At 57.7% G+C, this 109,085-nt stretch carries 115 protein-coding genes, 1 pseudogene and 1 riboswitch; of the genes and pseudogenes, 59 read left to right on the forward strand and 57 right to left on the reverse strand.

The features are described from left to right. Positions 1-139 (forward strand): annotated as a pseudogene (locus tag ACR0CZ_RS08535) (iron-containing alcohol dehydrogenase); the annotation flags it as partial. Between the two features lie 58 nt (positions 140-197). Beyond that, a complete protein-coding gene (locus ACR0CZ_RS08540) occupies positions 198-968 on the forward strand; it encodes an alpha/beta fold hydrolase (protein ID WP_170393675.1) in 771 nt (256 codons plus the stop codon). A 59-nt stretch (positions 969-1,027) separates the two neighbouring features. On the opposite strand, the gene ACR0CZ_RS08545 is transcribed toward ACR0CZ_RS08540, so the two are convergent. From ACR0CZ_RS08545 to parE, 3 genes are all read right to left on the reverse strand, one after another. Beyond that, entirely contained in the window at positions 1,028-1,309 is a 282-nt protein-coding gene (locus ACR0CZ_RS08545) for a hypothetical protein (RefSeq protein WP_170393673.1), read from the reverse strand. A gap of 254 nt (positions 1,310-1,563) precedes the next feature. Beyond that, the gene (locus ACR0CZ_RS08550) at positions 1,564-2,526 is read right to left on the reverse strand and encodes an MrcB family domain-containing protein (protein ID WP_170393671.1); all 963 of its coding nucleotides are present in this window, start codon (positions 2,524-2,526) and stop codon (positions 1,564-1,566) included. Positions 2,527-2,534: 8 nt separating this feature from the next. Further along, on the reverse strand, positions 2,535-4,493 hold the full coding sequence (parE, locus tag ACR0CZ_RS08555) for a DNA topoisomerase IV subunit B (protein WP_170465521.1): 1,959 nt from the start codon (positions 4,491-4,493) through the stop codon (positions 2,535-2,537). 304 nt (positions 4,494-4,797) lie between these two features. On the opposite strand from parE, the gene ACR0CZ_RS08560 reads away from it, so the two are divergent. The 4 genes from ACR0CZ_RS08560 (at position 4,798) to ACR0CZ_RS08575 (ending at position 9,259) form a co-directional block, all read left to right on the forward strand. Then, positions 4,798-5,766, forward strand: coding sequence for a hypothetical protein (locus ACR0CZ_RS08560; RefSeq protein ID WP_480536969.1), 969 nt, complete (start codon positions 4,798-4,800; stop codon positions 5,764-5,766). 291 nt (positions 5,767-6,057) lie between these two features. Continuing rightward, the gene (locus ACR0CZ_RS08565; protein ID WP_170393665.1) at positions 6,058-6,666 is read left to right on the forward strand and encodes a peroxidase-related enzyme; all 609 of its coding nucleotides are present in this window, start codon (positions 6,058-6,060) and stop codon (positions 6,664-6,666) included. Between the two features lie 169 nt (positions 6,667-6,835). Next, positions 6,836-7,765, forward strand: coding sequence for a polyphosphate kinase 2 (gene ppk2, locus ACR0CZ_RS08570; RefSeq protein ID WP_170393663.1), 930 nt, complete (start codon positions 6,836-6,838; stop codon positions 7,763-7,765). 129 nt (positions 7,766-7,894) lie between these two features. Then, positions 7,895-9,259, forward strand: coding sequence for an MATE family efflux transporter (locus ACR0CZ_RS08575; RefSeq protein WP_170404822.1), 1,365 nt, complete (start codon positions 7,895-7,897; stop codon positions 9,257-9,259). A 4-nt stretch (positions 9,260-9,263) separates the two neighbouring features. Here ACR0CZ_RS08575 and ACR0CZ_RS08580 read toward each other — a convergent pair whose 3' ends face one another. Together ACR0CZ_RS08580 and ACR0CZ_RS08585 are read right to left on the reverse strand one after the other, a co-directional pair. Further along, positions 9,264-9,665 carry a hypothetical protein gene (locus tag ACR0CZ_RS08580; RefSeq protein ID WP_170393659.1) on the reverse strand — a complete coding sequence of 134 codons (402 nt, stop codon included), beginning with the start codon at positions 9,663-9,665 and terminating at the stop codon, positions 9,264-9,266. 14 nt (positions 9,666-9,679) lie between these two features. Continuing rightward, positions 9,680-10,882, reverse strand: a complete 1,203-nt coding sequence (locus ACR0CZ_RS08585; protein ID WP_170465520.1) for a pyridoxal phosphate-dependent aminotransferase — start codon at positions 10,880-10,882, stop codon at positions 9,680-9,682. Between the two features lie 92 nt (positions 10,883-10,974). Between ACR0CZ_RS08585 and ACR0CZ_RS08590 the strand changes: the two genes are divergently transcribed. From ACR0CZ_RS08590 to ACR0CZ_RS08600, 3 genes are all read left to right on the forward strand, one after another. Next, positions 10,975-11,367, forward strand: a complete 393-nt coding sequence (locus ACR0CZ_RS08590) for a helix-turn-helix domain-containing protein (protein ID WP_170393655.1) — start codon at positions 10,975-10,977, stop codon at positions 11,365-11,367. Further along, positions 11,364-11,621, forward strand: coding sequence for a succinate dehydrogenase assembly factor 2 (locus ACR0CZ_RS08595; protein ID WP_170393653.1), 258 nt, complete (start codon positions 11,364-11,366; stop codon positions 11,619-11,621). The genes ACR0CZ_RS08590 and ACR0CZ_RS08595 overlap by 4 nt, the downstream gene beginning before the upstream one ends. 77 nt (positions 11,622-11,698) lie before the next feature. Continuing rightward, on the forward strand, positions 11,699-12,196 hold the full coding sequence (locus ACR0CZ_RS08600) for a MarR family winged helix-turn-helix transcriptional regulator (RefSeq protein ID WP_170393651.1): 498 nt from the start codon (positions 11,699-11,701) through the stop codon (positions 12,194-12,196). On the opposite strand, the gene ACR0CZ_RS08605 is transcribed toward ACR0CZ_RS08600, so the two are convergent. Genes ACR0CZ_RS08605 through ACR0CZ_RS08615 form a run of 3 tightly spaced genes read right to left on the reverse strand, consistent with a single transcriptional unit; the run spans position 12,143 to position 14,039 of the window. Beyond that, positions 12,143-12,913: a DUF1194 domain-containing protein gene (locus ACR0CZ_RS08605; protein ID WP_170393649.1), complete on the reverse strand. Its 771-nt coding sequence runs from the start codon at positions 12,911-12,913 to the stop codon at positions 12,143-12,145. The two genes, ACR0CZ_RS08600 and ACR0CZ_RS08605, sit on opposite strands and share 54 nt — an antisense overlap. After that, entirely contained in the window at positions 12,910-13,614 is a 705-nt protein-coding gene (locus ACR0CZ_RS08610; RefSeq protein WP_170393647.1) for a DUF1194 domain-containing protein, read from the reverse strand. The genes ACR0CZ_RS08605 and ACR0CZ_RS08610 overlap by 4 nt, the downstream gene beginning before the upstream one ends. Continuing rightward, positions 13,611-14,039 (reverse strand): VOC family protein, encoded by a 429-nt coding sequence (locus ACR0CZ_RS08615; protein WP_170393645.1) that lies wholly within the window; start codon positions 14,037-14,039, stop codon positions 13,611-13,613. Before ACR0CZ_RS08615 ends, ACR0CZ_RS08610 begins: the two co-directional genes overlap by 4 nt. 177 nt (positions 14,040-14,216) lie before the next feature. Here ACR0CZ_RS08615 and thyX point away from each other — a divergent pair, with 177 nt between their 5' ends. After that, positions 14,217-15,128 (forward strand): FAD-dependent thymidylate synthase, encoded by a 912-nt coding sequence (gene thyX, locus ACR0CZ_RS08620; RefSeq protein WP_170393643.1) that lies wholly within the window; start codon positions 14,217-14,219, stop codon positions 15,126-15,128. Between the two features lie 115 nt (positions 15,129-15,243). Here the strand turns inward: thyX and ACR0CZ_RS08625 are convergent, their stop codons facing one another. After that, positions 15,244-15,450 (reverse strand): cold-shock protein, encoded by a 207-nt coding sequence (locus tag ACR0CZ_RS08625; protein WP_008758035.1) that lies wholly within the window; start codon positions 15,448-15,450, stop codon positions 15,244-15,246. Between the two features lie 214 nt (positions 15,451-15,664). On the opposite strand from ACR0CZ_RS08625, the gene ACR0CZ_RS08630 reads away from it, so the two are divergent. Together ACR0CZ_RS08630 and ACR0CZ_RS08635 are read left to right on the forward strand one after the other, a co-directional pair. Then, the gene (locus ACR0CZ_RS08630; RefSeq protein WP_170422413.1) at positions 15,665-15,982 is read left to right on the forward strand and encodes an arsenate reductase family protein; all 318 of its coding nucleotides are present in this window, start codon (positions 15,665-15,667) and stop codon (positions 15,980-15,982) included. Positions 15,983-16,024: 42 nt separating this feature from the next. After that, positions 16,025-16,393, forward strand: a complete 369-nt coding sequence (locus tag ACR0CZ_RS08635; RefSeq protein ID WP_170393641.1) for a hypothetical protein — start codon at positions 16,025-16,027, stop codon at positions 16,391-16,393. Position 16,394: 1 nt separating this feature from the next. Here the strand turns inward: ACR0CZ_RS08635 and ACR0CZ_RS08640 are convergent, their stop codons facing one another. From ACR0CZ_RS08640 to thrS, 5 genes are all read right to left on the reverse strand, one after another. After that, positions 16,395-16,913, reverse strand: coding sequence for a DoxX family membrane protein (locus tag ACR0CZ_RS08640; RefSeq protein ID WP_170393639.1), 519 nt, complete (start codon positions 16,911-16,913; stop codon positions 16,395-16,397). Beyond that, entirely contained in the window at positions 16,910-17,671 is a 762-nt protein-coding gene (locus tag ACR0CZ_RS08645; protein WP_170393637.1) for an HvfC/BufC family peptide modification chaperone, read from the reverse strand. The genes ACR0CZ_RS08640 and ACR0CZ_RS08645 overlap by 4 nt, the downstream gene beginning before the upstream one ends. Further along, positions 17,668-18,525, reverse strand: a complete 858-nt coding sequence (gene bufB / locus ACR0CZ_RS08650) for an MNIO family bufferin maturase (RefSeq protein WP_170393635.1) — start codon at positions 18,523-18,525, stop codon at positions 17,668-17,670. Before bufB ends, ACR0CZ_RS08645 begins: the two co-directional genes overlap by 4 nt. A gap of 71 nt (positions 18,526-18,596) precedes the next feature. Beyond that, positions 18,597-18,899: a BufA1 family periplasmic bufferin-type metallophore gene (locus ACR0CZ_RS08655; RefSeq protein WP_010439128.1), complete on the reverse strand. Its 303-nt coding sequence runs from the start codon at positions 18,897-18,899 to the stop codon at positions 18,597-18,599. Positions 18,900-19,120: 221 nt separating this feature from the next. Beyond that, positions 19,121-21,079 carry a threonine--tRNA ligase gene (gene thrS / locus ACR0CZ_RS08660; protein WP_170393633.1) on the reverse strand — a complete coding sequence of 653 codons (1,959 nt, stop codon included), beginning with the start codon at positions 21,077-21,079 and terminating at the stop codon, positions 19,121-19,123. Positions 21,080-21,295: 216 nt separating this feature from the next. Between thrS and ACR0CZ_RS08665 the strand changes: the two genes are divergently transcribed. The 4 genes from ACR0CZ_RS08665 (at position 21,296) to ACR0CZ_RS08680 (ending at position 24,471) form a co-directional block, all read left to right on the forward strand. Beyond that, positions 21,296-22,045 carry an alpha/beta fold hydrolase gene (locus ACR0CZ_RS08665; RefSeq protein ID WP_170393631.1) on the forward strand — a complete coding sequence of 250 codons (750 nt, stop codon included), beginning with the start codon at positions 21,296-21,298 and terminating at the stop codon, positions 22,043-22,045. After that, positions 22,045-23,052 (forward strand): alpha/beta fold hydrolase, encoded by a 1,008-nt coding sequence (locus tag ACR0CZ_RS08670; RefSeq protein WP_170465516.1) that lies wholly within the window; start codon positions 22,045-22,047, stop codon positions 23,050-23,052. The genes ACR0CZ_RS08665 and ACR0CZ_RS08670 overlap by 1 nt, the downstream gene beginning before the upstream one ends. A 20-nt stretch (positions 23,053-23,072) precedes the next feature. Continuing rightward, entirely contained in the window at positions 23,073-23,687 is a 615-nt protein-coding gene (locus ACR0CZ_RS08675) for a hypothetical protein (protein ID WP_170393727.1), read from the forward strand. Positions 23,688-23,760: 73 nt separating this feature from the next. Continuing rightward, on the forward strand, positions 23,761-24,471 hold the full coding sequence (locus tag ACR0CZ_RS08680; RefSeq protein ID WP_170393627.1) for an alpha/beta fold hydrolase: 711 nt from the start codon (positions 23,761-23,763) through the stop codon (positions 24,469-24,471). Here ACR0CZ_RS08680 and ACR0CZ_RS08685 read toward each other — a convergent pair. Together ACR0CZ_RS08685 and phaZ are read right to left on the reverse strand one after the other, a co-directional pair. Beyond that, positions 24,468-25,052, reverse strand: coding sequence for a DUF6151 family protein (locus ACR0CZ_RS08685; RefSeq protein ID WP_170393626.1), 585 nt, complete (start codon positions 25,050-25,052; stop codon positions 24,468-24,470). The two genes, ACR0CZ_RS08680 and ACR0CZ_RS08685, sit on opposite strands and share 4 nt — an antisense overlap. Beyond that, entirely contained in the window at positions 25,049-26,320 is a 1,272-nt protein-coding gene (gene phaZ / locus ACR0CZ_RS08690) for a polyhydroxyalkanoate depolymerase (protein WP_170393624.1), read from the reverse strand. The genes ACR0CZ_RS08685 and phaZ overlap by 4 nt, the downstream gene beginning before the upstream one ends. 111 nt (positions 26,321-26,431) lie before the next feature. On the opposite strand from phaZ, the gene ACR0CZ_RS08695 reads away from it, so the two are divergent. The 4 genes from ACR0CZ_RS08695 (at position 26,432) to ACR0CZ_RS08710 (ending at position 30,267) form a co-directional block, all read left to right on the forward strand. Further along, positions 26,432-28,234 carry a class I poly(R)-hydroxyalkanoic acid synthase gene (locus ACR0CZ_RS08695; protein WP_170393622.1) on the forward strand — a complete coding sequence of 601 codons (1,803 nt, stop codon included), beginning with the start codon at positions 26,432-26,434 and terminating at the stop codon, positions 28,232-28,234. A gap of 132 nt (positions 28,235-28,366) precedes the next feature. Then, a complete protein-coding gene (locus ACR0CZ_RS08700; protein WP_029621740.1) occupies positions 28,367-28,813 on the forward strand; it encodes a phasin family protein in 447 nt (148 codons plus the stop codon). A 135-nt stretch (positions 28,814-28,948) separates the two neighbouring features. Then, positions 28,949-29,503, forward strand: a complete 555-nt coding sequence (phaR, locus tag ACR0CZ_RS08705; protein ID WP_170393618.1) for a polyhydroxyalkanoate synthesis repressor PhaR — start codon at positions 28,949-28,951, stop codon at positions 29,501-29,503. 8 nt (positions 29,504-29,511) lie between these two features. Next, the gene (locus tag ACR0CZ_RS08710) at positions 29,512-30,267 is read left to right on the forward strand and encodes a trypsin-like serine protease (protein WP_170393616.1); all 756 of its coding nucleotides are present in this window, start codon (positions 29,512-29,514) and stop codon (positions 30,265-30,267) included. 9 nt (positions 30,268-30,276) lie between these two features. On the opposite strand, the gene ACR0CZ_RS08715 is transcribed toward ACR0CZ_RS08710, so the two are convergent. The 5 genes from ACR0CZ_RS08715 to ACR0CZ_RS08735 all read right to left on the reverse strand — a co-directional run bounded on the left by ACR0CZ_RS08715 (position 30,277) and on the right by ACR0CZ_RS08735 (position 36,322). Further along, positions 30,277-31,476, reverse strand: a complete 1,200-nt coding sequence (locus ACR0CZ_RS08715) for an aminotransferase class I/II-fold pyridoxal phosphate-dependent enzyme (RefSeq protein WP_170393614.1) — start codon at positions 31,474-31,476, stop codon at positions 30,277-30,279. Between the two features lie 112 nt (positions 31,477-31,588). Then, the gene (locus ACR0CZ_RS08720; RefSeq protein ID WP_480536968.1) at positions 31,589-32,893 is read right to left on the reverse strand and encodes an NAD(P)/FAD-dependent oxidoreductase; all 1,305 of its coding nucleotides are present in this window, start codon (positions 32,891-32,893) and stop codon (positions 31,589-31,591) included. Positions 32,894-32,905: 12 nt separating this feature from the next. Continuing rightward, positions 32,906-34,264, reverse strand: coding sequence for a glutamine synthetase family protein (locus ACR0CZ_RS08725; RefSeq protein WP_170393610.1), 1,359 nt, complete (start codon positions 34,262-34,264; stop codon positions 32,906-32,908). Beyond that, the gene (locus ACR0CZ_RS08730) at positions 34,264-34,944 is read right to left on the reverse strand and encodes a type 1 glutamine amidotransferase (protein ID WP_170393608.1); all 681 of its coding nucleotides are present in this window, start codon (positions 34,942-34,944) and stop codon (positions 34,264-34,266) included. The genes ACR0CZ_RS08725 and ACR0CZ_RS08730 overlap by 1 nt, the downstream gene beginning before the upstream one ends. A 58-nt stretch (positions 34,945-35,002) precedes the next feature. Then, complete coding sequence (locus tag ACR0CZ_RS08735; protein ID WP_170393606.1) at positions 35,003-36,322, reverse strand: glutamine synthetase family protein; 1,320 nt, start codon at positions 36,320-36,322, stop codon at positions 35,003-35,005. A 211-nt stretch (positions 36,323-36,533) separates the two neighbouring features. Here ACR0CZ_RS08735 and ACR0CZ_RS08740 point away from each other — a divergent pair, with 211 nt between their 5' ends. Further along, complete coding sequence (locus tag ACR0CZ_RS08740) at positions 36,534-37,343, forward strand: M90 family metallopeptidase (RefSeq protein WP_170817603.1); 810 nt, start codon at positions 36,534-36,536, stop codon at positions 37,341-37,343. On the opposite strand, the gene ACR0CZ_RS08745 is transcribed toward ACR0CZ_RS08740, so the two are convergent. From ACR0CZ_RS08745 to ACR0CZ_RS08760, 4 genes are all read right to left on the reverse strand, one after another. Then, positions 37,340-38,146 (reverse strand): ABC transporter permease, encoded by an 807-nt coding sequence (locus tag ACR0CZ_RS08745; protein ID WP_170393602.1) that lies wholly within the window; start codon positions 38,144-38,146, stop codon positions 37,340-37,342. The two genes, ACR0CZ_RS08740 and ACR0CZ_RS08745, sit on opposite strands and share 4 nt — an antisense overlap. Next, the gene (locus ACR0CZ_RS08750) at positions 38,143-39,030 is read right to left on the reverse strand and encodes an ABC transporter permease (protein WP_170393600.1); all 888 of its coding nucleotides are present in this window, start codon (positions 39,028-39,030) and stop codon (positions 38,143-38,145) included. Before ACR0CZ_RS08750 ends, ACR0CZ_RS08745 begins: the two co-directional genes overlap by 4 nt. An 80-nt stretch (positions 39,031-39,110) precedes the next feature. After that, on the reverse strand, positions 39,111-39,860 hold the full coding sequence (locus ACR0CZ_RS08755; RefSeq protein WP_170393598.1) for a transporter substrate-binding domain-containing protein: 750 nt from the start codon (positions 39,858-39,860) through the stop codon (positions 39,111-39,113). Positions 39,861-39,893: 33 nt separating this feature from the next. Beyond that, on the reverse strand, positions 39,894-40,670 hold the full coding sequence (locus ACR0CZ_RS08760; RefSeq protein WP_170393596.1) for an ABC transporter ATP-binding protein: 777 nt from the start codon (positions 40,668-40,670) through the stop codon (positions 39,894-39,896). Positions 40,671-41,036: 366 nt separating this feature from the next. On the opposite strand from ACR0CZ_RS08760, the gene ACR0CZ_RS08765 reads away from it, so the two are divergent. Both ACR0CZ_RS08765 and ACR0CZ_RS08770 read left to right on the forward strand, forming a co-directional pair. Then, the gene (locus ACR0CZ_RS08765) at positions 41,037-41,192 is read left to right on the forward strand and encodes a DUF5993 family protein (protein WP_480503125.1); all 156 of its coding nucleotides are present in this window, start codon (positions 41,037-41,039) and stop codon (positions 41,190-41,192) included. 9 nt (positions 41,193-41,201) lie between these two features. Beyond that, positions 41,202-41,780: a disulfide bond formation protein B gene (locus tag ACR0CZ_RS08770; RefSeq protein ID WP_170393594.1), complete on the forward strand. Its 579-nt coding sequence runs from the start codon at positions 41,202-41,204 to the stop codon at positions 41,778-41,780. Between the two features lie 31 nt (positions 41,781-41,811). On the opposite strand, the gene ACR0CZ_RS08775 is transcribed toward ACR0CZ_RS08770, so the two are convergent. The 6 genes from ACR0CZ_RS08775 to secG form a co-directional block, all read right to left on the reverse strand. Beyond that, entirely contained in the window at positions 41,812-42,249 is a 438-nt protein-coding gene (locus tag ACR0CZ_RS08775; protein ID WP_170393592.1) for a tellurite resistance TerB family protein, read from the reverse strand. Between the two features lie 21 nt (positions 42,250-42,270). Continuing rightward, entirely contained in the window at positions 42,271-42,720 is a 450-nt protein-coding gene (locus ACR0CZ_RS08780) for a tellurite resistance TerB family protein (protein WP_170393590.1), read from the reverse strand. Positions 42,721-42,761: 41 nt separating this feature from the next. Next, positions 42,762-43,055: a DUF1330 domain-containing protein gene (locus ACR0CZ_RS08785; RefSeq protein WP_170393588.1), complete on the reverse strand. Its 294-nt coding sequence runs from the start codon at positions 43,053-43,055 to the stop codon at positions 42,762-42,764. A gap of 71 nt (positions 43,056-43,126) precedes the next feature. Further along, on the reverse strand, positions 43,127-43,903 hold the full coding sequence (locus ACR0CZ_RS08790; protein ID WP_170393586.1) for an isocitrate lyase/PEP mutase family protein: 777 nt from the start codon (positions 43,901-43,903) through the stop codon (positions 43,127-43,129). Positions 43,904-44,005: 102 nt separating this feature from the next. Continuing rightward, positions 44,006-45,649, reverse strand: coding sequence for a CTP synthase (locus ACR0CZ_RS08795; RefSeq protein ID WP_170393584.1), 1,644 nt, complete (start codon positions 45,647-45,649; stop codon positions 44,006-44,008). A 159-nt stretch (positions 45,650-45,808) separates the two neighbouring features. Further along, a complete protein-coding gene (gene secG / locus ACR0CZ_RS08800) occupies positions 45,809-46,177 on the reverse strand; it encodes a preprotein translocase subunit SecG (RefSeq protein WP_010439184.1) in 369 nt (122 codons plus the stop codon). Between the two features lie 151 nt (positions 46,178-46,328). Between secG and nthA the strand changes: the two genes are divergently transcribed. The 6 genes from nthA to ACR0CZ_RS08830 all read left to right on the forward strand — a co-directional run bounded on the left by nthA (position 46,329) and on the right by ACR0CZ_RS08830 (position 50,485). After that, positions 46,329-46,943 (forward strand): nitrile hydratase subunit alpha, encoded by a 615-nt coding sequence (gene nthA, locus ACR0CZ_RS08805; RefSeq protein ID WP_170511094.1) that lies wholly within the window; start codon positions 46,329-46,331, stop codon positions 46,941-46,943. Continuing rightward, positions 46,940-47,617, forward strand: coding sequence for a nitrile hydratase subunit beta (gene nthB, locus ACR0CZ_RS08810; protein ID WP_170731853.1), 678 nt, complete (start codon positions 46,940-46,942; stop codon positions 47,615-47,617). Before nthA ends, nthB begins: the two co-directional genes overlap by 4 nt. Further along, a complete protein-coding gene (locus ACR0CZ_RS08815) occupies positions 47,614-47,943 on the forward strand; it encodes a nitrile hydratase accessory protein (RefSeq protein WP_170510675.1) in 330 nt (109 codons plus the stop codon). Before nthB ends, ACR0CZ_RS08815 begins: the two co-directional genes overlap by 4 nt. A gap of 220 nt (positions 47,944-48,163) precedes the next feature. Continuing rightward, positions 48,164-49,456 (forward strand): adenylosuccinate synthase, encoded by a 1,293-nt coding sequence (locus ACR0CZ_RS08820; protein WP_170393577.1) that lies wholly within the window; start codon positions 48,164-48,166, stop codon positions 49,454-49,456. Next, positions 49,456-49,698, forward strand: a complete 243-nt coding sequence (locus ACR0CZ_RS08825; protein WP_170731856.1) for a DUF2842 domain-containing protein — start codon at positions 49,456-49,458, stop codon at positions 49,696-49,698. Before ACR0CZ_RS08820 ends, ACR0CZ_RS08825 begins: the two co-directional genes overlap by 1 nt. A 79-nt stretch (positions 49,699-49,777) precedes the next feature. Continuing rightward, positions 49,778-50,485, forward strand: a complete 708-nt coding sequence (locus ACR0CZ_RS08830; protein ID WP_170404917.1) for a YfaZ family protein — start codon at positions 49,778-49,780, stop codon at positions 50,483-50,485. 98 nt (positions 50,486-50,583) lie between these two features. On the opposite strand, the gene ACR0CZ_RS08835 is transcribed toward ACR0CZ_RS08830, so the two are convergent. After that, positions 50,584-52,272 carry a hypothetical protein gene (locus ACR0CZ_RS08835; protein ID WP_170465529.1) on the reverse strand — a complete coding sequence of 563 codons (1,689 nt, stop codon included), beginning with the start codon at positions 52,270-52,272 and terminating at the stop codon, positions 50,584-50,586. A 120-nt stretch (positions 52,273-52,392) separates the two neighbouring features. Here ACR0CZ_RS08835 and ACR0CZ_RS08840 point away from each other — a divergent pair, with 120 nt between their 5' ends. Further along, positions 52,393-53,100, forward strand: coding sequence for a thiamine diphosphokinase (locus tag ACR0CZ_RS08840; RefSeq protein WP_170393570.1), 708 nt, complete (start codon positions 52,393-52,395; stop codon positions 53,098-53,100). On the opposite strand, the gene ACR0CZ_RS08845 is transcribed toward ACR0CZ_RS08840, so the two are convergent. The 4 genes from ACR0CZ_RS08845 to ACR0CZ_RS08860 are packed head-to-tail and all read right to left on the reverse strand — an operon-like array spanning position 53,045 to position 56,525. Beyond that, a complete protein-coding gene (locus ACR0CZ_RS08845) occupies positions 53,045-53,959 on the reverse strand; it encodes a DMT family transporter (protein WP_170393568.1) in 915 nt (304 codons plus the stop codon). The genes ACR0CZ_RS08840 and ACR0CZ_RS08845 overlap by 56 nt on opposite strands. 45 nt (positions 53,960-54,004) lie before the next feature. Next, on the reverse strand, positions 54,005-54,421 hold the full coding sequence (locus tag ACR0CZ_RS08850) for a GFA family protein (protein ID WP_170393566.1): 417 nt from the start codon (positions 54,419-54,421) through the stop codon (positions 54,005-54,007). Positions 54,422-54,448: 27 nt separating this feature from the next. Continuing rightward, positions 54,449-55,822: an L-serine ammonia-lyase gene (locus ACR0CZ_RS08855; RefSeq protein WP_170393564.1), complete on the reverse strand. Its 1,374-nt coding sequence runs from the start codon at positions 55,820-55,822 to the stop codon at positions 54,449-54,451. 1 nt (position 55,823) lies between these two features. Further along, positions 55,824-56,525 (reverse strand): glutathione S-transferase family protein, encoded by a 702-nt coding sequence (locus ACR0CZ_RS08860; RefSeq protein ID WP_170393562.1) that lies wholly within the window; start codon positions 56,523-56,525, stop codon positions 55,824-55,826. Positions 56,526-56,692: 167 nt separating this feature from the next. Between ACR0CZ_RS08860 and rpiA the strand changes: the two genes are divergently transcribed. The 6 genes from rpiA (at position 56,693) to ACR0CZ_RS08890 (ending at position 62,893) form a co-directional block, all read left to right on the forward strand. After that, a complete protein-coding gene (gene rpiA / locus ACR0CZ_RS08865) occupies positions 56,693-57,478 on the forward strand; it encodes a ribose-5-phosphate isomerase RpiA (protein ID WP_170393560.1) in 786 nt (261 codons plus the stop codon). Positions 57,479-57,607: 129 nt separating this feature from the next. Further along, entirely contained in the window at positions 57,608-58,966 is a 1,359-nt protein-coding gene (gene gor, locus ACR0CZ_RS08870) for a glutathione-disulfide reductase (protein WP_170393558.1), read from the forward strand. 72 nt (positions 58,967-59,038) lie between these two features. Next, entirely contained in the window at positions 59,039-60,181 is a 1,143-nt protein-coding gene (hflK, locus tag ACR0CZ_RS08875) for an FtsH protease activity modulator HflK (protein WP_170393723.1), read from the forward strand. Further along, complete coding sequence (hflC, locus tag ACR0CZ_RS08880; protein ID WP_170393556.1) at positions 60,181-61,077, forward strand: protease modulator HflC; 897 nt, start codon at positions 60,181-60,183, stop codon at positions 61,075-61,077. The genes hflK and hflC overlap by 1 nt, the downstream gene beginning before the upstream one ends. Further along, complete coding sequence (locus ACR0CZ_RS08885) at positions 61,077-61,271, forward strand: DUF2065 domain-containing protein (RefSeq protein WP_170393554.1); 195 nt, start codon at positions 61,077-61,079, stop codon at positions 61,269-61,271. Before hflC ends, ACR0CZ_RS08885 begins: the two co-directional genes overlap by 1 nt. A 179-nt stretch (positions 61,272-61,450) precedes the next feature. Further along, entirely contained in the window at positions 61,451-62,893 is a 1,443-nt protein-coding gene (locus ACR0CZ_RS08890) for a Do family serine endopeptidase (RefSeq protein WP_480503421.1), read from the forward strand. A 229-nt stretch (positions 62,894-63,122) separates the two neighbouring features. Here the strand turns inward: ACR0CZ_RS08890 and ACR0CZ_RS08895 are convergent, their stop codons facing one another. The 5 genes from ACR0CZ_RS08895 to ACR0CZ_RS08915 form a co-directional block, all read right to left on the reverse strand. Then, positions 63,123-63,791 (reverse strand): Crp/Fnr family transcriptional regulator, encoded by a 669-nt coding sequence (locus tag ACR0CZ_RS08895; protein ID WP_170393550.1) that lies wholly within the window; start codon positions 63,789-63,791, stop codon positions 63,123-63,125. Between the two features lie 109 nt (positions 63,792-63,900). After that, positions 63,901-64,506, reverse strand: a complete 606-nt coding sequence (locus tag ACR0CZ_RS08900; protein ID WP_170393548.1) for an inner membrane-spanning protein YciB — start codon at positions 64,504-64,506, stop codon at positions 63,901-63,903. Positions 64,507-64,522: 16 nt separating this feature from the next. Continuing rightward, complete coding sequence (locus tag ACR0CZ_RS08905) at positions 64,523-65,425, reverse strand: DMT family transporter (RefSeq protein ID WP_170393546.1); 903 nt, start codon at positions 65,423-65,425, stop codon at positions 64,523-64,525. Positions 65,426-65,513: 88 nt separating this feature from the next. After that, positions 65,514-66,653 carry a signal recognition particle-docking protein FtsY gene (ftsY, locus tag ACR0CZ_RS08910; RefSeq protein WP_170393544.1) on the reverse strand — a complete coding sequence of 380 codons (1,140 nt, stop codon included), beginning with the start codon at positions 66,651-66,653 and terminating at the stop codon, positions 65,514-65,516. 58 nt (positions 66,654-66,711) lie between these two features. Next, the gene (locus ACR0CZ_RS08915) at positions 66,712-67,350 is read right to left on the reverse strand and encodes a lysoplasmalogenase (RefSeq protein WP_170393542.1); all 639 of its coding nucleotides are present in this window, start codon (positions 67,348-67,350) and stop codon (positions 66,712-66,714) included. Between the two features lie 141 nt (positions 67,351-67,491). Between ACR0CZ_RS08915 and ACR0CZ_RS08920 the strand changes: the two genes are divergently transcribed. Next, positions 67,492-67,887, forward strand: a complete 396-nt coding sequence (locus ACR0CZ_RS08920) for a hypothetical protein (RefSeq protein WP_170393540.1) — start codon at positions 67,492-67,494, stop codon at positions 67,885-67,887. On the opposite strand, the gene ACR0CZ_RS08925 is transcribed toward ACR0CZ_RS08920, so the two are convergent. Both ACR0CZ_RS08925 and xseA read right to left on the reverse strand, forming a co-directional pair. Further along, complete coding sequence (locus ACR0CZ_RS08925) at positions 67,863-68,525, reverse strand: glutathione S-transferase family protein (RefSeq protein WP_170465498.1); 663 nt, start codon at positions 68,523-68,525, stop codon at positions 67,863-67,865. The two genes, ACR0CZ_RS08920 and ACR0CZ_RS08925, sit on opposite strands and share 25 nt — an antisense overlap. 3 nt (positions 68,526-68,528) lie before the next feature. Continuing rightward, positions 68,529-70,013: an exodeoxyribonuclease VII large subunit gene (gene xseA / locus ACR0CZ_RS08930; protein WP_170465496.1), complete on the reverse strand. Its 1,485-nt coding sequence runs from the start codon at positions 70,011-70,013 to the stop codon at positions 68,529-68,531. A 74-nt stretch (positions 70,014-70,087) separates the two neighbouring features. Here xseA and purD point away from each other — a divergent pair, with 74 nt between their 5' ends. Next, positions 70,088-71,350, forward strand: a complete 1,263-nt coding sequence (purD, locus tag ACR0CZ_RS08935; protein WP_170465494.1) for a phosphoribosylamine--glycine ligase — start codon at positions 70,088-70,090, stop codon at positions 71,348-71,350. Positions 71,351-71,444: 94 nt separating this feature from the next. Here the strand turns inward: purD and ACR0CZ_RS08940 are convergent, their stop codons facing one another. The 4 genes from ACR0CZ_RS08940 to ACR0CZ_RS08955 form a co-directional block, all read right to left on the reverse strand. Continuing rightward, positions 71,445-72,143 carry an FG-GAP repeat domain-containing protein gene (locus ACR0CZ_RS08940; RefSeq protein ID WP_480536967.1) on the reverse strand — a complete coding sequence of 233 codons (699 nt, stop codon included), beginning with the start codon at positions 72,141-72,143 and terminating at the stop codon, positions 71,445-71,447. A 92-nt stretch (positions 72,144-72,235) separates the two neighbouring features. Continuing rightward, complete coding sequence (locus tag ACR0CZ_RS08945; RefSeq protein WP_170393530.1) at positions 72,236-72,559, reverse strand: 2Fe-2S iron-sulfur cluster-binding protein; 324 nt, start codon at positions 72,557-72,559, stop codon at positions 72,236-72,238. 136 nt (positions 72,560-72,695) lie between these two features. Then, positions 72,696-73,322 (reverse strand): GNAT family N-acetyltransferase, encoded by a 627-nt coding sequence (locus ACR0CZ_RS08950; RefSeq protein WP_170393528.1) that lies wholly within the window; start codon positions 73,320-73,322, stop codon positions 72,696-72,698. Between the two features lie 60 nt (positions 73,323-73,382). Further along, positions 73,383-74,072 (reverse strand): glutathione S-transferase N-terminal domain-containing protein, encoded by a 690-nt coding sequence (locus ACR0CZ_RS08955; RefSeq protein ID WP_170393525.1) that lies wholly within the window; start codon positions 74,070-74,072, stop codon positions 73,383-73,385. 130 nt (positions 74,073-74,202) lie between these two features. Further along, a riboswitch (SAM riboswitch) is annotated at positions 74,203-74,280 on the forward strand. Between the two features lie 62 nt (positions 74,281-74,342). Here ACR0CZ_RS08955 and metZ point away from each other — a divergent pair. The 5 genes from metZ to ACR0CZ_RS08980 all read left to right on the forward strand — a co-directional run bounded on the left by metZ (position 74,343) and on the right by ACR0CZ_RS08980 (position 80,971). After that, positions 74,343-75,533, forward strand: a complete 1,191-nt coding sequence (gene metZ / locus ACR0CZ_RS08960) for an O-succinylhomoserine sulfhydrylase (protein ID WP_480536966.1) — start codon at positions 74,343-74,345, stop codon at positions 75,531-75,533. Positions 75,534-75,714: 181 nt separating this feature from the next. Next, positions 75,715-76,818: a GTP cyclohydrolase FolE2 gene (gene folE2 / locus ACR0CZ_RS08965; protein WP_170393521.1), complete on the forward strand. Its 1,104-nt coding sequence runs from the start codon at positions 75,715-75,717 to the stop codon at positions 76,816-76,818. 281 nt (positions 76,819-77,099) lie between these two features. Next, positions 77,100-77,897 carry a hypothetical protein gene (locus tag ACR0CZ_RS08970; RefSeq protein ID WP_480536965.1) on the forward strand — a complete coding sequence of 266 codons (798 nt, stop codon included), beginning with the start codon at positions 77,100-77,102 and terminating at the stop codon, positions 77,895-77,897. 51 nt (positions 77,898-77,948) lie between these two features. Continuing rightward, complete coding sequence (locus tag ACR0CZ_RS08975; RefSeq protein WP_170393516.1) at positions 77,949-79,397, forward strand: TrkH family potassium uptake protein; 1,449 nt, start codon at positions 77,949-77,951, stop codon at positions 79,395-79,397. Continuing rightward, positions 79,397-80,971 (forward strand): thiamine pyrophosphate-binding protein, encoded by a 1,575-nt coding sequence (locus tag ACR0CZ_RS08980; protein WP_170393514.1) that lies wholly within the window; start codon positions 79,397-79,399, stop codon positions 80,969-80,971. The genes ACR0CZ_RS08975 and ACR0CZ_RS08980 overlap by 1 nt, the downstream gene beginning before the upstream one ends. Before the next feature lie 56 nt (positions 80,972-81,027). On the opposite strand, the gene ACR0CZ_RS08985 is transcribed toward ACR0CZ_RS08980, so the two are convergent. Next, the gene (locus ACR0CZ_RS08985; protein ID WP_170393512.1) at positions 81,028-82,767 is read right to left on the reverse strand and encodes a serine protease; all 1,740 of its coding nucleotides are present in this window, start codon (positions 82,765-82,767) and stop codon (positions 81,028-81,030) included. Positions 82,768-82,973: 206 nt separating this feature from the next. On the opposite strand from ACR0CZ_RS08985, the gene ACR0CZ_RS08990 reads away from it, so the two are divergent. Further along, the gene (locus ACR0CZ_RS08990) at positions 82,974-83,903 is read left to right on the forward strand and encodes a glycine--tRNA ligase subunit alpha (protein ID WP_170465489.1); all 930 of its coding nucleotides are present in this window, start codon (positions 82,974-82,976) and stop codon (positions 83,901-83,903) included. 8 nt (positions 83,904-83,911) lie between these two features. Here ACR0CZ_RS08990 and ACR0CZ_RS08995 read toward each other — a convergent pair whose 3' ends face one another. Next, positions 83,912-84,544, reverse strand: coding sequence for a MarC family protein (locus ACR0CZ_RS08995; RefSeq protein WP_170404988.1), 633 nt, complete (start codon positions 84,542-84,544; stop codon positions 83,912-83,914). 78 nt (positions 84,545-84,622) lie between these two features. Between ACR0CZ_RS08995 and ACR0CZ_RS09000 the strand changes: the two genes are divergently transcribed. From ACR0CZ_RS09000 to glmM, 9 genes are all read left to right on the forward strand, one after another. Then, complete coding sequence (locus ACR0CZ_RS09000) at positions 84,623-85,144, forward strand: DUF6446 family protein (protein ID WP_170465487.1); 522 nt, start codon at positions 84,623-84,625, stop codon at positions 85,142-85,144. 5 nt (positions 85,145-85,149) lie between these two features. Then, entirely contained in the window at positions 85,150-86,358 is a 1,209-nt protein-coding gene (gene gltS, locus ACR0CZ_RS09005; RefSeq protein ID WP_170465527.1) for a sodium/glutamate symporter, read from the forward strand. Positions 86,359-86,367: 9 nt separating this feature from the next. Beyond that, positions 86,368-88,587 (forward strand): glycine--tRNA ligase subunit beta, encoded by a 2,220-nt coding sequence (gene glyS / locus ACR0CZ_RS09010; protein ID WP_170465485.1) that lies wholly within the window; start codon positions 86,368-86,370, stop codon positions 88,585-88,587. 36 nt (positions 88,588-88,623) lie between these two features. Continuing rightward, positions 88,624-91,185, forward strand: a complete 2,562-nt coding sequence (locus tag ACR0CZ_RS09015; RefSeq protein ID WP_170393505.1) for a pyruvate, phosphate dikinase — start codon at positions 88,624-88,626, stop codon at positions 91,183-91,185. Between the two features lie 186 nt (positions 91,186-91,371). Then, a complete protein-coding gene (locus tag ACR0CZ_RS09020; RefSeq protein WP_170393504.1) occupies positions 91,372-92,010 on the forward strand; it encodes a cell wall hydrolase in 639 nt (212 codons plus the stop codon). A gap of 73 nt (positions 92,011-92,083) precedes the next feature. Next, complete coding sequence (locus ACR0CZ_RS09025) at positions 92,084-93,457, forward strand: multicopper oxidase family protein (protein WP_170393503.1); 1,374 nt, start codon at positions 92,084-92,086, stop codon at positions 93,455-93,457. A 105-nt stretch (positions 93,458-93,562) separates the two neighbouring features. Beyond that, on the forward strand, positions 93,563-94,483 hold the full coding sequence (locus ACR0CZ_RS09030; protein WP_170393501.1) for a dihydroneopterin aldolase: 921 nt from the start codon (positions 93,563-93,565) through the stop codon (positions 94,481-94,483). Continuing rightward, positions 94,480-95,478 carry a dihydropteroate synthase gene (gene folP / locus ACR0CZ_RS09035; RefSeq protein WP_480536964.1) on the forward strand — a complete coding sequence of 333 codons (999 nt, stop codon included), beginning with the start codon at positions 94,480-94,482 and terminating at the stop codon, positions 95,476-95,478. The genes ACR0CZ_RS09030 and folP overlap by 4 nt, the downstream gene beginning before the upstream one ends. Before the next feature lie 33 nt (positions 95,479-95,511). Then, positions 95,512-96,855: a phosphoglucosamine mutase gene (gene glmM / locus ACR0CZ_RS09040; protein WP_170393497.1), complete on the forward strand. Its 1,344-nt coding sequence runs from the start codon at positions 95,512-95,514 to the stop codon at positions 96,853-96,855. On the opposite strand, the gene ACR0CZ_RS09045 is transcribed toward glmM, so the two are convergent. Continuing rightward, entirely contained in the window at positions 96,852-97,754 is a 903-nt protein-coding gene (locus ACR0CZ_RS09045) for a DMT family transporter (protein WP_170393495.1), read from the reverse strand. The two genes, glmM and ACR0CZ_RS09045, sit on opposite strands and share 4 nt — an antisense overlap. Before the next feature lie 78 nt (positions 97,755-97,832). On the opposite strand from ACR0CZ_RS09045, the gene ACR0CZ_RS09050 reads away from it, so the two are divergent. Then, complete coding sequence (locus ACR0CZ_RS09050; protein WP_170393493.1) at positions 97,833-98,141, forward strand: metalloregulator ArsR/SmtB family transcription factor; 309 nt, start codon at positions 97,833-97,835, stop codon at positions 98,139-98,141. Continuing rightward, positions 98,138-98,593: an SRPBCC family protein gene (locus tag ACR0CZ_RS09055; RefSeq protein WP_170393491.1), complete on the forward strand. Its 456-nt coding sequence runs from the start codon at positions 98,138-98,140 to the stop codon at positions 98,591-98,593. The genes ACR0CZ_RS09050 and ACR0CZ_RS09055 overlap by 4 nt, the downstream gene beginning before the upstream one ends. A gap of 45 nt (positions 98,594-98,638) precedes the next feature. On the opposite strand, the gene ilvC is transcribed toward ACR0CZ_RS09055, so the two are convergent. Further along, the gene (ilvC, locus tag ACR0CZ_RS09060) at positions 98,639-99,661 is read right to left on the reverse strand and encodes a ketol-acid reductoisomerase (protein WP_170393489.1); all 1,023 of its coding nucleotides are present in this window, start codon (positions 99,659-99,661) and stop codon (positions 98,639-98,641) included. Positions 99,662-99,792: 131 nt separating this feature from the next. Between ilvC and ACR0CZ_RS09065 the strand changes: the two genes are divergently transcribed. Continuing rightward, positions 99,793-100,248 carry an Lrp/AsnC family transcriptional regulator gene (locus tag ACR0CZ_RS09065; protein ID WP_170393487.1) on the forward strand — a complete coding sequence of 152 codons (456 nt, stop codon included), beginning with the start codon at positions 99,793-99,795 and terminating at the stop codon, positions 100,246-100,248. Continuing rightward, positions 100,245-100,703 (forward strand): Lrp/AsnC family transcriptional regulator, encoded by a 459-nt coding sequence (locus ACR0CZ_RS09070; protein WP_170393485.1) that lies wholly within the window; start codon positions 100,245-100,247, stop codon positions 100,701-100,703. The genes ACR0CZ_RS09065 and ACR0CZ_RS09070 overlap by 4 nt, the downstream gene beginning before the upstream one ends. On the opposite strand, the gene ACR0CZ_RS09075 is transcribed toward ACR0CZ_RS09070, so the two are convergent. Beyond that, the gene (locus ACR0CZ_RS09075; protein ID WP_170393483.1) at positions 100,700-101,401 is read right to left on the reverse strand and encodes a GntR family transcriptional regulator; all 702 of its coding nucleotides are present in this window, start codon (positions 101,399-101,401) and stop codon (positions 100,700-100,702) included. The genes ACR0CZ_RS09070 and ACR0CZ_RS09075 overlap by 4 nt on opposite strands. A 232-nt stretch (positions 101,402-101,633) precedes the next feature. Here ACR0CZ_RS09075 and ACR0CZ_RS09080 point away from each other — a divergent pair, with 232 nt between their 5' ends. Then, positions 101,634-102,761, forward strand: a complete 1,128-nt coding sequence (locus ACR0CZ_RS09080; protein ID WP_170393481.1) for an aminotransferase class V-fold PLP-dependent enzyme — start codon at positions 101,634-101,636, stop codon at positions 102,759-102,761. Positions 102,762-102,792: 31 nt separating this feature from the next. On the opposite strand, the gene ACR0CZ_RS09085 is transcribed toward ACR0CZ_RS09080, so the two are convergent. From ACR0CZ_RS09085 to ACR0CZ_RS09095, 3 genes are all read right to left on the reverse strand, one after another. Next, positions 102,793-103,989 (reverse strand): UbiH/UbiF family hydroxylase, encoded by a 1,197-nt coding sequence (locus ACR0CZ_RS09085; RefSeq protein WP_170393479.1) that lies wholly within the window; start codon positions 103,987-103,989, stop codon positions 102,793-102,795. Between the two features lie 72 nt (positions 103,990-104,061). Further along, positions 104,062-104,310 carry a hypothetical protein gene (locus ACR0CZ_RS09090; RefSeq protein ID WP_170393477.1) on the reverse strand — a complete coding sequence of 83 codons (249 nt, stop codon included), beginning with the start codon at positions 104,308-104,310 and terminating at the stop codon, positions 104,062-104,064. A gap of 87 nt (positions 104,311-104,397) precedes the next feature. Then, on the reverse strand, positions 104,398-105,042 hold the full coding sequence (locus ACR0CZ_RS09095) for a pyrimidine 5'-nucleotidase (RefSeq protein ID WP_170393475.1): 645 nt from the start codon (positions 105,040-105,042) through the stop codon (positions 104,398-104,400). Between the two features lie 100 nt (positions 105,043-105,142). Here ACR0CZ_RS09095 and ACR0CZ_RS09100 point away from each other — a divergent pair, with 100 nt between their 5' ends. Next, the gene (locus tag ACR0CZ_RS09100; RefSeq protein WP_170393473.1) at positions 105,143-105,790 is read left to right on the forward strand and encodes a GntR family transcriptional regulator; all 648 of its coding nucleotides are present in this window, start codon (positions 105,143-105,145) and stop codon (positions 105,788-105,790) included. Here ACR0CZ_RS09100 and ACR0CZ_RS09105 read toward each other — a convergent pair. After that, on the reverse strand, positions 105,747-107,675 hold the full coding sequence (locus ACR0CZ_RS09105; protein ID WP_480536963.1) for a glycosyltransferase family 2 protein: 1,929 nt from the start codon (positions 107,673-107,675) through the stop codon (positions 105,747-105,749). The genes ACR0CZ_RS09100 and ACR0CZ_RS09105 overlap by 44 nt on opposite strands. Positions 107,676-107,737: 62 nt before the next feature. Beyond that, complete coding sequence (gene carA, locus ACR0CZ_RS09110; RefSeq protein WP_170393471.1) at positions 107,738-108,904, reverse strand: glutamine-hydrolyzing carbamoyl-phosphate synthase small subunit; 1,167 nt, start codon at positions 108,902-108,904, stop codon at positions 107,738-107,740. Positions 108,905-109,085 lie beyond the last annotated feature (181 nt).

The raw sequence follows: 109,085 nt of genomic DNA on the forward strand, positions 1-109,085 counted from the left end.
CAAACTCTCTGACCTGGGCGTCACCAAAGCCGCCATCCCCGAACTGGTCCAGGGCGCAATCATCGACCCCTCATGCGGAGGGAATCCGATCGAATTGACCGAAGAAAACCTGACAACGCTCTTCAACGCAGCACACTAACAGGCTTGCCGAACCCATCCCTCAGCTCTCATACTGGTCGGAGGTGAGGGAGATTTTCATGACGAAAGAGATTGTTCTGACCCACGGTGCTTTTGCCGGACCGTGGTGTATGGAGGATTATGCGGGCTTCTTTCGTGCACGTGGCTGGACGGTGCATACACCCGCGCTACGCTACCATGGTGGCGACCCCAAGGCAGATCCCGATCCCGGCCTCACCGACACAAGCGTCCTAGATTACGCCAATGACATTTCGGACTTCGTGCAGGGGTTGGATAGCGAACCCGTGCTACTGGGCCATGCGATTGCGGGGGTAGTGGCGCAGAAGGTGGCGTCTCGGGGGTTGGCCAGCGCAATTGTCCTGATCAACCCAAACGCGGCTTGGGGCACATTGCCGGAAACCGACGACGAACGCGCTGTGCCGCGCGCGTTGATGGAGGGTGGGGCGTTCTGGAAACAGCCCATGCGCGTCGATTTCGAACTGATGGCCCCCTTTGCGCTGAACAAGATGCCCGAGGCGCAGCAGCACGAAGTGTTCGACCAGCTTGGCCCCGAAAGCGGGCGGGTGATGTTCGAGATGTTCTTCTGGATGTTCGACGATCACCACGCGATGAAGGTGGACATCGACAAGGTCGATTGCCCGGTGCTGATCGTTTCAGGCACCGAGGACCGGGCCGTGAACCCCAACACCTGCCGTGCTCTGGCGAAGCTTTACGGAGACCGTGCGACTTTCCTGCCTGTCGACAACCACGCGCATTTTCTGTTCATGGAGCCGGGCTGGGAAGGCCCAGCCGAACAGATTGCCGACTGGTTGGATCGGAATGTTGGGTAAGATGGGGTTTCACCCCATCGTCCCCGCTCCGCTTTAATGGGTTGGAAACCCATCCTACGTCAGTTGTTGGTTTGAAACGTGCTCTGCGGTTTCCAGACCAGAGAGCCATCGTCATTGCGATGACACCGCAGCAGCCGTTCCTCGCGCGTGCTGATGGTTGAGGTTACGGTGTTGTCACCGGTCAGCAGGATGAACGCGTCTGGCGAATAGGCCATCCCGCCATAGTAGCAAAACCGCGTCTCGGCCCCGTCTGGAATGGGCGATGCAGTGCTGAGCATCTGCTGCGCGGGGGCCGCCGAGGCCAGCAGGGTCAGGGCCAGCCCGAAGGTAAGTGTTTTCATGTCGTCCTCCCGTTCGGAAATTTGTTCGTGGTCTAATTGGGTCTTGGACGCTCGGAACCTCAAATGTCGTTCTTGGATGACGGATTGAGGGTAAGTGTGAACGGGATCAAAGAGTTAGGCAAGCGGTGTGTTTGGAGGGTGGCTGTTGCCACGCGTCAACTATGAATTTTGGCCAGCATAAACCACTTCATTTATATGGGTCAATTCAGTTACATGAAACCTGGTGTCGTTAGCCAGTTGTAAGGCGGACGTATCTACTTCTTGATCGTATATTCAAATCGAATTGAGTTTATCAGCAGATTTACATCCGAAGAGTCCGTTTGCTTGTGGATCATTCGATGGCACGTTGGACAAAGAACCAAGAAATCATCTGGTATTCTATATCTACGGCTTTCACCTTCAGCCAAGCCGCTAATTGGCTTCGCGTGATGTACGTCTATCGGAGTGTTCTGTAGTGGACCGTCAAAGCCAAAGTGTATTTTAGGATCCAAACCGCATGCTTCGCAAACAGTACCCCTGGCTTGAAGGACGGTCTTCCTAATATTCGGCGTCCGTTCTATGCGACGTGAAAGAAAGTACTTGCGGGTTTCTGTTATGTCTGTTGTTCCCGCTTCTTCCATCATGGTGTCTGTGGGAGTAGTGCCACCGCGATCTACAAGTGCATTATAGGCAGACAGCATTCTATCTAAGTCTTTGTAGAACCGATCGGAATCGATTTGATCTGCTGAATAGGTGCGCCCAAACGAATGGCCAGATTCATACCCAAGCGGTAGGGATTCTGAGGAGCCTAAATCAATTGGTTCCACAGAGAACAGCTTGGCAAATTCTGGCACCCTTTCTGCCAAGCCAATTGCTCTTCGGCGCAGAACTTGACGACCTTTGCGCTCGCCAAACTCGATGTATACTTCCGTCGTCCCTTGGTTCATCGACAGCACAATTTCTTCTGATTGTGCGTTAATCAGGTAAACTACGTAAAAACCTCTTGTGGCGCTCTCAGTAACTAATGGGTCAAAAAAAGCCAACCAAGGTACAGCTGCCCAGTTGCCTGCACCAACGCTAGATTTGACCTTTAACGCGTAAGGTAGAAATATTAAGTGTTTCTTGGCTTCTATTGATACGTCGTGTCGAACAAAATTCCCAAAATCGCTGCCGGCAAAAGATTTGGCTCGTTCAAAAACGAACTCCCTCGCCATTCTGGCGAGCATTTGGTGAAGCATTATTTCTCCTAGACATCCAACTCCTCCACAAACCGCGCGTTCTCTTGAATGTATTGGAACCGCAGTTCGGGTTTTTTGCCCATCAGGCGTTCGACGAGGTCGCCGGTTTCGCCGGGTTCGTCCTCATCAATCGTGACGCGGATCAGTTTGCGGGAGGCCGGGTCCATCGTGGTCTCTTTCAGGTCCTTGGCGTCCATTTCGCCCAGACCCTTGAAGCGGGATACGTCAATCTTGCCTTTGCCGCCCAGACCTTTTTCCAGCCACTCGTCACGTTCCGCCTCGTCCAGACAATAGACGCGCTTGGCGCCTTGGGTCAGGCGATAGAGGGGAGGGCAGGCCAGATAGAGGTGGCCCGCGTCGATCATCGGGCGCATCTGCGTGAAGAAGAACGTCATCAGCAGCGATGCGATATGTGCCCCGTCCACATCCGCGTCGGTCATTATGATGATCTTGTCATAGCGCAGGTCGTCGACGTTGAACTTGGTGCCAAGGCCCACACCCAGCGCCTGCGTCAGGTCGTTGATCTCGGCATTGGTGCCCAGCTTGGAACTGGCCGCGCCCAGCACGTTCAGGATTTTACCGCGCAAGGGCAGCAGGGCCTGCGTTTTGCGGTCCCGGCCCATTTTGGCGGACCCGCCCGCCGAGTCGCCCTCGACGATGAATAATTCCGTGCCGTCGCGTGTTGAACTACTACAGTCCACCAACTTGCCGGGGAGACGAAGTTTCTTAGTGGCGGACTTGCGTTGTGTTTCCTTCTCGGCCCGTCGGCGCAGGCGTTCTTCGGCTCTCAGGATGAGGAAGTCGAGGATCGCCCCGGCGGATTTCGTATCAGCCGCCAGCCAGTTATCGAAATGGTCGCGGACGGAGTTTTCGACCAGCCGCTGCGCCTCGACCGTGGCCAGACGGTCTTTGGTTTGGCCGACGAATTCCGGTTCCGAGATAAAGCAGGACACCAGCGCGCAGCCGCCGGTGATCAGGTCGTCACGGGTGATCTGACCTGCTTTCTTGTTATTGATCAGCTCGCCATAGGCCTTGATCCCCTTGAGGACCGCAGCCCAGAAACCGGCGACATGTGTGCCGCCTTCGGGGGTGGGGACAGTGTTACAGTAGGACTGGATGAACCCATCGCGCGAAGGCGTCCAGTTGATCGCCCATTCGACTTTGCCGGGGGTGCCGAACTTCTCGTTAAAGTCCACGGTGCCAGCAAAGGGCTGCTCGGCATAGGTCGACGAGCCGTTCATCGTTTCCTTAAGATAATCCGACAAGCCGCCGGGGAAGTGGAAACTCGCCTCGGTCGGGGTTTCGCCGTCGTCGATGGCAGATTTCCAGCGGATTTCGACGCCCGAGAACAGGTAAGCCTTGGAGCGTATGGATTTGAATAGGCGCGCGGGTTTGAACTTGTGATGGCCGAAGATGTCGGCGTCGGCGTGGAAAGTCACTGTGGTGCCGCGCCGATTGGGGGCCGCACCGACCTTTTCCACGGGACCCAGCGGGATACCACGCGAGAACCGTTGTTCGAACAGCTGCTTATCCCGCGCCACCTGCACGACCATCGAATCCGACAGGGCATTCACCACCGATGCACCCACACCGTGCAGACCGCCCGAAGTCTGATACGCCTTGCCCGAGAACTTGCCGCCTGCGTGCAGGGTACACAGGATCACCTCCAACGCGGACTTGTCCGGGAATTTCGGGTGGGGGTCGATCGGAATGCCGCGCCCGTTGTCACGAACGGTCAGGGCGTAATCTGCGTGCAGCTCGACCTCTATCCGGTTGGCATGGCCCGCAACAGCTTCGTCCATTGAGTTGTCGAGTATCTCGGCCACCATATGGTGCAATGCACGCTCATCCGTGCCGCCGATATACATGCCGGGGCGTTTGCGGACCGGTTCCAGACCTTCCAGCACCTCGATGGACGAGGCGTCATAGGTGGAGGTCGCTTCTGGCGTCAACAGATCGTCGGGCATGGGTGCTGCTCTTATTTTTGAGTTTCTCCCATTATGGCAGGTGATGTGGTCCGGGGGAAGAGGGACGCGAGGTGTTGTGGATGGTTTGGCCACACGAGCAGGCCTTCTCTGCGGTTGCGACAACTACTTTGGTTAATGGCGGCTTTGTGGGGTAACACTCTGGCGTTTGGGGCCTATCAAAAGTTTTTTGTGTGTTGGGTGAGTTCTGCCTGTATCATCAGTGTCGCCGAGGATTCGATAATGAAAAAATCCGTATACAAACAGAGTAGTTCGAAGCGAGCGCGATCTGAGGAAAGCGTTCAGAGTGAAGAGGCACGCGAAATCCGGCGGCGAGCAGAAGTTATTTCGAAAGAAGGCAGAAAAATTGAACAGGACGTCGAAGAACAATTTGAGCGCATCAGAGAAGGGGCAAGAGGCACAGTCAAACGTTTCCGTTTTTGATTTCGTGTATGCAGACCACTCACGGATTGGCACGATCATTTCGCAATTTAGCAATTTCGGTAATTTGACCAGTATCGTGCATGATGTCTCCGCAGAGAAGGGTACCTCAGAGAGCAGTTCGGTGGATACAAAGGGCAATGCGGCGTTTGTTTCTGCCACCCACACGGTAGCAGGTGGAAATCATAAGTCGCATGCAGAAGCTAGTCAGAGATCATATGATCCGAAATGGATTAACGCACTGAGTTTCTTGGATCAGATTGAAGAGAAAGACCTGCTAAAACGAAGCCTCAATGAAGCAACGCTCGGTGACTTGGTTTTGATTACCGGCCCTGTCCAAATTCGAGACTTTGCAACTTTGAAGAAGTTGTGGGGGTTGCCGACTTTCAGGGCTTTTGCGGAACTTGGAGCCGATACCCAACCTGCGTCTGAAAGCAGAAATGAACGTAAACAGAAGCGAAAGGAAAGGGCGCTGCCAAGCGAGATCGACCTTTTCTTTGAGATGATCGATGTGTTGCCTCACCCGGCTCAGATTACAATCGGTGACGATCCGGTTGGTTGGGGCATTCTGGATGAGCGTGGAATGATGTCAACGGCCTCAGATCATCTGCTGAAATACGGCGGGCCAATACCTGGCACTTGGGCCGTAGTCGGTATCCTAGACGCGTACCCCAGTATAACCGAAACACCTGAAATCGTGCACAATGTAGGCGTCGAGCAAATTGTACATGTCCTTTTCGGCCAGATTGAACCTATAACTCGTCAGTTGCTGGGTAGGCCATCGGAAGCGTTCGGTATCACACCCCTGCTGGTCTTCAGAGAGGTGGGTAGCTAAGGGTCGGTTTGATTTGCAAAAAAGTTCGGCGCTCGTGCATGGCACATCTCACGAAAAAAGTTCATTGTCCTTGGCTCATTGGAAACAAGTGGCCCCGGCCTAAACCGCACGCTAACCTCGAAATGACCGGTGGCTTTGGAATGCCAGCGGCCTAATGCATGCGCAGCAATCAAGCTAATAGGCGATGACTGCTCAGGGCTCATTAGTGTACTCTCGTCGAATTCGTCTCGCCACCTGCTCAAAGCGCTCTTAGTCTGCGGTTACGATGCAATCGAGACAACAGGACCCCAAATGAGCTGGATCAAAACCATCCCTTATGCCGAGGCCACCGGTAGGCTGCGCAAACTCTATGACCGGGTCACCGGACCGGACAACAATGTGGACAATATCATGATGGCGCACAGCCTGCGGCCGCATTCGATGGAAGGCCATATGGCGATGTATAAGGCCGTGCTGCATCACTCGGGCAACAAGATACCGAAGTGGTTTCTTGAGGTGCTGGGCGTGTGGGTCAGCTCTCTGAACAAGTGTGGATACTGCGTAGAACATCACTTTTCCGGATTGCAGCGGTTGCTGCATGATGAGGTGCGCGGCAATGCGATCCGTGCGGCGATTGAGGCGCGTGATCCGGCCTCGGCCCCGCTGGACGCGGCACAAGTCGAAGCGATGAGATATGCGCGCAAGCTGACCGAGGCACCCGGTGATCTGACCGAGGCGGACGTGATCGCTCTGCGAGAGGCGGGGTGGGAAGATGGCGAGATTCTGGAGATCAATCAGGTGTGTTCTTATTTCTCCTATGCGAACAGAACCGTTTTGGGTTTGGGGTGTCCGACTGACGGAGACGTTTTGGGCTTGTCGCCGAACAACTCGGACAATCCTGATGATTGGGGACATCGGTAAGTGCGGGGCTGGCCGCTCCCCCCTATGTATTTTGGGATCATGTAAAGAACGGGCATAGGCTTGTTCTTTGACGCCCCGATAAAACCTATGTCAATTTGACACCAATCAAAGCGCGCCGTGTGACAATCGGCTAAGCATCTCCTCGACAGTGAAACCGAGGAGAACATGTATGGATGCGGCACCCCAGATCAAACAAAAATCATCTCAGATCAAAGCTGTAACTGACCTGAAGACGGATGCCTCGGCACCAACATCCGAGAAAATCCGGCAAGCTTTTGAGAGCGGCAAGTACCCCTATGGCCGCAAGATGGCACGCAAGGATTACGAGGCGCAAAAGGCCGAGCTGCAGGCAGAGTTGCTGAAGGTTCAATTGTGGGCGCAGGAGACCGGGCAGCGGTTTGTGCTGTTGTTCGAGGGCCGCGACGCCGCCGGCAAGGGTGGGACCATCAAGCGGTTTATGGAGCATCTGAACCCGCGTCAGGCGCGTGTGGTCGCATTGAACAAGCCGACGGATGAGGAGAAGGGGCAGTGGTATTACCAGCGTTATGTGCAGCAGCTGCCCACCGTGGGCGAGATGGTGTTTTATGATCGGTCCTGGTACAACCGTGCGGGCGTCGAGCGGGTGATGGGCTTCTGCTCACCCAATGAGTATCTGGAATTCATGCGGCAGACGCCCGAGTTGGAGCGGATGCTGGTGCGCTCGGGCATTCAACTTTATAAGTACTGGTTCTCGGTCACGCAGGAAGAGCAGCAGCGGCGCTTTGGGAGTCGTGAAACTGATCCGTTGAAGCAATGGAAACTGTCACCGATTGACAAGGCTAGCCTGAGCAAATGGGATGATTATACCGAGGCGAAAGAGGCGATGTTCTTCTACACCGACACCGCCGATGCGCCCTGGACGATTGTCAAATCCAACGACAAGAAACGCGCGCGTCTGAACTGCATGCGGCATTTCCTGTCGACGCTGGACTACCCGGACAAAGACCTCAGGATCGTTGGTGAGCCTGATCCGTTGATAGTTGGGCAGGCGCATCACGTAATTCATAACTCGGACCATATTCTGGGGACAGCGCTGCATCCTGACGCGAAGATCGGCTGAAAATCGATAAACTGTAAAGCAGTTGCACCAAAGGTGATGGCTTGCGTCGCTTTGTTCTCGTTAGTCTCATTATGAAATAAGTTTGTTCCGCTCTTGTCTCGGGCAGCGCGCAAGCCTAAGGCTGGCGGAATGAACAAGGTGATGACATATCCCGGCCATTTGCGCGCAATCGCGGTGCTGGGCCTGCCGTTGATTGGCGGGCATCTGGCACAATATGCGATTGGTTTGACCGATACAGTCATGCTGGGCTGGTACGGTGTCGAGGCGTTGGCTGCCGTGACGCTGGCCAACAGCTATTATTTCGTCCTGTTCCTGTTTGGTGCCGGGTTTGGGTGGGCTGTAATGCCGATGGTGGCGACCGCTGCCGCCGAGGAGAATGAGACCAGCATTCGTCGCTCCACTCGCATGGGTCTGTGGCTATCACTGATCTATGCGACGGTGATGATGCCTCTTTTGTGGTGGTCCCATCCGATCCTGATTGCTTTGAAGCAAGAGCCGCAAGTTGCTGAAACTGCGTCAGTATACCTGCGGGTCGCGGGGTGGGGCTTGTTCCCGGCGCTGTTGGTGATGGTCCTGAAGTCCTATTTGGCCGCACTTGAGCGGACGCAGATTGTGCTGTGGATCACGATTGTTGCAGCTGTGGTCAATGGCGTGACCAACTATGCGCTGATCTTCGGAAACTGGGGCGCGCCCGAACTTGGGGTGATTGGTGCGGCTATCGCGTCAGTGGTGACGCAGATCGTATCATTGGTGGCGGTCGTGATCTATGCGGTGCGTGCGTTGCCGGAACACAGCTTGTTTCAGCGGTTTTGGCGCCCGGATTGGGAGATGTTCATGAGCGTGCTGCGTTTGGGCGTTCCCATCGGTCTGACGACACTGGCGGAGGTGTCGTTGTTCGCGATCTCTGCTGTCATGATGGGCTGGTTGGGTCCAGTGCCGCTGGCAGCTCACGGGATTGCGTTAAACCTCGCCTCGGCGACGTTCATGGTTCATTTGGGCCTGTCTAATGTGGCGACTATTCGGGCGGGCAACGCGTTGGGTCGACGGGATCGGGCGCATCTTGAGAAAGGCGCGATTACGGTGACCGGGATGTCGTTGATCGTGTCGGTCTTGACGATTGTTCTATTCCTGACATGCGCTGAGCCCCTGATCTCGCTGTTTATGGAGGCCGATGATCCGCAGCGGCCACAGATCCTGCTAATCGGCACTGGCCTGCTGGCGATGGCTGCTTTGTTCCAGCTGGTCGATGGGGCGCAGGTCATCGCACTAGGCCTGTTGCGAGGTTTGCAGGATGCAAAAATACCGATGGTGATGGCCGCACTCAGCTATTGGGTGATCGGTATCCCCGCTTCGTACTATTTCGGCTTTGTTCAAGGTATGGAGGGGATCGGAGTCTGGCTTGGCCTCGTGATTGGCCTCGCTTGTGCTGCCGTATTGTTGATGGCGCGCTTCTGGCTAAGGTCGGTGCGCGATGTAGGAGAAGTTCCCGCCTAGGGGATCATTCTTTGCTCATCCGGTCGGATTTCTTTCGAACAAGTACCGACCGCAAGTCGTGCATCGCCATCAGCAATGGGCCGGTCACGTCCTCTAATTGCGCATCCGTTGCTTTAGACTGGGCCCATTGCGTGGTCAGATTCAGGTAGTCAACCGCACGGTGTATATCATCCATATCGCGGCGGGATAGCAGGGCTTTGCGCTCTTCCATCCAGCGCGCGATTTCATCGTTGTCGGCGTCGCTTAGTACACGCTGGCCCTGCGGTTTGACCTCGCCATTGCGGATGTTGATGACCGCGATCTGTTCCATCTCGATCCGGCGATGGCGATTTTCCGTGTCGATCCTGAACACCGCTGCCCCATTTTCGCGCACGCGGAAATAGTATTCAGGCAGGGCTGTGGACATAACAAACTCCGGTATCAGGTGAGCGCGGCGCAAAAACGTTGGATGCGTGTGCAGGCTTCAGTCAGGGCTTCATCAGAGGTCGCATAGCTGACGCGGAAATTGGGGGACAGACCAAAAGCTGCGCCAAACACAACCGCCACGTCGGCCTCTTCCAGCAGGGCGATTGCGAAGGTTTCGTCCGAATCTATCACAGTGCCCGCGGGTGTGGTTTTCCCGATCAAGCCTGCAATTGATGGATAGACGTAGAAAGCGCCTTCGGGTGTCGGGCACGAGATACCGTCGATTTGGCTGAGCATGTCGACGACCAGATCGCGACGGCGTTTGAAGATCTCATTATTCGGCGCAAGGAATGCTTGAGTTCCATTCAGAGCCTCGACTGCTGCCCATTGGCTGACCGAACTGGGATTCGAAGTTGATTGAGATTGCACCTTGCGCATCGCGGCGATCAACTCGACCGGGCCTGCCGCATAGCCAATACGCCAACCGGTCATGGCATAGGCTTTGGAGACGCCATTGCAGGTCAGCGTCCGATCATAAAGTCTCGGTTCCACCTGTGCGGGCGTGCAGAACTCGAACCCGTCATAGGCCAGGTGCTCATACATATCATCGGTCATCACCCAAACATGCGGATGCCGCAACAGGACATCTGTCAGTTCTTTCAGTTCAGCCCGGCTATAGCCCGCTCCGGTGGGATTCGAGGGTGAGTTGAAGATGAACCATTTCGTTTTAGGTGTGATCGCGGCTTCCAGTTGATCCGCTGTCAGTTTGAAATTGGTCTGCAGCGAAGTTTCGACGATTACTGGTGTGCCACCGGCCAGCAACACCATGTCCGGGTAGCTGACCCAATAGGGCGCGGGGATGAGGACCTCATCGCCCTCGTTCAGCGTAGCCATCAGCGCGTTGTAAAGCGTCTGCTTACCCCCGGTCCCGACCGAGACCTGAGCGGGCGTATAGTCCAATCCGTGGTCACGCTTCATCTTGACGCAAACCGCCTGTTTCAGCTCGGGGATGCCGTCCGGAGCAGTATATTTGGTCTTGCCCGCAGCGATGGCGGCCACGGCGGCGTCCTTGATGTTCTGCGGCGTGTCGAAATCGGGCTCGCCTGCGCTCAGCCCGATCACATCGCGCCCGGCGGCCTTCAGCTCGGCTGCTTTGGACGTCATCGCGATGGTGGGCGAGGGTTTTACGCGTGACAGTGTCGCAGACAGGAAACTCATGGTCGGCCTCGGTTTGTATGTTCAGCCCGACTGTCATAGGGTGCGCCGAAATAACGATCAAGCCAATTGAGTTTTACCCTTTGGAGACCCCGATGAACGACGAAACAGACTGGTTCGGACCGGACACCGCAACCTTCGGGGATCGCGTTGCTGGCGCACGCGAAGCCGCAGGCATGACGCAGACCCAATTGGCCCGCAGGCTTGGTGTCAAAAAAGCCACGATCACTTCGTGGGAAGATGATTTGTCGGAACCCCGCGCGAACAAGCTGTCGATGATGGCGGGGCTACTGAATGTCTCGATCATGTGGCTTCTGACGGGCGAGGGCGACGGCATGGACGAAACAAGCCTGCATGGCGATACGGACTCGGAATTGCGCGATCTTGTTGCAGAGCTCCGCACGATCCGAGGTGAGATGCGAGCCAACTCCGAGCGTCTGGCTCGCGTCGAAAAAGCGCTGCGTCTGAAATTGGAACGCAATCAATGACCGAGCCGCGCGAGACCCGGATCAAGCGCATGAAAATGCGTTCGATGCGGCGGGGCATCAAAGAGATGGATTTGATCCTGACGGCATATGCCGATCGCAATCTGTCTTCGATGGACGAGGCGGGATTGGACACATACGATGCCTTGCTGCATGAAAATGACCAGGACCTTTATCAATGGGTCACTGGTCAGGCCAGCCCGCCGGAACCGCTGGCCGAATTGATCGCGGATATCGCACAAACCTTTCAAAAATAAGCAATCATCAGGCTTAACCGATTTTTCGGGAATTCGCGTCATGTTTTCAGAAACAGCGCGATGAATCGGAGGATTGAATGAGTATGGAGTTACAGGTCACCGCGCCCGGGACCAAGGGGTTCATGACGAGCTATCTTGAGGCGTTGGCGCTGGTCGAGCGTCTGCATCGCTTGCTTCTGGACGTCATCAAGGATGAATTCGAGCGTGTCGGCGTACTTGAGATCAACGCGGTGCAGGCCCTGCTGTTGTTCAACATAGGCGACCATGAAGTAACCGCCGGAGAGTTGAAGAGCCGTGGTTACTATCAAGGCAGCAATGTCAGCTACAATCTTAAGAAACTGGTCGAGATGGGCTATATGCACCATCAACGATGCGAGATTGACCGCCGCTCGGTACGGGTACGCCTGACGCCGCGTGGGCGTGAGATTCGCGATATCGTGTCAGACCTGTTCGCCCGCCATGCAGAAGGGCTGCAAAACCGCGGCGTGATCGGGACCGATGGGATTGAAGAGATCACCGGTTCACTGCGTCGGGTCGAACGATATTGGACCGATCAGATTCGGTATATCTACTGATAGCTTTGATGGCTGAGTTTGGGAGAGCGACAGACCCTCAAGTTCACGGATCAGTTTACGTGTCATCGCATCTTCATAGGCTTCGAAGCCAAGGGCGACTTCGACGAAAGCATCGGGGCCTCGGATGACCCACGCGTGGTAATAAGCAGATAGCTCCCCAATCTCTACCTGGCGGGTGTCTCCTGGATTGGGGTCGTCGATACCGATTACAAGGGCATTGATTGTAATATCAGTGTTTTGCAGAGCGGCTTTTATATCCCGTGGGTGATGTCCGAGATTGTGTTTGCCATCACCGGACAGATCCAGTGTTCGCCGCCAGCAATCGCTTTGGCTCTCCAACATCTCAGCACCGTACAACATGGCCGACCCGACCGCCGTTCCCTGCGGCGCTGATGAGCGTGTTGTGCTTTCTAAATGTTGCTGAATTCGACGCAGATCAGCAGTCGAGCGAACATCTGTCCAACCAAGCAAGAGGCGTTGGTGGCCAGGTTCGCTCCATTCATAGATAGAGATCCGAATAAAGGTAGACGGGTTTGAAAGGATCAGTTGAACCACCTCGGGATGGCGCAACGCCGCCGCAAGGCCACTAAGTTGCAACCTGTACTCACGACTGTCGACCGAACCAGAGACATCCATTCCCAACGCCAAAGCCTGTCGACATTGCGCTGAAAGCGGGTTGGCCAGCAGGCAAAGAAGTGTCGCACACAGGCGGATCATTTCGCATTATCCGGTTGCAACGCACTAAGTTCCAATCCTTTCAATTCCCGTTCCAGTTTGCGACGCATGGCACGCTCAAAATCTTCGAACCCGGCGGCGATCTCAAGAAAAGCACCGGGTCCGTGTAGTACATTTTTCTGAAAGAACGGGATCAAGTCGATTTCTCCTTCGAAATCAGCTGCATTGATCACCAGACCATTCACGGTCGTGTTTTCGAATGGAAAGTGCTTGTAGGCGATCTGTGGCCCGTAGCCATCGTTGTTCTTGCCATCGCCCGAGATATCGATGGTCTGGAACAGACAATTCGGGGCGCTCTCCATCAGGGTCGCCCCAAAAGCCAGTGCGTGACCCATCGCAGTCGGGAACTCGTCTTCCGATCGCTTCGATGTCCCGATCCGATGCGCGGCGGAGATCAAATTGGCCTGCGTATCGATTATTGTCCAATCCAAAAGCAATGTCTGGTTGAAACTGCCGGACCATTCATAGACGGCTAATGCAACCGGTTGAGGTGAAAGGAAGAAAGCCTCCTGCACCTCGGGCGCAATCAATGCGTTGGCCAGCCCCTGTCGTTGCAGCGCATCCTCAGTCGCGTCCACCGAGGTCGAGATGTCCATGGCCAGCGCCAGCGCCAGGCGGCAGGTCTCGGCCCAAAGGGGGCTGCCCGTGACAGCCAGCCCCAGTGCTCCCAGCCAGCGGATCACCAGTGGCCGGTGCTTTCCATGCTAGACCAAGGCTCTGCCGGGGCTAACGCTTCACCATTTTGCAGCAACTCGATCGAGACATTGTCGGGCGAGCGAACGAACGCCATACGCCCGTCGCGTGGCGGGCGGTTGATCACGACGCCATTGTCCTGAAGATGCTGGCAGGTCTCGTAAATGTTGTCGACGCCATAGGCGAGGTGCCCGAAATGGCGGCTGTCGCTTGGCAGTGCGTCGTCGCCATCCCAGTTGTATGTAAGTTCAATGGGCGCGTCCTCTTGTCCCGGTGGGGCGAGGAATACCAGTGTGAACCGCGCAGCCTCGCTTTCATAACGACGCGTTTCCTTCAGGCCCAATAGTTCATAAAACGCTATGGATTTCTCAAGATCCTTCACGCGGACCATGGTGTGGAGATATGTCAGCCCCATCGCGACTTTCCTTGCATTTGTTGTGATGCCAAGCACCTTAGCGCGCCTTCATCCCATGTCGAGGGGCTGGCCGGACACAATTCCGATTTAGCGCAATGCGCCGCACATATCGCGGTTCCGATGGCAAGCTTGCCGATATATAGTGGTCGGCGACTCATTGCTGGAAAGGATAATTTCATGCCTCTGTCTGCCGACCAACTGGCCGAGATCGAAGCTCAGCGCGCACAGTCGAGCCCGACCCGCCGCGTCGTTGCCGAAGGTATGGAAGATCATCTGTACACGGCGCATCAGGTTCTGGATCACGGGTTTGTCCGCGTTATCGACTATATGGGCGACGATGCTGCGATCTGTCAGGCCGCGCGTGTTTCCTACGGCAAAGGCACCAAGTCGGTGCAAAATGATGAAGGCCTGATCCGCTATCTGATGCGCCACTGGCATTCGACCCCGTTTGAAATGTGCGAGATCAAGTTGCACGTCAAACTGCCCGTATTCGTAGCCCGCCAGTGGATCCGCCACCGCACGGCGAATGTGAACGAATATTCGGCGCGGTATTCGATCCTGGATCGAGAGTTCTATATCCCGGCACCCGAACATGTCGCCGCGCAATCCGAGGTTAACAATCAGGGCCGTGGAGACACATTGCAAGGCGAAGAGGCCGCGCGTGTGTTGGAGATTCTGAAAGCGGACAGTGCGCGCTGCTATGACAACTACGAGGCGATGATCGGTCAGGACGGCCAGCAAGGGCTTGCGCGTGAACTGGCGAGGATGAACCTTCCAGCCAACATTTATACGCAATGGTATTGGAAGGTGGACTTGCACAACTTGTTCCACTTCTTGCGTCTGCGTGCCGACCCGCACGCGCAGTACGAAATCCGCGTTTACGCAGATACCATGTGCAAGATTGTCGCCGACTGGGTACCGTTTGCCTACCGCGCGTTTGAGGACTACCGCCTTGGTGCAGTCAACCTCTCGGCGCAGATGGTGACCTGCTTGCGTCGGATGCTCAGCGGTGAAGATGTCACTCAGGAAAACTCAGGCATGACCGCACGGGAATGGCGTGAGTTTGAGGCTGTTATCCGAGAGGGTTGATTCAACAGAAAACTGAGCACGTCCCAAGGTGGGCGCGTTCACTAGGGTTTGCGGTTAACGGCCTGAAATTGGCCGTCAACCTTCTTTTATCTTTCCCGCCGGGGCGGGCTGTGCCTTACAGCGGCTTCAAATCAGCAGCCATTTGGCGGCCGTCACGTCCGTCCTGCAACTCGTACGAGACTTTCTGATTGTCAGCGAGTCCGGTCAGACCGGATCGTTCTACGGCCGAGATATGAACAAACACATCTTTGCCCCCTTCGTCGGGCGCAATAAAACCATAGCCTTTGGTTGTATTAAACCATTTCACGGTGCCGGTTGGCATTTCCCGTGTCTCCTTCTACTTACAAGTTGTCCCACAAATTGGTGGGGGCCTTGGCTGGCAAAACCGCCACACGTCACTGTTCGCCCTCACGATACAGCCCGGGTCGCGTGTTTCGCCTTTTTCAACATTACACGGTGAAGTAAAAAATCAAGAATAACTGGGGCAGCCTGATGGGTTTGTCTAAATTTGCAGCGATTACAGGATTAGTTAGATAATGCAGCTATATGGGTTAAAAACTTGCGATACGTGCCGTAAGGCATTGAAACTGCTTCCAGATGCGGTTTTCGTTGATGTCCGGGCGCAAGGGGTTCCCGAAAATGTGCTGTCCGAGGCGTACGAGACTTTCGGCAAAGCCTTGCTCAATACGCGATCAACAACCTGGCGGGGATTAGATGATGACACACGCAATCGACCGGTGCTCGCGCTGTTGGCTGATCATCCGACCCTGATGAAACGCCCATTGATAGTATCCAATGGTCAGATGTATCTGGGCTGGACGCCTGAAACCCGTCAGGCCCTTGGTGTTGCCTGAAGAACTGCTTATGTGACACGGGCAACAAGCGGAGACCTGTGAATGCGAAACGCTGCCATGATTTTGGGCGTCATTGCCGGGCTGATCGGGATGATCGTCGGCTTTTTTGGCTACGGCTTTGTGGAACTGATCGACCAGTTTGGTGAGATCGAAGGCATTGCCGAGCAGGTAGAGAACCCCGAGTTGATCCAGACGGCTTCGATCGTGGCGCCTTTGTTGGCAATCGTTGGCGGGGCGATGGCCCATTCGCGGGCTCTGATTGCAGGCATTTTGCTGCTGATTTCTGCCGCTGGGATGTACTACGCCTTTGGCTTTGGTGTTTTCACCATGTTCCCGATTGCCTTTGCAGGCGTAGCAGGGTTGCTCGGGCTCGCCGCAGGAAAACCGGACGAGCCCAAGGCACATTTCTAGGTCACTTCAGGCGTAATAACCGATCCAGAGACAGCGGACCCGCGCCGTTGATCACAATCACCAGCAGCAGGAATGTCCACATCACGCGCTGATCCATCAACGTAATTGCGTTGTCGAACAAGCCGCCCAGTTTGATACCATGCCCGGTGACATCGGTCAGTGTTTGAACCCAGACAAATCCGATCATGCCAAGCGCGGCAAGGCGCGTCAGCAGGCCGACCAGCAAAAGCACAGGCAGGACAAATTCGGCCACTGTGCCAAAGAAGATGACGACCCGCTGGAAAAAGGTCATCTGAGTCACATCATACAGCACCGCCTCTGCAGCTTTGGGAAAGATCTGACCGAAGGCTCCGGCCGATGGCGAAAAGATTGAGCCGTCGATTTTCAGCGTGGCCGAGTTCCAGTAGTAGACGAACAACACGGCGATAAAGACCACCCGAGCCAGGGTTGGTGTCAGCCAACCGGACGCGTGATCCGCTTTTTCCATCGCATTATTGTAAGTTGAGATCAGGGCAGTCATGTGTCCAGCCTTTCGATAGTCACAGAAGTTATTGCACCGCCCTGCAAAAGCAGTGCCAGAGTGGTTCCAAGATCAAATTCGGGTGTTTCGGCCATGGTGGATTCAAATGCCTCACCGATGGATTTGCCATCTTGAATCAGCGCGATCCATGCCGCACCACCGGGTGGCAATGGGTGTGGGGCAGGGTCGTATTCGGGACGCATGATCAAAGTATCTTGAGCGCCCGCTTCGGGTTTCGGCGCGCCTTCTTCGGTGTTAAATTGCCAGATCGCATGTATGGGCCAGCTTGAACGCAACACCTGCACCGACGGCGCGAGGGTCAGTTTGGCTTGCATCAAATCTTCCGGTGGCAAGCTGAGCGCTTCGGCATCTATGGGTTGTCGATCAGCGGCGTGGTAAGCCCTACGCAGCGCCAGTTCCAGACGGGCAACATCTGGCAGGTAGCCCAGATGCGACAACTGCTCCATTCCTTCCAGAAATTTTGGGAATTCCTCGCCATAAAACATCATCAGGGGTGAGGACGGCGGGTGCTGGCGCAAGAATATTCCAGCCAGCCCGTCCATATTCTGGGGTCCCAGCAGTTTTGTGATCACCGGGAAGGCCTGATGCAACGCCTCGGTCAGCGAGACGGCGACGTTGTTGCGATAGACGCTGAAGCGACGACCGGCGGGCTGCGCCTCGGCGTCTAGCAACCCGTCGGGAATGGGCTTGTTGGCATCTAGCAGTGCCATGTGGAATGTCGTTTGCGACACGTTCATGCGGGCACGCGATCCAGCGCTTTTTGCGCGCGCTCGGCTTCGGCCCGTAACACCGGCCAGTCCGGTACATCGGTGTCCCATTCAATCAACAGGGGTTTGGGGCCGGATTTGTCTAGTACGTAGTCCAGCAGCGCCCAGACCGGGTCCACCACTTCGCGCCCGTGGCTGTCGATCAGCAAGGGATGCCCATGATCGTCCTCGTCCTCATCATGCCCGCCCAGGTGAATCTCACCGACTTGGTCCAGCGGGTAGGCATCAATATAGCCCTGCGGTGAGAAATCCAGATTGGTGGCTGAAACAAAGACGTTGTTCACGTCCAGCAACAGCCCGCAGCCGGTGCGCCGGGTGATTTCGCGCAAGAAATCAGGTTCGGACCATGTGCTTTCCTCGAAGGCCAAATAACTTGAGGGGTTCTCTAACAGCATTTGCCGCCCGACCACCTCTTGCACCTGATCGATATGGTCGCAAACGCGGGCCAGAGTCGCATCAGTATAGGGCAGAGGAAGTAGATCGTTCAGGAAGTGGCTGTCATGGGTTGACCATGCCAAATGCTCCGAAAAGCTGGCCGGGTTCAACCAGCCGATAAGATGCTTCAGGCGGTCCAGGTGATCGGGGTCAAGTGGCGTTTCGCCGCCGATCGACAGCCCGACACCATGCACTGAAATGGGGAATTGTTCGGACAGGTGGCGAAGCTGTGCCAGCGGTCTGCCGCCGTCGCCCATGTAGTTTTCGGCATGGATTTCCAACCACACCACAGGCTTGGCCTGCTCAAGAATCTGCGAGAAATGCTGTGGCTTGTAACCAACGCCCGGCGCGGCAGGCAGCCGGTTCGATCTGAGCGCATTGTCCAACATTTGCAAATCCCCTGATCACGTGGAAAGGGCGGGCGATCCTGCCCGCCCTTTCTGGTTCATTCGGAAAAGCCTTATGCAGGCAGGTCACGCTCCAGCGGCTCAAGCGAGCCTTTGCGATCTGCACCGTCTGCTGTTTTAGGCAGCTCGATGTCGGCGCAGGTGCCTGCGTCAACCAGGGTCCATGCGTTGCCCTGATAGTCGACGGTCGAAGTGCCCGCGCAAGTTGTGCCGGGGCCGGCTGCACAGTCGTTCTGACCTGCCAGAGAAACGCCATAGCACTTTTCTTTGGCCTGGGCTGTTGCGGTTGTGGCCGCGCCGGAAACGGCTGCAGCAACTGCGCTTGCGATAACCAGTGTTTTTGCAGTGTTCGACATCTTGGTAATCCTTGTTAATGACTGCGTATGTCTGCTTGTGACAACGACAAGGTAATGGTTCAGGGGCAGCAGTTGAATTCACGAGCCCGTGTCTCACAACCCCGTCAAAGGTCGTCATGCACCCTTGAACGTTAACAAATTGTTTTTGAATTGAAAAATGATATTTGTTTCAATCCGGCCCAAAATACCGGGCCGGATTTCTAGCGGTTTGCTGCCGAATGTTACAGCAGATCGGGGGGCGTTGCAGCCACGCTCAACTCATTTGTTACAGCCTCAAGCGATTGGACCCGCGTCTGTTTTTCGCCAAGGCGACGGACACTGACCGTGCGATCTTCGACTTCACGGTGACCAACGGCCAGAATGATCGGCACTTTGCCGACCGAATGTTCGCGGACTTTATAGTTGATCTTCTCATTGCGAATATCCGCCTCGGCGCGGATGCCTGCTGCGCGAAGGGTGCTGACCACTTCGGCCACATACTCATCGGCCTCGGAGGTGATCGAGGCCACAACGACCTGGCGCGGGGCCAGCCAGAACGGCAGCTTGCCCGCGTGTTCTTCGATCAGAATGCCGATGAAACGTTCAAACGAGCCCAAGGTCGCGCGGTGCAACATAACTGGGCGGTGTTTGCCACCATCAGCGCCGATATACGTGGCGTCCAAACGCTCGGGCAGAACAAAGTCCACCTGATGCGTGCCGCATTGCCAATCCCGCCCGATCGCATCGGTCAGAACAAACTCGAGTTTCGGGCCGTAGAATGCCCCTTCACCCGGATTGAGTTCCGGCTCTATCCCAGCCGCGCGAGTTGCGCTGAGCAGGGCGGCTTCAGCCTTGTCCCAGACCTCGTCCGATCCTGAGCGTTTTTCCGGCCGGTCCGAGAATTTGACCGAGAAGTTCTCAAACCCGAGGTCTTTGTAGATCCCGGACAGGAACCGAATGAACTCAGCGGTTTCGGATTCGATCTGGTCTTCGGTGCAGAAGATATGGCCATCATCCTGGGTAAAGCCGCGTACGCGCATGATGCCGTGCAGCGCGCCGGAAGGTTCGTACCGGTTACACGATCCGAACTCGGCCATGCGCAGAGGAAGGTCGCGGTAGGATTTGAGACCCTGATTGAAAATCTGCACGTGGCAGGGGCAGTTCATCGGTTTCAGGGCGTTGACCGCCTTTTCCCGTGCATGTTCCTCGTCCACTTCGACGATGAACATGTTCTCTTGGTATTTGTCCCAATGACCCGAGGCTACCCACAGCTTGCGGTCGACGACTTGAGGGGTGTTGACCTCAACATAGCCACCTTTGCGCTGTTGCCGACGCATGTAATCTTGCAGAAGAGTGTAGATGGTCCAGCCATTAGGGTGCCAGAAAATCTGCCCTGGGGCCTCTTCCTGCATGTGGAACAAATCCATCTCGCGACCCAGCTTGCGGTGGTCGCGCTTGGCGGCTTCTTCCAACATGTGCAGATGAGCCTTAAGCTTTTCCTTGCCGGTGAAGGCCACGCCGTAGATGCGCTGTAGCATTGCGCGGTCGCTGTCGCCGCGCCAATAAGCCCCGGCGATTGACATCAGCTTGAACGCGTCGCCTGGCAGTTGACCGGTGTGCTGCAAGTGCGGGCCACGGCAGAGATCCTGCCAGTGACCGTGCCAATACATGCGCAGCGGTTCGTCACCCGGGATGGATTCGATCAGTTCAACTTTATAGGGCTCATTATTGGCCTTGTAGAACTCGATTGCGCGATCGCGATCCCAGACCTCGGTGGTCACCGGGTCACGCTTGTTGATGATCTCTTTCATCTTTTTCTCGATGAGGCCGAGATCTTCGGGCGTAAACGGTTCCTCACGGTCAAAGTCATAATACCAGCCGTTTTCGATGACGGGGCCAATGGTGACCTTGGTTGCGGGCCAAATCTCTTGCACGGCGCGGGCCATGACATGCGCCAGATCGTGTCGGATCAGCTCATTGGCTTGCGCCTCGTCCTTCATGGTGTGAATAGCGATTTGCGCGTCGGCTTCGATGGGCCATTGCAGGTCCCAATGCTGTCCATTCACCGTGGCAGAAATGGCTTTCTTCGCCAGCGAGGTCGAGATGTCGGCGGCGACCTGTGCGGGCGTAACGCCTGCTTCATAGGATCGGGAATTGCCATCGGGAAAGGTAAGGGAGACTGACTGTGAGTCCAGGGCCATATCGGCTCTCCTCGTCGGTTTGGCGCCCACTGAACGCCCGGTTGCGGGTTATGTATGCTCGGCTCATGTGGCAGGTGGGGACACAGGTGTCAAGGGCAGGAGCGAGGGGCCAGCCCCTCGCACTCCCCGAGGTATTTTTAGCCAGATGAAGAAGGATCGGGCAATTGCAGAGAGGTGCGTGACATGCATGATGGGCGGACAAGCAAAGAGGGTAGCATGGCAGAGGCAGAATTTCTGGAAACCGCTCAGGGACGACGTCTGGCGTATCACAAGAGTGATGGGCGCGGGCCGACCATCGTTTTTCTAGGTGGCTTGAAATCAGATATGGAGGGCACCAAGGCGGTGCATCTGGAAGCGTGGGCCCGCGCGCGCGGGCAGGGGTTCCTTCGGTTTGACTATTCGGGGCACGGTGAAAGCTCGGGCGCCTTTACTGACGGGTGTATCGGGGACTGGCACGAGGATACGCTGGCCGCAGTTTCTCGGTTAACTGATGGTCCGCTGGTTGTTGTGGGATCGTCGATGGGCGGGTGGCAAGCGCTGTTGCTGGCGCGTGTCATGCCCGAGCGGATCGCAGGTATGGTGACAATTGCGGCGGCCCCAGATTTTACCGAGGATGGGTATTGGGCGTCGTTTTCGGACCAGCAAAAATCTGAACTAGAGACGGTTGGACATGTAGAACTGCCATCGGACTACATGGAGCCCTACGTCATCACCAAGCGGATGATTGAGGATGGGCGGCAGCGGTTGGTTTTGCGCGCTTCGCTTGATCTGCCTTTCCCTGTGCGTCTCCTGCAGGGGACAGCAGATACGGCCGTCTCGACCGATACGGCAGTGCGCCTGCTGGATCATGCCACTGGTCCGGACATGCAACTGCTGCTGGTCAAAGATGCGGATCACAGGTTCTCGGATGAGCGATGCCTCGGGCTGATTGAGCAGGCTCTGCGAGAAGTCCTGGAAGGCACCTGATGCGTCGCCTCGGCTGGGTTTTGGGGCGGGTGCTGGTGGGTTTGACGCTGGTTGGTGTGTTGATCTACGCCTTTGGCCCGCGCGAGCCAGTGGACCTGCATCCGCGTTTCGATCCGCGCAAATTTGGCGAAGGCGTTCAGGTTTACTTTGAAAGCATCGAATCCGCCTATGATGACATCGTGCCAGGTGTTGAAAAGCGCGTGGTCTGGCAAGATGGTTTTGTCGAACAGCGGACAGCTTATGCGGTGCTCTACATTCATGGGTTTTCCGCCACGTCCGAGGAGATCAGGCCAGTACCTGATCGCGTTGCGGACGCGTTGGGTGCCAACCTTGTCTACACAAGGCTTCAGGGGCATGGCCGCGATGGGGACGCAATGGCCGAAGGTACAGCGTCGGGCTGGATGCAGGATACAGCCGAGGCGTTGGCTGCCGCCCGGGCTGTTGGTGAGCAAGTCATTGTGATCGCAACCTCGACGGGGGCGACATTGGCCGCCGCGGCTGCGATGGATACGGAACTGAGCACTGATGTGGCTGCATTGGTCTTGGTGTCGCCGAACTTTGGCGTAAACTCGGCTGGTTCCTGGGTGCCATCCTTGCCGTGGGCCCGGCATTGGCTGCCGCCATTGATGGGACAGGACCGGGATGTCTCAAGCACTGATCCCGAGAAGAACATCTTTTGGACAACTGTTTATCCATGGGAGGCGGTCGTGCCGATGTTTGCCCTTGTAGATGCGGTCAATGCGCTTGACTTCTCGGGCGCGCGGGTTCCGGCGCTGTTCTGGTTTTCTGATGATGATCAGGTGGTGCGTCCGGATAAAATGCATGAGGCGGCCAAGACCTGGGGTGGTCAGGCGATGGTTTCATTGGTGACAATGGGGCCCGGGGATGATCCGACCTCACACGTGGTCGCGGGGCGTCTGATGTCACCGGGTCAGACCGACGCGGCGGTCGCGGGCATATTGGAATGGCTGTCAGAGCAGGGGATTCCGAAGCAAAGCGGGGGCTGAATATGCGTAGACCGGGCAGTATGTGGAGCCTTGAGACGTTGGGTCGCGTGCGACTATCCCGGCATTTTTTCATGCGTGATTTTCTATATTCCGAGATCGGGAACTTTCACGCATTGCAAAATATTCCCGACAACCCTGATCTTGCGATCGAGACCGGGCGCGCGTTTTGCGAGACCCTGCTGGACCCGCTGGAAGAAACCTTTGGTCGTATCGCGGTGCGCTCGGGCTATCGCTCGCGATCACTGAACCGGTTCGGGAACGAGAACAGGTTGAACTGTGCCCGCAATGACAACCCGTTGGAGTGCCACATTTGGGATTGGGGCGAAGTTGACGCACGTGTAGCAGGGGCGTCGGTGGTAATTCCGTGGTTTGCAGACCGTTATGCGCAGGGGCGCGATTGGCGCGATTTGGCGTGGTGGATGCATGACCATCTGGATTATTCCGAGATTTGGTTCTTTCCCAAACTATGCGCGTTCAATCTGGTTTGGCGGCCCAAGCCTGTACGGCGGATCGACAGCTACATCGCCCCGCGCGGCTGCTTGTTGCGGGCCGGGGCGGAGCCAGATGAACCGCTGGGCCAAAGGCAGGAACGCTATGCGGATTTCCCACCGTTTCGGGCGATCAGCTATCCGTGAAGTTTTGCTTGCCCGCCGTTGGCAAACCTCTCATCCTGTAACAAAACAATAACAACGAGCGGAGGGCACCGAGGTGATCGAGCCGTTGGTTTTGCTACCCGGATTGATGTGCGATGCACGGTTGTTTCAGGCGCAGATCACCGCGCTGTCGCGTGAACGTGCAGTTATGGTCGCACCGATCACCGGCGGTGAACGGTTCGAAGAAATCGCGCCGGGCTTGCTGGATCAACTGCCGCACCGGTTTGCTTTGTGCGGGTTTGGTCTGGGTGGTGGCGTCGCGCTTGAGATCGTGCGGCGAGCACCTGAGAGGGTGACACGACTGGCCTTGCTGGCGACGGATGCGCAGGCCGACACACCTCATATCGCGGCGAGTCGCGAAGACCTGATTGTTGGCGCGCAGGCGGGGAGGTTGGACGAAGTGATGCGCAAGCTGATCGGCTCGGACATGTTGTCTCCCGGTCCGCAACGCATCCCGATTTTGAACGAAGTGTTGCAGATGGCCGAGGAATTGGGCTCGGATGTGTTTGTGCGTCAGATAAGAACCCTGCAACGCCGTCCGGACCAACAAGGCACGCTGCGCCGGATCAGGATGCCCACGCTGATCATTTGCGGTGCCCATGATGCGGAGAATCCGGTCCGCAAGAATACCTTCATGGCTGATCTCATTCCGGATGCAGAGTTGCGCGTGATTGATGAGGCCGGGCACTATCCGACACTGGAAGCACCCGAATCCGTGATTGCGATGCTGCAGGATTGGCTCCGGAAACCACTGCGGCTGACCTAGTCGTAGAAAACCGCGCGCTGGTTCTTGGTCAGAACAGTTGGTTGCACCACCGGCCGACCGGTTTCAGAGTCAAAGAATGGCGTTTTCTTCCAGCTCCCGGACAGACGCGATTTTAGTACGCGTTTAAGCAGACCCATAGCGGCATAGCGGATTTTCTCATGAGACTGCTTGCCGTCAGCCCTTGGCACAAATCCACGCGTAGTAATGGGACCCAAACTGCTGGGGTGGGGAATACGTTTGACGATAAAACCCGCGAACGGAAATTTTGGAGTTGTCGGCGTCGTGGCCAGCGGCGCGTTGCAGCATCTGGCACACCACCGCAACATGCCCTTGGGGCTAAGTTGCATGGCTGCCAAGTGCTCGACCCCTGCATCGATCTTGATGTCTTCCGGTGACATCTGAAACACCTCGACTGGGCCGGGTGCAGGGTCGGGCTGTTCAAAATACAGCTGAGCCGCGCGGCAGTCATGGCAAAAACACACGACATGAGTGCCGGATACGACGCCGTGTTCAGTAATGCGCCCCGAAAGGGCGCCGCAATTGCAACGGAAAGGAAGGTCTCCTGCCGCTGCGCGGCTCATGCAACTTTGTTGCTATTGGCGGCTCGTCGACGGGGTTTGCGGCTGTTTTCATTCATGAAATCAATCACTAGCGGACGGATGTTGTCGCGCCAGCTGCGGCCCGCAAAAATGCCATAGTGACCCGCGCCGGGTTCAACATGGCTGGCCTTTTTGCTGTCGGGCAGACCCGTGCATAAATCCAGCGCCGCAATGCATTGCCCGGGGGCTGAGATATCGTCATTCGTGCCTTCGACCGATTTCACAGCCACATCAGTGATCTTGCCGATATCTACCTTGTGGCCGGCTACAACGAACTCGTTGCGCGCGATCTCACGGTTTTTGAAGACACGTTCAACGGTCGAAAGATAGAACTCGGCAGTCATGTCCATCACCGCCAGATATTCGTCATAGAACCGGTTATGGGCATCGTGGTCGGATGCCTCGTCACGAATAACGCGCTGAATCTGATCCGAGAACGCCTTGCTGTGACGTTCGGCATTCATTGACATGAACGAAGCCAGTTGTAGCAAGCCGGGATACACCATCCGGCCTACGCCCTTGTATTTAAAGCCAACCCGCTGAATCATCGTTTCTTCCAACTGACCCATCGTTACACGGCGACCAAAATCCGTAACTTCGGTCGGAGTTGCGTCGGGGTCGACGGGACCGCCGATCAGCGTCAGGGTACTTGGCTGCGCCTTCGGCTCGACCTCGGCCAGATAGGCGGTTGCGGCCAGAGTCAGCGGTGCGGGCTGACAAACCGCAATAACATGCGTTTCGGGGCCGAGCTCTTTCATAAAATCGACAAGGTAGAGCGTGTAATCCTCGACATCGAACTTGCCTTCGGACACGGGAATGTCGCGCGCGTTATGCCAATCGGTAATGTAGACCTCACAATTGACAAGCAGGCTTTTGACGGTCGAGCGGAGCAGGGTCGCGTAATGCCCCGACATCGGCGCAACCAGCAGCACCTTGCGTGGCTGTTCTGTGCGTCCATTAACGCGGAAATGGATCAGGTCGCCGAAAGGACGCTCAAGCACGGTTGTGATATCGACCAGATGGTCCTTGCCGTCTTCGCAGGTAAAGGTGCGGATGCCCCAATCAGGCTTGACGACCATACGCTGGAATGTGCGCTCGGTTACTTCGCCCCATGCAGCCATCCAGTTGAAGGCCGGGTTGGGTGTCATCGAGAACAGGGGGTAGGATGCCATCGCGCTTGCGGTTGCACCAAGCCATTGGTTGGTGTTACGCATGGTTTCCATCAGGTCATAGGTCATCATGTAGCGCATCGAATGTGCCTCCTGAGTATCAGCCTGAGAATTCGGACCATTCGCCGCTTTGCCCCCCGACGCCAACGACGTTATTCTGCACAGCAGCGAGACTAGGGGGGAATTGTTAAAATGACAACTACCGAAGACCAGACGCCAAAACTGACCGAAGAACATATTGAACGACTTAAAGAAAATATGGACAAAGTAGAAGAACTGTCCAAACGCCTGGTCGAGGTCATGGCCGGAAAAACGCCGCACACCCCCGCTCTGGATGGCCCGAATCAAGAGCTTTTTGCAAAAGCAGCAACTGCGTATTGGGCTGAAGCGTTTCAAAACCCCACAAAGCTGTTGGAGCAGCAAATTGAGTATTGGGGAAAATCGGTTCTCAACTTTGCGGAAGCGCAGAAAGCGATGACCCAAAGCGACGGGGATGTACCCCCAGCCGCTGCCAAAGATAAACGGTTTGCCAATCCAATGTGGGAAACCAACCCCTACTTTCGCCTCATTCGCCAGCAGTACCAAACCAATGCCGAAGCGATCGCGCAGGCCGTTGCATCGGTTGACGATCTGGAAACCAAGGATAAGCAGCGTCTGCAGTACTTCTCGCAACAGATCATAGATATGATGGCGCCAACGAATTTTCTGGCCACCAACCCCGATGCGCTGGAAAAGGCGATCGAGACCGAAGGGCAGTCCCTGATACAGGGGCTGGAGAACCTCGTGTCGGACCTTGAGGCCAATGACGGCGAAATGGTTGTCAGGCTGGCTGACGAAAGTGCCTTTGAGATTGGCGGGAATATCGCAACTACACCCGGCGACGTCGTCTATCGCAACCGAATGATGGAACTGATCCAGTATAAACCGGTGACCGAGACGGTGCACGAAACGCCGATCGTTCTGTTCCCGCCATGGATCAACAAGTTCTATATCTTGGACCTAAAGGCTCAGAACAGCCTGATCAAATGGGTGACCGAGCAGGGCTATACCCTGTTTGTGGTCAGCTGGGTGAATGCCGATAGCTCGCACGCCGATATTGGGATGGAGGACTATATTCAGGAAGGGTTCCTGACCGCCATCGAAGAGGCGAAGAAAATCTGCAAGGTCAAGCAGGTCAACGCAGTGGGTTACTGCATCGCCGGTACGACGCTGAGCCTGACGCTTTCGCTGATGAAGCAGCGCGGCGACAAGTCGATCAAATCTGCCACTTTCTTCACCACCCTGACAGACTTTGGTGAGCAGGGGGAGTTCACGCCGTTCCTGCAAAATGACTTTGTAGATGGCATCGAAGAACAGGTCTCGAAGGATGGTATTCTAAAGGCATGGATCATCGGACGAACGATGTCTTTCCTGCGATCCAGAGATCTAATCTATACGCCGGCGATCCGCAGCTACATGATGGGTGAAACACCGCCAGCGTTTGACCTGTTGTACTGGAACGGCGACGGGGCCAACCTGCCAGGTCGGATGGCGATCCAGTATCTGCGCGGTTTGTGTCAGAGCAACGATTTCGTCAACGACGGGTTCGAATTGCTTGGCCATAAGCTGCATATCAAGGATGTCGATGTGCCTTTGATGGCGATCACCTGCGAGACAGACCATATTGCCGCGTGGAAGGATTGTTATCGCGGGGTGCAGCAGATGGGCGCGAAGTCGAAGACCTTTGTGGTGTCCGAGTCCGGTCACATCGCGGGCATTGTGAACCCGCCCAGTAAGAAAAAATATGGTCACTATACCAATCCTGAGCTGAAGTGTGATGCTGATACATGGCTGAAAGAAGCTGACTTCCACGAAGGTTCGTGGTGGCCGATGTGGGAAGCGTGGTTAAAGAAGCGATCAGGCAAGCAGGTTCCCGCGCGCGATACCGGCGATTCGGATCATCCACGCCTTTGCCCGGCTCCGGGTACCTATGTTTTGGTCAAGGCAAACCGCTGATATCATTTTGAAACTCAAATTTTTCTGCATTGCAGCAAGAAAAAACTTGCAATGCTGCAATGCAGCAATCATATTACGTTCAAGCTGATGAGAACCGGGGTGGGCCCGGAACGGCTAGAAGGATTTAGGACAATGGCAAAGACCCAAGACTTTACCGCGACCCTGAAAGACATGATGGGCGCGTTCCCGGTTGACACAACCGCTCTGGAAGACGCATTCAAATCGACCGCTTCTCTGAACGAAAAGCTGTCGGGTGTTGCTCTGGACGCAGCTGAGAAATCGGCTGAAATCTCGAACAAATGGACCAAAGAAACCCTGGCCAAACTGACTGAGATGTCGAAAGCAAAAACCGAGCCTGCGGATTACGCAAAAGCTGCAACCGACTTCGCAAGCGCGTCGGCTGAAGTTGCCGCTGAAAACCTGGCTGCTTTCGCTGAAATCGCGAAAAAAGTTCAGACCGAAACCGTTGAGCTGCTGATGGCGGCTGGCAAAGACGCTGCAGAAGATGCAACCGCAGCCGTCAAAAAAGCCACCAACGAGGTGACCGCTGCCGCAAAGAAAGCAGCAACCGCCAAGTAAGTAAGGCTGCGATATAGCACCCATTCCTCCCAAATGGTGTAATCGCTTCGGGCAGGTCGCTTGACCTGCCCTTTCTTTTTGTTCTGCAGTCGCATAACCTCTGCTGCAACGCATCATCCTTGGGGAGGGTACAGGGTGTCGGAACAAGACAAACCGCTGCTGATCAAGCGCTATGCCAGCCGTCGGCTGTATAACACCGAGACCAGCGACTACGTGACGCTTGAAGATATAGCCGGTTTCATACGCGATGGCCGCGAGGTTCAGATCATCGACCTAAAAACCGGTGATGACCTGACCCGTCAGTATCTGCTTCAAATCATTGCCGAACACGAAAGCCGCGGCGAAAATGTTTTGCCGATTAATGTGCTGAACGATCTGGTGCGCAGCTACATGGTGCCGGGCGGGGGCATGATGCCGCAATTCCTGCAAAGCTCATTCGAGATGCTGCGCGAAAGCCAGTCGAAGATGATGGAGAACATGAGCGCCATGAACCCGATGTCCCAGATGCCGGGATTCGAGGCGATGCAAGCGCAGCAAAAGGCCTTTCTAAAAGCCATGACCGGTGGTCTGTCGGGGAACTGGTCGGGGCCGGATGATGAACAAGAAACATCGCCCGAACCCAAAGAGGATTTGGACGACATCAAAAAGCAACTTGCCGAGCTGCAACAAAAACTATCGAAGCTGAGCTAGCCTGACCGATGCGCTGGCTGTCTGTTCTGGGCGCGTTGATCTGGGCCCAGACTGCACAGGCCCAAGGCCAGTTTACATCCGTGTGGGAACCTATCTGCACAATGGGTCGGGATACGGCTGCGGGCTGCGATGAGATTCGCGCGCGCGAAATTCTGGATGCAACGACCCCGCCCTGGCGCGCCATTGGCCGGGTCAATTTTGCCAGCCGCAGCCAGCGGTCCCATTGTACCGGCGTGCTGGTGTCTGAGCGGCTGGTTTTGACCGCGGCACATTGCTTGTACAACAGCGCGCGCAACCGCTGGATTCCTCCGGCCAGTATCCGGTTTGCCGCAGGGTATCAGCGCGGCGAGGCTGCCGCCGTGTCCAATGTATTGGCCTATCGGCTGGATTCGGAACAGGGGCGCGACGGTGTATTCAACAATCGCGCCGATCTGGATTGGGCCGTGTTGGAGTTGGCCGAGCCAATTGGAGAGCAGGTTGGTTTTTTCGATATTTCCCGGACTGTCCCGCAGATGGGCTCGTTCGCGGGCTATCCCGGATTGCGGCCCCACGTGCTCAGTCGCACCGATAGCTGCAATGCCGCACAGGCCGGCCAAGGGCTGATGCGCGCGATCTGCCCCGTCATGATGGGGGATTCCGGTGCGCCGTTTCTGATGCAAACAGAAACCGGGCTTGCCGTTGCCGGGATTTTGTCGCGCGTCGCGCCAACCCCTGACGGGATCGACGCATTGTTACTTTCAGTTCATGACCTTGATCTGCAATAGTACTGACGATCAGGTCCCGTAGACTGGCACCGGGCCAACAACCTCGCCAACAGAAGCCAGCAGGATGTCCGAGATTACGTCCAGTTCATCGCGCGTCAAACGCACGGGCAGACGTACATCGCAGGCCTTCATCAGCATCGCACGGGTCTGTGGCAGGTCGAACTGTTCGGGTAGGAACTGCCAGTTCCAGAAGGCACGAGCGTTATCCTGACTCAGGCCAAAGACCTGCACCTTGACACCGCGTGCCTCGGCTGCGGCGGCAAAGGCGCGGATTTCATCGTCGCTGAGGTCAACCAGATTGAATTGGATCGAATCCGGTGCGCGCTGCTCGGGTGTCAGAGGGGCAGGGACATCGATGTAGGGCGATGTGTTCAGACGATCAGCCACATAGTCATGGTTTGCCAGCCCGTCGCGGACACGGCGTGCCAATTCGGGGATTTGCGGACGAATGACTGCGGCGCTGAGGTTGCTCATGCGCAGGTTATACAGTGGCAACTGGTTCTGCCATTTGGCAAAGGCCTGTTCCAGCTCTGGTGAGCCAGAGTGCTTTTTCCAGTTGTGCTCGTATGCGCCCGACATGATAACAGCGCGCGCCACAAGATCCGCATCGTCGCTGACCAGAATGCCACCTTCGCCTGCGTTGATCATTTTATAGGACTGGAACGAGAAGCAGCCGACCTTACCGATGGTGCCAATATTGCGCCCATGCCAGGTTGTGCCCAATGAGTGGGCGGCGTCTTCGATCACCGGGATATCGCGCGCTACACACAGCTCCATGATCGCGTCCATGTCCGAGGTATGGCCGCGCATATGGCTGATGATCACTGCCTGCACGCTGTCCAGCTTGGCCGTGAAATCGGCCCTATCGACGCGATAATTGTCCCCGACCTCGCACAGAACCGGAATGCAATCCGCGTGAACAATCGATGACGGCACGGCGGCAAAGGTAAATCCGGGGATCAGAACCCGCGCATCGCGGGGCAGCCCAAGCGCCTTGAGCGACAAAAACAGCGCGGCAGAACAGGAAGAGACCGCCAGCGCGTATTTTGTGCCGAGCAGTTCGGCAAACTCTGTTTCCAGAAGAGCAACGGGCGCATCCTGAGGTGCGGTATAGCGAAACAGATCGCCTGACTTCATCAGGGCGTCGATTGCGTCTCGGGCGGCTGCGGGGATGGGTTCGGCTTCATGAACGTTGGGTACAAGCGTCATATTTGGATTTCCCGAATTTTATCTTTGGGAAATATAAATTCGATGTGCAGGCAAGCCAAGTCCCAATTCGCATCGTCAGCGAGATTTCACCAATTCGTCGTAAAGAATGTGTTCAGATACCCAGCCTGTCACGCAGCGCATACCAAGTCATGGCCAGTATCAGCAACGGCGTCCGCAAAGCAGGACCACCCGGGAAGGGCACTGCAGGAACGCGGGCCATGGTATCGAACCCCTCAGCCTGCCCCTGGATCGCCAACGCCATGAGTTGCCCCGCATGGGTCGCGGTGCCGACGCCGTGGCCAGAATAACCCGAGGCGGACAGGATATTTGGCGCAACCCGGGTCAAATAGGGCATGCGCCGCATGGTGATGCCCAGCGTTCCGCCCCATGCGTAGTCGATTTTGACGTCACGCAGATGCGGAAAAATCTCGGTCATCGGCTTGCGGACTTTTGCGGCGATGTCATCGGGGAAACGATAACCATAACTTTCGCCACCCCCAAACAGCAGCCTGCCATCGGCGCTTAGCCGGAAATAGTTTATCACGAACTTGGTGTCAGCAACGGCGATATCTTTGGCCAAAACTTTTTGCACTTCAGCGCCCAAAGGTTCGGTTGCCGCGATGAAATTGTTGATGGGCATCACGCGCGATGCAACTTGCCGGTTCAGATCTCCGAGGTATCCGTTGCAGGCCAGAATAACGTGATCGGCAGTGATCTTGCCCTTTTCAGTGCGTACAGTGACACGAGCGCCCTGATCGATGCCAAGAACTTCGGTGTCTTCATGCAGTCTTAATCCGGCTCTGACAGCGGCACGCGCAAGGCCGAGGGCGTAGTTCAACGGGTGTAGGTGCGCGGCACCATTGTCCAGATACCCACCCGCATAGGCTGGTGAGGGGCAAAGTCCGCGCGCGGCATCGGCATCTAAAGTTTCGATTTGGTCGTATTTGTATTTACCCGACAGATGCGCCGCGTGATCATGTAGCTCTGCGCGCTCCGAGTTGTTAAAGCCCAGAACCGCAATGCCGGGCTTCAGGTCGCAATCGATCTGATGTTTTGAGATCAGAGATTTGACCAGATCCTTGGCTTCTTCGGCCAGATCCCAAAGCTTTAACGCGTCTTCATCACCGACAAGCCGTTCAAGATCCTCTTGATCCAAACGCTGCGCGCTGCCCAGTTGGCCTCCATTGCGACCCGAAGCCCCAAAGCCCGCGCGATGAGCTTCCAGCAGGACAACATCGAACCCAGCCTCAGCCAGGTGCAATGCTGCCGAAAGGCCCGTGTATCCGCCTCCGACAATGCAGACGTCTGCGGTATGGTCGCCTTCAAGCGCCGGGTGGCGGTCAAAGGCGTGCGCCGTTGCGGCATACCAGCTTGGCGGATACTCCGCCTTGCGGTCATTAGAATACAGCAGGTTCATCGCGTCTTTGCCCTAGACGTTCATCAGCAGATGCTCGCGTTCCCACGGGGAAATGACCTGCAGGAACTCTTCGTACTCAGCACGTTTGACGATGCCGTAGACACGGGCGAACTCGGGACCCAGAACTTCGTGCAGGGCAGTGGCTTCATCAAACAGATCCAGAGCTTCACCCATGATCTGAGGGATATCGCCGTCGCCTTCATAGGCGTCGCCATAGAATTGGCGGCGTGGGCGTTCTTGCTGAGTCAGGCCCAAATAGCCACAGGCCAACGACAATGCGATACCCAGATAGGGGTTGCAGTCCATGCCTGCGATGCGGTTTTCGACCCGGCGCGCCTCGGGGCCGGACAGAGGTACGCGAATGCCAGTTGTGCGATTGTCGCGTGCCCACTCCAGATTAATCGGGGCCGCATGGTCTTTGACGTAGCGGCGATAAGAATTCACATACGGTGCCATCACCGCCAGCCCTGCAGGCAGGTGGTTCTGCAAGCCGGCGATGAAGTGATAAAACGCATCCGTCTCGCCACCTTGTGGACCGGAGAAGATGTTCTGTCCCGTTTCTTTTTCGATGATCGAGTGATGGATGTGCATGGCCGACCCCGGCTCATCTTCGATCGGTTTTGCCATGAATGTTGCAAAGCAGTTGTGACGTAGCGCGGCTTCGCGGATCAGGCGTTTGAAATAGAATACCTCGTCCGCCAGCTTCACCGGATCGCCATGACGCAGGTTGATCTCTAGTTGTCCGGCACCGCCTTCTTGCGTGATCCCGTCGATTTCAAACCCCTGAAATTCGGCAAAGTCGTAGATGTCGTCGATCACCGGCCCGAATTCATCGACCGCTGTCATCGAATAAGCCTGCCGCGCCGCCGCAGGTCGGCCCGAGCGGCCCATCATCGGCTTGATCCCTTGCGCGGGATCTACATTCGGCGCGACAAGAAAAAATTCCATCTCGGGGGCGACAACCGGCTTCCAACCTTTGTCGTGATACATCTTCACAACGCGTTTGAGCACATTGCGGGGGCTGAAAGGGATCGGCTCGCCATCTCGGTCGAACGCGTCGTGAATCACCTGCAAGGTCCAGTCGCCCGTCCAAGGAGCGGCCGACGCAGTTGAGAAGTCGGGTTTCAGGATCATGTCCCGCTCAATGAAACCGTCCTCACCTGCAGCTTCGCCCCAATCCCCTGTGATGGTCTGGTAGAAAATGCTGTCGGGTAGGTGAAAATAGGATTGCTTGGCAAACTTTGACGCCGGGACCGCCTTGCCGCGGGCGATGCCGGGCAGGTCAGAGATGATGCATTCAACCTCATCCAGCCGTTTGCCTTCAAAGTAGGTGCGCGCCGCCTCAGGCAGCTGATCTGTCCAGTCGGCCATCAGGCCCTCACTTTCTTTAGGAATTCTGCCATGTGGTGTCCGATTTTGGCATTATCATCCGGGGCATCTTTTCGGTTCGCTGCCGCCTGCATCAACGCATCGGGAACCACGCCTTTGCCTCGGGTCTCCATCAAGCCCTGTATGAAGTCATTTCCATATTCAGGATGGGCCTGCACGGTCCAGATCGTATCGCCATAGGTGACCATGGCGTTTTGGCAAAAGTCATTCGTACCGGTGACCACCGCACCTGCGGGCAGTTTGGTCACTTGATCCTGATGCCAAGCATTCAAGGTGACGGTCTGATCGCCAAAGCTGTATTCCGTGCGTCCTACAGCCCAGCCACCATCAAACTTTTCCACTTTTCCACCAAGCGCTTGTGCGATGATCTGATGGCCAAAGCAAACACCAATCAAGGGGTTCCCTGTCTTCTGAATATCCCGGATCAGCTGTTCAAGCGGGGGAATCCAAGCGTGATCTTCGTATGCGCCATGACGAGATCCGGTGATGATCCACCCGTCGGCCTGATGCGCGTCTTCCGGAAACGCACCATCGACCACTGCGTATGTTTGGAATTCAAAGCCGTTCCCACCCAATAATGCGCGAAACATGCCATCATATTCCCCAAATTGTTCATGCAATTCATCGGGTGGGTGGCCGGTTACAAGGATGCCGATTTTCATAGTTCACCAAATTTGATCAAATTTATTCTAACGAAGCGAAGCGAGCTGGGCAAGAGGTTCAGACGCTCTCAAGATAGCTGAGCCAGTGCTCGTCAGGGGGGTGGGACGCGAATCGCGCAATTTCCTGCCGTTTGGTCATTACCAGGTTGCGGATCAGATCGTCCGGGAAAATGCGCGCAACTACCGGGTCAGTTTCGAAAGCAGAGATGGCCGACGGCCAGTCTGCTGCCAGCTGCGGCAGATCCGTCAACTCATAGGCATTGCCCGAAATCGGGCTGGGCGGTCGCAGGCCATCCTCGATCCCAACCATTGCCGCGCCCAGAACTGCGGCCAGCATGAGATAGGGGTTGATGTCACCGCCAGCAACGCGATGTTCGATCCGTCGGGCGGCAGGGGCACCACCCGGAATGCGCAGGGCCGCTGTGCGGTTTTCATAGGCCCAGCTTGCTCCGGTGGGTGCGTGGGCACCAGGCACCAGGCGCGTGTAAGAATTGCCATGAGGAGCGAAGATCAGCGTAGAGCCGGGCATCGCGGTCAGACATCCAGCAACCGCCGAGCGCAGTTCATCGGTTCCCTCGGCCCCTCCGTCATCGAAGACATTGCGTCCATCGACATCGACGACCGAGAAATGCACATGCATTCCATTGCCCGCATCCTCGGCATAGGGCTTGGACATGAAGGTCGCTGTGAAGCCATGCTTGCGTGCCACGCCACGCGCCAAGGTCTTGAAAAGCCACGTATCATCGGCGCAGCGCATGGCGTCCTGATGGTTCAGATTGATCTCGAACTGGCCGATCCCGCTTTCAGATATTGCAGTCTGAGCGGGAATACCCATAGCGGCGCAACCATCATAGAGATCGGTGAAGAACGCATCAAACGCGTCCAATTCGGCCATCGACAGAACGGCTTCGTCCCGCAGCCTGCGGCGCGTGACCGGGTTGATCGGAGGCTGCGGTTGGTCGCCTGAGGCGTCAAGCAGAGTGAACTCGAGTTCGGTAGCGGCGATGACCGACCAGCCCCGTTCGGAAAATCGATCCAGAACCGCAGAAAGCGCGTGTCTCGGATCGCCTGCAAAAGGCGTGCCGTCATCGTGGTAGAGGCACATGGGCACCAGCGCGGTGGGTGTATCCAGCCAGGGCATGGGAACCGGACCACGCCCGGTGGGGCGCAACACACCATCTGCATCACCGCTTTCGAAGACAAGCGGGCTGCCTTCGATATCAGCGCCCCAGAGATCGACATTGAGCGCAGAGAACGGCATGCGTACGGCGCCTTTGTCCAACTTGGCACCGTATGAGGGCGGCACGCGTTTGCCACGCATCTGACCGTTGAGGTCACAGGCGGCGACGCGGAATGTATGCAGGGCGCTCAGCTCCATTGGGGGCTCCGTGGTCTAGTCACGAGAGGTTTAAATCAGGATTAGCGTCTTGTCACGAAATTTGATCAAATTACGAACAGGCGTCGCTTGCGGTGAGGCGCGATGTTGAAAATCAACCGACTTGTACAGTGGTCGAGACCGTTGTCTTCCGAGTTGTACAACATTCAGGTGCCCGATTGTGCCGGGCGTAGCGATGCCTATAGTCTCATATATGTTCATCTTTCTTACCATAGTGTTACTGATCGCAGGCGGGGTCGGCTATTACGTCTGGTCCAAGAGACAGGCCCGCGCGGCGCTGTTGGCGACGCGTCTGACCTCGGATCAACGGGACATCATTGATCAGCAAGTTCCCATCATCCGGCGGCTGCCCGCCGGGCTGCGCAGCCACTTGGATGGCAAGGTGAACCTGTTTCTGGATCAAGTAAGCTTCTACGGCTGCGACGGGTTGGAAGTGACTGAGGAGATGGAGCTGTCGATTGCGGCGCAGGCCTGTTTGCTCGTGATCAATAGCGACATTTGGTATGACAATCTGACGACCATTCTGATCTATCCCAATGCGTTCAAGTCAAAGCAGCAGCGGCGCTCGGGCTATGTTGTGTCAGAGAAAGAGATCGTGCGGACCGGGGAAAGCTGGGATCGCGGACCGGTCATTTTATCATGGGCACACAGCCAGCAGGGCGCTCTGGATGATCGCGACGGGCAGAACGTAGTGCTGCATGAATTTGCGCATCAGATCGATGATCTGTCCGGGGGTACAAATGGCGTACCGATCCTGAGTGAAGGGCAGAGCTTTGCCGAATGGGAAAAGGTATTCCTGACCGCCTATGACGCGCATGTTCACGCGGTTGAAAGCGGGCGGCACACGGTTATCGACCCCTATGGCGCAACCGGGCATGAAGAGTTCTTTGCCGTCTCGGTCGAAGTGTTCTTTGAGCGCCCGAAAGCGCTGAAGCACGAGGTGCCCGAGGTCTATGAGCAGCTTTCGAAACTGTTCCGGCTGAACCCGGTGGAGTGGGCTTAGCGCGCCAAATTTAGTCGGAAGCGCATCTTGGCTTTCCGCTCGGCAGGCAGGTGGCGGTTCAGGCGTTTGTTGACCCTTCCGAAGCCCCAAACGATGACCAGCGTTAGCAGGATGAAATAGAACGCCAGAATCGGGTAGGGGATGAAGGGGTTAAACGTCTTGTCCGCGAAATAGCTGGCGTAGTACAGCGCGTCTCCGCGTTGTTGCCAGGCCGGGAAGGCCGAGAAGAAGACCAACGTTGTAGACTGGAAGACAAAGATCGCTTCGTTCGTATAGGCGGGCCACGCCAGCCGCAGCATTGTGGGCCAAACGATACGTCGGAAGCGGGACCAGCCGGACATGCCATAGGCGTCAGCGGCTTCGATATCGCCCTTGGGGATCGAACGCAGGGCGCCATAGAAGATCTCTCCCGAATAGGCGGAAGTATTCAGGAACAGCACGATCAGCGCCCCCAGCCAGGCCGAGGTGAAGGCGTCGAACATCGGATAGGGCTTCTTCAGCGAAAGGAAGAAGAAATAGGCGAAGAAGAACTGGATAAACAGCGGCGAGCCGCGGAACAAAAAGATGAACCACTCGGACGGTTTGCGCAGCCATTTATTCGAAGACGCTTTGCCGACGGCCAGCGCGGTGGCGAGGAAGAACCCCGTGACCATCGCCATGATCCCGAAATAGATATTCCAGATCATGCCCGAGCCGATCAGCGTGAAGTGCTCGCACAGGGTGAAATCGGTTTTGGGCAGCAGGCGTTCCCCGAAGCCTAGCGAACGGAGGCCGTAGTCTTGAATGGTCTGGATGCAGCTCATGCGGTGGTCTCCTTGCGCAGAAGCTCTCCGCCCGATGTGGCCTGACCATGGGACAGGCGGCGCATCAGTTTCTCAAGCCCGATTTCCGAGACGCGGGTCATGCCGAGGTAGAAGATCAGCAGGGCGAGGAAGTACCACATGCGCCAGTCGCCATGAGGGTAATCGGTAAAGCGGGATGTTTTTGTGCCACCCAACTCGCGAGCCCAATAGACGATATCTTCGATGCCCAGCAAGAAAAGCAGTGGTGTGGCCTTGATCAGCACCATCCACAGGTTCGATAGGCCAGGTAGGGCGTAGACCCACATTTGCGGCACCAGGATACGCCAAAAGGTCTGGCGGCGTGTCATGCCGTAGGCTGCGGCCGTCTCAAGCTGGGCGTGTGGTACAGCCCGCATGCCGCCGAACAGGACGTTGGCGGCAAACGCGCCGAACACGATAGAGAATGTGACGACGGCAAGGAAGAAGCCGTAGGTTTCATGCACCCATTCGGGTGCAGTGCCCAGCGGCAGCTTGGCGGCCTGACAGACGATGAAGTCGTTGCCCTGCCGCACCGGATCGGTCCATTCGGGGCAGAGCACTTTATGGCGCAGCCATTCAAAGCCCTGATCCAGAGCGATCACGAAGAACAGAAAGAAAGCGATATCAGGCACGCCACGCACGATGGCGATATAGGCCTTACCCAGCCAGCTAAGCGGCGGGAAATGCGATCGCGCTGCCATAGCGCCGGCAAAACCGAAGCTCAGGGCGACCGGGGCGGTGACGGCCAGCAGACCCAGCACCTTGAAGAACGACAAGTAGAACGACCAGTGGACGCCATTGGTCAGATAGCACGAGAACCAGCGGAACGTGCCCAGCGTGTCAGGATCAGCGCAGTAGGAGAACATAAGGCGTCTTTCGAACGTCTGGCCGGTCTCAGGTCCGGCAGGTCCGGCGCGCGCACGCGCCGGACAATTGGACGGAGGGCTTAGTTGGTTACGACCGAGCCGTCTGTGTTGTATGTAGCGATACCTTCGCCAAACCATTTGACCAGCATCTCGTTGAGCGTGCCGTCTGCCTTCATGGAAGAAATCGCGTCATCGAACTTGCCGCGCAGTTCTGCGTCGCTCTCGCGCAAGCCCATGCCGATGCCACCGCCCAGCGGGACAAGATCGCCGACAAAGACCAGCTCGCCACCGGATTCCTCAACAATCGGGACCAGGAAGTCATAGTCAGCCAGCACAGCATCCGCTTCGCCATTGCGTACGGCGGCGATGGTTTCTTCGGGGGTGGCGAATTCGACCAGAGTCGCGCCGGATTCAGCAACGTGACCGGCCTGAATGGTTGCGGTCTGTGCAGCGACGATGCCACCTTTCGTGTCAGCGCCATCTGAAGCAGCTACGTAAGCTGAGGCGGTCGGCGGGTAGTAGTTCTGGGTAAAGTCGATGACCTCATCGCGTTCGTCAGTGATCGACATGCCGGCGATGATGGTATCGTAGTTGCCCGAAACCAGGTTCGGAATAATCGAATCCCAGTCATTCTTGACCCATTCGCACTCCAGACCGGCGCGCTTGCACAGCTCGTCACCGACTTCACGCTCGAAGCCGTCGATCTCACCAGCATCATTGATGAAGTTGTACGGAGGGTAGGCGCCCTCGGTGCCCATGCGCACAGTTTCGGCCATTGCGATACCGGCGGTCAACGCCAGCGCTGCGGTGGTCAGAATCAGGTTTTTCATGAGTTACTCCCCTTTATTGGTTCTGTCCGTTGGTTAAGCCGCCTGAGTGGCGGAGAGAAAGCCCTGAAGCCGTTCGGATTCAGGGGCAGTGAAAATGTCTTCGGCTGAACCCTCTTCTTCGATCAGGCCTTGATGCAGGAACACAACGTGGCTGGAGATATCCGCAGCCATCTTCATGTCATGAGTCACGATGATCATGGTGCGGCCTTCTGCGGCCAGATCCTTGATCACTTTGATCACTTCCTGTTCCAGTTCGGGATCGAGCGCTGAGGTCGGTTCGTCAAACAGCAGCGCCTGAGGTTCCATGCACAGCCCACGTGCGATTGCGGCGCGTTGTTGCTGTCCGCCCGATAGTTGCGCCGGATAGACGTCGCATTTGTCGCCGATGCCGACCTTTTCCAGATATTTGCGCGCGCTGTCTTCGACCTCGGCCTTGTCGCGGCCCATGACAGTGACCGGAGCCTCCATCACATTCTGCAGGATGGTCATATGGGCCCACAGATTGAACTGCTGGAACACCATCGACAGATTTGTGCGGATGCGCAGCACCTGCTTGGGATCGGCGGGACGGCGATGATTGTGGCTGCCAGTCCAACGGACTGGCTCGCCTTTGAACAGAATCTCGCCCTCTTGGCTGTCTTCCAACAGATTGCAGCAGCGCAGCAGGGTAGACTTCCCCGAGCCGGATGATCCGATCAGCGACACGACGTCGCCGCGATGCGCGGTGATGTCCACGCCCTTGAGCACCTCGAGTTGGCCAAAGCTTTTGTGCAGGTTCTTGATCTCAATGACGGGAGCGGCGTCTGTCACGGGCAGTCCAGATATGATTGGTGTTGGTGCGGTAATAGGGCTGAAAAATCGGGCTAATGCAATGCGCAATTGACAAGTTCACGCAGCGAAATTGCCAAATCGGGCGGTCGCGCTGTCTAAACTGTCAGTTTGTTGGGCGCATTCTGTGACTCGATGCACCATTATCGACAGGTCAGCCAGATCAATCTCTAGATTGCGGCCCAGAGATTCAGGTCACAGGATTCCGGATCAATCGAGGTGATCCTAAGCGAAACCGAATTTATTGAGCTGGCTTGATCCAATCACCAAAACTGTTTGAATTTGGGAATAATTCGTTTTGAGTTAAAGATTGAAATATACGAATTCAATTCACGTAAGGGGCTTCTTGTGATCGCGCTATTATTTGCATTGTTCGCCGGCACGATGGTGCTGGCATACTTTAAGCTGGTCAGAATTTCATACGCATTGTTCATGCTGACGCTTTTGGCGAGTGCCTACTGGCTGAAGTTTCACGCCACGACCCCCTTAACGATTCAACTGTGAGGTCGTCCAATGTCACCTGAATTTGCTCGTAACATGAATGCGATTGGTGCACTGGCGGTTTGCCTGGTTCTGGTGCTTGCCTTCTACTTTCAGCTTGTCCTTTACGAACTGCCCTGTCCGTTATGTTTGCTCCAACGCGTGGGATTCGTGGCCGTTGGGTTCGGGCTTGCTCTGAACCTGTTATGGGGTACGCGCGCCAGAAACTATGGCATCGTGCTGGTGGCAGCGATATTTGGGATCAGCGTTTCGATCCGCCAGATCCTGCTGCATATCGTGCCCGGAACAGGGCACTACGGCTCCCCGGTTCTGGGCCTACACTTCTATACCTGGGCGGGAGTCGCGTTTGGTTTGATCATCCTTGGCACCGCAATCATGCTGGTATTCGAGAAGCAGTATGATCTTGCGTCGGACGTTCGGGCAACCGAACGCTTCGGAGGAAGTACATTGGCCAAAACAGCGTTTTTCCTGATTTTGGCATTGGCCGTCGCGAACGCTGGTTCGGCGCTTTTGGAGTGTGGGCCTGGCATCTGTGACGATCCACCGACGGACTACAAGTTTCTGAATGAGCTTGAAGGCAGCGATTCATAGCGCTGACAACGCCCAAAGGCTTGCCGGTTGATCAGACCTTCGCCGCCTTTTGTCTTGCAAGCGCCGAATCCACATCGCTCACGCCGAGCAGGCTGACGACAAGGCGTAGCAGAGAATCCTCTTCACCGCTGCGGTGCCCATCCGCCAGTGCGACCGACCACATGGCCTGCACAACGGCCAGGCGGTCGTCATAGGCGATGGCCTCTTTGATGGCGCGAGTAAAGCGGACGGTGTCGGGCGCCTCGGCCTCAAGGTCTTCGGCGCGGGCGCGCAGGGCTGCGGCCTCAAATGGCGACAGGCCGTAGCGTTCGGCCGAGATGCGGTCGATTCGGGCCATTTCGGTATCGGCATAGTCGTTGTCGGACCGAGCGATACGCACCAACAGGGCGGTGAGGGCCAGACGGGCATCATCTTCGACAAGCGGGTCGGGCTGCGGCTGCGTGAGCCGGGACAGGAAATCACTGAACATAAGCGTTTATATAGAGATAGCCTAGGTCGCTTCCAAGCGGCTTTGTATCCGCTCGCGTGCCGCTTTGCTGTCGTTGAAGCTGAGGCCCATGGCAATGCGGGCTTCTTCGACGATCTTGACCTCGCCCTCGTCCGAGTTGCCATCGGCCAGCACGACCTCCCACAGGGCGTCAAGCGCGGCCAAGCGTTCCTGAAGATCGGTGGTTTCGCGGATCAGTTTGCCGAATGTATCTGTTTCCGGAGCAGCTGCGTGCAATTTTTCGCAGGTGGCGCGGACCTTGGCGGCCTCGATCGCATTGTGCTGGTAAAGTCGCGCAAGAATGCGGTCGATCAGGCTGATCTCTTCCAGCTTATAGTCGCGGTCGGCCTGCGCGACACGTACCAGCAATGCCCCCAGGGCCAGTTCGGCATCAGGATCGGGCAGTTTGTCATGTTGCGGCGGCCGAAAAGCCTGGAAGAATTTTTTCAACATATCGGCAGGATATTCCGTAATTCGAGGCGCGCCAAGCGGTGCTAGCCCTCATAGCCCTGAATAATCACAAGATCGCCGGTCGAAACCGGATCGCGCAAGGCCTTGGCGGCTTGATAGGCATCGCTTTCATAGCAGGCCAGCGCCTGTTCATAGCTGGGAAATTCTATGACAACGGTGCGGGCGCGAGCCTTGCCTTCGGGCTCGCTCCTCTCGCCGCCGCGTACAAGAAACTTGGCCCCGTAATCGGCGAATGGGGCCGCATTGGCAGCAATGTAAGATTTGTAGGTTTCAATGTCGTCTACATCGACATGGGCAACCCAGTATCCTTTGGCCACAAGGTGTCCTCCGCTGGTATCGGATGCAAGGTGCGGAGGAACAGGTTGAAATGCAATCCCCTAAAAGTGGATCATCCACCGGATTGCAACGCGGCGCGTGCTGAATCCTGTAACCAAGCGGTCATTTGCCGATAGGGAACCGGGCCATAGCTGATCCGGGCCACGCCGAGTTTCGCCAGCGTCGGCGTGTCAGGCGTGCCGGGCAGGGCAATGATGTTGACCGGCAAGTCGGTGGCCGCGCAAAGCTGGCCGATCATGGATTCGTCTTTCAGGCCCGGCGCGAAGAACCCGCTGGCTCCGGCATCGGCGTAGGCTGCCGCGCGGGCCATGGCGTCATCCAGCATCGCTTGATCATGCGTGTCCGGAGCGGCTTTGAGGAAGATGTCAGTGCGGGCGTTGATGAAGGCGGGAACACCGGCCACGTCACAGCTTTCGCGCATCGCAGCGACACGCGCTGCCTGTGTTTCGATGTCATAAAGATCTTTAGTTCCAACGACCTGATCTTCGAAGTTAAAGCCGATTACTCCGGTTTCCAGCGCGCGTTTGACATTGGCCGATATGCCAAAAGTATCCTCGGCATAAGCGCCTTCGAGGTCCATGGTGACCGGTATATCAACCGCCTCGACAATGCGGCGAGCGTTGTCTAACGCCAACTCAAACGGGATGTTCTGGCCGTCCGAAAACCCCTGCGCCATCGCGACCGGAGCACTGCCAGTTGCCAGCGCTTTGGCCCCTGCATCGCGTACAGCGACGGCGCTGCCGGGGTCCCAAATGTTATAGAGGATGACCGGATCACCCTTCTTGTGCAGGGCGGCAAATGTTTCTGCTTGGGTAATCTGATCGGTCATGGCCGGTCTCCTGTCGCTGCTATGGCGGCAGTTAACCGTGCAAACCGCCGGCGCGTAAAGATATTTCGCGCCGACTGGTACAAATCTGTTATCAGCCCGTGATCAGACCAGACGCGAGGTGTCTTTCGCGGCGCGCACGAATTCGCGGAACAGGGGGTGCGGGTCGAAGGGTTTGGATTTCAGTTCCGGGTGATACTGAACACCAATAAACCATGGGTGATCCGACCATTCGACGATTTCCGGCAAACGCCCATCTGGCGACATGCCCGAGAAATTCAAGCCTGCCTTTTCCAGTTTGTCGCGGTACTTGATGTCGACCTCGTAGCGGTGACGGTGGCGTTCCTCAATCTGGGTGCCGCCATAGACTTCCGCGACCTTCGAGCCTTCGGCCAGAACCGCATCATAGGCGCCCAAACGCATGGTGCCGCCCTTGTCGTCTCCGACTTTGCGTTCGACCTTGTGGTTGCCCTGCACCCATTCTTTCAGGTGGTAAACAACGGGTTCAAAACGCTTTTTCCCGGCTTCATGGTCGAATTCTTCGGACCCGGCTTCGGTGATTCCCGCCGCGTTGCGTGCGGCTTCGATCACGGCCATCTGCATGCCCAGACAGATGCCCAGATAGGGCACTTTGTGTTCACGCGCATATTGAGCGGCCTTGATCTTGCCTTCTGTCCCACGCTCGCCAAAGCCGCCGGGGACCAGGATGGCGTGGAAGCCTTCCAGATGAGGTGCGGCGTCTTCGTTGTCAAACACCTCGGCATCGACCCACTCGATCTTGACGCGGACGCGGTTGGCCATGCCGCCATGGGTCAGGGCCTCGGCAATTGACTTATAGGCATCTTCAAGCTGGGTGTATTTGCCGACGATGGCTACTTTCACTTCGCCTTCGGCGTTGTGAATGCGGTCGCTGACGTCTTCCCATTTGGCCAGATCGGGCTTGGGGGCCGGGCTGATCTGGAATGCGTCCAGAACCGCCTGATCCAGACCTTCACGGTGATAGGCCAGCGGGGCGTCGTAGATGGTGCTGAGGTCTTGTGCGGCAATCACGCTGTCAGGGCGGACATTGCAGAAAAGGGCCAGCTTTTCGCGTTCTTTGGTTGGAATCGGTCCCTCGGACCGGCAGACCAGAATGTCGGGGGCTAGACCGATCGAGCGCAACTCTTTCACCGAATGCTGGGTTGGCTTGGTTTTCAACTCGCCCGAGGCTTTGATATAGGGCAGCAACGTCAGGTGCATGAAGATACACTGACCGCGCGGCTTGTCCTGACTGAACTGGCGGATCGCTTCAAAGAAGGGCAGGCCCTCAATATCACCTACGGTGCCGCCGATTTCACAGAGCATGAAATCAACTTCATCCTCGCCAATCGCGATGAAATCCTTGATCTCATTCGTGACGTGCGGGATCACCTGAATGGTTTTGCCGAGGTAATCTCCACGGCGCTCTTTCTCCAGCACATTGGAATAAATCCGCCCCGAGCTTACCGAGTCGGTCTTACGTGCCGCCACACCGGTGAAGCGTTCGTAATGGCCAAGGTCCAGATCGGTTTCAGCGCCGTCATCGGTGACGAATACTTCGCCATGTTCGAAGGGCGACATGGTGCCCGGATCGACGTTTAGATAGGGGTCCAGCTTGCGCAGACGCACCGAATATCCCCGGGCCTGCAACAGCGATCCCAACGCCGCCGAAGCCAGTCCTTTGCCCAAGGACGAAACCACACCACCAGTGATGAAAATAAAACGCGCCATGTTTTTCGGCTGCTCCCGTGAGACGTCATTATTAGCTGCCCGGCGGTTCGAAAAAACCGCTGCATCACGGGACTTCACGTATAAAGGATTCGCGCACATAGCGCAAGAGAACCGCAAGATGCTGTTGCAGTTCCCTTATGATTTTCTAGGTTTTGTGGCTTAGTCGGCCGCCTGCGGGATCAGCGGAGCATTGTCGCCTTGCGCCGGCGGCAACAATTCATCTGCCGATGGGACTGCCGGAGCGCTTTCCTCAGCCGGGGCCGGGGCAGGCACGCCCAAACGGTCAATCACCGAGCTGCCAGAAGATTTCTGGGCCGCCAGAATCGTCAGCGTGATCGAGGTGACGATAAAGCACGCGGCCAGGATCCATGTCAGCTTGCCCAACGCCGTTGCTGCCGCGCGGCCCGTCATGGCCCCGCCGCCACCGCCACCCATCCCAAGGCCGCCGCCTTCGGAACGTTGCATCAGCACAACGACAATCAGGCCCAAGGCCAGAAGAAGGTGGATGATGAGAACGACGTTTTCCATGGTGGTCCTGTACAGCGTGGCGTGTATCGCGTGGTACTTATGCAAGTTTGCCAGCGGGGGCAAGTCACGAGTTGGCATCACGTGCGGTGATGTTTCATATCACACCAAAGAGACTGGACAGAGCGCTGTGCTGTCGCGCAGGCTGCGCCTCATGCCACATGATGATCACGACCACCCGCACGCCCTGTTGCCTCCCGAACCCGCGCTGCGCGTCAAAGCGCTTGAGACGATTCTGACCCGCAAGGGTCTGATTGATCCTGCAGCGCTGGATGAAATCATCGATACTTATCAGAACAAGATAGGGCCACAGAACGGCGCGCATGTTGTTGCAAAGGCTTGGAGTGATCCCGATTTCAAAGCCTCACTGCTGGCAGACGCCACATCAGTCGTGGCGGATCTGGGCTATTACGGTCGTCAGGGTGAGCATATGGTGGTCGTCGAGAACACGCCTGAACAGCACAACATGGTCGTCTGCACCTTGTGCAGCTGTTACCCGTGGCCGCTGCTAGGAATTCCACCCGGCTGGTACAAATCTGACGCCTACCGCGCCCGCGCCGTGCGAGAGCCGCGCAAGGTCCTGTCTGAGTTTGGTGTTACCTTGCCCGAAGGTACATCGGTTCGCGTCTGGGATTCGACGGCCGAAATTCGTTACCTCGTCCTGCCGATGCGCCCAGAGGGCACAGAAGGATTGAACGCGGACGAATTGGCGGCGCTGGTCACCCGCGACAGCATGATCGGCACTGGGCTACCCAAGGTGCCGTCATGACGCGCGTACATGATATGGGAGGGCGCTTTGGTGATGGTCCGGTGAACCCGGAACCCGAAGACGCGCCGGTGTTTGCCGAAGACTGGCACGGTAGGGCGCTGGCGGTAACGCTCGCTGCGGGGTTTCTGGGGCAATGGAACATCGATGTTTCACGCCACGCGCGTGAAAAACTGTCTCCTACGGACTACGCGCGGTTTTCTTACTATGAGAAATGGATGTCTGGTCTGGCTGATCTTCTGGTCGAAAAGGGTGTCCTGACGCTTGATGATTTGCGCGGTGTTGACGGGGATGGTGTTCATCCTCTGACTGAGCGTACCCTGAAGGCTGACGCCGTCGCAGGCGCTTTGGCCAAAGGTGGACCCGCAGATCGCCCGTCGAACGTCGAAGTTCGGTTTCAAGCCGGACAAGCAGTCCGAGCATTGGGCCAGAGCGCCAATCGACTGGTTGATGGCGGCCACACCCGGTTGCCGATCTATGCCGCGGGTGCAACGGGTCGCATCCTCAGGCTGCATGGCACTCATGTCCTGCCGGATTCCAACGCCCATGGGTTGGGTGAAGCCCCTGAGCCGCTCTACGCGGTCGTGTTTCCCGCCTCAGAACTTTGGGCAAACCCTGAGCACCCGGCGGATGAAGTCGTGCTGGACCTCTGGCAGTCTTATTTGGAGCCCGCATGAGCGATTGTATCACTCACTCAGCCCCCGAGCCGATTTTTGCCGAGCCCTGGCACGCGCAGGTTTTTGCGGTCACAGTGGCCTTGAACGAAGCGGGCCGGTTTGATTGGCCGGACTGGGCGGAACGGTTTTCCAATACTTTGAAACGGAACGGCCTCAAAAAAGATCTGGATGGTGGGGACGATTACTTTCACGCTTGGTTGGAGACCTTGGAGGCGCTGCTGGCTGAGCAGGGGGAAGCGCCCACTGATGATGTCCAGGATCTTCGCAATGCATGGGAAGAGGCTTACCTGACAACACCCCACGGTCATCCCGTACAATTGCGCTAAAAGCAGAGGGGGCGCTGCCCCCGCCGCCCGTCCGGGCGACTCCCCCGAGGTACTTTTGGCCAGATGAAGCAGGGGATCCGCTCTTCATCTGGCCAAAATCACCTCCACCGGAGGCATCGCGAGCGGCACGATTTGTATCTGCGGCGAAATATCGGTTTCCCTGCCGTCTGTGCCCGGCTATATGAGCCGGGTTTGAATATTCAGCGCAAAAGGACCGGATATGGCCAACGTGGTTGTTGTCGGCGCCCAGTGGGGCGACGAAGGAAAAGGCAAGATCGTCGACTGGCTCAGTGAGCGAGCGGATGTGATCGCGCGTTTTCAGGGTGGACATAATGCCGGGCACACGCTGGTCATTGAGGGTGAGGTTTACAAACTGCATGCGCTACCTTCGGGCGTGGTACGCGGTGGAAAGCTGAGCGTGATCGGTAATGGGGTCGTTCTGGACCCTTGGCACCTGATCAAAGAGATCGGTACCATCCGCGCGCAGGGTGTCGATATCACGCCCGAGACGCTGATGATTGCCGAGAATACCCCGCTGATCCTACCGTTCCATGGCGAGCTGGATCGTGCGCGCGAAAGCCAGAACTCGGTGGCCAAGATCGGCACGACCGGTCGCGGGATCGGTCCATGCTATGAAGACAAGGTTGGTCGGCGTGTAATCCGGGTGGCTGATCTGGCTGATGATGCGACGCTGGCGCTGCGGGTCGATCGGGCTCTGGTCCATCACAATGCGCTGCGCAATGGGCTGGGGTTGGAACCTATTGATCGTGACGCGTTGATTGCGCAGTTGAAAGAGATCGCGCCGCAGATTTTGCCTTTCGCAGCACCGGTGTGGAAGGTGCTGAACGAGAAGCGCAAGGCAGGCAAGCGAATCCTGTTCGAAGGCGCACAGGGTGCGCTGCTGGATATCGATTTCGGGACCTATCCGTTTGTGACATCGTCGAATGTAATTGCGGGCCAGGCCTCGACAGGCGTTGGGATTGGGCCGGGTTCGATCGACTTCGTTTTGGGCATCGTCAAGGCGTACACGACCCGCGTGGGCGAGGGGCCTTTCCCAACCGAATTAGACGACGAAGATGGCCAACGCCTGGGCGAACGGGGGCATGAGTTCGGTACCACGACGGGGCGCAAACGCCGTTGTGGTTGGTTCGATGCCTGTCTGGTACGCCAAACCTGCGCGACCAGCGGCGTGAACGGCATCTCCCTGACCAAACTGGATGTATTGGACGGGTTCGAGACGCTGAAAATTTGTGTCGGGTATGAGCTGGATGGCGATCGTCTGGACTATCTGCCGACCGCCGCCGACCAGCAAGCACGTTGCACGCCGATTTACGAAGAGATGCCGGGCTGGAGCGAATCCACCGAAGGCGCGCGCAGTTGGGCAGACTTGCCTGCGAACGCGATCAAATACGTGCGCCGCGTCGAGGAATTGATCGAATGTCCGGTCGCCCTTTTGTCCACCAGCCCGGAGCGGGAGGACACCATTCTGGTGACCGACCCGTTTGCAGATTGATGAGCAGAAACGACAAACCCGGCCTCAGCTATAAGGCACGTCGGCGGTGGTCATTGGTGCTGCTGCTGATCGGGCTCCCCATCTATATCGTTGCGGTTGTGACAATCGTGAACTGGCTGGATCGCCCGCCGATCTGGCTGGAACTTCTGGTATATGTCGCGCTTGGCATTGTCTGGGCGTTGCCGTTCAAATTTGTCTTCCGCGGGGTGGGCAAAGAGGACCCGGATCAAGATCAAAGCTAAGCCGCCCGATTGTCTTGGTGTCTTCTGCGTGGCACGATGTTTGCGACTTTCTTTCGCGGCAACCAGAGGCAGATAGGGCATGAAAAACCGGGTATTAGCGGCGGTTACCACAACATGTATCGCGAGCAGCGCTCAGGCCGATGATTGGCGCTATACCATTGCGCCTTATTTCTGGGGGCCGGAATTCAGAACCTCACTGGACGTGGGACCAAACCCGCCGGTGAACGGGGATACCTCGATCTTCGACATTCTGAAGGGTGCGTTCCTGATCGCTGGTCAGGCCCGAAATGGGCGTTGGACCATTGGTGGTGAATTCAATTATCTCAATTTGGGTGACGATGTCTCGGTCGGTCGGTTTGACGATGCAGCCAGTTGGGATCTTGAAGGCACGATGGTCTCACTGGCGGCCAGCTATGCGGTCTATCAGGATGATCGGTCACGGTTGGAAGCGTTGGCCGGGCTGCGCCATTGGGACCTGGATGTTTCGACCACCGTGCTGGATCGCACCTTCAGCACAGATCAAAGCTGGACCGACCCGTTGATCGGCGCACGCTATAACTACGCGCTGAATGACCGCTGGAGCCTCACAGCGATGGGCAATATCGGCGGCTTCGGTTATGGCTCGGAATTCCAGTGGGAAGCGCTGGTGCAGGCTAGTTGGAAGTGGCGTGAGAATATCAACGTTGCGGGCGGGTATCGCCATCTGGATGTTGAGTTTGAAGACGGGCGCGATGTGATTGATCTGATCCTGACCGGCCCTTACGTGGCGCTGGCGTTCAACTTCTGAACTTGACTGGCTTTTTGGCTGCCAGCCACGGAACGAAAAAGGGCCAGAGTTTCCTCTGGCCCAATTTTGTCTTGAGGGGGAATTGGGGGATCTTGGTGTCAGCCAGCGGCACGCTCGTCGTCGTTCGGGCGGAACCCGATTTGGGTTGAGGCGGCAAAACGGCCACCTCCGGCCTTTTCGATTTTGCCGTCCCGCAGCAACTGACCGAATGAGCGCAAGCTTTCTTCGCGGTTGAACGAGTCCTGCTTGAGCGAGCGAACTTTGTTCATCAGCTGTGGACGCGAGAACTGCTCCTGACCTTCGATGAAGGACAGATAAGCCGCGGCAGCTTCCAGCAGGTCGAGTAGTGATTGGGCACCCTGTTCTTGCGCAAAGGCTGCAAAACCACCTTCTTCATCTGCAGATTCCTCGTCCGCCGAGGTGACACGGCGCGGTGTCACCGGGCCGGTGTCAGCCGTTTCGGTATCCACCCGCTGTTCAGCCACCAGTTTCAATGGTGCGGCAGCATCCGGGGTGGGGCGTTCACTGGTGACCTCGATCTCGGGTCGGCGTGGATTGACGACCGAGGCCAGATCACCGCGATAATCATCCTCGGGGGTCTGAGATTTGTCTGCGCCATCTTCGCGGTCTGCTTCGGTTGCAGCAACGGCAGTGCGCAGGTGAGAATATGTTTCGCGCTGGCCGCTGGTGGCAGGATCATCCATATGGGCGCCCGCTTCGTCCATCAGGCGCGAGACGTCCTGATCCAGACCCGTCATATCGGGCAGCTCAGCCGTCGTGTTTGCCGCCAGCTCGGTTTCTACCAGCGCCATTTCGTCAAGCAGCAGCGCCTCATCCTCGGCCGAGATGACGCCATGGCTGAGGCCGGTAAGATCCGGTGATGTTTCATCTTCGTCGGTGTCGTCTTCGTCGGTGTCGTCCTGGCCATTCAGGATGTTTGACGGGCCTTCGTCTTCAGTTTCAGATTCGTCGTCGAGGTCCGAGAACAACACGTCCTTGTCCGTGACATCGGCCGACGGCTGTTCGGGCGCTTCGTCCTCGTCTTCAAGTTCGGCAGTGATCGCCGGTGAGATGATCGGGGCTGCTTCGACTTCGTCCTGCTCGTTGGTGGCAGGTGCGATAGGTTCTTCGTCCTGAACGGGCAGCTCAGCGATCGTTGCCATTTGCTCGGGTTCGGCAGGCTGTTCGACCTGCGGGGCCGTTGCCGGAGCGTCGTCCGTAGCAGTGTCTTCCAGATCGGCCGGGCTCAGCGCGCCGGACTCAAAAGCGGCAGAGATTGCATCGACCTTTGGCTTCACGGGCTGCAGATAGCTGACGTCTTCGTCTTCAGAGTATCCGGCAGGGGCAGCATCGGAATGCGAAACAACAGCCCGGATTCGCTGCAGCTTGGCTGCGATACTGTCAGCGGCGGGGGCATCTTCGGATTGCGGAGCAGACGGAGCAGGGGGAACAACATCCGCGACAGGCAGAACAGGTTCAGGTGTTGTGGCTGGCGCAATTGCAGCGGGGGTTGGTGCTGCAACCGGGGCGGCTTCCGTTGCGCGCAGCAACAGGCCGGTCTCGTTCTGGCTGGCTTCAACCTTCTGTGCGGCGTCCCGCTGTGCGATCCGGGTCAGCATCTCGGCGTCAGGCTGAGGAGGTTCCGATCCGAAGTATCGGTCATCCGCTGCAAGGTCCCGGAAATACTCGGCGATCGCCTTCATTGTTTCAAATGAATCGTCAAAGCCTTCGAGGGTGCACGAGAAGGTGCCGTATGAAACGGTGAGTACCTTGTTGTTCTGTACCATCAGACGCATGTCCTTTACAAACTACCAGGTCGACTACCAGACACAGCAGGGGCAACCGACTCGAAACTCTAGCCATGAAGCTATCATTTTGTGGTTTCATTATGTCCAAAACTGGAAAATATGGTCAATCTTGTGGAAAATGGGGCAATTGTTCGCTCTGGCGGGCCAATCGGGCTGTTTGGTGGGGGCGAAATCTGTTCAGAGGATGTGAATCTGGTGCTAAATCGCGTCAATTCTGCCGTTGCGGCGGATGGCGGTGCGGCTGCGTTGATTGATTCGGGACGGATGCCGGACGCAGTGATCGGCGATTTGGACTCGATTACGGCAGAATATCGGGCCCGGATTCCCAAGGATCGGTTGTTCCGGATATCCGAGCAGAACAGCACCGATTTTGACAAGGCGCTGCGCAATATGGATGCGCCTGTGGTGCTGGCAGCAGGATTTCTGGGCGCGCGGGTGGATCATCAGTTGGCGGCGTTCAATACTCTGGTTCGGTTGCAGGATCGGCCTTGTGTCCTGTTGGGCGCACGAGAAATTGTCTTTCATGCGCCACCCAGGATCAGTCTGGAGCTCACAGCAGGAGACACGGTTTCATTGTTTCCGCTGCGGCGGGTGACCGGTCGCAGCGAGGGGCTGGAATGGCCGATTGATGATCTGGTGCTAGAACCGGACGGGCAGGTCGGAACCTCAAACCGAGCGCTAGGAGCGCTAACGCTTGAGGTCGATGGACCCGGGTTGCTGACGATCCTGCCGCGCGCGGCGTTGGATCAGGTCATGCAGGCGTTTCAGTCGGGCCGGACCGAGCGTTGGCCCGCTCGTGCAGGATAACGTAGAGCCCAGCCGCGATTGTGATGCCGATGCCTAGCGCGGCCAGCCCGTTTGGCAGATCGTGGAAGATCAGCCAGCCAATCAGGGTGGCGACCGGAATCTCTAGATATTGCATCGGGGCCAAAGTCGCAGACGGCGCATAGCGCAGAGACCATGTCATCAGCAGATGCGCCACGGTGCCCAGCACACCGATCCCCAGTAGCAGCCAGAGCGTCTCGCCCGTGGGCATCGTCAGGGACATTGCTGGCAGGCCGATCTTGGAACCCAGCAGGACAATCGGCAGCAAAAAGGCGGTTGCCATGGCCCCCGATACAGCCTGCAGCGCAACCGGGTCTGTTTCCTTGGCGATCTGCCGCGTAACCAGCATGAACAGGGCGAAGACCACCGCCACGATCAGGGGCAGCAAGGCGGGCGCGCCGACCTCTGCAAAGCTGGGTTGGATGACCAGCAAGGTGCCGATGAATCCCACGACACAGGCGACCAGACGTCGGGGGCCGACCTGTTCGCCCAGAACGTATTTGCCCAAAAGCAGCATGATGAAGGGCATTACAAAGGCGATGGCCACGGTATCGGCCAGCGGCATATATTGCAGCGCTGTGAACATCGCAGCGATCCCAATGATGTGCAGAAGGGTGCGGATCATCGTCAGGCGCAAAACGCGCGGCGTCATCTTCCATGGCTTGCCGGTCATCGCGATCAGTGGGATCAAGATCATCGCCTGAACAGCAAACCGCACCAGTACCAGCAGTCCCAAAGCTGTGGTTTCACCCAACAGCTTTGCCATCCCGTCACCCAGCGGTGCGAGCACGCAAAAACCGAGCATCAATATGATGCCGAGAACGGGGCGATCCTGAGTCATGTGCGCGACGCTAGCGGTTTCGCGGCAGAGGGGGAAGCACTGATCTCAGGCGTCGGGCAGGGGTTGGACTTTGGTGTAATCCGGGCCGATGCAGGTGGGCAGGCCGTCACCAAGCTGCAGCCAGCTAAGCTTTTCCTCGTGCGCGACATGCAAGGTCGGGCTGAGTACTTCGGGATTTTCCAGTGTTGCGACGTAGAGATGCATCACATCCGACATCACCATCGACCGGAAGGATATCGGTGTGCCGCAATGGGGACAAAAGCTGCGCTCGACCCCGGGGGAGGAGTTGAAGCGTTTCGGTTCTTCCCCGGTCCAGCGCCAATTGCCATCGCGCACGCCGAAATAGGTGGTCATCGGAGCGGCGCATTGGCGACGGCAGCTGTCGCAATGGCAGGTGACACAGGACAGAACCGGAGGGTCAACCTCGTATCCAATCTTGCCGCACAGGCAATGTCCGTGCATGTCACCCCACTTGTTCTTGCTGTCAGATCAGCAGTTCGGCACGTTGACGGCCAACCCGCCCAAAGATGTTTCCTTGTATTTCTCGTGCATATCCTCGCCGGTCTGACGCATCGTTTCAATGGCTGCGTCCAATGGCATAAAGTGCTTGCCGTCGCCGCGAAGCGCCAGCGATGCGGCTGAGACGGCCTTGATCGCACCCAGGCCGTTGCGCTCGATACAAGGCACCTGCACAAGACCCGCAACCGGATCGCAGGTCATGCCAAGGTGATGTTCCAACGCGATCTCGGCGGCGTTCTCAACCTGCTCAGGCGTACCGCCCATCACGGCGCACATGCCTGCCGCAGCCATGGCTGACGCGCTGCCAACCTCGGCCTGACAGCCCGCTTCAGCGCCCGAGATCGAAGCGTTGAACTTGACCAGACCACCGATGGCGGCGGCGGTCAGCAGGAAATCCTCGATATGGCTTTCGGACGCGCCGGGCACGTGATCGAGGTAATAGCGCAGAACTGATGGCAGCACGCCTGCCGCGCCATTTGTGGGGGCGGTGACAACTTGCCCACCGGCTGCGTTTTCCTCGTTCACGGCCATGGCGTAGACGCTCATCCAGTCGTTGATCGTATGCGGGGCATTCAGGTTCATGCCGCGTTCCGCCAGCAGGGCATCGTGAATGCCTTTGGCGCGGCGGCGCACGCTGAGACCACCGGGCAGGATGCCATCCGTTTTTAGCCCACGCTCGATGCAGTCATTCATGACCTGCCAAAGACGCGCGGTGCCTTTGGCAAAGCTATCCGCGCAACCGCGCGCGATCTCATTTTCGCGCTTCATCTGAGCGATGCTTTTACCGTTGTCTTTGGCCATTTGCAGCATTTCGGCGGCGGATTTGAACGGGAAGGGCACAGGCGCACCTTCGTCAGTTGCCTTGCCTTCGGCCAATTCCTCTTCCGTAAGAACAAATCCTCCACCGATGGAGTAGTAGACCTGACGCAGGATGACATCGCCTTGTGCGTCAGTGGCCATCAGGATCATACCATTGGCATGACCGGGCAGATTGTTGTCGTAGTCGAAGATCAGATCGGCTTTGGGATCAAAGCTCAGCGTCGGCAGGCCTTCGGGTGTCACCGTATGGGATTCTGCGATAGCTGCCAGTGTGGCTTCGGCCTTGTCGTTGTCATAGGTGTCAGGCACAAACCCGGCGAGGCCCAGAATGGTAGCGCGGTCGGTGGCGTGGCCGACGCCGGTAAAGGCCAGCGAGCCGTGCAACGAGCCGCGCAGGCCCGAAAACTCGAACGGTGAGGCGCGCATCAGGTCAAGGAATCGTGCGGCGGCCACCATCGGACCCATGGTGTGGGAAGAAGATGGGCCGATGCCCACCTTGAACATATCGAAGACAGAGAGAAACATATCAGGTAGCTGAGCCTTCTGGAGGGTTGGCGTAGGTCGGCGAGGTGAAGGGAGTGACCCCCAGCCCCTCGGCGGCAATAGCTGCGCGGGTCGACGGGTTTGATTCTAGCTGCATCAGGATTTTTTGCAGATAAGGCGTGTCGGCGAGTTGATACCAGCTGCGGTCCGCCTTAGCGGGATAAAGCGCCATCCAGCGCATCATGCAGGCGACATATATCGTCAGGACTGAAGGGTGATCAGCACTGAACCAGTCGGGCGCTTTTTGGGCTTGAGCATCCAGCAGATTCAGGTGCTGCCGCAGCCGCGGGTGGATGCCGGAGCGTAGTGTATCGGCTTGATCTGCCGCGATGTATTTTTCGGCATAGAACAGGATTCGCAGATCGGCATGCAGGGTATTCGAGGCGAAGAACAGCCACTTCAGGAATGCCGCCCGATCAGGGCTGACCTGTGTCGGGGCTAATTGCCCATGCGTATCAGCCAGCCACAGCAGGATTGCGGCGGTCTCGAAGATCGGACCCTGGGGCGTCTCCAGCACCGGGATCAGCCCGTTCGGATTCAACGCCCGATACGCCGCACTATTCTGTGCATCACGGGCGCGATCGACCAGTATGGTCTCATAGGGTAGGCCCATCTCTTCCAGCGCCAGTCGGATCACCAGCGAGGCGTTGTCGGGGGCGTAGTGCAGGCGGTATGGCGATTCCATGGCGACTATCTAGGGGGTCTGGCGATCACAATAGAGGCTGATTGCGACGTTTCCTATCGGAAACGCGTATTTCAGCGACATGTTAGCACAGGTATGGCGTGTTTTGCCTCTCGCAGTTGCGCGGGGCATTCCGTATAAGTCTGGCAGTATTCTTGGGGGAAGCTGCCATGACCAGAGACTTGTCGCCCATCGACAAAGCGAAATACGTTGCTGCCTGTCGCGCCGCCGATCTTGTTCAGGACGGGATGCGTGTGGGATTGGGGACAGGCTCGACCGCCGCATGGTTGGTGCGCCGCCTGGGTGAACGGGTGCGCGATGGAGGGTTGAAAATCAAGGGCGTTCCGACATCGACCGCGACGGCGCAATTGGCGCGGGAAGAAGGGATCGAGGTCGTCTCGCTGGATCAGGCCGGCTGGTTGGACCTGACAATCGACGGCGCGGATGAGTTTGATGGCGAGTTCAACCTGATCAAGGGCGGTGGTGCTGCGCTGTTGCAGGAAAAGATTGTGGCCACAGCCAGCGATCAGATGGTGGTGATCGCGGATGCAGGCAAAGAGGTTGAGACGCTGGGCGCATTCCCTCTGCCGATTGAGGTGATCCCGTTCGGCTGGCAGACCACCCGCACCCTGATTGAAGAAGCGCTGGACACAATGGATGTGCTGGGCACCTCGGTCACTTTGCGCATGAACGGTGAGGCGCCCAAGGTTACAGATGAGGGCAATCACATTCTGGACCTGCATCTCAAGCGGATCGGCAATGCCCGCCAATTGGCACTGGTAATGAATCAGATCCCTGGTGTGGTCGAAAATGGGCTGTTCATTGATATTTGCGACAAGGTTGTCATTGGTTATGGCGATGGCCGGGTCGAATTGCGTGATATCAATGAGGGTACAGTCCTGACCGATATGCTGGGTGACGGTGGGGACAACCTGTTTTCCGATCTGGCGGACTAAAGATCAGGCAAGTAGCGCGATAAACTGCAGAAGAAAAATCATTATTTCCCGCGCCAGGGGTTGGCAGTTCAGGATTTGCGCCCAGATATCCAGTGAATTTTGGCCACGCGGAATAAAAGGAACTCGTACATGAGCTTTGACTATGATCTGTTCGTCATCGGAGGCGGCTCGGGCGGAGTTCGCGCGGCACGGGTGGCGGCGGGTGAAAACGGCGCCAAGGTGGCTCTGGCGGAAGAGGATCGTTACGGCGGAACCTGCGTGATCCGTGGCTGTGTACCCAAGAAGCTGATGGTTTTCGCTAGCGAGTTCGCGGATACGGTCGGGGACGCGCAGGCTTATGGCTGGGACATGCAGCCGGGTGCGTTCAACTGGAACACTTTCAAAGTTAAGCTGCACGCAGAGCTCGATCGGTTGGAAGGTATCTACCGCAATATCCTGAAGAACAATGGTGTCGAGAGTTTCGACCAGCGCGCCCATGTCGTTGATCCGCATACGGTGGAACTGGCTGATGGTACCCGCAAGACAGCCAAGCATATTCTTGTCGCAACCGGCGGTCGTCCGGTTGTACCCGAGTTCCCCGGATCTGATCTTGCGATCACCTCGAATGAGATTTTCCACCTGGAGGAACTGCCCGAATCCATGCTGATCGTTGGCGGTGGATATATCGCCTGTGAATTTGCCGGGATCATGAATGGGATGGGGGTCAAAACGACTCAGTTCTATCGCGGGGCGCAGATTCTGCGGGGCTTTGATGATGAGGCGCGCGGGCTGATCAGTGAAGAGATGTGCCAGAACGGGATCGACCTGCATCTGGGTACCAACGTGCTTGAGATGAAAAAGCAAGGCGACAAAATCTGGGTGAAGGCCACAAATGGCTCCGAGCAGCTATTCGACGTTGTGATGTATGCCACGGGTCGCGCGCCGAATGCGGATGATCTGGGGCTTGAGGCTTTGGGCGTCGCGCGCGGTCGCAAGGGTGAGATCATCGTGGATGAGTACAGCCAGACCGGCGTGCCCTCGATCTTTGCCATTGGCGATGTAACGGATCGGGTGAACCTGACCCCTGTGGCGATCCGCGAAGGCATGGCCTTTGTCGAGACCGTCTTTAAAGGCAACCCAACGCCCGTTGATCACGAACTGATCCCGACCGCGATCTTTACCCAGCCGGAAATGGGTACTGTGGGCCTCAGCGAGGAAGCGGCTGCGGAACAGGAACCGATTGAGGTTTATGCGACCTCATTCAAGCCCATGCAGAAGGCGTTTGCCGGAGGCACACAGCGCGTGCTGATGAAGCTGATCGTGTCGCAAGAGACGCGGAAAATACTCGGCTGTCACATCGTTGCGCCGGGCGCGGGTGAGATGATCCAACTTGCCGGAATTGCCGTAAAGATGGGTGCCACCAAAGAAGATTTCGACCGTACGGTTGCAGTTCATCCGGTGATGGCCGAAGAACTGGTGACAATGCGGCAACCTGTGCGCACGGCTTGATTTGCAAGCGCGCGCACACACGTTACAAGGGAACCCGTGATCACACGGTCCAACACAAGGGAAAAGATACATATGGCGGGCAACAGCGGCGGCCCCTGGGGGGGCGGAGGCTCATCCGGAGGCGGAGGAAATCGGGGTAACAACGGGGATGGGCGCAAGCCCCCCGAAGGTGACGGCCCGCAGATCCCCGAGATCGATGAGCTGATGAAAAAGGGCCAGGAACAGCTGCGCGTCCTGATGGGCGGTCGTGGCGGCGGTGGCCGTGGTACGAATGGTTCGGGCGGCGGCGGTGGCCCCGCGTTTACTAAGGGAACCGTTGCGATCGGTCTGCTCGTCGCGGCTGGTCTTTGGGGTTTGGCGAGCTTCTATACCGTCAAACCGGAAGAACAATCCGTCGAACTGTTTCTGGGCGAATTCTCGGCTGTGGGAAATCCGGGCCTGAATTTTGCCCCGTGGCCGTTTGTAACCGCCGAGGTCATTCCGGTGACCCGCGAACAGAACGAAGACATGGGCGGTGCCCGTGGCAGCGACGATGGTCTGATGCTGACCGGCGACGAGAATGTGGTTGATATCGATTATCAGGTTGTCTGGAACATCAATGACCCGGCGAAATTCCTGTTCAACCTGCGTGATCCGCGCCAGACGATCCGCGCCGTGTCTGAATCGGCGATGCGTGAGATTATTGCGCAGAGCGAACTTGCGCCGATCCTGAACCGGGATCGCGGTATCATTGCTGATCGCCTGCAGGAACTGATCCAAGAGACAATGGACAGCTACGATTCGGGTGTGAACATCGTTCGTGTGAACTTTGACAAGGCTGACCCACCGCAGGACGTGATTGCCGCGTTCCGCGACGTTCAGGCCGCCGCGCAGGAGCGTGACCGGTTGCAGAACGTCGCTGACGCCTATGCCAACCGCGTTCTCGCTGAGGCGCGTGGTGAAGCCGCGCAGGTACTGGAAGAGGCTGAAGCTTATCGTGCCCAGCAGATCAACGGTGCACAGGGTGAAGCCAGCCGCTTTAGCGCGGTTTTGGAGGAATATTCCAAAGCACCTGATGTGACCCGCAAACGTCTGTATCTGGAACGCATGGAGCAGGTGCTGGGTGATGTGGACAAGATCATTCTGGATGAAAACTCGACAGGATCGGGGCAGGGCGTTGTGCCTTATCTGCCGCTCAACGAGTTGCGTCGTAACCCTGCAGGGGAGAGCAACTGATGCGTAAGACAACGTTTATTCTGCCGATCATCTTTCTTGCGATAGTCGGTGTTCTGTCCTCGATCTTCATCGTGGACGAGCGTGAACGCGCTCTGGTTCTGCAATTTGGTCGCGTTGTTGCGGTTAAGGAAGATCCGGGGCTGGCATTCAAAATCCCGCTGATTCAGGAAGTGGTGCGGTATGACGACCGTATCCTGTCGATTGACGTTCAGCCGCTGGAAGTGACGCCTCTGGACGATCGTCGTCTGGTGGTCGATGCCTTCGCACGCTACCGGATTTCTGATCTGGAACAGTTCCGTCAGGCCGTTGGTGTCGGCGGTATCCCGGTTGCCGAGGATCGTCTGGACCGCATCCTGCGCGCCGAAACCCGCGAAGTGCTGGGTTCGGTTTCGTCCCGTGACATCCTCAGCTCGGATCGTGCCGCGCTGATGCTGCGTATCCGCAACAGCGCGATTGCACAGGCACGTGCGCTGGGCGTGAACGTAATCGACGTGCGTCTGAAGGCGACCGATTTGCCGCAAGCCAACCTTGAGGCGACGTTTGACCGGATGAAGGCGGAACGTGAACGTGAAGCGACCGACGAACGCGCTCGCGGTAACGAAGCCGCGCAGCGTGTGCGCGCGCAGGCCGACCGGACCGTGGTTGAACTGGTTTCCGACGCCAACCGTGAGGCCGAGATCATTCGCGGTGAGGCCGATGCCGAACGCAACGCGATCTTCGCCGAAGCCTATGGTGCCGATCCGGAATTCTTTGAATTCTACCGGTCGCTCACTGCTTACGAGAACGCTCTGCAAGGCAGCAACAGCTCGTTGATCCTTAGCCCGGACTCGGAGTTCTTCAACTACCTTGCTTCTCCGACCGGGCGTCGGGCACCGGCAGCTGCGGCCGCTGAGTGATGGGCATGATCCTTCTGGCCTTCGGGCTGGTACTGATTGTCGAGGGGCTGGCCTATGCGCTGGCCCCTTCGCTTATTGAACGCATGCTTGAGGCGCTGCGCGCGTTGCCGGAACAGGCGCGGCGGCTGGTCGGGCTGCTTTGTGTGGTCAGTGGGCTGGTGCTGCTGTGGGGCGCATATCAGGTCGGTTTTTGATGCGATGGTTTCACGCACTGGTGATTTCCCCGCGATCCCGAGTTGCGGGCCGGGACAAACTGACTACATTGGTTGCAAAGAAGGGCATCCGGGTGATGCCAATAGAGAATTAGTCAACAAGGAGACCCCAAGTGCAGGCTAAGGCGCGCAGTGTGTCCGTCCGACGGGACGATTTTGTTATGAAGATGCGGCTGATGTGGCTGACCTTAGTGGGGGTGCTGCTGGTTTTGGCTCAATCTGTGTCCGCGCAGGCGCGGGGTGACAGCCTGGCACCGCTGGCTGAACAGATTAGCCCTGCGGTGGTCAATATCACCACGTCGACGCTGATCGAAGGCCAGACTGGCCCGCAAGGGATCGTGCCAGAGGGCTCACCATTCGAAGACTTTTTCCGAGAGTTTCAGGATCGCAATGGCGGGGACAATGAAAATCGTCCACGTCGCAGCAATGCGCTGGGCTCGGGCTTCGTGATCTCGGAAGACGGCTATATCGTCACCAACAATCACGTGATTGCCGAAGCCGATGAGATATTGGTCGAGTTTTTTCCCGGTGATGGCCAGCCCGCGAAAGATTTGGTTGCCAAGGTAATCGGCCGGGACGAAAAGACCGATATCGCGCTGCTGAAAGTCGAGGCGGAAGGGCCGCTGAAATACGTGCAGTTCGGTGACAGCGACATTGCCCGCGTGGGCGATTGGGTGATCGCGATGGGGAACCCGCTGGGGCAAGGCTTTTCGGTGTCAGCAGGGATTATCTCGGCCCGGAATCGGGCACTGAGCGGGTCATATGATGACTACATCCAGACCGATGCTGCGATCAACCGGGGCAACTCGGGTGGGCCGCTGTTCAACATGAATGGCGAGGTGATCGGCGTAAATACTGCGATCCTGTCGCCCAATGGCGGCTCGATCGGGATTGGTTTCTCGATGGCTTCGAACGTGGTGATCAAGGTCGTTGATCAACTGCGTGAGTTCGGGGAGACCCGCCGCGGTTGGCTGGGCGTGCGCATTCAGGACGTGACCGAGGATATGGCCGAGGCGATGGGGCTGGACAAACCCGGAGGTGCGTTGATCAGCGATGTACCGGACGGCCCGGCAAAAGAAGCGGGCCTGCTGGCCGGAGACGTGATCATCAGCTTTGATGGCGTCGAGGTCGAGGATACACGCGGCCTTGTGCGGCAGGTGGGAGAGACCACCGTTGGCAAATCTGTGCGTGTGGTCGTGCACCGTGATGGAGGCACCCAGACCGTGCTGGTGACGCTGGGCCGCCGCGAAGACGCCGAACGTGCCGAGAACGGCGAAGAGCCGGAAGCCGAAACGCCGACTGAGGAAGACAAGGATATTCTTGGCCTGACCATCGCTCCGCTGGGGGATAGCCAGCGCGAGGAATTGGGTCTGGATGCCGATGCCGAAGGATTGTTGGTGACCAATGTTGATGAATCCTCGGAAGCCTTTGAAAAGGGTCTGCGCGCCGGTGATCTTATCACTGAGGCGGGGCAGCAGAAGGTGACTTCGATCACTGATCTGGAGACGCGGATGGATGAGGCGCGTGAAGCAGGACGCAAATCTCTGTTGCTGCTGGTGCGGCGGGGCGGGGAACCCCGGTTCGTAGCGCTGAGCCTAGAATAATAAACTCAGCGAACAGATCCGAAATTAGAAGGTCGGGATATTTTCCCGGCCTTTTTCATACTTCGTTAAGAAAAAAGCCATATGCCGGGGAAGGCATATGGCTCTGTACAGGGAGAGGTCGGTGGACAGATATCGGGGATGATAAAACCGACCTCCTACGGTAACGGGATTGACCTTAGGGCAATCTTAAAGCTGCGTATGTGAAGCGGATCACATCTGTGCCGAAAATTTAGATTAAATCGGATTCGGCCAGTTGCCGCAGCGCGTCAAAGTCGTGGATCTGCAGCCCGCCGCGCGAAGCTTCGACGACATTGTCGCGTTTCCATGTCGAAATGGTCTTTGACACTGCCTCACGCGTCGCACCGACAAATTCGGCCAATTCGCTCTGCGAAAGCGTGATACGTGCCGTTGGGCTGTCCTGTTGTCCTGCCAGGTGCAAAAGCTTGCGCGCCAGTCGGATCGGCATCGGCAGGAATACCTGCTCGTTCAATTGAGCGCCCATATAACGCATGCGAAGACCGGCCAAGCGGATCAGATCCACCGCAAGGTCAGGATGTTCCCGGATCTGCGCCATCATGTCTTTCTGGCGAACGCGCAGGACTTTGGAGGGCTCAGCTGCAGTAACGGTTGCGGTGCGGGGACCGCTGTCGAACAACGCGATTTCCCCGAACACCTCACCTGGGCGCATCATGCTGAGAGAAAGCTTGCGCCCGCTCGACGCAAGAAATGACACTTCGAGCGCACCGGAAAGAATGGCATAGAGCGCATCGCCTTCATCGTCCTGCTCGAACAGGACATCGCCCCGATCCAATGTGACTTCGGTGGCCTGGGCTGCCAGCATGGTGCGCAGCTCTTCAGAGGCTTCGGACAGGAATCCACTGTTGGGAAATGCCATCATTCGGGCGCTGATCTCCGGGGTTGAGTGGTGCGGGTGGTGACCCAACTTTTCACAGCTTCAAGCTTAAGCCAAGAAATTTTGTTAGCTTGTTACGCTTGGGCAAGAACAGTTATTGCTTGTCGGGATCATCCATATAGCTTTGTAGCAGGTTGAACTGCATCATCAGAAACGCCATCAAGGCAATGGGAAAGCCGAAGGTTTCGATCTTGACCCATAGGTCCGTTGACATCGTGCGCCAGACCAATTCATTGGCTGCGGCCAGTACTGCGAAACAGGCACACAGACGCCGGGTGAGGATCATCCAGCCCTCGTGCTGCATGGGTAGCATCTCGTCCAGAACATATGCCAGGTAGGATTTCCCCTGCAAAAGCCCGATCCCGAGGATGGCGGAAAAGAAGCCATAGACCAGCGTTGTTTTCATCTTGAAAAACCGCTCATCATTGAACCACGCGGTGAGGCCGCCGAAGAAAATCACCATGAATGCGGTGAAAATCTGCATACGGCTGAGTTTGCCCGTCAGGTACCAGAGGATGCCCATGGCAGCCAGCATCAGCGGCACGAACAGGATGGTGGCGACGATGAACCCAGAATACTCGGTGCCGCCGATCACGAAATTGTCATCACGCAGGCGCAGGTAGATGAAGAAGAAGGCCAGTGGGGGGCCAAGTTCCAGTACCTGTTTGAGGAATGGGTTGATGTCTTTTTTCTCTGCCATGATTCCAACCTGCTGCTTACCCGCCCATTTCAACTATTACTGCGCCGAGTGCAATCAATGCCATCAACGCAATGCGTCTGGGGCCGACAGTTTCTTTCAGCACCAGCCAGCCGATGAGTGCTGCGAAAACGGTGGAGGTTTCGCGCAGGACCGCCGCCTCTCCGACCTTGTCCAGTCGCGTGGCGAGCATGATGGCACCGAAGGACATCGGCGCAATGATGCCGCCCGCGAACCCGCGAAGCATCAGAGGTCCAAGCGCAGGGCGGTGGATCATTGCGCGGTATCTGAGCGCAGCATAGATAGGCATCGCGGCCCCGTCGATCATGAAGAACCACGCAAGGAAGGTGAACGGGTCAGCCGTAGCGCGGATACCGTAGGCATCATAGGTCGTATAGAGCGCCACGAAGAGGCCCGTGACGACCGCCAGCACCAGCGCGATTTGCAGCGTATCTCGATTGGTCTCAAGGTAGCGCAGGTTATAGGCGGCAAGGCCGAAGATACCCGCAAGAAGCGTCGCGACTCCAAGCCATTGGATGGCCGAGAAGGTTTCACCGAACAAAAGATAGGCTCCGATCACGGTGAAGAGCGGGCCAGTACCGCGCACGACCGGATAGACTACGGTATAGGAGCCTTTGGTGTAGGCCATCGCCTGCAGCACCTTATAGCCGATATGGATCAGCCAAACGACGCCAAAGATCGGCCACATGTATGGTTCGGGCCATGGCACGATAAAGAAGGCGAATGGCATCGCCATAAGGCAGTAGCAGGCATCGATCGCCCCGCGCGACATCCACGGGTCGTGGCGGCCTTTTTGCAGTGCACCGAAAACCGCATGCAGGAAGGCCGCCATCAGCGCGAGCGCGAGGGCGAGTTGGTGGCCTGCTTCGGTGCCTTCGAGGGAGATCAGCCAGTCGCTCAAATCGGGGCTTTCGCTTGGGCGGAGAGAGTGGGGGGCTGTCTGCCCCCCACGCCCCCCGAAGGTATTTTCGGCCAGATGAAGGGGCGGATCAGGATTGTAAGCCCGTCAGGGCGGCGGCGAATTCTTCGGGATCAAACGGGGCGAGGTCGTCGATTTGCTCACCGACACCAATGGCGTGGATCGGAAGGCCGAACTTGTCGGCGAGGGCGACCAGCACGCCGCCTTTGGCTGTGCCGTCCAGTTTGGTCATCACGAGGCCCGAGACATCGGCCAGTTTGCGGAAGGTTTCGACCTGACTGAGGGCGTTTTGCCCGGTGGTGGCGTCCAGTACCAGCAGCGTGTTGTGCGGCGCGGTGTCGTCGACCTTGCGGATGACGCGGACGATCTTGGCCAGTTCCTCCATCAGGTCAGCGCGGTTTTGCAGGCGGCCTGCTGTGTCGATCATCAGCAGATCAGCGCCTTCGTTTTGCGCTTTGGTCAGCGCATCGAAGGCCAGCGAGGCGGGATCGGAGCCTTCGGGGGCGGTCAGCACGGGCACGCCCGCGCGGTCGCCCCAGACCTGCAGCTGCTCGACAGCGGCGGCGCGGAAGGTGTCTCCGGCAGCGATGACGACCTTTTTGCCTGAGGCTTTGAACTGGCTGGCGAGCTTGCCGATGGTCGTGGTTTTGCCCGAGCCGTTCACGCCCACGACCAGCACCACTTGTGGGCGCTTGGGGTAGATTGGCATCGGTTTGGCCACGGGGTCCATTACGCGGGCAACCTCCTGCGCCAGCAGCTGTTTGATTTCCTGGGTCGAGAGTTTGCGACCAAAGCGGCCCTCGGCCATGTTGGACGTAACGCGCAAGGCGGTGTCGACGCCCATATCCGAGGCGATCAGAAGCTCTTCGAGTTGCTCCAGCATGTCGTCATCCAGCGTGCGGCGGACAACGGTCTTGGATTCATTTCGGCCGAACAGGCGACCCATCAAACCCTTGGATTCTGGAACCTCTGGGGGTGGAGGCGCCGGTGTGGGATCAGCCGGGATCGGAGCGGGAGGCTCGACCGGTTGGGGCGCGGGCGTGGGTTCCGGCACTTCGGGAACCGGTTGCGGTTCGGGCTCAGGTTCGGGGATCACCGGATCAGGATTTGGGGTTTCCTCGCCGCCATCCTCGACAATTGCATCCAGCCCCTCTTCGAGGCGCGATGAGGATTTGAACAGCTTGTCCTTGAGCTTTGAGAAAAACGCCATTTTTGATCTCCGCAGGTGTTCCCCTCACCTAATGTGGATTGAAGGCAGTTGCAAAGGGTCAGGTGAAGGCGATCAGAAACCCGGCTTGGGCAGCCCAGTAAAGCGGCCAGACCAGATAGGGCGTAAGCTTCAGGGTCGGGTGATTGGCAGGTAGCAGGAACTTTTCAGTCGCAAGCGCCAGATCCGAGGCGATGAAGGCCATCGCGGCGGGAAGGGCCCAGCGTAAGGCTCCAGTTTCGGGAAGGGCAAGAACGGTGATGCCCATGCCCAGGATGATTGGAATATAAGCGAGGACGGGGATTTTGAGGTCTCCGGCGCGGGGGGTGAGCAGCGTGGCCATAACGATGCCCAGGATGATCAGGGACCAGAAGATCGCGGGGTGGTCGAAGATCAGTTCAGGGTTGCTGCTGGGGCTCGTCAAAAATAAGGCGATATAGGCCAAATGCCCCGCAGCAAATGCACCGATGCCTGCCATGAATGTGCTGTCGGTTTCGCGTGACAAAAGGGCATCGCCTATCGCGCAGAAGGTAAGGGCGAGGATCAGGAGCCATGGCACGCTTGCCAGTATGGCGACGCCTGCCAGCAGCACGACCGATGCTGTTTTCAGCATGCTACGCAGGGTGCTGGCCGGGCGCGCGGTAAGTGGCAGGTAGGCCAGCGCGCAGGCCGCCGCAATCCAGAAAAGAAGTGTTGTCATGGTGCGTCCCCGATGTTTTTGAGGCAATCATCGCCATGATCTCGGCGGTGCATCAAGGCGTGACGTGGAGTTATCTTGCCGATCGCCGCGATGTGGAAAGGTTGAATGGCACTTGTGGGCTGCTTCTGACACAGTGTGGTCATGATCCGAATTTGCTTGATTCTGCTGACCCTTGCCTCACAGCCCGTTGCGGCACAGTCGCCTCTGACGGGGTCTGAATTCGATGCGTATACACGTGGAAAAACCTTGTATTACGGATTCGATGGGCAGGCCTACGGGGTCGAACGGTATCTGCCAGACCGCCGAGTCATCTGGTCATTTCTGGATGGCAATTGCATGAACGGAGTTTGGTACGAGCAGGAAGATCAGATCTGTTTCATCTATGAGGATCAACTGGCGCCGCAATGCTGGGTGTTCTGGCAATCCGGGGGCGGTTTGATCGCGCAATTTGAGGGCGACCCGACCGCGACCGAGTTGTACGAGGCCGAGGATATTGGCGAAGAGATGTTGTGCTACGGACCGGATGTCGGGGTCTGAAATGGTCGCAGGTCTTGATAGTCCAGCATGACGTGATGTTGAAACGCGGGCCTTTCGGTTAGCCGTTCATAGTATCGACGCAAATGCGGTAACGGTGCGCGGACGATGTCGATATCGTAGTAGCGGTAAAGAACGTGGCCGAACTGTATATCCGCCAGTGTAAAATGCTCACCCGCAAGGAACGTGTTTTGGTCCAGCTCCTTGTCTGCGATTGCCAGTTTGATTTCCAAATCGCTGACAGCCCGACGGATCGCTGTTTGATCCTGCTGTTCAACGGGTGTTCGCACAATTTGCCAGAACACCGGAACGGTAAACGCCATCGCCACGTTGAGTTTCGCCCATTCGGCCCATTTGTCGATCGTGGCGCGCCGGGTAGGATCTGAAGGCCAGAATGCCTGATCGCCATATTGGGTGGCCAGATATCGCAGGATGGCGCCGGTTTCCCAAAGCGGTGGGTTGTCGCCATCTTGCAGGACGGGGATGGTTTTGTTTGGGTTCAGTGCCCGAAACGCTGCAGTGTCCAGTCCGCCGAAGCGATGGCCAAGATCGTGACGCTGGTATTCTAGGCCAAGCTCACCCACGCACCACATTAGGGCCTGAACGTTCGAGGATGTATTACGGCCCCAGATCGTCAGCATCGATCAGAACAGCGAACCCTGATCGGGCGGCGCTTGTTTGGGTTTCTTGGAGGGGGCTTTGTCTGATGCTCCGGTCTTTAGGCGACCATCGGCGAACTCGATCTCAAGCACAGTGTGACCCGAGGCCTGAGATTTAGTTGTGATGACTTCCCCTTCGGCGCGCACGACGGCGTAGCCACGCCCGAGCGTCGCTTTGTAGCTCAGCGTTTCACGTAGGCGGTCGGTGGCGTCCATCTGCTGGCGGAGGCGGTCCAGCCGTGTGGATTGCGCGGCGTTCAGGCGATCGGTCAGTCGGTTGAGGGTATCGCGCCGTGTTTCCAGCTCGCGCTGGATCGGGCGCATTGACAGGCGCGAAGACAGGTTGCGCCAGCGGTCGCGGCGGGTTTCGACAAAGCTGCGCAGGGTCGAGGGGCGCAGGCGGGCCGCACTGTCCAGCAGTTTGACGCGGCGGTTCTGAACACCCCGGATCAGCGCGTTAGGCAGGCGTTCCGAGATCTGGTCTAGTCTTTGGCGCGGGCTTTCCAGCAGTGTGTCTGGGCGCGGCAGCGCGCGCGACAGATCGCGCAGCCGTTGGCTGCGGCGCTGCACGGCGTCCGTTGCCGCGCGCGACAGGCGGGCCCCTTGTTCGTTGGTCCAAGCCAGCAATTCCATACGCACAGGCACGGCAAGTTCGGCAGCGGCGGTTGGCGTAGGCGCGCGGCGGTCCGAGACATAGTCGATCAGGGTGGTGTCCGTCTCGTGCCCGACGGCCGAGATCAGCGGGATTTCTGAGGCTGCAGTCGCGCGCGCGACGCTTTCTTCGTTGAAGCCCCAGAGGTCTTCTATGGACCCACCGCCGCGCGCGACGATAATCAGGTCGGGTCGCGGGAGGGCCCCGCCCGGTGTGAGTTGATTGAAGCCTTCGATGGCGCGGGTCACTTCGGGGGCACAGTTTGCCCCCTGAACCGCGACGGGCCAGATCAGTACTTTGCGCGGGAACCGATCACGCAGCCGATGCAAGATGTCTCGGATCACCGCACCGGAGGGCGAAGTGACAACGCCGATGATCTGCGGCAAGTAGGGCAGGGGTTTCTTGCGTTCAGCCGCAAACAAGCCTTCGGATTCGAGCTGCTTTTTGCGCTTTTCCAGCAATGCCATCAGCGCGCCTTGCCCGGCGACGGCGACTTCATCGACATTCAGGTTGTATTTCGACTGGGCTCCAAAAGCTGTCAGGCGCCCGGTGACGACAACCTCGAGGCCTTCTTCGGGAACAACTGAAAGACCAGAAATCTGCCCTTTCCAAGTTGTGCAGGCCAGCACGTTCCGGTCGTCCTTTATGTCGTAATACAGATGACCCGAACGGGCCTTGAACACGCGGCCCACTTCTCCACGCACACGGATTCGGCCAAAGGTGCCCTCGAGCGTGCGCTTCACCTCGCCTGAGATGTCCGAGACAGTGTATTCGGGGGTGTTCTGACCCGGAATCGGGTCATCTAGCAGGTCGGACATTTCAGCGCCTTGTGTCAAATCTCTGCGCAGCTTAGAACGCCGCGCAGGCAAGGCCAAGCAGATCGGAGCGTTTCATGAATATCCTCATTCTCGGCAGCGGTGGACGCGAGCACAGTCTGGCTTGGGCGGTGATGCAAAACCCCAAATGTGATCGCCTGATTGTGGCGCCGGGGAATGCCGGGATCGCCCAGATCGCAGAGTGCGCGGCGGTGGACATTGAGAATGGCGGTGCTGTGGTCAACTTTGCCGAGGAAAACGCGATTGATTTCGTGATCGTTGGCCCCGAAGCGCCTTTGGCCGCAGGGGTCGCTGACCGGCTGCGCGAAGCGGGTGTGCTGGTTTTCGGGCCCTCGGCAGAAGCGGCGCGGCTGGAGGCCTCAAAAAGCTTCACCAAGGAAATCTGTGACGCATCCGGCGCGCCGACGGCGGCTTATGCCCGGTTCACCGAGGCTGAGCCCGCCAAGGAATACATCCGTGCGCAGGGGGCCCCGATTGTGGTCAAGGCCGATGGGCTGGCTGCCGGCAAGGGCGTGATCGTTGCGATGGACGAGCAAACCGCCCTGGACGCGATTGACGACATGTTCGGCGGAGCCTTTGGTGGCGCGGGGGCCGAAGTGGTGATCGAGGAGTTCATGGAGGGCGAGGAGGCGTCTCTGTTCGTGCTCTGTGACGGAGAGGATATCCTGTCGATTGGCACCGCACAGGACCACAAACGCGTTGGCGAGGGCGATACCGGGCTGAACACTGGCGGGATGGGCGCCTATTCTCCGGCCCCGGTGCTGAGCGCCGAGATCGAGGCCCTTGCGATGGATCAGATCGTGCGCCCGACGGTGGCCGAGATGAAGCGGCGCGGGACACCGTTTCAGGGTGTGCTCTACGCCGGTTTGATGATCAAGGATGGTCAGCCCAGGTTGGTGGAGTACAACGTGCGGTTCGGAGATCCCGAATGTCAGGTACTGATGATGCGCCTTGGCGCTCAGGCCATGGACCTGATGCACGCGGCGGCCGAGGGTCGCTTGGCTGAGACGCGGGTGAACTGGGCCGACGATCACGCCATCACGGTCGTGATGGCGGCAAAGGGGTATCCTGGTTCTTATGAAAAAGGCACTGTGATCAACGGCCTGGGTGATCTGGCCGAGGATAGTAGCAACATGGTATTCCACGCGGGGACAAAAGCGGCTGAAGGCAAGGTTCAGGCCGCGGGTGGCCGCGTTCTGAATGTGACTGCGCGTGGGGAAACGCTGAAAGACGCACGCGACCGGGCGTATGACATGGTTGAAGGTGTTGATTGGCCTGAAGGGTTCTTCCGTCGCGACATCGGCTGGCGCGCGCTTTAACTCAGTAGTCGGGCTGCGCCCGGCTTGATGATTTCGGGGCGAGGGGCCAGCCCCTCGCGCTCCCCGAGGTATTTATGGCCAGATGAAGATCGGATCAGCACTTTAGTGCGTTGGCCAGATCTTTGAGACTGTTGAGTGGTCCGAGGTCTTTTTGTCGCCAGCCTTTGCTGTACGAGACGCCTATGATCCGCGACCAGTCGGCGCTGGCGAGGATCAGCTCAGGGTGCGTTTCGCATTGGCGCAGACCGCCTGAAATAAAATCTTCTCCGATCCTGTGATTGGTAAGGCCAGGGATTGTCGCGATTTCAATGAGTTCACCGTCTTTGTAACGCCAGATGCGCAGAGTTTTCGCAAGGTGTGGGCGGTCGACATAGGCGATCTCGACATGTCCATCACCATCCAGATCGGCGGCACCGATGGGGGCGAGCCAGCGGTTGCGCGTGCCGATATGGGGGGTGGCGGCGATTTTTTGACCATTTATGTCATAGATCGCCAGTTGAGCACCCGTATGCTGCTGGGTCTCTACAACGATGATTTCAGGTAACCCGTCCTGATCGATATCGGCCAGGCGTGGGGCAAGATCTTCGAATACGCGGTCTTCAGGCAGACGTATTGTAACGGTCGAGCGTTTGGAACTATCGACTTTTCGCCGCGCCGCCGAGGAAATACTTGTTCCGACGCCAATTTCCAAAGCACCGTATTCGATGGCGTCGCCAAGCACACCATGGGCGTAGCGTGTTGTTGGTTCCGTGAAGCGAGCAGATACTTTGGTTTCGCCGCTGGCTGCGGGCATATTCCCCGTTAGCCAAATGCAAACCATCAGAACAGAGCCGCGCGCCCGACGGTGCCAAAGGCGGTTGGGCTGACGCGGCGCATCAGAGTGCATCAGATCTGCTTTTCGGGCATCTGCACAACCAGACCATCCAGCGCGTCGGTGACCTTGATCTGGCAGGTCAGGCGCGAGCGGGCCGGGTCGGGTTCATAGGCGAAGTCAAGCATATCTTCTTCCATGTCGTCCTTGGCGGGGATTCTCTCGACCCAGTCAGGATGAATATAGACGTGGCAGGTCGAGCAGGCGCAGGCACCGCCGCAATCGGCCTCGATGCCGGGAATGTTGTTGTCACGGGCCCCTTCCATGACTGTCAGTCCGTTGGCGACCTCGACTGTATGTTCGGTACCGCCATGCTCGACATAGGTGATCTTTGCCATTGCGTGCGTCTTCCTTTTTCGGTTGTCGAATTCTTCCTTAGTGAAGCGAGTTAAGTGTTTCTAGAGGGAATTGCGACTTGAACGGTCGCGCATGAATGTTCTTATCAACAATATTGTAATTGAGCCTGCGCCGATGTCAGAGGCTTTGATCGATCTCGTGGACCATGTGCAGGTGCACACCTATTCCATATTCGTCGCCCAATACGGGCACGCGCGTTCCAATTTCGACGTTAAATCCAATATGCTCATAAAAACTGACGGCTTCATTGTTGGCGGCTACGTCAAGGCATATCTGATTGCACTCGCCCGCCAAAGCTCGTTTTGTTGCTACTACAAAGAGTTGGCCGGCAATACCAGTGCCCTGCATATCTGGACTCACGGCGAATTCGAGAATGTAGTAGGAGTTTTGACGCGGGGCAGGAAATAACCGATCCATCCAATGCAAGACAGATTTTAGATGAAGCGCTTCATCTTCGCCAAGAGCATTAGCCTGATTATCCACGGAAAAATCGAAGTTCGCAGAATACTCTTCGTCTGTATGCCCAATAAGGAGACCCGCAACCTTGTCGTGTTGCATGGCCGTAAAGGCATGTTTGTATGAATACAAACCCTGTTGCGCACGCCATTCCGTCCCGATGATCTTGTGCAAGACATCCATTTTACCAAACATGTAGCCGTTTAGTTTTGGATCTGTGCTCCAAAGAAGATCGGCGAGAGTCTCGGGCGGAACAGATTTAGAAGCCGATTGTAATATCGCAGTCAAAAGTCACTCCTGATTCTAGCATCCAGAAAATATGACTTGCGATCCAAACATACCCCCTGCTTACCGTTTAAACAAAACGCCCTGTGATTTCTGGTCCCGATGATCTCCCCGCAGGTCTGCGTGCAACGCGCGGCCTGCTATAACCGCAGGACGAGCGCTCATCATGTCCAGCCAACGGGTGAAATGCGGTTTGTCCTCAAGCACCTGTTGCTGGCCTTCCCATAGGCTGGCCCAGCCCCAGATCGACATGTCGGCGATGGAGTAGAAATCGCCGGCGACGTATTCGTTTTCGGCCAGCCTGCGGTCGAGCACGCCGTAGAGACGCCCGACCTCACTGCGATAGCGGTCTTTCGGATAGGGATGGTCTTGTGGCGGGTCCAAGTGTGGAGCGTATTTAAGGAAGTGATGCGCTTGGCCGGCCATCGGGCCTACGCCGCCCATTTGCCACATCAGCCATTCCTCGACTGCGATCCTGTCACGTTCGGATTTGCCGTAGAACCGCCCGGTCTTGCGGGCGAGGTACATCAGGATCGCGCCGCTTTCGAACACCGAAACAGGCGCGCCGTCAGGGCCGTCCGGGTCGACGATGGCGGGCATGCGGTTATTGGGCGAGATCTTTAGAAACTCGTGATCGAACTGGTCGCCCTTGCCGATGTTGATTAAGTGGGTTTTGTAGGGCAGCTCCATCTCTTCCAGCGCGATGGACACTTTCCAGCCGTTGGGCGTGGGCCAGAAATAGAGATCAATCATGGGGCCTCCTTGAGTTTGAGCGATCATGAAGCTTTCTGCACAAACGGCAAGAGCGCGCGTGGCTGTGTTACGAAAGCGTGACCGGTAATCAGTCGGGCTTGACGTGTTCCGGGGCGGGGCGTAAACGCATCTTCATTCATGTGGCGATTTGTTACCGGATTGCGGGCCACGTTAAACAACACCGCTAAAAGGTCAGGATGAAAGACCCCTTTCGCTTGGCCGCGTCTGGGGTTTTTTGTTTGCCTCCAATGCGGGGCTGAAAGGAATGAGATGAGCGAGAGCTGGAACAAACGCACCCAAGCCGTCCATGGCGGCGTCCGTCGCAGTCAGTACAATGAGGTTTCTGAGTCGATCTTTCTGACGCAAGGGTTTGTCTACGAAAACGCCGAGCAGGCCGAGGCCCGGTTTATCGAAAGCGGCCCGGATGAGTTCATCTATGCCCGCTACGGCAACCCCACCGTGTCGATGTTCGAGCAGCGTATCGCAGCTTTGGAAGGCGGCGAGGATGCGTTTGCCACCGCTTCAGGTATGGCCGCTGTGAACGGTGCGCTGACTTCGATGCTGCAGGCGGGCGACCATGTGGTTTCAGCCAAGGCGCTTTTTGGGTCCTGTCTGTATATCCTCGAAAACATCCTGACGCGCTATGGCGTTGAGGTGACCTTTGTAGACGGCACCGATCTGGACGCGTGGGAGGCCGCGATCCGGCCTGACACCAAGGCAGTGTTTTTTGAATCTATGTCGAACCCGACGCTTGAAGTGATCGACATCACGTCCGTGTCTAAGCTGGCCCATGCGGTGGGTGCGGTTGTAATCGTGGACAACGTGTTCTCGACACCCGTGTTCTCGCGCGCGATCGAACAGGGAGCCGACGTGGTGGTCTATTCGGCGACCAAGCATATCGACGGGCAGGGCCGGGCGCTGGGCGGCGTGATCATCGGCACCAAGGAATTCATCCGTGGCTCGGTCGAGCCTTACATGAAGCACACCGGCGGTGCGCTTAGCCCGTTCAGCGCTTGGATCATGGTCAAAGGTCTTGAAACCATGGCCCTGCGTGTGAATGCGCAAGCTGACAGCGCACAGAAGATTGCAGAAGCTTTAGAAGGGCATTCTGCACTGGAGCGGACGCTGTATCCCGGGCTGAGAACCCATGCGCAAAACGCGTTGGTGCAAGAGCAGCTGGGCGGCAAGGGCGGCACGGTTCTATCGCTGGACATCAAGGGCGGCAAAGCGGCGGCGTTTGCTTTCCTGAATGCGCTGACGATCCCTGTGATCTCGAATAATTTAGGCGATGCCAAGTCGATCGCAACGCACCCGGCCACCACAACGCACCAGCGTCTGAGTGACGAACAACGCGATGAGTTGGGTATCACGCCGGGCCTGATCCGCCTTTCGGTTGGGCTTGAGGATGCCGATGATCTGCTCGCGGATATCGAACGCGCTTTGGCCGCCTCGCAGAGCTAGGACAGCGCCTATGACCCATGATCAGGCGGGTGTGATCCGCCTGATCGGGCGCTTTTGGTTGAAAAGTGACGGTTTTTTCCATCTAATTTCGATCCGGGATGATAGTTGGCGCGTATCGTTCCGGACTGGTAATTAAACCTCGGTGGTATATAACCGTCGGCCTAGCAAGGGATCCGTGCCAATGAACATTCATCCGCGCGACATCAACGAGACACCCGATCACGATCAGGCCGCAGCAGCGCTTAAGGTGCTGCGCGAATGGGCGAAATCAGCCTCGGCGGCCGAGATCAGTCAACTGGACCCGGCCATTGCGCAGCTTGTCCCGGGGCTGTTGCCGTCAAACTATCCAGCCCTGTCGCGCGAATATCCCCAAGGGTTCGAGGCGGATGCAGCCTACAAGGCCACATTGCCGGATCTGCAAAACGGTCCGTCCAGCCTGATCCGGGGTTCGAAGCAGCAGATCCAGCATGTCGGCATCTCGAATTTCCGTCTGCCGATCCGGTTCCATCGCAAAAGCGGTGCCGAGCTGACACTTGAGACCTCGGTCACCGGGTCTGTCAGCCTTGAGGCCGAGAAGAAGGGCATCAACATGTCTCGGATCATGCGGTCCTTCTACAAGCACGCCGAGCGCACCTTTAGTTTTGAGGTGATGGAGGCAGCGCTGAACGACTATCTGACTGATCTGGATAGTTTGGATGCGCGCATACAGATGCGGTTTTCCTATCCCGATCGGATTGAGAGCCTGCGTTCGGGCTTGTCCGGATACCAGTATTACGACATCGCGCTGGAACTGGTTGATCAAGGCGGAGAACGTCTGAAGATTATGCATCTGGACTATGTCTATTCGTCCACATGCCCTTGTTCATTGGAACTTAGCGAACACGCGCGCGCAACCCGCGGGCAGTTGGCGACGCCGCATTCCCAGCGCTCGGTGGCGCGGATTTCGGTGGTTATCGATTGCAACGCCGATTGTCTGTGGTTCGAAGATCTGATCGCGCTGTGCCGCCGCGCGGTGCCGACCGAAACTCAGGTGATGGTCAAGCGCGAAGATGAACAGGCCTTTGCCGAACTGAACGCGGCCAATCCCATATTCGTGGAAGATGCCGCGCGTCTGTTCTGCGCCGAGCTGCAGGCCGATCATCATGTCTGCGATTTCCGTGTGATCGCCAGCCATCAGGAAAGCCTGCACAGCCATGATGCGGTCTCGCTTCTGACCGAAGGTCCAACCTTCGAATCCGCGAGCCTGGACCCGCGTTTGTTCACGACGCTGTTTCATGTGGGCTGATTGACCCCGCGGAAGCTGCTGGAAAAACAGTCAAAAATCCTGCATGGGCGCTTTTTTGCCGCAATGCAGCAGGAAATGCTGCATCTGCACCCTGAATTGCGCTAGATTGTCCCCGAGTGCAGCTGCTGCGCATCCGTAAAAACCGGGTCGCGCAGCCCGAAAGGAAACCGGGACGTGCAACGCCTTGGACCGCCAACCTGCAAATCCGCCCGGACGATTGGGGCGGGCGGGGTCCTTTACTCATCTACCCGCTGCCTCGGTTTTATCAGGAGAGACATGCAATGAATCCGATTACTCAACCGCTTGAGTTTCAGGCAGCCGCCATCCGGATGGCCGGTTACGCAATGGCCAGTCAGATGGAGATCATGCAGATCATGACCCGCGCGGCTTTTGATCTGCCGATGACACCTCTGCACGGACTGAAGACAGCCGAGGCACCCGCACCGGTTGCCCGCAAAGCGGCGACCCCAGCAACGCGAAAGCCAGCAAGACCGGTTGCAAAAGCCAAGATTGCAGCAAAGCCTAAAGCCGCGCCGAAACCCAAAGCAGCACCAAAGCCGAAGGCGGCGGCTAAGCCTGCGGCGGAACCAGCGCCGAAAACGGCGGCTCCTAAGGTTGCGGCCGCTGCACCCAAGGCGGCCCCGGACGCCAAAACGGCTGTGAAAGCAGCACCGGCGAAGGCCAACGTATCTGCGAAACCCACCTCGAAAGCGGCCAAGCCAGTATCAACGGCGGCCAAGCCGGTTGCGGAGTTCAAATCTTCAGCACAAGCCAAGGCGCAACCGGCAGCCGCAGCGCCGAAAGCATCAGCAAACACGGCAAAAGCGGCGCCCAAGGCACCTGCGGTAGCTAAGCCCGCCCCGGCCAAGCCCGCCCCGGCCAAGCCCGCCCCGGCCAAGCCCGCCCCGGCAAAAGCTGCGCCTCAGGCCAAAGCGGCTCCGAAACCTGCCGCTGCAAAACCTGCGACGAAGAAACCCGCAGCTGCGTCGGCTGAACAGGCCAAACCGGCACCGCGTCGTGCACGCGCCCCGTCGAAGCCACCCGCGATGCCGGGCGTTGAGATAAAATCCGACAGTTAACACGGATCATCTGCTTGACACCGTCGGGCTGGCGCGCCAACGCTGCCCGTCATGATGGATCTTCGCCCGGTCGGATATGTGATTGGCCTGCTGGTCGCCATTCTTGGGGCGACCATGCTGCTGCCCATGCTTGTCGACATGATCGAGGGGCGGGGCGAGTGGCATGTTTTCTTTGAAAGCGCGGTCATAACACTGCTGACCGGCAGTGTTCTTGCGATGAGTTGTTCCAACGGAGTGGGCGAAGGTCTGACCATCCGTCAGACCTTTTTGCTGACTTCGGGTGTCTGGGTGGCGTTGCCGGTTTTTGGCGCAATTCCGTTTCTGTTCGGCGAAACTGAACTGCGTTTCGTCGATGCCTATTTCGAGGCGATGTCGGGGCTGACCACCACAGGTTCAACCGTGATCTCGGGGCTAGACGAACTGCCACAGGGCTTGTTGCTCTGGCGGGGCGTTTTGCAATGGTTGGGGGGTATCGGAATCATCGTCGTGGCGATGGTGTTCCTACCCGAGCTGCGCGTTGGTGGGATGCAGATCTTCCGCTCGGAAGGGTTTGAAACCATGGGAAAAATTCTGCCTCGTGCGCAAGAGATCGCCGGGCAGATTTCCTTGATCTACGTATTTCTGACGGTGGTCTGCGCATTGGTCTATGCCGGTTTCGGCATGAGCTTTTTTGACGCCGTCGTACATGCCATGACCACAATCGCGACGGGCGGGTTTTCAAACTATGACAGCTCTTTCGCCCGGTTTTCGGGACCTCTGGAATATGCCGCTGCCATCTTCATGATCCTCGCGGCGCTGCCATTCGTGCGGTATGTGCAATTGGCCAATGGTCACACAAGCTCGTTGTGGAAAGACAGCCAGATTCGGGCGTTTCTGGCAACCATCGTGGTTCTGGTTGTGATTATGTCGATCTTCCTGACTTCGGTCTTTCCGCACCATTGGGAGCAGGCATTCCGCGAGTCGCTGTTCAACATCACATCGATCATTTCGGGCACAGGGTACGCGAGTGTCGACTATATGGGCTGGGGCAGTTTTCCGGTCATGTTGTTCTTCCTGATCGGATTGATTGGCGGTTGCGCGGGGTCCACCGCGTGTTCGATCAAGGTGTTCCGCTATCAATTGCTGTTTGCGTCGATTAAAACCCAGCTCAGCCGAATTCGTTCGCCGCATGGTGTGTTCGTGCCGCGCTATGATGGACGACCGATCAGTCGCGACGTGCTGACCTCGGTCATGAGTTTCTTCATGTTCTTTGCACTATCGATGGGGGTTCTGTCGTGGGCGCTGGCCCTGACTGGGTTGGACTTTATCACCTCGGTATCGGGGGCCGCGACGGCACTGGCTAATGTTGGGCCGGGACTGGGGGAACAGATCGGGCCAGCAGGCAACTTTGCGGGGCTGAATGACGGTGCCAAGTGGCTGCTGACGATCGGGATGCTGGTCGGACGCCTTGAACTGCTAGCTGTCTACGCAATCTTTACCGTTCAATTCTGGAGAGGCTAATGAAACGACCCCTTGGGGCGCAGATCTCGCACATGCTTAAGGATCGTGGCGTTGACGTGATCTTTGGCATACCGGGCGTGCATAATCAGGAGATGTATCGCGGTATCGAAGAGGCCGGGATCACGCATGTTCTGGCCCGACACGAGCAGGGGGCCGGTTTCATGGCCGATGGATTTGCCCGCGCGTCTGGCAAGCCGGGGGTGGCCTATGTGATCACCGGACCGGGCCTGTGCAACATCATGACGCCGATGGGGCAGGCTTATTCGGATTCGGTGCCGATGCTGGTGTTGTCTTCTTGTCTCGAAGAGACACAAGCACTGCGTGGCCAATTGCATCAGATGAAGGATCAACGCGCTGCGGCCGAGACAGTTACAGACTGGTCCTGTCAGGCGAACGATGCCAAGGCTGCCTATGGTCTGATCGAGCGCGCCTTCGAAGAGTTTGAGCTGTCGCGCCCGCGACCGAAACACATTCAGGTACCCATCGCGCAATTGGAGGCCGAGGCAGCGCCTGCACCTTTTCCAAACCAGCCTGCCTTGCGCAACCAGACTGTTCCACCGGATGTGGCACCGGTTCTGTCGCTGCTGAATATCGCGCAGCGGCCGTTGTTCATATTAGGCGGCGGGTGCCGGTCTAACCTTTGGCGACAGATCCTGACCCAGTTGGGGGCGGCGTGCTTCACGACGTATGCCGGTCGCGGGCTGGCCGGGTCCGATTATCCGCTGGATTTCGGATCGATGCTGCCACGACCGGGCAGCGCTAAAGTAATTGCCTCGGCTGATCTTGTCGTTGTTGTCGGTGCTGAATTGGGCGAGGTTGATCTGTGGCGCCATGATCTGGGCCACAACGCAACTATGGTGCGTGTTGATCTGGACCCGCAAGTGCTGTCAGACCACCATCGTGCGGCTGTCAAACTGCAGGCAGATGGTGAGAGTTTTGCGCATGCGCTGTGGGCAGTGTCCGATCAGGTAAAACCATCCGCTGGTTGGTCTGCGGACGAGGTGCGCGAGGCGCGCGCGCGCTGGCGGGCCGAGGTAGATGCCGAGCGCCCGGGCATTGTCCCCGTGGTCGATGCACTCAGGGCGGCCATGCCCTTGGATACGATGATTTATTCGGACATGACCCAATTCGCGTATGTCGCGAAAGAAGTCTGGGACATGGGCTTTCCTTATCATTGGCACCACCCGACTGGATTTGGCACGCTGGGTTACGCCCTGCCAGCCGGGATCGGTGGTGCAGTAGCACGGCGGGGCAAACCCACAGCGGTCATCGCGGGTGACTATGGTTTTCACTACACAATGCAAGAGCTTGGGGTTGCTGTCGAACTCGGCCTGCCGCTACCCATCATTCTGTGGGACAATGGTAAACTCAAAGAGATTGAAGAGAGCATGGTGCGCGGACAGATCGCGCCCAATGCGGTGATCGCGCGAAACCCGGATTTCTGCAAACTGGCCGAGGCGTTCGGGGCGCTGTCAGCTGCACCGAAGACGCTGGATGAGATGCAGGCCGCAGTGCGCGCCGCCTTTCAGGCCGAGGTTCCCACATTAATACGGGTCACACCGGATATCCTGTAAACCTATGAAAAAAGGCGTGCACCTTCGTGCAGCGCCTTTTCCCTGAACCTGATTGTTCAGTCCCAGCAGTGCACCAGAACGGTCATTCCGTTGGCTCTGCGGCTCAGTTCGTTGGGTGAAATCTGGGCTGAGCCTTGCGCGGGCTGACCTGAGATGCCCGCCTTGGTCAGAACTTCGGTCAGACGTGCCACATTCGCCGCAAGGCTGACCGAGTCGGGCAGGGTACGCCCATCGGAAGGGGCAGGTAGCAACATGCCAACAACGCTGCCGCTATCGTCAAAAACAGGTCCTCCCGCGTCGCCGGGCTGGGCGGACAGTGCAAGGCGTTTGACGCCATCTTCTCCATTCAGGCCGCGGATATCAGCGATTTCGCCAAAGGTCAGAGTAGGGGCACCCAATGCGCCTTCGTAAGAAAAGCCCGAAACAGCGACCTGAGACTGAATACGCGGAACGCCCGCGCGGAACTCGGCAACACTGATCGGGGCTAGGGTCTTGCTAGGACGCAGCACAGCGACACCAAGGTCGGCATCCTGCCAAGCCAGCTGAACCTCTTGGTCACCGTCCAGCGTGATGCGGGTGCAGCTTTCAGCGGCCTCGGTGACCGTCAGAACCGTACCATCAGCGTCGGCGAAGAAGCCCGATCGCGATAGCCGCGGTTTGCGGATTTGCAGTCCTGACATCAAATCGATGCGCTGGTCAGCATCCGCTCCGGCACCGGCATCCAGTACGGCATCGGTCGTGGCAAAGCTTGCGCGCATCGCGGCCAAAACTCGGGCGCGGCGAGCCTCATCCCCGGCAGGCCAGACCAGCGTGAAACCTTTGATCTTGCCGTCTTTCAGAGCTGCTTGCGTGAACGAGGTCATGCCATTTCCGCGCCCTTCAATCGTGAAGCTGTTGCCGCGCAGGCTGCGCTCACCGTCCAGAGGAACGATTTCAAGCGACTGCATCACTTGATAGAGCGCCCGTAGGGTTGCGGCAGAGCCTTCCTGCGAGATCAGCAGCGCCTTGGCGTCCAGATCAGAAGTGGGGTTGAAATGGGCAAAGGGTGCCTCGTAACGTTCGAAGCCCAAGACGCCCATTGGCATATCCAGTTCGATCCCGGCTTGCGGGTCGGAATAGCGTGCCATCCCGACGCTGATCAGTGGAGCGTTGTAGTCATCCATCAGGGTTTTGCGCTGCAGCGTGGTCAGAACGCCAGTCGCGTCGAACCCGTTGGAACGTTGCCAATCGCCCATCGAGCGGCGGGTGCCCTGACCAAAGGCTCCGTCAATTGTTGAATTGTAGAACCCGGCTGCCTGCAACGCGGTTTGCAAGTCTCTGCGCTCTTGCGCGGTCAAAAGGCGTTCGCCCTGCAGAGCCTGCGAACGGGTTTCATCTGCGTCCTGCAGGGTAAGACCGGCCAAGGGCTGCTCTGGTTGCGGCTCGGGCTGGATCCGGGCGGTGACGACGCCGCGGTTCAGGATGTTGGCACCGATGGGCCAGAACTGTTGCCCCAGCGCGCTGGAGAAGGCGATGAAACTGTCTGATGGGATCTGACGCTCGGCCCTGTAAACGCGCAGCACCTGTTCGGCGTCGTCGCGTAAATAGGGCCCGATAACAATGGCATACCAGCCGGAATTCAGCCGAAACCCGTTCACATCGGGCAGCGCGTTCGCATAGACCTGCGCCCGTTCCTGCGCCTCGCGCAGCGACGGCTGCGCCTCGATCTGAACAAAGACGCCCGCATCTTGCTGGGCAAAAGCGGCGCGCAGGCCGAAGAAGATAAAGAATGTAATAACCGTAAATACGCGTGTCATTGTCTGCCCGTGTTCTGCAGTGTTTTCACTTTGGCGCAGATTACGCGGAATCGCGGTCCGATTGCCATGCCCGGAATACGGGGAATTCTGTGTGTGGCCGCTCAGCGACAGAGTGGCCGATTGGCCCGTTGACGCCCTTGGATGCCTTGCATAGGAAGGGCCGAACTTACCGGAACCGGGCGCCCCGCGCGTCCAAGGGAAATGTCATGACCGAACCCAAAAGCGCACCGCGTTCATTTCAAGAGATTATCCTAAGGCTTCAGTCCTATTGGGCGTCGAAAGGTTGTGCGATCCTACAGCCCTATGACATGGAGGTCGGCGCAGGTACGTTCCATCCAGCAACCACGTTGCGCGCTTTGGGGGCCAAGGCTTGGTCAGCGGCCTACGTTCAGCCCTCGCGTCGCCCGACAGACGGACGTTATGGCGAAAACCCGAACCGGTTGCAGCATTACTATCAATACCAGGTGCTGATCAAACCCAGCCCGCCGGATCTGCAAGAGCTGTATCTGGGCAGCCTTGAGGCCATCGGCATCGAAATGGATCTGCACGACATCCGCTTTGTCGAGGATGACTGGGAAAGCCCCACTCTGGGTGCGTGGGGTCTGGGATGGGAGGTCTGGTGTGACGGCATGGAAGTCAGCCAGTTCACCTATTTCCAGCAGGTCGGCGGCCATGACTGTGCGCCGGTTTCGGGTGAGCTGACCTATGGTCTGGAACGTCTGGCCATGTATGTGCTGGGCATTGATCATGTGATGGATATGCCGTTCAACGATCCGCAATCACCCAGCCCGCTGACCTATGGCGACATCTTCAAGCAGACCGAAGAGGAATACGCCCGCTGGAACTTCGATATTGCCAATACCGAGGTCCTGCTGCGTCATTTCGAAGAGGCTGAAACCGAATGCGCGACCATTCTGGCGCAGGAACATGACGACCCGAAGACGGGCAAGCGCATCATCATGGCGCATCCCGCATATGATCAGTGCATCAAGGCCAGCCACATCTTCAACTTGCTGGACGCCCGCGGGGTGATTTCGGTTACCGAAAGACAGGCCTATATCGGCCGCGTTCGCGCATTGGCCAAGCAATGCGCCGATGCGTTCGTGCAGACCGAGGCTGCCGGGTTCGAAGCTTGATGCAGCGCCTAGGCCAGTCCGGGCAACAACGCCTTCAGGCCGTCTGCGATCATGCTGATTGCGATAGCCGCAAGGATCATGCCCATGAAGCGGCTCATTATCACTCGGGCATTGTCCGACAGCCGCTTAGCCAACGCCGATGCGTTCCAGAACGTAATCAAAAGCAAGGCCACCACGAACAGAAATACACCTGCATAGACAACGGCTTCGACCGGGGTTTTGATGTGGTGCGCATAAAGGATCAGTGTTGTGATTGTTCCGGGGCCGACCAGAATGGGAAAAGCCAAGGGATAGAACGCAACGGTCTCGGGCGCGGGATAGGATTTCTTTTCTCCGTCGGTTCCATGATGCGAGCTGCTCTCGTTCCCGTTCAGCATGTTCAGGCCGATCATCAGTACAACAAGGCCACCGGCGACGCGCAGGTCATCGACGCTGATGCCAAAGAGCCCAAGCGCTTGACTGCCGATCGCAGCGAAGGCGCCACCGAGGATCGTGCAATAAAGCGCAGTCTTCACAGCCACTTTGCGTTGATCCGAAATGGGCAGGTCTTGCGTAACACTCAGGAACACAGGCAAGTTGGTAATCGGATTCATGATTGCAAAAAGCGCGCCAAAGAATCCGACGGCAAGAGTGGTTTCCATGCGAGTAGCCTCGTTTCTGACCGTACTGCTTGGGAACCTGTCTTATTTTCTATGAACTTGAAAGAGGTGGCGTAAACGATGACTGGAAAATTGGTTGCGCTAATCCTTTTGATTTCTGGCGTTCTGGCCGGTGCTGGGATGTATTACCTGCAGGTTTATGGGTTCTATTATGAGGTAGAACCGCGCCCGGGCCAGGATGTGGTCCTGCTGGCGCAAGGGGCGGAAGCGCCCGAAGCCATCGCCTATACTGGGTTTAAGGCCATTGACGCCGACAGTTCTCCGATCCGGTATCGGGCCTGTTTCGAAACCGAGTTAAGGCCGGATCAGATGGTGGATTTTACCCCTGTCGAGAACCCCGAGCCATTGACCGCGCCAGGGTGGTTTGACTGCTACGACGCAGTTGCGCTGGCCGACGTATTGAAATCGGGTCAAGCACAGGCTTTCTTGGGCACCAAGAACATCCATTACGGTGTCGACCGGATCGTTGCCATTACACAGGATGGCAAAGGCTACGTCTGGCATGCGCTGAACAATTGCGGTGAAAAAGCCTATGACGGCACGGTTGTGGGCGAGGAGTGCCCACCCAGGCCCGAGGGCTGATGCAGATGGGGATGGTCGTTGAGATACCGGAGTTCCTGACAGCAACGCTGGGCTTTGCGGTCTATCTGCTGGGGGCAGAGATCAACGCCCGTGTCACACAATTGCGCAGCTTCAACATCCCCGAGCCGGTAACTGGGGGCCTTCTGGCCTCGCTCGTGGTATTGGCGCTGTATCTTGGTTTCGGCATTGAGCTATCCTTTGGCTTGACCGCGCGAGATTTCCTATTGGTTCTGTTCTTTGCCGGAATTGGTCTAAATGCCCGTCTGTCCGATTTGATCGCGGGCGGCAAGCCTCTGCTTTTGCTTCTGATTTTGACGCTTCTGACCATCATTGCGCAAAACGTGATCGGCGCTGCGGGGGCCGCGATGTTCGGTTATCCGGCGCAAGCCGGGGTGCTGTTCGGGTCTGCTGCGCTGATCGGGGGGCACGGAACCGCGATCGCCTGGGCCCCCGAAGTTGCGGGCGCCACCGGTTTGAGTGGCGCAACCGAGTTGGGGGTGGCCGTGGCCACATTGGGTCTCGTGCTGGCCGCTCTGGTCGGGGGGCCGATTGCGCGGCTGCTGATCGAGGGGCGCAATCTCAGCCCCGAACGCCCCGGGGAAGAGCATACGGTGGGTTTGCCCAATGAGGTCGACCAGAAATCCGAGATTGATCATCTGACAATCATGCGGGTGCTGCTGTATCTCAACCTCGCGATCATTTCAGGCGCGATCCTGAGCGAAGCAATCAGCGCCGCAGGGCTGAAACTGCCGTTGTTTGTGCCCTGCCTTATCATGGGGATCGTGATTGCCAATCTCCGCGCCATGTTCGCGCCGAATGCCAAGCCGGTCTCACGCACGCCCTCGCTGGCGCTGATCTCGGAATTCGCGCTTGGTGCATTTCTGGCGATGTCGCTGATGAGCCTTCAACTGTGGACCATCGCCGAACTGGGCCTTGCGATTGCGGTGATCATGACCGCCCAGACCCTGTTTGCCGTGGTGTTCGTGATCTGGGTTCTGTTTCCGTTGATGGGATCGAATTACCGCGCCGCCGTTCTGGCCGCCGGGTTCGGGGGGTTCGCTCTGGGTGCTACCCCCACAGCTATCGCAAATATGACCGCCGTAACCAAGCGATATGGCCCGTCGCCTATTGCCTTTATCGTACTGCCCCTTGTATCCGCATTCTTTGTGGACATCGCCAATGCCATCGTCATTCAGACGATTGTCAATTTCTAAGGACCGAAAATGCCCGACCTGCTGATCGAACTGTTTTCCGAGGAAATCCCCGCGCGCATGCAGACCCGCGCCGGTGAAGACCTGAAAAAGCGGATCACCGATGGTCTGGTCGAAGGCGGTCTGACCTATGGCTCTGCCGCTGCACTGACGACGCCGCGTCGCCTGACGCTGGCGGTTGAAGGCCTGCTGGCGGAAAGCCCGACAATCCGCGAAGAACGCAAAGGCCCAAAGGTCGGCGCGCCTGACAAAGCCATCGAAGGCTTTCTACGCGGCGCGGGACTGACCCGAGACCAGTTGGAAGAACGCGACACGCCCAAAGGCGCAGTGTATTTCGCCACCATTGAAAAGGCGGGTCGTCCAGCAGCTGAAATCATCGCCGAGGTCTTAGAAGCTACCATTCGAAACTTCCCCTGGCCCAAATCCATGCGCTGGGGGGCTGGATCGATGCGGTGGGTACGGCCCTTGCACTCGATCCTGTGCATCCTGACCGATGAAGCAGGTGCGCAGGTCGTGCCGCTTGCGATCGAAGGGATCACGTCCGGTGATACGACTGAGGGCCATCGTTTCATGGCCCCGAACCGGTTTACGGTGACCTCGTTCGAGGATTATGCCGTCAAGCTGAAACGCGCATTCGTGGTGCTGTCGCCCGAAGAGCGCGCCGAACATATCTGGAACGATGCCCAGAACATGGCCTTCGCCGCCGGTCTGGAAGTGGTCGACGACAAGGGTCTTCTGGCCGAGGTTGCCGGTCTGGTTGAATGGCCCGTTGTGCTGATGGGGCAGATCGACGAGGAGTTTCTTGAGCTGCCGCCCGAGGTACTGCAGACCTCGATGAAAGAGCATCAGAAGTTCTTTTCTGTGAAGAACCCCAAGACGGGGCGGATCGAGCGCTTCATTACCGTCGCCAATCGCGAGACCGCCGATAACGGCGCAACCATTCTGGCGGGGAACCAGAAGGTTTTGTCGGCCCGTCTGGCCGATGCGAAATTCTTCTGGGAGAACGACCTGCGCGTTGCCAAGTCGGACATCGCCCAATGGACCCGCGCGTTGGAGAATGTGACCTTCCAAAACAAGCTGGGCACGCAGGCGGAACGCATCGACCGCATTGCCGCGCTGGCCCGAGAACTGGCCCCGGTGGTCGGGGCGGATGCGGATCAGGCCGAGAAAGCCGCGCGTTTGGCCAAGGCTGATCTGAACTCCGAAATGATCTATGAATTCCCTGAACTTCAAGGGCTTATGGGGCGATATTACATCGATGCGGCGGGCGAAGACGCTGCCGTGGCTGCTGTGGCTCAGGAGCATTACTCGCCGTTGGGGCCGTCGGATGATGTTCCGACCGCACCGTTGTCTGTGACAGTGGCGCTAGCCGACAAGCTGGACACGCTGACCGGGTTCTGGGCGATAGATGAGAAACCCACGGGTTCGAAAGATCCGTTTGCTTTGCGTCGTGCGGCGTTAGGGGTAATTCGACTAATCGTGAATAATGATCTGCGTCTTCGGTTGGACCGTTTTTTCGATAGTCAACTGGTTCGATCAGAACGCGCTATCAATGAGGCTTTGCCCGAAGCGAATGTCCGCGATCTCCTGGAAGAAATCGCAAAACATGGTGTCTTTGGTGCTTCATTCCAGACTGTCAAAGTAAAGCTTGAAGGATCGGCCGCAGCAGCATTTCTTGAGCTTGAGAAAAAGGTTCCTGACGCGTCTGACGATCTTCTTTCTTTCTTCCACGACCGCCTCAAAGTCTTCCTCCGAGACGAAGGCATCCGCCATGATGTCATCGACGCTTGTATCGCGATGGAGGGGAATGACGACCTCAACCTGCTGGTCAAACGCGCCCGCGCTCTGAATGCGGTGATTGCGACCGAGGATGGAGAGAACCTCGTGCATGGGTTCAAGCGTGCGAACAACATCCTGTCTCAGGCGGAAGAGAAGGATGGAGTCGAATACTCTTACGGCGCGGATGTGAAGTTTGCTGAAACTGACAGCGAAAAGGCACTGTTTGCAGCGCTTGACGCGGCAGAGGCCAAGATCGATCCCGCGCTGAAGGCCGAGGATTTCCCGACAGCGATGGCGGCAATGGCCGAACTGCGCGGGCCGGTGGATGCGTTCTTTGAGGACGTGCAGGTCAATACCGATAATGACATTCTGCGCCGCAACCGTCTGAACCTGCTGAGCCAGATCCGTAAGGTCTGCTCTAGCGTTGCTGATCTGACGCGTATCGAGGGATAACGCCCTTGCGCCAAGGGCGCAGGGGCTTATGCTGCGGTGAAACCAAAAGGTGCCGCAGTGCAGAATAATCCGCATACCACGCTTATCACTCCAAAAGCACCCGTTGCCGCCAATACCCATGGTGGCCGGGCAAAGTGCCTGCAACGACTGGTCCGGCTGGACATGCCGGTGCCGCGGACCGTGGCCCTTTCTTTTGACGCGGTGCAGCGAATTGCCCAGGGCGACATTCCGGACATCGCGGCCATTCTGGAACAGTTCGACGCCGAGTCATTGCTGTGTGTACGGCCCAGTTCGGAAGATCCTGACTGGGGTGGACCGGGGGCGGTGCTGAATATCGGCATGAACGATGCCCGATATCTGGATCGGTCTGCGGAAATGGGGGCGGATGCGGCGGCGGCGCTATATCTGCGGTTTGTGCAGAGCTATGCGCTCCATATTGCGCGTCTGGACCCGGATGTGTTCGATACCATCGATGCGGATGGGCGCGAAGGGCTGAGCTTGTCCCTGCGGGCGTATGAAGATGAAACCGACGAGGCCTTCCCGCAAGATCGAGGAGAGCAACTGATTGGTGTTCTGCGCTCGATGGCGCGTGCCTGGGATGGCACGTCGGCCCGGCTGCTGCGGCAGGCCAAGGGCGCACCTGCGGATGCCGGTTTGGGGCTGGTGATTCAAGAGATGATCCCGGGCGTCGGACAGGGGGAATGCGGTTCAGGCGTGTTGCAACTGATTGACCCCGCGACAGGTATGCCCCAAATCACGGGCCGCTATCTGAGCCAAAGCCAGGGGCGCGATGCTCTGGGCGAAGGTGTCGCTGCGTTATATCTGGAAAAGGACGAGCGTGGCCAATCGCTGGAGGATGTGGCGCCCGAGGCTTTTGCCGATCTCAAGGCCCACGCAGCGTTAATGCGCGAGAAGCTGCGCGAAGAGATGCAGGTCGAATTCGTGGTGCAGAACGGCAAGGTGCATATTCTGGACGGCGTGCGGGTTCCGCGCGGGTCGCGGGCCGGGATGCGGATCGCGGTGCGCTTGGCCGAAGACGGGATCATTCCGCCGCAAGAGGCCGTGATGCGGATCGACCCGCATTCGCTGAATGAACTTCTGCACCGGCAGGTCCATCCTGAGGCCGAGCGTGATGTGCTGACCACAGCCATCGCGGCCAGCCCCGGTGCAGCGACCGGTCGAATTGTCTTTACGGCTGCCGAAGCGCAGGCCAGCGCCGCGCGGGGGGAGCCCTGTATTCTTGTGCGCCGTGAAACCTCGCCCGAAGATGTGCGCGGAATGCATGCCGCAGTAGCTGTTTTGACCGAAAAGGGCGGGATCACCAGCCATGCGGCGGTGATTGGCCGAGGTCTGGGTCTGCCGTGTATCGTCGGCGCGTCCGAGATGCGATTCCAGACCAAGAAAAAGCTGCTAAGCGCACCAGATGGGCGAGTGTTCAAGACAGGCGATATTCTGACCATCGATGGGACTTCTGGTCAGGTTCTGGCCGGACAACCCGAGATGCTTGAAGCGGCGCTGGATGATTGCTTTCAGACACTGATGAGCTGGGCCGATGCCGAGCGGGACATCGCCATCCGCGCCAACGCCGATACACCCGCTGACGCGCAAACTGCGCGAAACTTCAAAGCAGAAGGGATCGGGTTGTGCCGAACGGAACACATGTTCTTCGATCCTGGCCGCCTGACCGTTATGCGCGAAATGATCTTTGCGCAGACCCCGTCTGGACGTGCCGCTGTGCTGGAACGGTTGCTGCCGATGCAACGGCAGGATTTTGTGCAGTTGTTCCGGATTATGGAGGGGCAGCCGGTCTGCATCCGCCTGTTCGATCCGCCCTTGCACGAGTTTCTGCCCACTACGCGCACTGGTCAGCGCGAGCTGGCTGAGGCGCTGGATTTGCCGATCTCGGATGTCGAACGTCGGGTCGAGGCGATGAGCGAGTACAATCCGATGCTGGGATTGCGCGGGGTTCGTCTGGGTGTCACCGTGCCGGAAATCTACGACATGCAGGCGCGCGCGATCTTCGAGGCGACGGTTGAGGCCAGTAAAGAAGGTGCCCCTGTCGTGCCCGAGGTCATGATCCCGCTGGTCTCGGCCAAGCGCGAGGTTGAACTGGTCAAAACACGCATCGATACTGTTGCGGCCGAGGTTGCCTCGGAGCAGGGGCAGGAGTTCGACTATCGATTGGGAGTGATGGTGGAAACGCCTCGGGCCTGTCTGCGCGCGAATGAGATTGCGCCACATTCCGCTTTCCTGAGCTTTGGAACAAACGACCTGACCCAGATGACCTACGGATTGTCGCGCGATGACGCGGGGCGGTTCATGTCGGCATATGTCCGCCAAGGCGTGTTTGGCGAAGATCCATTTCACGTTCTGGATGCAGATGGGGTAGGTGAATTGCTGAAGCTGGGGGCCGAGCGCGGGCGTCAAGCCCAACCAGACGTTACGCTTTCTGTCTGTGGCGAACATGGTGGTAACCCCGAATCAATCGCAATCTGCCGGTCACTTGGATTCGACTATGTGTCCTGTTCCCCTTTCCGGGTTCCTGTCGCTCGGCTGTCTGCCGCTCAACTGGCGATTTCGTCCAAACTTGGGGGTTGACTAACTGTCTCCTACCTAGAAATAGTGGCGTAAGAAACGTTCCGCTGTCGATAATAATTGGCGGCGTGAGCGGTTTTTCTCTTGCATTTTTTTCAGAACTGGACGTCTCGCTTCGTCTGGGGTATTAGCCTCGTCGCGCCCGCCGGGGGAGGGTATGGCGCGTTTGTGCCTGTGCGAGGTTATCTGATGAGACGCTACATAGTGGCTGTTGCCGTGGGGGCCGCAGCCTTGCTACCGAGTTTGTCCTTTGCCGATAGGCAAGGCGATACAAAATCTGTTGAGTTGGTCACACGTAACGAGTTGCCAGCACAAAGCTTCCGCGATTACCTGAAACTGTTTAAGCCGCGTAAGGCGCCGGAAAAAGTCGAAATCTCCTACACCAAAGCCTGGCTGGACCAGCAGCCAAAGGCGACCGGAGATGAAAATTTCCGTTGTCTTGCCGAAGCGCTGTATTTCGAGGCCCGCGGTGAAAGCGTACGCGGTCAGTTTGCAGTGGCCGAGGTTATCCTGAACCGGGTTGAAAGCGGTCGCTTTCCGGATTCACTGTGCGGTGTGATCAAGCAAGGAACGGGCAAGAAATATCAGTGCCAGTTCACCTACACCTGTGACGGGCAGAAAGAGATTATCAACGAAAAACGCGCTTATGATCGCGTTTCGAAAGTCGCCCGTGCCGCAATCGATGGTGTAGCTGAAGAGATGACCGCAGGTGCCACGCACTATCACACCAAGGCAGTGCGCCCGTCCTGGTCCCGCGTCTATAAAGAAACGGCGCGTATTGGCGTGCATATCTTCTACAAGCACAATTATCGCACGGCCAGCAACTGATTGACGCACCAGCGCTGGAAGGGTGCTGGCAACAGGCGTTTTACCAACTATGTTGCGAGCCAGGAGGCTCGCAATGACCATAACACGCCGACAGTTTCTGCAATCGACCCTGGCCTTGTCGATGATACCACGCGTGGCGATGGCATCTGCCACCGAACTGGTGGCACAGACTTCCCTCCAGCAGATCGCGCCCCAGGGATATCCGGAAACTCCGGTCTGGAGTTATGGCGGCGGTGTTCCGGGCGCGGAAATCCGTGTTCCGCAGGGGGCTCGGGTACGCCGCAAGCTTGTAAACATGCTGCCGCAACCAACGACCGTTCACTGGCATGGCATCCGGATCGACAATGCGATGGATGGAGTGCCCGGCCTGACGCAGGAAGTTGTGCAGCCAGATTCCAACTTTGAATATGATTTCGTGGTGCCGGATGCGGGAACTTATTGGTATCATGCGCACAACCAATCGATGGAGCAGGTCGCGCGTGGGCTTTATGGCCCTTTGATCGTCGAAGAAGCCAGCGGACCCGATGTTGATCAGGACCTGACCTTAATGCTGGACGATTGGCGCCTTGACACCGAGAGCGCAAAGATATCCAGCGATTTCGATAATGCTCATGATCTGAGCCATGCGGGTCGGCTGGGCAACATTGTAACGGTGAACGGAGAGTTTGACCCTACTTATCCAGTGCAGGCGTCTGAACGATTGCGATTGCGGGTGATCAATGCCGCGAATGCCCGGGTATTCGACGTAGCGCTCGACGGGCTTGCTGGCTGGATTGTTGCGCTTGACGGTATGCCGCTTGAGGTTCCATTGCGAATTGAGAGCAGTTTTCCTTTGGCGCCTGCGCAGCGGGTTGACTTGATCGTTGATGTTTCAGCGGAATCCGGCCAGACGGCAAGTATTGTGAGTGTAGAACGGGATGGCGCTTACGGACTCGTCAAATTTGATGTGTTCGGAGTAGCATCGCGTATTGCTGATGCAAAAGTTAGACCGTTGCCAGCAAACCGAATGCCCGAAATTAAACTGCAGAATACACCTCTGCATCGTATGACGATGCAGGGGGGGGCAATGCGCTGGCTGGAGAGCGCCAAATTGGGCGATTCCGAGCTGTCGGGGCGCGAGTTGGCTCAGCTTGGACGATTCTGGGCTTTGAACGGATATGCAGAGCGGCCAGATGATCCGTTTCTGGATGCGCGATTGGGATCAGTTCATCGGATTGAATTCGCAAATGACACGGCGTTTCCACATGCGATGCATCTGCATGGACACCATTTTCGCATTATCCTGCAGGACGGTACACTAGGGCCGTGGCGCGACACTGTTCTAGTCGAGCGAGGGCAGGTGCGGCAGGTAGCGTTGGTAGCTGACAATCCGGGCAACTGGCTGTTGCATTGTCACATGCTAGGCCATGCGGCATCGGGTATGATGAGCTGGTTCCGGGTCACGTAACGCCGCATTCCGTAGCTGGAAAGGCGTTTGCTGCGATGCTATACGCCCGCGAAACGCCTAAAGTGGGCTGATCATCAGTCCACCGAGCCCGAAAAGGTCCGCCGCATGAGCTCTGAAATCCGTCTTGCCTTTGCGCACCCGTCCGAACGGTCCGAGGCTACCGCAGCGCGCGGTGCGCTGGACCGCATTTCGCTGCGCGATCACATCGTTGAGGTCGAGATCGGGGCGTTTCAGGCCGAACGCGGTACCACGCAACGGATCTGCTTTAACATCGTGGTCGAGGTGCGTCCGCTGACAGACCCCATCGATGATGACGTGGATCGTATTCTGTCTTACGACCGTGTAACCGAAGCGATTGCGTTCGAGCTGGCTGCTGAGCGACTAAATTTGCTCGAGACACTGGCAGATCGCGTGGCGGAGCGCATTCTGCTTGAACCTCAGGCTGTAAGAGCCTTTGTTCGCATTGAAAAACTGGATCGTGGGCCCGGCGCGCTTGGCGTCGAGATCGTGCGCGGCAAGGATGCGGTACATCATGATGTGACCGAAGAAGAGCGGCCACATCCACGGTTGGTCTTTCTGTCGAATGCAGCGATTTCATCAGGTAATCTCACCGGCTGGATCGACCAACTTGAGAATCGCCAGCGCCCGCTGATCCTGTGTGTTGGGGCGTCTGATCTGGATGTGCCGCAGACGGGTCACGCAATGACCCAACGCCGGATAGATTTGTTGGCAATTGAACAGAACGCCTGGGTTCTGGCTGCGCGCGATCACCGTTGCGTGGTCGTTTCAACGCGGACCGAGTTGGATTGGGCGATGAAAAACGGCCAGATTTGTGTTTGGGCACCCTCCAAAATTGTTCTGGATGCGGTCGATGGCCCCTCAGCCGCGCCGTCTGACGCGGTGGCGCTGGCTGCTTGGTTCGCAGCAACCTTTGAAGCCAGCGAGATGCTGGTTATTGGCGGAGACCTGCCCGAAGCCCCCAAAACGCCATTGCGCGCAGTTCCGGTGGAGCAGGCGCAACTGTGACCGTCTATTACCGCCCATTGGTCCAGCATGGGAGCACGCGCGTCGACGGGGCGGTGCCACTGGCAGGGCAGGTGCTGTGGTTCTCACAGGCCGAGCGGATTGAGCGCGGGCAAAGCACCCAGATCGTCGATGCCGTTGAAATCCCAAAGGAACAGCTGGATCGTCTGACCTGCGCGCGTCCAGCGATTGCCGGACTTGATATGGCACGAACGCAGATCATGGGCATTCTGAATGCCACGCCGGATAGCTTCTCGGATGGGGGGCTGCATAACTCGGTCGAGGCCGCTCGGACCGCTGCCGCCGACATGGTAGCGCATGGTGCAAGTATTCTGGACATTGGCGGCGAATCCACGCGCCCGGGCGCTGATTTTGTGCCTGAAGACGAAGAGATTGCCCGCACACGCCCTTTGATTGAGGCAATTCGGGGCGAGACGGATGTGTTGATCTCGATCGATACTCGCAAGGCCGGTGTTGCCATGGCAGCGCATCAGGCGGGTGCGGGACTGATCAACGATGTGTCAGGATTTACCTTCGATCCTAAACTTGCACCATTTTGCGCGCAGATTGAGGCTCCGGTTTGTGTGATGCATATGCAGGGTGATCCGACCACGATGCAGGATGACCCGCACTATGACAATGTTCTGCTGGATGTTTACGATTTCCTTGAGGGGCAAATCGCCCATCTTGAAGGACTGGGGCTCAGCCGCGATTTGATTGTCATCGATCCGGGCATCGGGTTTGGCAAGAATCTGGACCACAACCTGACCCTTCTGCGCAATCTCAGCCTGTTTCACGGGCTGGGCTGTCCAATCCTTTTGGGCGTTTCGCGCAAGGGATTTATTGGTCAGATCGGCAAAGAGCCGCGCAAGGATGCCCGCGCGCCGGGGTCAATCGCGGTAGCTCTGGCGGGAATATCACAGGGCGTGCAGATTGTACGGGTACATGACGTGGCCGAGACGGCTCAGGCCTTGCGTCTATGGGCCGCCGTCCGGTAATCCGGGCAAAAGGAATTTTCAGGAGACCGACTTATGCGCAAGCTGTTTGGAACCGACGGGGTGCGGGGCACCGCCAACACGCACCCTATGACGGCGGAAATGGCTTTGCGGATTGGCGCGGCTGTGGGGCGTTATTTCCGCCGCGATGCCTCAGGCGTACATCGCGTTGTCATTGGCAAGGATACGCGGCTGTCGGGCTATATGCTGGAAAATGCGCTGACGGCAGGTTTGACCTCGACCGGTATGAACGTGCTTCTGCTGGGGCCGGTGCCGACTCCTGCGGTAGGGTTGATGACGCGCTCGATGCGCGCGGATCTGGGCGTGATGATCTCGGCTAGCCACAATCCGGCGATCGACAATGGAATTAAATTCTTTGGGCCGGACGGGTTCAAGCTGTCCGATCAGGCCGAGATTGAGATCGAGCGGCTGATCGAAGAAGGCGTAAGCCCCGCACAGGCGCAGAATATTGGTCGTGCGCGTCGGGTCGACGATGCGCGGTTCCGTTATGGCGAGCGTGTGAAATCATCGCTGCCGCGCAATCTGCGCTTGGATGGGCTGAAGGTCGTGATCGACTGCGCCAACGGTGCCGCGCACCGTACTGCGCCGGAAGTTCTTTGGGAGTTGGGAGCAGATGTGATCCCGGTCGGCATCGCGCCGAACGGCAAGAACATCAACCTCGGATGTGGCTCAACCCAGCCTCGTGTTGCGGCCGAAACCGTGGTTTCACATGGCGCCGATGTAGGTATCTGTCTGGATGGGGATGCCGACCGCGTCGTTGTGATCGACGAAACCGGCGCTGTTGCTGATGGGGATCAGTTGATGGCCCTGTTGGCGACCGCGTGGTCCCGCGCGGATCAGCTGAAAGGCGGCGCCTTGGTCGCCACTGTGATGTCGAACCTCGGGTTGGAGCGGCACCTGGCCGGGCAGGGGCTGCGTCTGGAGCGGACCGCCGTTGGCGACCGCTATGTGGTTGAACGGATGCGCGAGGGTGGTTTCAATCTTGGTGGCGAACAATCAGGTCACATCGTGATGAGCGATTATGCCACAACCGGCGACGGTCTGATGGCGGGGCTGCATTTTCTGGCAGAGATGGTGCAATCCGGCAAGAAAGCCTCGGACCTATCGCGCCAGTTTGAGACGGTGCCGCAATTGCTGAAGAATGTGCGCTTTAGCGCGGGGCAGGCCCCGCTGGAAGCGGCCAGCGTCAAAAGCGCGATTTCCGAGGCCGAGGCGCGTCTGAATGGGCAGGGGCGTTTGCTGATCCGCAAATCGGGCACGGAACCTCTGATCCGGGTGATGGCGGAATGCGAGGATGCCGCACTGCTGACCCAAGTGGTCGATGGGATCGTATCCGAGGTTGAGGCGGCGACGGGTTAACGCCCCAGTAGCATTTTCTGCAGAGTGAACCACTGGCTGATTGCCAGCCCGGTTAGGATCATGGCAAGCGCGATATAGAACCGCAGTGGCAGGGCTTCGGATAGAATCCAGGCCCCGAACACCATCGACCAAACGGGCACCTGATAGTTCACCAGCGTCAGAAAGACGGACCCGGCGCTGCGGGTGATGGATACTCGCAGCAGGGTGGCGAAGGCCGTGGGGACAAGGCCCAGAACGATCAGGGCCAGACTGGGGCGCGTTCCCTGCCACGAGGGAAGCCCCTCGGTTAGCAGCATGATAGGTATCAATAGTACTGCGCCAACCAGCAGCGTCAGGGCTGCCAGAGCCATCGGTTCAATCGGCGGGCAGCGGCGGGTCAGGATCGACGAACTGGCGTAGCACAAGGCTGCCGTAACGCAGGCCATTTGCGCCAGTGGCTGCGTACCCTGACCCAATTGCGCCAGACCGGGCCCGATCAACACAAGCGCGCCAGAGAAGCCAAGGCAAACGCCGACCAGACGCCGTGGGTTCATAGGCTCATCCGAAAAGAAATGTGCCAGCGGCAGAACCATCAGCGGAATCGCCGCCATGGACAGACCCGCAAAGGCCGAAGGGACAAATTGTTGCCCCCAGCTTAACAGCATGAAGGGAACCGCCGTCGACAGAATGCCGATGAAGAAAATCGAACTCAGAAGGGCTGGTGTCAAACTCGGAATACGCCGTCCGGTAAGGCGCATCAGCACCAGCAGCATAACGGCACCCAATGTGGTGCGCGACGTCGCCACGGTGACCGGTCCATAGCCTTCCAGCGCCATGGCAACCACCATGAACGTCCCGCCCCAGATGAGGCCCAGCGTGAAAACACCGCTCCAATCCTGTTTTGTCGGTTGTTGAACCATTCCATCCACTTATCCCGCGAATCTGACGGTGTCACGCGCTGATATTGACATTAGGTAAGTCGTTACTTACCGTAAGCTATGGCTTACAAGGAAGTGCTTTCGGCTTTAGGGGATTCGACCCGTCGTCAGGTTTTTGAGGCGGTGGCCAAGCGCCCCAAGGCGGTTGGTGATCTGGCTGCGGATTTGCCCGTAAGCCGCCCGGCGGTCTCGCAACATTTAAAGGTCTTGTCCGATGCCGGACTTGTCGTTTGCAGGGCTGAGGGAACGCGCCGCATCTATGCCGCCCGACCCGAGGGGCTGGCCGACCTGCGCGCCTGGCTCGAGCAATACTGGTCGGACGTGTTGGAGAGTTTCGCCGCCGAGGTAAACGAAGGACGAAATGCATGATCGAACCAATCATCAAGACTATCGTTGTAAACGCAGCGCCCGAGCACGCCTTTGATGTTTTTGTAAATCGCATTGCCAAATGGTGGCCATTGGATGGGCACGCTGTCTCAGCGGCGCAAGGCAAGCCTGCGCTGGCAGTTGTGATCGAACCTCATGTCGGCGGTGCGGTTTATGAAACCATGTTCGATGGCACCCGCGCTGATTGGGGCAAGGTATTGATCTTCGAGCAGGGGGCTCGCGTGGCCTTTAGCTGGCACCCTGGCACCAACACCGACCGCCCCACGCGGGTTGAGGTCCGGTTCGTAGCCCACGGAGCCGGGCATACCACGGTCACTCTGACCCATTCGGGCTGGGAAGTCTGGGCATCTGAGGCGTCGGACAAACGCACCGGTTACGACAGTGGCTGGGATTATGTTCTGGGCGAATGCTACGCAAATGCTGTCACCAAATGAAAAGGGCGGCCACCGGGGCCGCCCTTTCGCTGACATTTGTCAGACTTAGTTCTTTTCTTTGTCGACCATTTTACCAGCCGAGATCCAGGGCATCATGGCGCGCAGTTTTGCACCGGTTTCCTCGATCATGTGCTCATCGTTCGCACGGCGCGACGCTTTGATGGTCGGTTGGCCTACAGCGTTCTCCAGCATGAAGTCACGGACGAATTTACCCTGCTGGATGTCGTTCAGAACCTCTTTCATACGCGCTTTGGTCTCGTCGTATTTCAAAATACGCGGGCCGGTGACGTACTGGCCATATTCAGCCGTGTTCGAGATCGAATAATCCATGTTGGCGATGCCGCCTTCATAGATCAGGTCAACGATCAGCTTCACTTCGTGCAGACACTCGAAATATGCCATCTCGGGCGCGTAGCCGGCCTCAACCAGCGTTTCAAAGCCGCAGCGGATCAGTTCAACCAGACCGCCGCACAGAACAGCCTGCTCACCGAACAGGTCGGTTTCGCATTCCTCGCGGAAGTTGGTTTCGATGATGCCCGAACGGCCGCCACCGATGGCCGAGCAGTATGACAGGCCGATTTCCAGCGCTTTGCCGGTCGCGTCGTTGTCGACCGCGACGAGGCAAGGAACGCCGCCGCCTTTGGTGTATTCGCCGCGCACGGTGTGGCCGGGGCCTTTGGGGGCCATCATGATAACGTCCACGCCTTCTTTCGGCTCGATCAGGCCAAAATGGACGTTCAGGCCGTGGGCGAACGCGATGGCCGCACCTGGCTTGATGTTGTCGTGCACGTATTTCTTGTACGTCTCAGCTTGCAGTTCGTCAGGCATGGTGAACATAATAACGTCGCACCAGGCTGCGGCTTCGGCGATGCCCATCACCTGCAGGCCTTCCGCTTCGGCTTTCTTGGCCGAGGGGGAGCCTTCGCGCAGGGCGATGACCAGGTTCTTGGCGCCCGAGTCGCGCAGGTTCAGCGCGTGGGCGTGGCCTTGCGAGCCGTAGCCCAGAATCGCCACTTTTTTGTCTTTGATCAGGTTGATGTCGCAATCGCGATCGTAATAGACGCGCATTTCGCCGGTCCTTTCAGTTTCGATTGATGTGCTTCTATCTTGCGTGATTGCTATTGGCGATAGGGTTTAGATTGAGTATTTGACAAATAGATGAAGAATAATTCTTCTATTGAAAAAAATGTGAAAAAATCATGCTTGATGATGTTGATCGACGTATACTGCGCCACTTCCAGGCCGAGCCAAGCCTGACAACGGCAGAATTGGCTGAGCGATGCCGCATCACTTCGGGCGTCTGCTGGCGCCGGATCGAAAAAATGCAGGCGGCAGGAGTGATCGAGGGGCAGGAAGCCGTTATCGACTGGGCCGCCTTGGGCTATGCGGTCGAGGTCTCTTTGCGAATAACGCTGGACAAGACGCAGGCACGGGCGTTCGACGAATTCACGGCGGCGGCGCGGAACGTGGCCGAGGTGATCGAGATCCAGACCTTCCTTGGTCGGGTAGATGTGCGCCTATCGGTGTTGGCGCGAGATATGGCGCATTATCAACAGGTTTATCGCGATCGCATTCTGACCCTACCGCATATCGCCGATATCGAAGCCCTTATGCATATCGCACGGGTCAAGCGGGACGAGGTGCTGCCGGTATGATCGAACTGGATGAGATCGACCGCAGAATTCTGCGCGCGCTGGTGCAGGACGCGACCCAAAGCGCGGGGGCTCTGGGGCGCCGCTTTGGCTTATCGCAGCCCGCGACCTGGCGGCGTATTCGTCGACTGGAAGAAGCAGGCGTGATCAAGGGGCGGCGGCTGCGTCTGAATGCCGAGGCCCTGGGTTTTGGAGTGACCGTCTTTCTCGGCGTGAAACTTGCGCGAAAAGGGCAGGTCAGCCTTGAAGATTTTGAACGTGCCGTCAGCGCCATTCCCGAGGTACAGACTGTTGAGCATGTGCTGGGTCTTTATGATTATCGGTTGCGCGTCGTGGCGCGGGATCTGGCAGATTTCGAACGGGTTCTGCGCCGGAGGGTGATGACCTTACCAGGGGCCGGAGAGGTCGAAGCCAATGTACTGCTGAGCGAAGAACGCCTGCCCGGGCCGATCGGTTAGTATTTAGTGCGGATGCGGAACCCCGGATGATGGGTCATGCGGGCGAAAGTCATCGGCTGCCCGTCCTTCCACGTGGTCCGTTCCAGCTGAATCATCGAAGTGCCAGTGGTCGTGCCCATGAAATCAGCTAGACGATTGTCCGCCGAGATCGCGCAAAAGGCGATTTCAGCTTCGGTGAACGGGGCAGCATTCAACAACCATTCGTGTGGGCCACTTTTGTTGAGGTCGGCTTGCTCGACCTCGGGTACGGCTTCGATATTGATCCAGCGTTCTTCAAGCTGGAAGGGGCGGTTGTCTGCATAGTGCATGCAGATCACGTGCAGAACGCGCGCGTCCGGTTCGACATTCAGTTGCGAGGTCAGCCAGCCGGGGCTGTAGACCACGTTCCGTTCCACCAGAGCATAGCGATAGGCTGAGTTTTGGTTCTCAACCGCTTGTCTCGCAAGTGAAATTTCAAGCTTGGCTTGTTTGCGTGGTTCTTTCTTGACCCGCGTTCCGCTTTTGCGCTTGCGCTCGACAAAGCCCTGTTCGGCGAGCTCCCTCAGCGCCCGGTTCACCGTGGCGCGGGCACAATTGAACTCTTCCGCTAATTGGGTTTCGGTGGGTAAAAGCGAGCCCTGAGGCCATATGCGGGATTCAATCCGCCGCTTTACCTCGTCTCGAACGACTTGAAAACTAATCCGCTTTTGCGCAGTCACGAGTAAAATTATCCGTTCTTGTTCAAAGTGTGTGTATCTGTTCAGAAACACGCTAGGGTGTAAAGGGGACCTGACTCTGGTTGGCGTCATTTCTGCTAATTGTGGCATGTAAAAACTCAAAATGAAATTTTTGGCTGTGGGTTACTTTGGGTCAACTTCAGGCCGCGTTTGACGCTTTACCGAGCGCGCAAGACAAGGCAGAACAAAAAGGACCCAATAGAAAGGATGCGTCATGCCGGCACTACTGAATACTGTTGACCCGGGCGGGCTGGAGGAGTTCTCGGTGGTTTTTACCGACCGTTCTCTGAACCATATGTCTGCAAGTTTTCAGCAAGTCATGCGCGATATTTCAGCAATGCTGCGTGAAGTTTACAATGCTGAAGGCGTTGCGGTCATTCCCGGCGGAGGCACCTATGGGATGGAAGCCGTCGCGCGACAGTTTGCGCGGGATGCTGATGTGCTTGTCGTACGCAATGGGTGGTTTTCATATCGGTGGAGCCAGATCATCGAGTCAGGTGATCTGACATCGTCGACCACCGTTCTCAAAGCGCGCGAAACCGGCAATTCCAGCCCGTCACCTTTTGCTCCGGCCCCGATTGATGAAGTTGTGGCGACAATCCATGAGAAACGACCGGGTATTGTCTTCGCGCCGCATGTTGAGACCTCGGCCGGAGTGATTCTGCCTGATGATTATGTGACAGCGATGGCCGCTGCTGCGCATGAGGTGGGGGCGTTGATGGTGCTGGACTGCATCGCCTCGGGCTGTGCCTGGGTCGATATGAAGGCCACCGGAGTGGATGTGCTGATCTCGGCTCCGCAGAAGGGGTGGAGCGCAACGCCATGCGCCGGTCTTGTCATGCTATCCGAACGCGCCGAGGCGCGGCTGGCAGAAACCTCATCCGATAGCTTTGCGATAGATTTGAAGAAGTGGCGCCAGATCATGCAGGCCTACGAGAATGGCGGCCATGCCTATCACGCCACCATGCCAACGGATTCTCTGCTTTCCTTCCGCGACACAATGGCCGAGACGCGCGCGTACGGCTTCGAAAAGCTGCGCGCGGCGCAATGGGCGCTGGGTGATGGCGTCCGGGCCTATCTTAGGGACAAGGGCGTCATGTCGGTTGCCGCCGAAGGGTTCGGCGCGCCGGGTGTGGTGGTCAGCTATACAGCAGACCCCGAAGTGCAGAACGGCAAGAAGTTCGCGGCCCTGGGCATGCAGATCGCAGCCGGCGTACCGCTGCAATGTGACGAACCCGAAGGGTTCAGCACCTTCCGTCTCGGCCTGTTTGGCTTGGACAAGCTGTATGATGTTGACGACACGATTGCGCGCCTGAAACGGGTTCTGGATCAGGTGCTGTAATAGCGTGGCGGGCAGAAGCCCGCCCTACGGTTCAGCGGACGCCGAGGCCCATTTGCATTAGCGTCTTGCGCACGGGTGGTAGGGAATAGAGCGCATTCAGCCCCATCGCTCGTGCGTCGCGCAGCGGACGCGCTTCGATCATCGATGCGCGGTTCAGCAGGTCGATGCCTTTGACGCGCAGTTCGATCTCGGTATGGCGGGCCTTGTGATAGGAATCCAGCATCTGCGCATCGCCTAAGCCCTCGGGCCGGGCTTGCGTCAATTCCAGCAAGCAGCGCAGATCGCCCAACGACATGTTCAGCCCCTGCGCACCAATAGGTGGCACCACATGCGCGGCCTCGGCCATCAGCGCGATGCGTTCGCCCGACAACCGTTCCGCCGACTGGCTGATGATCGGCCAGATCGTCCGGCGTGAGGCCAATTTCAGCGGTCCGAACAGCCCGCAAGAGCGTTCGGTCATGGCGGCTTCGAACGCGTCGGTTTCAAGGTTTAACAGTTCAACGGCACGTGGCCCACGTTCCATCCAGACAATGGCCGAGGACGGCTGGCCTTGCCAGTCGGGCAGGGGGACCAATGTGAACGGCCCGCCCGAGCGGTGAATCTCGGTCGAGACATTGTCGTGCGGGATGGGATGGGTGACGGCGAAGGCGAGGGCCTTTTGGCCGTAGCGCGTGGTATGAACATTGATCCCGGCAGCTTTGCGCATTGGTGAACTGCGCCCGTCGGCGGCGATTACCAGTTTGCAGCGGATGCGGGTGCCGTCGCTCAGGCCGACCCGTGCCTCATTGGTGCGGGTGAACAGGCTGACCGTACCGGTGCCGGGGCGGAAATCGACATTCGGCAGTTCGGCTAGTCGCGCCACCATCTCGCGGCGCAGCAGCCAGTTGGGCAGGTTCCATCCGAATGGTTGATCCGAGATATCGGCGGCGTTGAAATCACGCACGACGCGCGGTTCGGGCACATCGCCACCCGCGTCCACGATGCGCATGATCTGCAGGGGCGCGGCGTGGGCATCCAGCTTGGCCCAAAGCCCGCATTGTTCCAACAGACCGTGGGCAGGCTGCAAAAAAGCGGTGGTACGCAGATCCGATCCGTCCACGTCCCGCTCGGTGATCGGAGGGGTGGGATCGACGCAGACTACGTCGAACCCGGCAGCGCCAAAGGCGGCGGCGGCGGTCAATCCGGCGATTCCGCCGCCGGAAATCAGGATGTCACAGCTGTCAGTCATGAGTATGTCTCCGTTGCCGCAGACACTAGTGCTGTTGCGCGGTGGGCGCCAAGTGACATCCTGTCTCGTGCTTTATCCCCGAGAGATCAAAATCAGGACAAGGAACATCGTCGGCACCAGCATCAGGGCGGGAATGTAAAGACCCGGCAGGCCGAACAGAAGGATGGAACAGCCCCACATGCTGACCAGCGCCGCGGCTGTATAATAAAGGTCTTCAGCTTCGGCATTGGCCGCGTCCCGGGCCATCCAGCCAAACACGGGAATTGCAAACAAAAAGCGCTGCCAAAGAGGCAGGCGCTGAGGCATCTCAAGCGCGGTCATTGGGGTCTCCGATTCTGTTCGTCGCTGAGCTGCATATGGGGTCAATTCTGCAACTGCGAAACGAACAGATCGTCGCAGTGTGACAGCCTATCGCAGGCGACCCAGAAACCCGGTCAGATCATCGGTGTGATGGTGAATATGGTCAGCCTCGTGCGGGTCAGGCGCGACGTGCACGGTACGCATTCCCATCTCGTGCGGGGCGGCCAGATTGCGTGGATCATCTTCGAACATGGCGGCTTTCGCTGTATCGATTCCATCCTGCGCAAAGATCGCCTCGAACGCGGCTTTTTGCGGCTTGGGGCGATAGCCTGCGTGTTCTACGCCATAGATCGCGTCGAACAGCCCATTCAGACCGCGTGCCGCCAGAACGCGCTCGGCATAAGGTGCAGATCCATTGGTATAGACAATGCGTCGCCCGGGCAAAGCGCGGATATGTTCCGCCAGCGCAACATCGGGTTCCATATGGCTCATGTCCACCTGATGCACGGCGTGCAGATAGGGATCGGGGTCCAGATCGTGCTCTGCCATCAGGCCCGCGAGTGTCGTGCCGTATTCGCGCCAGTAATGTGAACGCAACCGGTCGGCCTCGGGGCGGTCGACGCCGATAGCTTGCACGACGTAATCCGTCATCAGCACTTCGATCTGATCGAACAGGCGCATATGCGGCGGGTAAAGCGTGTTGTCTAGATCGAACACCCATTGGGTGACATGGGAAAAGGCAGGTTTGACCATGCTTTGGGTTTAGGGCGATGGGCTGCGGTTTTCAATGCCGCACTTGATCGGGGGGGCGTGTGGCGGCTAGACAGGTCCGAACGAGGAGACAATTCAGCCGATGCCCCAATCCAAACAGTCCAATACGGACGCCTATAGCCTTATTCTCGAAGCGATAGACGTCGGTGTCTACAAGCCTGGTGATCGGCTGGTGGAAAGCGAACTGGCCGAGCGGTTTGGCGTTTCGCGTACTCCGATCCGCGAGGCGCTGCAGCGGCTGGAAACGCAGTCGTTGCTGGAACGGGACGGGCGGTCGTTGATCGTGGCCTCATTGGATCACAACCAGATGGCCGAGCTTTATGTTGTCCGGCGTGAATTGGAAGGGCTGGCCGCACGTCTGGCCGCAAAACACGCAACCGAAGAGGAAATTCGGGTCCTGCGGGACATGGTGGTGGCCGATAATGAGTTGATCGGAGATCCTGTTGCGCTGTCGCGGGCCAACCGGAGATTTCACGAACAGATTCACCTGGCTTCGCATAACCGCTATCTGGTGCAGCAGCTTGATCTGGTGCATCGGACCATGGCCTTGATGGCGACCACATCGCTGGCCGCAGAAGGGCGTGGCGAGATTGCGCAGAGCGAGCACAAAGGCATCGTGGACGCGATTGCGGCGCGAGACGAGGACGCGGCGGCCAAGGCGTTGCAGGATCACATTTCGGTCGCTTTCATGACGCGGCTGAAACAGGATGCGATCCGGCGCGAGAAATAGCGGCCTCACGTTCCTCGACCGCATGGCCGTGCTGGGTCTTGTCCCAGAAGAACGGATTGACCGCCAGTTCCCACAGGCCTTTGTAGGCCGCCAACACGCCCAGCGGATAGTAAAGCACCATGGTCGGCACCCAGGGTAGCAGGAACCTGCGTTTGCCTGCGATGACACCGCAGATACCCACCAATAGGTTGGCGGCTTCGGCGACGAGAAACAGAACCACGCAGGCAGTCAATAAACCGGGTGTTAGGATTGGTTGATACAGGTGGGGCAGCCCGAAAAATATGGGCCAGAACGCCCACAAAAGCGGGGCCAGAAGGAATTGGCCCAGTGTTCCCAGAAAAAAGGCCTGTAAGCCCAAAAAGCGCAGCAACCCCAGATCGCGCAGCAATTGGCGTGGTGCGCGCATATGCACCAGATAGGTTACCATGAACCCTTTCAGCCAACGCGAACGCTGCTTGACCCATGGCCAGGCGCGAAAGTTCGCCTCTTCATAGGTCGTGGTGCTGACGATCTCGGTCCGATATCCGGCACGGCTTAGGCGGACACCCAGATCGGCATCTTCGGTGACATTATGGGCATCCCAACCGCCCAGTTCGACCAGCTTGTCGCGGCGAAAAAAGAAGGTTGTGCCGCCTAGCGGAACGACCAGACCAATTCGCGCGATGCCTTTCAGGACGACGCGAAACCAGCCGCTGTATTCGATGCTAAAACAGCGCGACCGCCAATTGGTGCGCGGATTGTAGTAGTCTAGAATACCTTGCAGGCACACCACCTCCTTTGGGGCGTTCGCGAAATGGCGGACAACGGTTTCAATCTGATCGGATTGCGGCGCGTCTTCGGCATCCCAAACGCCCAAAATCTCTCCACGGCAGAAATCCAGCGCATAGTTCATCGCACGGGGCTTGGTGGTCAGGTCACCCCGATCCGGCACAACAATGGCGCGCATCCAGGTTGGCAGTTCTATTTGCCTGAGCGCCTCATTGGTTACGTCATCCCGCTCTTCCAGCACCAAAATGACATCCAGCAACGCTTTGGGATAGGTCAGGCGGCGCAGCCGGGCGATCAGGTCATCGGCAATCTCGCGTTCCTTATATAGCGGCACAAGGATCGAGACGCGGGGTAGGCGAAGTGACTCAGAGGTCTTTGTTGATGGCTCAGATTTTTCTCGCCATAGATAAGCAATGAGCCCCGAGAGCCTGAGAGACAAGAACAGTCCTAGGGTCAGCAGTGCAAAGCCCAAAAGAAGGCCGAGGCCAACTATCGGGAAACAAACACAGAGTGCCGCGAACAGGATAAATCCAATGATCGGCCCACGGCGCGTCTGGGCCGACCAATTCCTGCAACTTTGCCGCGCCTCAACGCGAGTTTCTGCAGCTTGTGCTAGCGGTTGAGCATATTGACGAGCGATGGCAGCATCGATCTGCTCGGGTCCTGCCAGAACCGGGATGATCGTGTAACCGTGGCCTTTCAATGCGTCTGCCACTGCGTCGAATGTATCTGGCCTGGCTGTAGCGATCAGCAGGATTGGCCCCACACGCATCCAGGGCAGTACATTGTGCTTCAACCAAAACTCGACCGGTTCGAGCAAGCAGAGGTCTGCGGCTGGTGGTACCTGCGCAAGATCGGCGATCTGAAGGCCGGTTTGGTCAGACAGCGCCGAGAGAACCTGCGCACGGCCGGCCCATCCTTCACTGACCAGTATTTCCCCCAATGGCGCGTTCTGGAATACTTGCATCCGCAGGGCGCGCGCCAACTGGTCGGATGTGATGATGCCTTGTTCGACGAGACATGTGCCGAGCGGTTTGCGCGAATGCGGCCCGGGCACAGGCTGCGCCAGTGGCTGACGCTGGAGATTCAATTCGACCATAACGAAACCCTGCCGCATGTAACATCCGGCAGGGTTGCTTAGTCAGGGTTAACACACGGTTAACGCTGTTGAATTCGCCTTTAAGCTTGTGCTTTTTGATCCGCCATCGCCGCGGCAAAGCGTTCGAACAGGTAGAAACTGTCCTGCGGGCCGGGTGACGCTTCTGGATGATGCTGCACCGAATAAACCGGGCGACCTGTCATGCGGATACCGCAGTTCGAGCCGTCAAACAGAGAGCGATGCGTTTCGACTACGCCATCGGGCAGTGTTTCCGCGTCCACGGCGAAGCCGTGGTTCATCGAGGTGATCTCGACCTTACCGGTTTCCATATCCTTGACCGGATGATTGGCACCATGGTGGCCGTGGTTCATCTTGATCGTCTGCCCGCCAAGCGCCAGTGCCAGCATCTGATGGCCTAGGCAGATGCCAAAGACGGGCAGATCTGTTGTATCCAGCACTTCCTTGATCATGGGAACTGCATATTCGCCGGTAGCCGCGGGATCGCCGGGTCCGTTTGACAGGAACACGCCGTCCGGCTTGTGTGCCAGCACCTCCGCTGCCGTTGCGGTGGCGGGCAATACGGTTACGTCGCAACCCGCCGAGGCGAGGCAGCGCAAGATGTTGCGCTTGGCACCATAGTCGATCGCGACCACCTTGTGCATCGGAGCTTCCTGACGCTGGTAGCCATCGGGCCAAGCCCAACGCATCTCATCCCAGCGATAGCTTTGGGCGCAGGTGACTTCTTTGGCCAGATCCATCCCTTCGAGACCCGCAAAACTACGCGCTGCAGCAATCAGGGCTTCGATATCGAAGTTTCCCTCGGGATCATGAGCTAGCGCCACGTGCGGTGCGCCTTGCTGACGGATCGCGCGGGTCAGGCGGCGGGTATCGACGCCGCCGATTGCGATGCGACCACGGCGGGCTAACCAGCTTTTTAACTCTTCTGTCGCGCGCCAATTCGACGGCTCGGTCGGGTCCCATTTGACCACCATCCCGGCTGCCACCGGGTCGCCGGTTTCGTCATCTTCGGGATTCACTCCGACATTGCCGATATGCGGGAAAGTGAAGGTCACGATCTGACCCGCATAAGAAGGATCGGTCATGATCTCTTGATAGCCCGTCATGGCGGTGTTGAAACACAACTCGGCCTCGGTTTGACCGGTTGCGCCGAAGCCCACACCGTAAAACAGGGTACCATCGGCCAACGCCAGACATGCGGTGGGCTTGGACGGGGCGTTCTGGGCCATGGCGCGACTCTCCTGCAAGGTAAACGGGCGCATAACTAAGTGGGATATACGCTAGGGTCAAGTCTGTTCAAATTTTGGGCTATTGTTAAAAATCAATGAGTTACAATTAATGTCCACTGTTGTACCAACCTTTTTGTTTCGATATGGTCAGGGTTCCTTTGCCATGGGGATGGACAGACCA

The sequence above is a fragment of the Ruegeria sp. H9 genome, assembly GCF_056532915.1.

Excerpts from the sequence above, each read along its gene's own strand:
- metZ (WP_480536966.1), top strand. The coding sequence starts at position 74,343 with ATGAGCGAGAGCTGGAACAAACGCACCCAAGCCGTCCATGGCGGCGTC.
- ACR0CZ_RS08710 (WP_170393616.1), top strand. The coding sequence starts at position 29,512 with ATGCGCTGGCTGTCTGTTCTGGGCGCGTTGATCTGGGCCCAGACTGCA.
- ACR0CZ_RS08675 (WP_170393727.1), top strand. The coding sequence starts at position 23,073 with ATGTGGAGCCTTGAGACGTTGGGTCGCGTGCGACTATCCCGGCATTTT.
- ACR0CZ_RS08640 (WP_170393639.1), bottom strand. The coding sequence starts at position 16,913 with ATGACTGCCCTGATCTCAACTTACAATAATGCGATGGAAAAAGCGGAT.
- hflC (WP_170393556.1), top strand. The coding sequence starts at position 60,181 with ATGCGTAAGACAACGTTTATTCTGCCGATCATCTTTCTTGCGATAGTC.
- ACR0CZ_RS08575 (WP_170404822.1), top strand. The coding sequence starts at position 7,895 with ATGAACAAGGTGATGACATATCCCGGCCATTTGCGCGCAATCGCGGTG.
- ACR0CZ_RS09105 (WP_480536963.1), bottom strand. The coding sequence starts at position 107,675 with ATGCGGCAGGGTTTCGTTATGGTCGAATTGAATCTCCAGCGTCAGCCA.
- ACR0CZ_RS08580 (WP_170393659.1), bottom strand. The coding sequence starts at position 9,665 with ATGTCCACAGCCCTGCCTGAATACTATTTCCGCGTGCGCGAAAATGGG.
- ACR0CZ_RS09000 (WP_170465487.1), top strand. The coding sequence starts at position 84,623 with ATGACTGGAAAATTGGTTGCGCTAATCCTTTTGATTTCTGGCGTTCTG.
- ACR0CZ_RS08790 (WP_170393586.1), bottom strand. The coding sequence starts at position 43,903 with ATGACCGATCAGATTACCCAAGCAGAAACATTTGCCGCCCTGCACAAG.
- ACR0CZ_RS08685 (WP_170393626.1), bottom strand. The coding sequence starts at position 25,052 with ATGAGCCGCGCAGCGGCAGGAGACCTTCCTTTCCGTTGCAATTGCGGC.
- ACR0CZ_RS08890 (WP_480503421.1), top strand. The coding sequence starts at position 61,451 with ATGAAGATGCGGCTGATGTGGCTGACCTTAGTGGGGGTGCTGCTGGTT.
- ACR0CZ_RS09095 (WP_170393475.1), bottom strand. The coding sequence starts at position 105,042 with ATGGTCAAACCTGCCTTTTCCCATGTCACCCAATGGGTGTTCGATCTA.
- ACR0CZ_RS08655 (WP_010439128.1), bottom strand. The coding sequence starts at position 18,899 with ATGTCGAACACTGCAAAAACACTGGTTATCGCAAGCGCAGTTGCTGCA.
- ACR0CZ_RS09080 (WP_170393481.1), top strand. The coding sequence starts at position 101,634 with ATGCCGGCACTACTGAATACTGTTGACCCGGGCGGGCTGGAGGAGTTC.
- ACR0CZ_RS08975 (WP_170393516.1), top strand. The coding sequence starts at position 77,949 with ATGATGGATCTTCGCCCGGTCGGATATGTGATTGGCCTGCTGGTCGCC.
- bufB (WP_170393635.1), bottom strand. The coding sequence starts at position 18,525 with ATGTTGGACAATGCGCTCAGATCGAACCGGCTGCCTGCCGCGCCGGGC.
- ftsY (WP_170393544.1), bottom strand. The coding sequence starts at position 66,653 with ATGGCGTTTTTCTCAAAGCTCAAGGACAAGCTGTTCAAATCCTCATCG.
- ACR0CZ_RS08585 (WP_170465520.1), bottom strand. The coding sequence starts at position 10,882 with ATGAGTTTCCTGTCTGCGACACTGTCACGCGTAAAACCCTCGCCCACC.
- thyX (WP_170393643.1), top strand. The coding sequence starts at position 14,217 with ATGCCTCTGTCTGCCGACCAACTGGCCGAGATCGAAGCTCAGCGCGCA.
- ACR0CZ_RS09045 (WP_170393495.1), bottom strand. The coding sequence starts at position 97,754 with ATGGTTCAACAACCGACAAAACAGGATTGGAGCGGTGTTTTCACGCTG.
- ACR0CZ_RS08895 (WP_170393550.1), bottom strand. The coding sequence starts at position 63,791 with ATGATGGCATTTCCCAACAGTGGATTCCTGTCCGAAGCCTCTGAAGAG.
- ACR0CZ_RS08845 (WP_170393568.1), bottom strand. The coding sequence starts at position 53,959 with ATGACTCAGGATCGCCCCGTTCTCGGCATCATATTGATGCTCGGTTTT.
- ACR0CZ_RS08770 (WP_170393594.1), top strand. The coding sequence starts at position 41,202 with ATGTCACCTGAATTTGCTCGTAACATGAATGCGATTGGTGCACTGGCG.
- ACR0CZ_RS08775 (WP_170393592.1), bottom strand. The coding sequence starts at position 42,249 with ATGTTCAGTGATTTCCTGTCCCGGCTCACGCAGCCGCAGCCCGACCCG.
- ACR0CZ_RS08695 (WP_170393622.1), top strand. The coding sequence starts at position 26,432 with ATGACAACTACCGAAGACCAGACGCCAAAACTGACCGAAGAACATATT.
- ACR0CZ_RS08995 (WP_170404988.1), bottom strand. The coding sequence starts at position 84,544 with ATGGAAACCACTCTTGCCGTCGGATTCTTTGGCGCGCTTTTTGCAATC.
- glyS (WP_170465485.1), top strand. The coding sequence starts at position 86,368 with ATGCCCGACCTGCTGATCGAACTGTTTTCCGAGGAAATCCCCGCGCGC.
- ACR0CZ_RS08595 (WP_170393653.1), top strand. The coding sequence starts at position 11,364 with ATGACCGAGCCGCGCGAGACCCGGATCAAGCGCATGAAAATGCGTTCG.
- ACR0CZ_RS08590 (WP_170393655.1), top strand. The coding sequence starts at position 10,975 with ATGAACGACGAAACAGACTGGTTCGGACCGGACACCGCAACCTTCGGG.
- ACR0CZ_RS09070 (WP_170393485.1), top strand. The coding sequence starts at position 100,245 with ATGATCGAACTGGATGAGATCGACCGCAGAATTCTGCGCGCGCTGGTG.
- ACR0CZ_RS08605 (WP_170393649.1), bottom strand. The coding sequence starts at position 12,913 with ATGATCCGCCTGTGTGCGACACTTCTTTGCCTGCTGGCCAACCCGCTT.
- ACR0CZ_RS08540 (WP_170393675.1), top strand. The coding sequence starts at position 198 with ATGACGAAAGAGATTGTTCTGACCCACGGTGCTTTTGCCGGACCGTGG.
- ACR0CZ_RS08990 (WP_170465489.1), top strand. The coding sequence starts at position 82,974 with ATGACCGAACCCAAAAGCGCACCGCGTTCATTTCAAGAGATTATCCTA.
- phaZ (WP_170393624.1), bottom strand. The coding sequence starts at position 26,320 with ATGCGCTACATGATGACCTATGACCTGATGGAAACCATGCGTAACACC.
- ACR0CZ_RS08920 (WP_170393540.1), top strand. The coding sequence starts at position 67,492 with ATGATCCGAATTTGCTTGATTCTGCTGACCCTTGCCTCACAGCCCGTT.
- hflK (WP_170393723.1), top strand. The coding sequence starts at position 59,039 with ATGGCGGGCAACAGCGGCGGCCCCTGGGGGGGCGGAGGCTCATCCGGA.
- ACR0CZ_RS09085 (WP_170393479.1), bottom strand. The coding sequence starts at position 103,989 with ATGACTGACAGCTGTGACATCCTGATTTCCGGCGGCGGAATCGCCGGA.
- ACR0CZ_RS09020 (WP_170393504.1), top strand. The coding sequence starts at position 91,372 with ATGAGACGCTACATAGTGGCTGTTGCCGTGGGGGCCGCAGCCTTGCTA.
- ACR0CZ_RS08830 (WP_170404917.1), top strand. The coding sequence starts at position 49,778 with ATGAAAAACCGGGTATTAGCGGCGGTTACCACAACATGTATCGCGAGC.
- ACR0CZ_RS08725 (WP_170393610.1), bottom strand. The coding sequence starts at position 34,264 with ATGGCCGACTGGACAGATCAGCTGCCTGAGGCGGCGCGCACCTACTTT.
- thrS (WP_170393633.1), bottom strand. The coding sequence starts at position 21,079 with ATGGCCCTGGACTCACAGTCAGTCTCCCTTACCTTTCCCGATGGCAAT.
- ACR0CZ_RS08885 (WP_170393554.1), top strand. The coding sequence starts at position 61,077 with ATGGGCATGATCCTTCTGGCCTTCGGGCTGGTACTGATTGTCGAGGGG.
- ppk2 (WP_170393663.1), top strand. The coding sequence starts at position 6,836 with ATGGATGCGGCACCCCAGATCAAACAAAAATCATCTCAGATCAAAGCT.
- ACR0CZ_RS08600 (WP_170393651.1), top strand. The coding sequence starts at position 11,699 with ATGAGTATGGAGTTACAGGTCACCGCGCCCGGGACCAAGGGGTTCATG.
- purD (WP_170465494.1), top strand. The coding sequence starts at position 70,088 with ATGAATATCCTCATTCTCGGCAGCGGTGGACGCGAGCACAGTCTGGCT.
- ACR0CZ_RS09025 (WP_170393503.1), top strand. The coding sequence starts at position 92,084 with ATGACCATAACACGCCGACAGTTTCTGCAATCGACCCTGGCCTTGTCG.
- ACR0CZ_RS08840 (WP_170393570.1), top strand. The coding sequence starts at position 52,393 with ATGGTCAATCTTGTGGAAAATGGGGCAATTGTTCGCTCTGGCGGGCCA.
- ACR0CZ_RS08735 (WP_170393606.1), bottom strand. The coding sequence starts at position 36,322 with ATGGAGCTGAGCGCCCTGCATACATTCCGCGTCGCCGCCTGTGACCTC.
- ACR0CZ_RS08940 (WP_480536967.1), bottom strand. The coding sequence starts at position 72,143 with ATGCCCGCAGCCAGCGGCGAAACCAAAGTATCTGCTCGCTTCACGGAA.
- ACR0CZ_RS08750 (WP_170393600.1), bottom strand. The coding sequence starts at position 39,030 with ATGTTCTCCTACTGCGCTGATCCTGACACGCTGGGCACGTTCCGCTGG.
- ACR0CZ_RS08645 (WP_170393637.1), bottom strand. The coding sequence starts at position 17,671 with ATGAACGTGTCGCAAACGACATTCCACATGGCACTGCTAGATGCCAAC.
- glmM (WP_170393497.1), top strand. The coding sequence starts at position 95,512 with ATGCGCAAGCTGTTTGGAACCGACGGGGTGCGGGGCACCGCCAACACG.
- ACR0CZ_RS08815 (WP_170510675.1), top strand. The coding sequence starts at position 47,614 with ATGAGCGATTGTATCACTCACTCAGCCCCCGAGCCGATTTTTGCCGAG.
- folE2 (WP_170393521.1), top strand. The coding sequence starts at position 75,715 with ATGAACATTCATCCGCGCGACATCAACGAGACACCCGATCACGATCAG.
- gor (WP_170393558.1), top strand. The coding sequence starts at position 57,608 with ATGAGCTTTGACTATGATCTGTTCGTCATCGGAGGCGGCTCGGGCGGA.
- rpiA (WP_170393560.1), top strand. The coding sequence starts at position 56,693 with ATGACCAGAGACTTGTCGCCCATCGACAAAGCGAAATACGTTGCTGCC.
- ACR0CZ_RS08730 (WP_170393608.1), bottom strand. The coding sequence starts at position 34,944 with ATGAAAATCGGCATCCTTGTAACCGGCCACCCACCCGATGAATTGCAT.
- xseA (WP_170465496.1), bottom strand. The coding sequence starts at position 70,013 with ATGTCCGACCTGCTAGATGACCCGATTCCGGGTCAGAACACCCCCGAA.
- ACR0CZ_RS09065 (WP_170393487.1), top strand. The coding sequence starts at position 99,793 with ATGCTTGATGATGTTGATCGACGTATACTGCGCCACTTCCAGGCCGAG.
- ACR0CZ_RS08795 (WP_170393584.1), bottom strand. The coding sequence starts at position 45,649 with ATGGCGCGTTTTATTTTCATCACTGGTGGTGTGGTTTCGTCCTTGGGC.
- ACR0CZ_RS08970 (WP_480536965.1), top strand. The coding sequence starts at position 77,100 with ATGAATCCGATTACTCAACCGCTTGAGTTTCAGGCAGCCGCCATCCGG.
- ACR0CZ_RS08635 (WP_170393641.1), top strand. The coding sequence starts at position 16,025 with ATGCGAAACGCTGCCATGATTTTGGGCGTCATTGCCGGGCTGATCGGG.
- secG (WP_010439184.1), bottom strand. The coding sequence starts at position 46,177 with ATGGAAAACGTCGTTCTCATCATCCACCTTCTTCTGGCCTTGGGCCTG.
- ACR0CZ_RS09050 (WP_170393493.1), top strand. The coding sequence starts at position 97,833 with ATGGCTTACAAGGAAGTGCTTTCGGCTTTAGGGGATTCGACCCGTCGT.
- ACR0CZ_RS08855 (WP_170393564.1), bottom strand. The coding sequence starts at position 55,822 with ATGTTTCTCTCTGTCTTCGATATGTTCAAGGTGGGCATCGGCCCATCT.
- ACR0CZ_RS08565 (WP_170393665.1), top strand. The coding sequence starts at position 6,058 with ATGAGCTGGATCAAAACCATCCCTTATGCCGAGGCCACCGGTAGGCTG.
- ACR0CZ_RS08945 (WP_170393530.1), bottom strand. The coding sequence starts at position 72,559 with ATGGCAAAGATCACCTATGTCGAGCATGGCGGTACCGAACATACAGTC.
- ACR0CZ_RS08550 (WP_170393671.1), bottom strand. The coding sequence starts at position 2,526 with ATGCTTCACCAAATGCTCGCCAGAATGGCGAGGGAGTTCGTTTTTGAA.
- ACR0CZ_RS08715 (WP_170393614.1), bottom strand. The coding sequence starts at position 31,476 with ATGACGCTTGTACCCAACGTTCATGAAGCCGAACCCATCCCCGCAGCC.
- ACR0CZ_RS08630 (WP_170422413.1), top strand. The coding sequence starts at position 15,665 with ATGCAGCTATATGGGTTAAAAACTTGCGATACGTGCCGTAAGGCATTG.
- gltS (WP_170465527.1), top strand. The coding sequence starts at position 85,150 with ATGGGGATGGTCGTTGAGATACCGGAGTTCCTGACAGCAACGCTGGGC.
- ACR0CZ_RS09100 (WP_170393473.1), top strand. The coding sequence starts at position 105,143 with ATGCCCCAATCCAAACAGTCCAATACGGACGCCTATAGCCTTATTCTC.
- ACR0CZ_RS08825 (WP_170731856.1), top strand. The coding sequence starts at position 49,456 with ATGAGCAGAAACGACAAACCCGGCCTCAGCTATAAGGCACGTCGGCGG.
- ACR0CZ_RS08745 (WP_170393602.1), bottom strand. The coding sequence starts at position 38,146 with ATGAGCTGCATCCAGACCATTCAAGACTACGGCCTCCGTTCGCTAGGC.
- ACR0CZ_RS08545 (WP_170393673.1), bottom strand. The coding sequence starts at position 1,309 with ATGAAAACACTTACCTTCGGGCTGGCCCTGACCCTGCTGGCCTCGGCG.
- nthA (WP_170511094.1), top strand. The coding sequence starts at position 46,329 with ATGCCACATGATGATCACGACCACCCGCACGCCCTGTTGCCTCCCGAA.
- ACR0CZ_RS08755 (WP_170393598.1), bottom strand. The coding sequence starts at position 39,860 with ATGAAAAACCTGATTCTGACCACCGCAGCGCTGGCGTTGACCGCCGGT.
- ACR0CZ_RS08670 (WP_170465516.1), top strand. The coding sequence starts at position 22,045 with ATGCGTCGCCTCGGCTGGGTTTTGGGGCGGGTGCTGGTGGGTTTGACG.
- ACR0CZ_RS08900 (WP_170393548.1), bottom strand. The coding sequence starts at position 64,506 with ATGGCAGAGAAAAAAGACATCAACCCATTCCTCAAACAGGTACTGGAA.
- ACR0CZ_RS08615 (WP_170393645.1), bottom strand. The coding sequence starts at position 14,039 with ATGGGGCTGACATATCTCCACACCATGGTCCGCGTGAAGGATCTTGAG.
- ACR0CZ_RS09090 (WP_170393477.1), bottom strand. The coding sequence starts at position 104,310 with ATGACCGCGCTTGAGATGCCTCAGCGCCTGCCTCTTTGGCAGCGCTTT.
- carA (WP_170393471.1), bottom strand. The coding sequence starts at position 108,904 with ATGGCCCAGAACGCCCCGTCCAAGCCCACCGCATGTCTGGCGTTGGCC.
- ACR0CZ_RS08820 (WP_170393577.1), top strand. The coding sequence starts at position 48,164 with ATGGCCAACGTGGTTGTTGTCGGCGCCCAGTGGGGCGACGAAGGAAAA.
- ACR0CZ_RS09055 (WP_170393491.1), top strand. The coding sequence starts at position 98,138 with ATGATCGAACCAATCATCAAGACTATCGTTGTAAACGCAGCGCCCGAG.
- ACR0CZ_RS08740 (WP_170817603.1), top strand. The coding sequence starts at position 36,534 with ATGTTCATCTTTCTTACCATAGTGTTACTGATCGCAGGCGGGGTCGGC.
- ACR0CZ_RS08835 (WP_170465529.1), bottom strand. The coding sequence starts at position 52,272 with ATGGTACAGAACAACAAGGTACTCACCGTTTCATACGGCACCTTCTCG.
- ACR0CZ_RS08925 (WP_170465498.1), bottom strand. The coding sequence starts at position 68,525 with ATGCTGACGATCTGGGGCCGTAATACATCCTCGAACGTTCAGGCCCTA.
- ilvC (WP_170393489.1), bottom strand. The coding sequence starts at position 99,661 with ATGCGCGTCTATTACGATCGCGATTGCGACATCAACCTGATCAAAGAC.
- ACR0CZ_RS08980 (WP_170393514.1), top strand. The coding sequence starts at position 79,397 with ATGAAACGACCCCTTGGGGCGCAGATCTCGCACATGCTTAAGGATCGT.
- nthB (WP_170731853.1), top strand. The coding sequence starts at position 46,940 with ATGACGCGCGTACATGATATGGGAGGGCGCTTTGGTGATGGTCCGGTG.
- ACR0CZ_RS08985 (WP_170393512.1), bottom strand. The coding sequence starts at position 82,767 with ATGACACGCGTATTTACGGTTATTACATTCTTTATCTTCTTCGGCCTG.
- ACR0CZ_RS08955 (WP_170393525.1), bottom strand. The coding sequence starts at position 74,072 with ATGATTGATCTCTATTTCTGGCCCACGCCCAACGGCTGGAAAGTGTCC.
- parE (WP_170465521.1), bottom strand. The coding sequence starts at position 4,493 with ATGCCCGACGATCTGTTGACGCCAGAAGCGACCTCCACCTATGACGCC.
- ACR0CZ_RS08625 (WP_008758035.1), bottom strand. The coding sequence starts at position 15,450 with ATGCCAACCGGCACCGTGAAATGGTTTAATACAACCAAAGGCTATGGT.
- ACR0CZ_RS08860 (WP_170393562.1), bottom strand. The coding sequence starts at position 56,525 with ATGGAATCGCCATACCGCCTGCACTACGCCCCCGACAACGCCTCGCTG.
- ACR0CZ_RS08850 (WP_170393566.1), bottom strand. The coding sequence starts at position 54,421 with ATGCACGGACATTGCCTGTGCGGCAAGATTGGATACGAGGTTGACCCT.
- ACR0CZ_RS08720 (WP_480536968.1), bottom strand. The coding sequence starts at position 32,893 with ATGAACCTGCTGTATTCTAATGACCGCAAGGCGGAGTATCCGCCAAGC.
- ACR0CZ_RS08700 (WP_029621740.1), top strand. The coding sequence starts at position 28,367 with ATGGCAAAGACCCAAGACTTTACCGCGACCCTGAAAGACATGATGGGC.
- ACR0CZ_RS08780 (WP_170393590.1), bottom strand. The coding sequence starts at position 42,720 with ATGTTGAAAAAATTCTTCCAGGCTTTTCGGCCGCCGCAACATGACAAA.
- ACR0CZ_RS09030 (WP_170393501.1), top strand. The coding sequence starts at position 93,563 with ATGAGCTCTGAAATCCGTCTTGCCTTTGCGCACCCGTCCGAACGGTCC.
- ACR0CZ_RS08665 (WP_170393631.1), top strand. The coding sequence starts at position 21,296 with ATGGCAGAGGCAGAATTTCTGGAAACCGCTCAGGGACGACGTCTGGCG.
- ACR0CZ_RS08915 (WP_170393542.1), bottom strand. The coding sequence starts at position 67,350 with ATGACAACACTTCTTTTCTGGATTGCGGCGGCCTGCGCGCTGGCCTAC.